Source organism: Variovorax sp. Varisp53, assembly GCF_059491555.1.
This window is the reverse complement of sequence record NZ_CP168512.1, coordinates 457,995-573,337: the sequence shown is the minus strand read 5'-3', so window position 1 is coordinate 573,337 and position 115,343 is coordinate 457,995. Positions and strand designations below refer to the sequence as shown.

Genomic DNA, 115,343 nt, shown 5'->3' with positions numbered 1-115,343 from the left:
TCTTGCGTCCCTGCAGGTCGTGCCAGGCCACCAGCAGGAAGCCGCCAACCAGTCCAAGGTGTTCGAAGAACGAGTTGGCGGCCATGAAGCGTTCCTGGCCCACCGGCATCTGCCAGAAGCGCAGCGCCACGAAGGTGGCGAACAGCGTGAACGCGGCCAGCGCCACGGCGCCCAGCCAACGGTAGAAGCCCGTGAGGATGAGCGCCGAGGCGCCCAGCTCCAGCACGATGACGGCGGCCGCCATCGGTGCCGCGGGTGACACGCCGAAGTGGTTCATCTCGGCGACGGCCGAGCCGAAGTCCATCGCCTTGTTGAAGCCGCCCTGCAGGTAGGCCGCGCACAGCAGCAGCAGCGCGATCCAGCGCAGCACAGGTGAAGGTTGCCAATGCATCGTCTTCATCACACCGCCCAGCAGGCGCAGCCCAGCGCGCCCCAGAAGCTCTTCAGGTCGGCAATGGGCAGCTTGCTGCTCCAGGCCGTGGCGTGCTGGTGGCCGTGCACGTTGCAGTCGTTGGCGCAGGCGCAATCCGCCGCCATGCGGCGGATCGTCTGCTGCAAGGGGCGCCCTTCCTTGTCGCCCCAGCCCGCGTAGCCACCGAAGGTGCGCGCGGGCGACCAGTCGGGCATGGCCGGCGGCGGCGTGCCTTCGTCCAGCGGCGCGAACGGACCGGCGCCGTAGACCACCTTGCCGCCCACCATCGTCAGCAGCGCGGTGGTGCCGGCGATGTCCGATTCGGCGCAGGCGAAGAAGTCGCGGTCGGGCACCACCAGGTCGGCCAGCTGGCCGGCCTCGATGCGACCCTTCTTGCCGACCTCGTTGGAGAACCAGGTGACCTTCTCGGTCCACATGCGCAGCGCCGTCTCGCGGTCGATGCAGTTGCGCTGCGGCGTGAGCTGCATGCCGCCCACGGTCTTGCCGGTGACGAGCCACGACAGCGACACCCATGGGTTGTACGACGCGACGCGCGTGGCGTCGGTGCCGGCGGACACGTTCACGCCTTTCTCGAGCATGCGCTTCACGGGCGGCGTGGCCTCGGCCGCGCCGGCACCGTAGCGCTCGACGAAGTACTCGCCCTGGTAGGCCATGCGGTGCTGCACGGCAATGCCGCCGCCGAGCGCCGCGATGCGGTCGATCGACTTCTCGGAGATGGTCTCGCAGTGGTCGAAGAACCAGTTCAGGCCAGCCAGCGGCGTGTCGCGGTTGACCTTCTCGAACACGTCGAGCGCGCGGTCGATGGTTTCGTCGTAGGTGGCATGCAGGCGCCAGGGCCAGCGGTTCTGCGCGAGCACGCGCACCACTTCTTCCAGCTCGCCTTCCATTTCGGGCGCCATGTCGGGGCGCGGCTGGCGGAAGTCCTCGAAATCGGCGGCCGAGAACACGAGCATTTCGCCCGCGCCGTTGTGGCGGAAGTAGTCGTCGCCCTGCTTGTATTTGGAGGTGGAGGTCCAGTTCAGGAAGTCCTGCTTTTCCTGCTTGGGCTTCTGCGTGAACAGGTTGTAGGCCAGGCGGATGGTGAGCTGGCCGGCATCGGCCAGCTGCTGGATCACCTGGTAGTCCTCGGGGTAGTTCTGGAAGCCGCCGCCCGCGTCGATGGCGCCGGTGACGCCCAGGCGGTTGAGCTCGCGCATGAAGTGGCGCGTGGAGTTCACCTGGTAGTCGAACGGCAGCTTCGGGCCCTTGGCCAGCGTGGCATACAGGATGGACGCGTTGGGCTTGGCCAGCAGCAGGCCCGTCGGGTTGCCGGCGCTGTCGCGCACGATCTCGCCGCCGGGCGGTGCGGGTGTGTCCTTGGTGTAGCCCACGGCGCGCATGGCGGCGCCGTTGAGCAGCGCGCGGTCGTACAGGTGCAGGATGAACACCGGCGTGTCAGGCGCCACGGCGTTGAGTTCGGCGATGGTCGGCAGGCGCTTTTCGGCGAACTGGTGCTCGGTGAAGCCGCCCACCACGCGCACCCACTGGGGCGCCGGCGTGATGGCGACCTGGCGCTTGAGCATGCCCATGGCATCGGCCAGGCTGCGCACGCCGTCCCAGCGCAGCTCGAGGTTGTAGTTGAGCCCGCCGCGAATGATGTGCAGGTGGTTGTCGATCAGCCCCGGCAGCACACGCTTGCCCTGCAGGTCGACCACGCGCGTGCCGGTGCCGGCCAGCGGCAGCACGTCTTCGCTGCGGCCCACGCGCAGGAAGCGGCCGTCCTTGATGGCCACGGCGCTGGCCTCGGGGTTGGCGCGGTCCAGCGTGGTGAAGCGGCCGTTGTGGAGGATCAGGTCGGGGGCGGAGGAACTGGCCATGTCAGACTTCCTTTGGGCATGAGAGGGGGTCATTGCCGTGCCGGCAATGGCGGCACCGAGTGTGCCCAGGCACAGGCGGCGGCGTTGTTCGTCGAACAGATCGCTCATGACTCTTTGTGTGTGGTCGGTACGGCGGCGGCTGTGGCAGCGGGCTCGGCCTTCGCGCGTTGCGGCAACTCGCCGAACACATGCGGCGCGACCTGGTGCTGCAGCCACGAGGTGGCCGCGGTATCGGGCTTGATCACGCTCTTGATGAGCGGCGGGATCTGCTCGCCGAGCAGGATCCCGAGAAGCCCCACCAGGGCGATGACCGGCGGGGCCGGCGAGCGCACCTGGAACAGTGCGTAGATCACGCCGACCAGCAGGCCGAGCGCGAGCGACAGGACGTAGGGCTTCATCTTCGTGCTCACCGCGGGATTCAGCCTTCGTGCGCGCCGAACATGGTCTTGGCGTAGGTCACGCCCAGGCCGTAGGCGCCGCCGAACTTCTTGGCGATGCCGGTGGTCAGCTCGTAGGTGTCGGTGCGGGCCCAGTCGCGTTGCAGCTCGAGCAGGTATTGCAGCGAGGTCATGGGCTGCGCGCCGGCCTGCACCATGCGGTCCATCGCGCGGTTGTGCGCCTCGGCAGACACGTCGCCGCAGGCGTCGGCGATCACGAACACCTCGAAGCCCTGGTCCAGCGCCGACAGTGCCGGGCCGACGATGCACACGCCGGTCCACAGGCCGGACAGCACGATGCGCTTCTTGCCGATCTCGTTGACGCGGTCGATCACGGCCGCGTCTTCCCAGGTGTTCATCGAGGTGCGGTCGAGCATCTTCTGGCCCGGGAAGGCGTCGGTGATCTCGCTGAACATCGGGCCCGAAAAACTCTTCTCGGCCACCGTCGTGAGGATGGTCGACACACCGAAGCCTGCGGCCGCGTTGGCCACCAGCGCAGCGTTGTTGCGCAAATTGACCGCGTCGATCGAGTGCGTGGCGAAGGCCATCTGCGACTGGAAGTCGATCATGACCAGCGTGTGGTCCTTGGGGGTGAGCAGCTTGGCGCCGGCGGTGGGGGTGGCTTTGATGGACATGAAATAACTCCGTGAATGGGATGGGACGAGAGATCGGTGAGAGAAAAAAGCTGGGGTTAACCCGTGAAGCAATCCTCGTTGGGAGCGAGGGTGCGTGTCTTGTCGATTAATGAGGCGGTTTGGACATTTGCCGTCGCCTGGCTCAGAACGCGGGCAGCTCGTTGGGGCGAAGGTCGAACACCAGCACCTCGGCGCCCTCGCCCTGGGTCAGGTCGAGCTGGCGCACGTCGCGCAGCCGCACACCGTCGCCCTCGTTCAAGCGCTGGCCGTTGAGCGCCACGCTGCCGCGGGCCACATGGACATAGGCATAGCGGTCGGCATCGAGCGTGAGCGAGGCCTGCTCGGCGCCGTCGAACAACCCGGCGTAGACGCGGGCGTCCTGGTGCACCGCGAGCGAGCCGTCGGTGCCTTCGGGCGAAATGATCAGGCGCAGGCGGCCGCGTTTTTCTTCCTGCGCGAAGTGCACCTGCTGGTAGCGCGGTGCCACGCCCTTCTTGGCCGGCACGATCCAGATCTGCAGGAAGTGCAGCGCCTCGGTGGCCGACGAGTTGAACTCGCTGTGGCGCACGCCGGTGCCGGCGCTCATCATCTGCACGTCGCCGGGGCGGATGACCGAGCCGGTGCCCATCGAGTCCTTGTGCTCGAGCGCGCCGTCGAGCACGTACGAGAAGATCTCCATGTCGCGGTGCGGATGGGTGCCGAAGCCGCGGCCGGGGGTCACGCGGTCGTCATTGATCACCAGCAGGTCAGAGAAGCCTTCCTGCTTCGGGTCGTGGTAGTGGCCGAACGAAAAGGTGTGGCGGGACTTCAGCCATCCGAAGTCTGCGATTCCGCGGTCGCCGGCACTGCGAATTTCCAACATGGTTCATTCCTTTGCGGTTCTTGAATTCGATTGAATTCATAATTGGCATCGGAGGAGTTTCCGAGGCATGGGATGAATCATCGATCTTCAAGAAGGTCTTGTTGACGAACATTTTTGCCATCTATCATCGAATTTTTCGATCATTGATCCGGGCGCCATTTTTTGAAGGAAACGCCGCATGCTCAAGCTCAGCCTGGAAGCCATCGAGGTGGTCGATGCGATCGACCGCCACGGCTCCTTCGCCGCCGCCGCCACGCGCCTGAACAAGGTGCCTTCCACCATCTCGTACGCCGTGGGCAAGCTGGAGGAGCAACTGGGCATGCAGCTGTTCGAGCGCAACGGGCCGCGCATCGCGCTCACGGACGCGGGCCGCGAGATGCTCAGGGAGGGGCGCTGGCTGCTCGGCGCGGCGAGCGACCTCGAATCGCGCATGCGCCAGATCGCCACCGGCTTCGAGTCGGAGCTGCGGCTCGTGCACGACTCGCTCATTCCCACGCAGTCGCTCATCGACGACGTCCGCGCCTTCGAAGAGCTGCGCTGCGGCACACGGCTGCGCATCGGCTGCGAGGCGCTCACCGGCAGCTGGGAGGCGCTGCGCGAGGGCCGCGCCGACGTGGTCATTGCCGCAGGCGAAGGTCCGGCGGGCGGTGGCTACCAGGCCGTGATGGTGGGCAGTCTCGATTTCGCCTTCTGCGTCGCCCCTACGCATGCGCTGGCGCGTGTGATGCGCCCGGTGCAGCGAGGCGACCTGCTGGAGCACAACGCCATCGTGGTGAGCGACAGCGCGCGTACCTTGTCGGACCGCACCGTGGGCCTGCTGGCGGGCCAGCCGCGCATCGCGGTGCCTTCGATGGCCGCGAAGGTCGCGTGCCAGGTGGCCGGGCTCGGCCACGGCTTCCTGCCGCGCGCCTGCGTCGAGGGCGAGCTGGCGCGCGGCACGCTGATCGAATTGCAGACCGAGGAGCCGCGCGCGCCGGAGGCGTTCTGGCTGGGGTGGAAGACGGGTGCCACGGGGCAGGCGCTGCAGTGGTGGGTGAAGCAGCTGAATCGGCCGTTGGTGCCGGCCCTGTTGCCACGCTCGGCGTGATGCCGTGAGCCGCCGCCGGAAGCGGCGTGCGGATCAGCCGGCGTTCAGGCGACGCCAGCGCGCCGGCGGAGTTCCGATGTGCGCGGAGAACACACGCGTCAGATGGCTCTGATCGGCAAAGCCGCAGGTCGCGGCGATCTCCGCGATTGGAAGATCGGGCTGGCGCAGCAGGCGGCGTGCGGCATCGACGCGCTGCGTCACCAGCCACGCGTGCGGGGCCTGGCCGAAGGTCTGCTTGAAGGCCTTGCTGAAATGGCTGCGCGACAGCCCGCACTCGCGCGCCACCTCGGCCAGCGACACGTCACTGGCCAGGTGCGCCATCAGGAAGGCCTTGGCACGGCGCTCCTGCCAGGGCGCCAGGCCTCGTGAGGCTGCATTGGCCACGCTCGCCGCGCCACCGTAGGCATGCAGCACATGGGCCTTCAATGCCAGCGCGAGGTGATCGACAAACAAGGTGCTCGCCTCTCCTGGCTGCATCAATGCCGGCAGCATCGCGCGGCCGAGGCTCGCCACCACCGTGTCGACCGTGCCCGCGTCGCAACGCAGTGCATGCACGCGGGGCACGTCCATTTCCTCGGCGAAGGAGTCGATGGTTTCGCGCGGCACGTGGAACAGCATCGAATGGAACGGGCTGCACACATAGGCAGAGTTGCATTCCGACAGGTCGGTGATGTGAAAGGCGCCTTCCCGCTGCGGGCCGAGCCGCAGCATGGTGCCGCCGCTGCGGATCCGCCGGGAGCCGCCCGACGAGATTTCCACGCTGAGCACGAAAGCGTCTTCGGCCGGCAAGGGCGGCAGAACGAAAAGATGCGGGAGATCGTAGTGAAGGCGCGCAATGCCGAGCTCCGACCCCCAGCGCGACGTAGCGACGAGCGACGGGACGGCATCGACGCCGTACTGCTTCGCCAGGTGTTGGCCGAATCGGTTGTTGGGGCAGTGTGCGGTCGGCATGTAAGCGAAGTGCTGTGGCGCTATCCGGGCACATCTTAGTTCGGCAGGCACACCCCGCTCCTGGGGCCAAATCGTATTCAGAGCCGAGCACCCATCGTCAGCACCATTCGGAACCTGACCCCGCCGGACTTCAGCTTCCGGTAGGCCTCGCCCGCCTGCTCCAGCGACATGACCTCGATGTGCGGCCGCACGTTCACCAGCACGCTGAAGTTCAGCGTCTTCTCGTTGTCGTAGGGCGTGCCGGTCAGCGACCCCACGATGCTGCGCTGCCCTCCGACCAGCAGGCCGGCGGGAATCTGCAGCGGGTTCTTGCCGGAGCTGAGCACGACCAGACGCCCTTCGGGCGCCAAACCGCCGAGCAGCGCCGACACCGTGTCGGCGTGATCGATCATGGTCACGATGGCTTGCGCGCCACCCATGGCCTTGAGCCTGGCAACGGCATCCTCCGCACGACTGTCGATGTAGACATGCGCACCCAGCGCCAGGGCGTCCGCGGCAACATCGCTGCCACGTCCGATGGCGACGACCTTGAAGCCCATGTTCCGCGCGTACTGCAGCGCCATGTGCCCCAGGCCGCCGATGCCCAGGATGACCACCGTGTCGCCAGCCTGGGCACCGCACTTCTTCAGCGCATTGAAGGTGGCAAGGCCGGCGCACAGGATCGGCGCGGCTTCCTCTGCGTTCAGTTCGTCCGGGATCGACACCAGGCCCGTGCCGCGCGCCAGCATCATCTCGGCATAACCGCCGTCGCAGGTGGCGCCGACCACCGGCTGGTTCTGGCAGAGCTGGAAATGTCCCTGGCGGCATTGGACACACTCGTTGCAATGGCCGCCGAGGCGGCCCACGCCCACACGCTGGCCCAATTTCCAGATGGAAGGTGTATGGGCGCCCAGCGCCACGATGCGTCCGACAACTTCATGCCCGGGCACGCGCGGTGGTTGCAGCGCCGGATAGGCCCTTTCGATGTCGGCGGCATCCGCACCGCAGACGCCGCAGGCCTCCACCTGGATCAGCACCTCGCCGATGCCCGGCTGCGGCGTCTGCCGCTCCACGAGTTCCAGCACGCCGGGGCTGCTGATCTGCATGGCCCGATAGGTTTGTTTCATCTCTATATCTCCAATGGTTCGTCCCATCCACGCTCGGCGAACGGGGCTGGGTTTCAATGAAAAAAAGAACCTGCCATGTCGGGAGCCGTCAACTCCTCGACGCCCCGCCGGGCGGCATCCACCGCGCCTGCGACATATCCGGAAAATTCCGGCGACCATTCGCTCGCGATGCCAATCAATCGGTCTCGCCACACCCCGGAAAGTGCCGTGCGAGACAAGCTCGCAGCGTGATGCACGTCGGGGGTCTGGTCGGCTGCGACAGCCGTATGGGGATCGCTGGCCCAGTCCTTCAGGAACTCCGCCAGGGGCGATTGCGCACGATCGCCGAACAGCCGCACCAGCTGGGCACGGCAGTGGCCCAGCAGGACGGCTTCGGGAACCTGGCTGCGCACGGCGGCGGGAACACCCAGGAACCCGAACAACGCGGCGCGGCCGCCCGGCGCCGAGGCGTCATGGATCTCGGCCATGGGCCCCACGGAACTTCTCGCCTCGCCGGAGAGCCCTTGTTCGCGCCAGAAAGGCTCGTCGAAAACCGCCACGTACTTGGCATGCGGCGCCATCCAGGTTGCGCAGCCTTTCCATTGCATCGCCAGGTCATCCGGAAGCGCCGGCGTGAAGTCGATCGTGTGGGCCGCAAGGCGAGGAGGCACGGCAAGCAGGACGTGCGCCACGCGACAGGTGACCGCACGCCCTCGCCTGTCATCGGCTTCCACTTCGATGCACTCGCCCAGATCCCTCACGCGTTTCACCTGGCAGCCGGAGACGAGCTTCTGCGCACTCAGGCGATGCCGAATGGCATCCGTCAGCGCGCCCATGCCGCCCACGATCCGCAGGGCCGTCGACGTGGACGCATAGCCATCGACCCGGCTGGGCGAATGCGCCCTGGAGCGTTCGATCAGCATGTCTCCTGTTTCGTGCTGCGCGAAAGTTGCGAGGCCGAACTCTTCCACCACCCGCAGCAGGCTGGGCTGAATATCAGGCCAGAACCACGTTGCGCCGAGGTCGAAGCGTCCGGCGGCCGATGCCGCCTCGGGCACGGAGACAATCCGCCCGCCGAACGCATCGCGCGCTTCCAGCAGCACATAGTCCTGAATGCCACGCGCTTCGAGAAGTGCGGCTGCCTGCGTACAGGCCGCTCAGGCCACCGCCGATGATGGCTATTCGCGCGCTCAGCATGGTGCACTTGCTTCCCTGGCATAGCTTGAGAGATGCCCGGTCTTGAGATACATGGTCGCTCCGGCGCTGCCTGCGATGAAAGCGAGGTACTCGCCGGCAGGCAGCCGGATCCAGCTGCCTGGGCCATGCTGCTGTGCGCTGTCGAGCAGACTGCCCTCCAGCACCAGTATTTCCGCACCCTCGACCGGGCCGGCGAATACACGAGCGCCTGCCCTCAGACGCTCGATGGAGACATGTTCGGTCCGGTCCGCGAACAGCAAACAGGATTCGCGCCCGTCCTTGACGGCCCACCGGGAGGCATCGCAGGTGTCGATGCGCACGGGCCGGCTCTCATCCGCGCGCATCTGCCAGAGCTTGACGAAGATGAGCGCGCCCTCGTCGCTGAAAGGCTGGTGGCTGGAGCCTGGCGGATTGCGCAGGTACCAACCGGCGGGATAGTGCCTGCCCCCTTCGGAGAAGGTGCCGGACAGGACGAGGATCTCCTCGCCGCCCGGATGCAGATGGGGCGAATAGCCCGATCCGGGCGCGTAGCGCACGATGCTGGTCGCGCGCGCCTTCTCATCGCCCAGCCGGTCCAGCATCACCCGTTCGACACCGCTCAGAGGGGAGGCCAGCCACTGGTACTCGGCGGGAGCGACGATGGCACGGCGCGAAAAATCTGCATTGACGAGCATGATCGCTCTTTCAAGAAGTTCACGAAGAGAGAGCGGCAGGCGTGCCGAGCTGTCGGAGCCCGGTACGCTCCGGCGCGCTTATTTGTTGGGCAGTTGCGCGTGGGCTTCGAGCACGCGTGCCGAGTAGGTCAATGCGGCGCCCGCATTCAGGGCGATGGCCACACCCAGCGCCTCGGAGATTTCCGCCAGCGTGGCGCCATGCTCGACGGCCTTCTTGGTGTGCACGGAAATGCAGCCGTCGCAGCGTGTGGTCACGGCCACGGCCAGCGCGATCAGCTCGTGCATCTTCGGCGCCAGGTGGCCGGTTTTGGCGGCGGCGCCGTCGATCGTCGCCAGGCCGCGCATCACGTCGGGGCTCTGCTTGGCATAGTCGCCCACGCGCTCCAGCAGGGAGTCGCGGTAGACGTTCCAGTCGTTCATCATGTTTTTGTTCCTGTTCGGGGTTGGGGTTCAGGCGACCTGGTAGACGCGCACGTCGGGTGCGGCATCCAGCAGCGGCTTGAGGCCGGCGACCACGTCGGCGGTGAAGAGGTCGCTTTGCAGATAAGCGGTCGCGTTCTCCTGGCTGTCGAAGCCGTGCAGCACCTGCACGTCTTCGTCGCGCACGAGCAGTTCCTTGGACTTCGCACCCTTGATGGTGTCGAGGAACGGCGCCTTGTACTTCTGGTAGACGCCGGCGGCGGCCGCGCGGTTGGCATCGGCGATCCTGAGGGTGATCTGCAGATAGACCATGTGCATTTCTCCTTGCGAGTTGGTTGAGATGAAATCAACGGGGGCAGGCGCGCAGCGCCTGTCCGCCGGGTATCAGTTGCGGCCGGCCATCACGCCGCCATCGACGTCCCAGATCGCGCCGGTGACCCAGCCCGCCTTGTCCGACAGCAGAAAGGCAACGACTTCAGCGACGTCCTGCGGGGTGCCGACCCGGCCGATGGGGTGGAAGCTGTTGAAGCCTTGCAGTGCGTTGTGCACTTCGGCCTTCGGGATGAAGCCCTCGTAGATCGGCGTCTGCACCACCGCCGGCGCCACCGCATTGACGCGGATGTGCTTGGGGGCCAGCTCCATCGCCAGGTGCTGGGTCAGCGAGTGCAGGCCCGCCTTGGCCATCGAGTAGGCCGACGACGGCGTGGCGGCAATGGCCTGCCTGGCCCACATCGAGCCGATGTTGACGATGGCGCCCGGACGGTTCCTGGCGACCAGGTTGGCGGCGACCTTCTGCGTGATGAAGAAGAACGCTTTGTTCAGCTTCATGTACTGGTCGTAGTCCGCGTCCTGATGCTCCAGGAAGGGCTTGGGGAAGAACACGCCGGCCGCATTGACCAGCAGGTCGATGTCCGAGTGCTGCTCGTCGATGGTCTTGAGCAGTGCGGCCAGACCCTCGGCGCTCGACAGGTCCGCCGTCAGCGCCCACACCTGGCCCAGTGCGGCCAGTTCCTTGCGCGCTTCCTCGGTCTTCTCCGCGCGGTTGCCGACGATCACCGCGCTGCCGCCTTCAGCCAGCACCATGCGCGCCGATTGCATGCCCATCCCGCTCGTGCCACCGACGACCAGCAGCTTCTTGCCCTTGAATTGGTTGCTCATCTTGAAAACCTTTCGTTTGCCTGCCGAGCGGCAGGACTTGGTTGAAAAAAGCCCGCAGCAGGCATCCGGCGAGCGCCGTGGATGCTTCATTCGTGAGGCAGCCTGCGACCTTCCTGGCTTCGACCCGGATCGCCATCGACGCTTGCGTTCATTGGGAGAAAGCCATGATTCCCTGCGCGCATCAGAACTTCATATGCACTGCGAATCGGGGATCCCTCATCTCGACTCAGGCCGGATTTTTTGCTTATTCCAGCTCGCCGACAAACGAGATAAAGTTTCCTTGACTGAAAGAAAATCTTTATCGAATATGAAATCGCCCGTTCATCTGAATGCGCTGCGTGCCTTCGAGGCCAGCACCCGCCACCAGAGCTTTTCTGCAGCGGCAGCCGAGCTGAACGTCACGCCCGCCGCTGTCGGCCAACTCGTGCGCACGCTGGAGGATTGGCTGGGCACGCCCCTGTTCCTGCGAGGCAGCAGCGGGCGGGCTCGGTTGATCCCGACGGAGACGGCCGAACGTGCGCTGCCGGACATCCGGGCGGGCTTCGACAGGATCGCGCTCGGCCTGGAACGCCTCAAGGAGGGGGCGACCAGCGGAATGCTCACCGTGGCCGTCAGCCCAGCCTTTGCCGCCAAGTGGTTGTTGCCGCGCATCGAACGTTTCCAGACCGCCTGGCCCGACACGGACGTGCGGCTGGACACCAATCTCAAGCCGGTGGATTTCGTTGCGCAACGGGTGGATATCGGTGTCCGCTACGGCATGGGGAGATGGCCGGGGCTCACGGCGGAAAAACTGATGGACGAGGAGGTCTACCCCGTGTGCTCACCCCAACTGCTGCGCGAGCATCGGCGCTTGAAAAAGCCGAATGACCTGGCACGGCAGACCCTGATCCACGACTTGTCGATGGACAGTCACACAAGCTTTCCCACCTGGGATGCGTGGTTGCAGCAAGCAGGCGTGAAAGATGTCGATACCGCGCGCGGCATGAAGATCAACAATTCCGCGGCCGTCCTTCAGGCAGCCGTCGAAGGACATGGCGTTGCCCTCGCCCGCAGCGTGATGGCACGCGACGATCTGGCGACCGGCCGCCTGGTGCGGCTGTTCCCGGAGATCACCGTCCCTTCGGCGCTGGCCTACTACATCGTCTATCGGCCCGAATGCGCCAGCCTGCCGAGGCTGGCAGCCTTTCGGGACTGGTTGCTCGAGGAGGCGACGGAGCAACAAGAATGAAGGGGGCGCGGTTGCCGAAGCGGTTACTGCGCAAATGCCCCGGAAGCCTTTGGACCGATGCGGAAGCAAGCGCAATGCAAAAAGCCCCAAGCTGTTGATGTGCTTGAGGCTTTTTGGGTTGCGCCTTTGAGAGACGCAGTAATTTGGTGGCCTGGGGCTCTACCGCAAGATGCCTTGAAAGCCGCGCCAGCTCTAGAATTTGGTTCGGGTGTGAACCTGAGTTCCTGCATCAGTTACTGCACCCCAAAATCAACATGCCACGCAATCTAATCGGTTCCGACACCGCCCTCCGCTCCATCAAACCCGGCGATCCGCGCCGGCGCATTTCCGACGGTGACGGCCTCTACATCCTGCTCTTCGTGAACAGCGGCGCCCACGGCTGGCGCTTTGACTACAGCTTCGCCGGCAAGCGCAAGACGCTCTCGCTCGGCACCTACCCCACCATCGGCATCGCCCTGGCCCGCGAGCGCGCCGAGGACGCCCGCAGGAAGGTGGCCCAGGGCATCGACCCCAGCGAGGCCAGGAAGGCCGTCCGTCCGGCGCATGTCCACGCCCGTGAAGCGTCGGCGCGCGCCGACGCCGGCCTGCCTGTCCTCGACAGCTTTGAGCACGTCGCACGCGAGTGGTACGACGTGCGCCGCGCCGACTGGGCCGAGAGCTACGGCGTCAAGATCATCGGCCGGCTGGAGAACGATGTGTTCCCCTACATCGGCACGCGCCCCATCGCGCAGATCGACCCGCCCGAGCTGCTGACGGTCATCCGCCGCATCGAGTCGCGCGGCGTGGTCGAGACCGCCCACCGCGCGCTGGAGAACTGCGGCCAGGTCTTCCGCTTTGCCGTCGCCACCGGCCGCGCGACGAGCAATCCGGCCCGCGACCTGAAGGACGCCTTGCGCAAACCGCTCGTGCAGCACTTCCCGGCCATCACCGACCCCAAGCGCCTGGGCGAGCTGCTGCGCGCCTGCGACGGCTACAAGGGCACACACGTGGTCCGCACCGCGCTGAAGCTGGCCCCCATGGTCCTGCTGCGTCCGGGCGAGCTGCGGCATGCGAAGTGGGAAGAGATCGACCTTGATGCTGCGTTGTGGACCGTGCCCGCTGCACGCATGAAGCGCAAGAAGGTTGGCAAGCTGCACGGCGCACCGCACCTGGTGCCCCTGGCGAGGCAGGCGGTCGAAGCCTTGCGCGACCTGCACCCGCTCACGGGGCGAAGCGCTTATGTCTTCACCGGCGAGCGCAGCCACGAACGCCCCATGAGCGATGCCGCCATCAACGCCGCGCTGCGCGCGATGGGCTTCGGCAAAGACGAAGTGACCGCCCATGGCTTCCGAGCGACCGCGCGCACCATCCTCGCGGAGCGCCTGGGCGTCGACGAGTCGGTGATCGAGGCGCAGCTCGCACATGCCGTCAAAGACAGCCTCGGCCGCGCCTACAACCGCACGGAGTTTCGCGTGGAACGTTTCTCGATGATGCAAAAGTGGGCCGACTACCTTGACGAATTGCGCCATGGCGCCGACGTGGTGAAGCTGCGCGCAGCTTGACGAGGGCGGCGGACACCGCTTACAGTTATGTCGCCTCGCGATGAGCGAGGTCGGGATTGGTCTCCCGAAGAAGTCCTGCGACGAAAGCCGCAGTTACCGCCTTGGTCTGCGGCTTTGTCGTTCGTGCCCCTTTTTTGGCGGCTCGATGGGCGGGCGCAAGCCCGGCCGGTTTCCGCAAGGACTTCCCGGTAGACCAACCCGTCGAGCTGCCGCCTTTGATTGGTCTCAGGGACGGCGGTTTTTGCAAACCGAAGTCCTTGGAGGCCCATGGCCGATTCTTCTGACGCTGGCGCCGACGCCGGCAGCTCCTTCGCGAGCTATCGCCCCACCGCTCAATTCAAGCCCTTCGAATGGGTTCGAGGGGAAGGGTTGAGCCCTCCGCAGCAGCGGCTCGCCGAATTCCTGAACGACGCGCGCGACGTGGTGCAAGGCACGCACATGCTCGCCCAATTGCTTTCCTGGGACGAAGACCGGCGCGAGGCGGCTTGCTCCGACGCAAGCCCTGCGCCCTTCTTCAACGCATGCCACCGCGGCGCGCTGGAACGGCTCATGTCGGTGTCGCTGGGACTGCTCAGCGCCCAGATCGAGCGCCAATGCGATGCGCTGGACGGGGCCCGCCGCCAGGGATGCCCGAGACCCGAAGAACAGGGAGCCTAGCCACCATGGCCGACATGCATTGGTTCCGATGGCACCACGGAACGGTCACTGATCCGAAGCTGGGTTTGATTGCAAAGAAGGCGGGCACCTCGATGGCCGAGGTCATCGCGGTATGGGCCTGCCTGCTCGAAGCGGCCAGCGCTTCCGAGGATCGCGGCCATCCGGGGGCGCTTGACTTCGAGGCCCTCGACTTCGCCCTCGGCGTTGATGAGGGCACCACCGCGCGGGTTTACGGGCTCATGCAGGACCGGGCCCTGATCGACAGCGACACCGGACGCCTTGCCGCATGGGAGAAGCGGCAGCCCAGACGTGAACGCGACGACGAGACCAGCGCGGACAGAAAGCGCCGCCAGCGGGAACGCGAAGCGGCAGGCGTGACGGCGGCTGTCCCGCCAGGTCACACCGAATCCATCAGTGTCACGCCATGTCACGCCATGTCCCGCCAAGTCACACCCAGAGGAGAGGAGAGGAGAAGAGATAAGAGAACACCCCCCTACCCCCCGCAAGCGGGGGAAGTGGGGGGCGACGAATCTCAAACCTCCACGAAAGCGGGAACCGTCTGCAAGGCGATCAGGGCCAAGGGGGTGACCGATGTGAGCCCGTCGCATCCGAAGCTGCGCGCGTTGATCGACAAAGGCATCGGCGTGGAGACCTTCGAGCAGGCCGCCGAGATCTGCACCAGAGCGCACCCCGCCAAGGGCATGGGATACCTGCTTGGCATTGTGGAGCGCCAGTTGCGGGAGGCGGTGGACATCGGCGAGCGACCGGGGATGCCGCAGGCTGCATGGGACGAAAGCCGGGCCAGCATCGAGGCGAAAGCCGAGGAGCTTGGCATCGGGCGATGGCGGGAGTTCGACCTCGGCGCCGATCGCGAGCACTGGCCGGCGTACTTCCGTCGCGTCAAGGAGGCGGTCGAACGCGAAGCGAGGGGGCACGAAAACCACCGCGCAGCCGATCTGGAAATGGTTTCCACGTGACATCGCGTGCCTTACGGATGTCAGCTTTGTCGCGCGATCCTCGCTCCATGTTCAATTCCGAATCTGTCCGTATGGAAGCCCCACCCGTCCTCAAAGCAGCGCCAGGAGATCGCTTCCTCCGCATCCAGGAGGTCGAGCGCCGCGTGTGTCTGAAGAAGAGCGCGATCTATGCGCGCATGTCCGCTGGGGCCTTTCCCCGCAGCATCTCCCTGGGCCGGCGCTGCACCGTCTGGCTGAAGTCGTCCATCGATGCCTGGATCGTCGAGCAGGTCGACTCGGCGAACGGCGCGAATGTGCGGTCCCCCAGGCTCCGCGAGACGCAAGCATCGGAGGTCTGACGCGTCATGGCGGATATGCATTGGTTCAGATGGCATCACGGAACCGTGACCGATCCGAAGCTCGGGTTGATCGCCAAGAAGGCCGGCGTGTCCATGGCGGAGGTGATCGCCATCTGGGCCCATCTGCTGGAGGCGGCGAGCGAGTCCGAGGACCGGGGCAATCCCGGGGTACCGGATTTTGAATCGATGGACTTTGCCCTTGGGGTGGAGGAAGGCATCACGCAGCGGGTCTACGGACTGATGCGGGACAAGGCGCTGATCGCCAAAGACACCGGCCGTCTGGTGGCCTGGGAGCGGCGCCAGCCCAAGAGGGAGCGTGAGGACGATGGGGGCGCCGAAAGAAAGCGTCGGCAGCGGGAGCGCGAGACGGGGAATGCGGCAGCTGGTGGCGCTGTCTCTTCCCATCTTCGGGATCTGCATATCGCTGCACCTTCAGCAGACGGTGAAAACGGAGCGGAGAAGATGACGCCGGACGCTCGGCAATCGGCAGATAGCTCGGCTGACGAAGCCCGGATCTCAACGAAAGCAGCCGCGATTTGCAAGGCCATCCATGCCATCGGTGTGACTGACGTGAACCCCTCGCACCCGACGCTACGCGCCCTCGTCGAAAAAGGTGTCGACGTGGAGGTCTTCAAGCGGGCTGCGGAGGTGTGCGTCAAGGCGAACCCGTCGAAGGGGATGGCATACCTGCTCAGCATCGTGAAGCGCCAGGTGCAGGAGGCGGAAGAGATCGGCGAGAGTCCGGATCTGCCTGCTGTCGCATGGGACCAGACGCGCAGCGGGATCGATGCGAAGGCGAGCGCCCTCGGCCTCGATGCATGGGACGAAGCGGCGTTCTCGGTGGGGCAAGGCGAGAACTATGTCGCGTTCACCGCACGGGTCAAGCGTGCCGCGGAGAAATCAGGGGCGGACGTGTGCGCTTGAGCATCGCCCCATCGGATTTCACGTCCAAGTGGCCATTTGTCCCTCAACTGCGCGCGCTCCAGCACGAGGACGCAACCTCTGAATGGTTGCAGCCGTGCCAGAACGCACGAGTTCCGGCAGAGCCGGTCGATACACGCTGGACCATCCTGGAGGGGATGGGGATGCGAACCCGGTGCGGATTGCCGAGTCGGTCCACAATCGTGCCGGGTTCATAGGACATGAAGTCGCTGGAATACTAGATGGGGCTATCGAACGATTCCAACCACCAGCGGACGCTACGCGTCAGGCTGTCGCATCCCGACGTGGGAGACATTGGCGAGGGCTCAATCACCTTCGGATACAGCTGCTTAGCGCGGTTCGTCCTCGACGGTCTGGGCCGCGAAATTTCGTTGAGCGATGCCCAGTTGGCCGAGGGGCTGCTGGCGCATGCGGACGATGGTACGCGATTGAGCCTGTTCAATTGCGAGTGCAGAGATCGCACGCTCTTTCCAGAATTCGTCATCGGCGGCGAGGTCAAGGCTTCGCAGTTCCTAAGCTTCGAAGTCCGGTATTCGAACGTATCGGAATGGTTCTTCCAGCAGATGTCCATCGACGGCGATCCCGGCGAAAGGCTTGAATGGGGCGGTGCGCCTGTGCCACTCGTTGCGGAAGTCTCCCTGCCAGGCCACCACTTCAAATCGTCGAGCTTCTACGTCGGCTCCCTCGAGCGTCAAGGAGAGGATCGAAACCTCCACCAGCATTTCGAGTTCTGCTTTACGGCTACCCAAGACCGCTTCTCACTCGCCGAGGTCAAGCAACGCGCGCAACGGTTCTCGAATCTCTTTTCCCTCCTGTTGGGGCATCCGTGCTCGATCGTCTCTGTCGACGTGTCCGCGGATGGCAAGCACGGCTGGCGGTTGTTCTATGGACTCTTCAAGTCACCGCCGAAGCGGGAACCGCTCCAGAACGACCAAGACCGAGTCTCGTGGCGAACATTCCTCACAGCGAAGAGTGATGTCGACGCCTACTGGGATGACATCGTCAACAGATTCTTCCGCTCGAACTATCGGGAGGTCATTTGGAGCCGTGTTGCGGGGATGCAGAGCTATGAGGGCTTCTGGGAGCATCGCGTCCTTGGCTACGTGACCCTCCTGGACAGTTATGTCTCACAAATCCCAAAGAAGGGACCTTCCGCGCCGCCGACGAAGAAGCTCCTGCGCTTGCAAGCGGCCCTCGGTGCCATCAAGCCGCCACTCGACCAAGCACAGCAGGGCGATGTGATGAAAGCTGCAACGCAAATCTTCTCAGCGAACGACACCTTCGCGAGCAAGTTCCAGCAGTTACTGAACACCCTCGACGCGGACGTCCTCAAGGTTATCAACCTGTCACATGCCGACTTCGAGACTATCAAGGATCTGCGGGACGAGGTTGCGCATGGCCAGCAGCCCTCGTTCGCCGGGCCAGACATAACGCCCATCTTCGTGATAACGAACCGGATCATCCTGCTACTGACGCACCTTTTCTTCATTGACGTCGGCTTGGGGCGCGACGTGTTCCTTCAGTGCCTCGCGAGGCCGCTCAACAGATTGCGCATGGACTCCGACGTGGACCAAGTGCATCTTGATCGAACGCTCAAGCCAACGTCGTTCTTCCGAGTATCTCCGCAGGCGCTGCAAGTGATTCAACAGCGTTCGCGGAGGCTGCTCTGCAACTGCTTTGTTCGAGACCGGAGTGGCGTCATTTCATACTCGGCGAGCCATTCGGAGGAGATTGAAAACGCACTGAGTGCGCGCCTTGGAGTGCGTCACCACGAACTCCTTCGCCTGCCCGAGGAGGCAGTGACTTACATTGGTGACGCATACTTCGAGGACGGCAAGCAGATAGAGGCTCTTCATTCCACGGTGCTCATCGACCTTTCTCGCCTTCCGGATTAAGCTGGATGCAAATACTAAGATGGACTTGGCCGCGCCAGATAGTTCTGGCAAATTGACATGATCTGAACTGCGTGCGGAAAACAGGGAGACGTCATTGCATTTCAAAGAAATTCTCGCAAGTGTGACTGGCGTCAGCATCCCAATTTTTGGCATCCAATGGAAGCCAGTGATGGCAGAGGTAACCGTTGCTCGCAGTGTTCTCAGAACGTTGGAGGACAAGCGTGTGCTCTACCGGCCTCAAGAAATGGAGGGCGCTGAATACTGCCTTCGCTCCGTTGAAGATATGCGTCACGCCCTCACGGGCGCTCTTCAGCAAGTCAATCCTAAAAATCCTCTTGGAAAACAGTTCGCGAAGATTCGTAGAGCCTGCCGCGAATTCTGCGACATAGTCGGTTCGCCTGCATTTATTCAGTCCGTGCTTCCTATCCAAAGGTCGCTGCTTTCTCGCGAACTTGTCAAGCTTCGGAAGACTGTTGGAGGTGCTGTGGCGGCTATCGCTATAGCGTACGGCCTCGATGTTGAAGACGACCTCGCATCCATCATGCCCTTCAACAACTTGCCCCAGACAGGCTGATTCGGCGGATCGCTTTCAGCGTTCGCTGGCTCATTTTGTTAAGACCATTCATCAACACCATGATTCCCAGCGTTTTTTTAAGCCATAACCATGCTGACAAGCCCTTTGTCCGACGCCTCGCCACTGACTTGGACAATCAAGGAATTCCTTACTGGCTCGACGAAGCTGAAATCAAAGTCGGTGAGTCGCTGATCGAAAAGATTCGTGCCGGGATCGACAAAGTTCACTTTGTCGCTGTCGTGCTTTCGCCCAACTCTGTGGCGTCTCCTTGGGTTCAACGAGAAGTCGACGTCGCCATGAATCAGGAAATCATGGGGCGTCAGGTAAAGGTCCTGCCATTGATGTACCGAGAGTGCGATCTGCCAGGATTCTTACTGGGTAAGCGCTACGCAGACTTCACCGGGGAAGATCGCTATCCAGTTGCCTTCGAGGACCTTGTTCGGAGCCTTGGTGTAGTTTTCAATAGAAACGCATTTACTCCGTCGACCGGTGTCACAACTCTTGGTCAAGCACTAGACAAGGCGTGGAGTACGGCGCTGCCGATGCTCTCACGGCCTTTTCATCGCCCGTTCCAGTACATGGGCATGACTATTCAAGATGCAGCGCATGCCACAGGTGGCACTCCAAACGATGTAGGGAACATCATCATTGATACAGATGAATGTCATATGTGCCTTGAAGCCGAAGGAAACTTCATCAGCTACGTTGACGTAGAACTCAAGAGAACCGCACCCCATCGGCAAGATCAGGAGTTCGATTCCGAGAGGGTTCTGGGAGCCTTGAGCATCAATCCTTCAGAGCTGGAATTGGTTCGCAAGAAGACTCACTTCCATACTTACTACGATCATAAGAAGCGATTGAAGGTCAGCGTCTCGTGCCTTTATGACGGGGCGCCGCTTTCGGTCAGCTTCAGCAGCAAGTACTACGGAATGTAGGCCAATGCACGCTCGCCCCGCCAGGCGCGTGGGCTAGCCCTCCTAGCACCGGGCAGCTTCTGGCATTCGCCAAATTCAGTTGTCGAACGCTAGGTCTTGAAAGTGAGTTGTAGCCGCTCCTGTCAGGACCTCAAACTCTGAGGGGCCGCCAGCGACAGCCCGCAATTTCTACGGAGTAGACGGCCTCCCCTTCGGGCACTGCGCGCGTGAGGTCAGGGGTCCTTCCGCAGAGGATTGCACTACGGGTAATTCGAACCGCGACCTCAGACTGTTCACTGGTCCTCCTAAGGGGGTTAAGTGAAGGTCGGCATCCAAAGTGTGAATGAGCACTACGTGACGATGGGTAACCTTGATGAAGGTACGTGTTGGAGGACACCACGTCCTTCGTCACATGACTGACACGCTCGCGCTTCTGAAGAGATCCGGCCAAATGGCTGCTTCAGAGTTCGGTGAGCGTCGCCTTAGGACTTCATTGCTTCTTCTGGGGCATTTAGAAAGCACGGCGGCTTTGCAGCGGATGCGGTCGTTCTCACCAGCTGATCCGAACGACCGGTCCACTGCCCTTGTCTGTCGGTGCTCCACGAAGGCCTCCCGAAGAATCACGCCTTACGCTTTTGCTCCGTAGACAAACGCGGGACTAGGTCAAGAACTCGAGCGAGCACCCTCGCCTCCCCGCCAAGTCGTCGCTGCTCGGCATCCGCACACGCCTGAAGCAAAGCCTGCAGTTCCACTCGGTCGATGCGAGCTCCCGTTTCCGGGTGCTGCCAGCGCCTCGCCGGATCTGCCACCGTGACGATCAAGCAACCCGTGCGTGCCTCGCGGTGGGCCATGTACTTCTTTACTAACTGCTCCGGGATCGTTTCACACAGCTCTCTGGCGGAACGACCCTTCTCCCCAACCTTCAATTCGATGGTGGCCTGGTAGCCTGATACCGCCCGCAGGCGGATGTCGGTCTCCTTGCCATCAGCGGTCACAGCCTCCTGATCAACGGTGTAGGCTTCCCGCGATGCAACTTCCAATTCGCGTGCAATCAAGGGCCGCAGCGTGTTCTCGTCGTCGATCGACGCCCAGCCGGCACGTGGTCCTGTGTCTTTGAGCAACAGTTCTTGAAGGTCGTCCAGCCGATCGACCAACAACTGGGCCATGTCCGTCGCAGTCTTGGGCGAAAGCTCCTTGCGGGACAGGAGAGTGGCCACCTCCGTTGGTGTCCAAGCGCTGGAGTCGATCTCAGCAGCAAGGCGCTCATGAGCCAATGCTGCAATGCGATCTCGCAAGCGCGCGAAGAGCGGGTCGGCAGCCAGAGCCACCTTTGCGCTGAAAGCCTCGGGTCCGCTCGCCTTTATCAATGCCTCGAAGATGAACCGACGCCCGTCCTCGGCAAAGTCGCGCGCCCCGGGCGAATAGACGGAGTCGTGAACGAGATCGTCTTCCGATCTCACGTGCCGATGAAACTCAATCGTCAGACGAAGCAAGGCGGCAGGCGCCAGCTTGGTGGCCCAATCAGTTGTGCCAAAGCCAGTCCGGTCATTGAATAGTGAACCGATGATGCGAACGGCTTCCCCCTTCGGCTCTACGGGGAGTGTCGCCAAGACCGCAAGCATGCTCTCCGCACCGCGCATCGGCGCGAGCGAGAAAAGGACAGGCAGCCAAAACAGCAAGTACAGGCCGGTTCCGGCGGCCTGCACCTGTTCGGCGGCCAGTTCCTCCATGGGCCCTTTGATTTCGGGGCCGGCGTGCGCCAACAGCACGCGTACAACCTGGGACAGCTTCTGTTCATTCGACGGCGAATGCGGAAACTGCATGAGGGCCGAGCCCGAGCATGCGAGCCAGCCAACGAGACGAGGCAGAAGTACCTGGGCTTCGTCCCGCGTGCCGGTCCCCAAGGACTGCAGCACCGTTGAGTGCCAAACCGTCTCGCCACCCGGGTCGAGCAATTCATCGAGGAACTCGGTGCCGATGACTGTCTCTACCTCCGCGGGGTGCGCCCCCGCAAGGCTGCCAATCCAACTCGGCAGGCCGTTCGGCTCCAGCAAGGCATAACGAGTTGCGAGTTCAGCTTCTCCACAACTCAGCTTTGTCGCCCAGATAGGATCCTCCGCTTCTGCGTAGATACCCATGAGGCCGATCGACCACACCACGAGATAGGTGTTCTCCTCTCCGAGTCGACGCTCACATCGAACCGTCGGGCGCATGCTGCGCCAATAGGCCATCAAGGCAAGCCTCAGTCTGTCCGTTACGTCGCGGCCGAAGTGGGAGACCAGGAAGGCGCGATCCCATCTACCCTCGTTTCCGTTGCGGTCCAACTTGCGCAAGACCAGCCACAGATTCCAGATCGTGGTGTTCATTCGACCGGGTCCCAGCGCCAACGCCGGCTGGTCAGCAAGTTCGCCCCGGATCTGAATCCAAGCCTCCCTTTCGTCAGCACGTTTCCTGGCCTGCCGCTCCTGGCGCTTGCGCTGCTCCTCCTGCATCTTCAGGAACTCGGCGTTGGGCTTGCTCGCTTCGATGCTCGAACCGAGCTCGTCCACCAGCGAGGCTGAGTCACCCACCGCCTGACGAAGGGCCTCCGCGCGGTCTTCGAAACCCCGTTCGTTCGCATTGAGGTGCACGGCCAAGTGAAGCAGCACCGACCGACGATCGGCAGGAGTCTTTTTGTCAGCCAGCGCCGCCTGTACCCAATGGCCGTCGCGATCCAATGCGTAATTCAGTGCTCCCTCGTACACGATCCGACCCAATCGGTATCTGGCACTGCGGTCGCTACCAAGGGCTTCGACGCAAGCCAGATCAGCCAAGAGGACACGCGGTCGCCACTCGACAGGCAGCCCGTCAAGAAGCGCTCGCAGCTCCGTTTTGCCTTTCCTGAGGCCATATGCAGCGTCAGTAGACCTCAAGGCCAGCACCGACGCCCCGATCAGGGTCTCGCTCACACTGCCGATTTCAAGCAACCGGAGACACAGCGCGCGCAAGATGCTCGTCATCTCCAGTCGCCCGTCGGCGTCGCGTAACTCCTCGTCCACAACGGCCAGACCGCCACGCGCTATTGCCAGTACATCGGGCAGAAGGGCCTCAAGGCGGCTTCGGCTTATGTCGGCCTTCTGAATCACCCGGGCGACGCTGTCTGCGTATTCGCCGCTTCGCTTGGAATCACTACGAACCCTGGCGAGGAGTTGAACCAACTGCGCTTCAGTGACGTGCTCCGGGTACAGCATGGTCCCGACCCAGCGGGCAAGGCGCTCCGTCCAGCCCGAAGAAAGAGTCACGATGCCATCAATCATCGGTCCGAGGCGCGCATCGCCCAATGCCGCGAGGGCCATGAGCGCTTCGAATCTCTCGCGATCGCTGCAGGTTAGGTCGGCCGCTACGCCTGCGACAAAGTCAGCACATCCCAGCATCCGACCGGCGCTCACCAGCCTGAGAAGCAGCTCTCGGACTTCGGGAGACTCGACGCCCTTGCCCCATGCGGCGAGCACAGTGCTGGTCAACCCCAGCTGCGCAAGTCGTGCAACCTGCAGATTCGGCACTTCGAGGCCACGCCACTGGCCCCGGCCGTATCGTTCGACAAACCCAAGCAACGCACGCTCGCGCTGGAGATCCGTCAGCGATTCAGGGTCGGCCTGAGTCAACAGCGCATCAGGCTCAAGCTTGACGATCCTCTCGAACATGTCCGATCGAAGCAATGCGAGCCAGCCGGCGATGGGTCTCATCGAGGGCTTGAGAATTGTCTGGTTCGTCGGCGTAAGCCCGAACAAGAGACGAGCGGCCGCTGACTGGGCGAGGAGCCCGGCCTGAATCAAGTCATGGATCTGGCATGCGGCCAAGAACTCCATAACCGACCGATGGTGGAAGCGGACGCGACCGTATCCGCCCTCCACAAAGATGGGGCGCTCCAGGAGAGCAGTCACTTCGTTGGCGCTCCAATCAGGAAGCAGCGAACGCGGGTCAATCGGCGCGCCACCCGTCGCGTCACCATCCGACCCCGCGCTGTAACGCACAGTCAGACGCCGGCTCAGAATCACCGCGAGCGCGAGCCGCTGCGCGCCCGTTCGTGCCATTTCAGGCGAGAGGTCTGCCCTCTCGCGCCGATCCGGGCGCGCGGTGAGCCTGGCACGCACATGGGTCTGAATCTGATCGAGGTGCGCGCGGATTCGCCCGTGTTCGCGCCAGTCATCGCACAGCTCGATCATGTCTTGCGGCTTGCACGCAAACTCTCGAGCATGCTTGGCGTCAATTGCCTGAAGCAGGACATCAGGGTTCGCGACGCCACGAGCACGAGCGAACTCGATGATTTGTGGCCCCGTGAGCGGCAGCAGCTCAACCTCGCGGTGAGAAGGCGGCGCGTCGTCTTTGCTCTTGCTAGGTCCATCCATCGCAATGCGGATGAACTCATCTTCTGAGTCGACTACCCCTACTGCGGCCTGTACAGGCAAGATCTCCTTGAACGCTCGGCGATCAATGGGTACTGGTCGAGCGGTGACCACCACGGTCGCCCGTCCCAACGCCCCACGGATGTCGTACGCAAATCGGCGTAGAGCATCCTTGAACGACCGATGAACGAGTTGGAGCTCATCGATCGAGTCGAGGAAGAAGTAGGCAACCTGTGACGAGGATGCCAACCAGTCGGTAAATCGCGTCAGGTCGTCGCCGAAGAGGGTAGCGACAACGCCTGTCGATGCAACGCTCTCGAGCGACAGGAAGAACGCAGGCTCGCCGTGAGCGAAGAGTTCTCTCGCCTTTGACTCGCACTCATAGGTCTTGCCGGCACCGGCCTCTGACACCATGAGAATGCGTTGAGACTTCAGCAGATCGTCCCAGCTGACGCCGGATTCGTCGAAGCGCTCACCCCAGGAAAGCTCGAACGCATCGTCTTTGTCGGAGGGCGTTCTCAAGTCTTTGAACGTGCGATTCATCTTGATTGACGGCTAGTCGTGCTCGGTGACTCTGCGAATGTCGCGCGTCCAGCTCTTCCAGGCGCAGTAGCGCGCCCACAAAGCAGCTGGCGACGGGAACTCGTCGAGGGTCAGGTTGCGCTCGAGCACGCCATCGGACAGTGTCGCGTCGCGGAATACGAAGCCGTCACCGTTGCTGGCGAAGCTAAACGGCACGTCGAGCAGTTGGGCGTAATTGATGGCTTGAGCCATCCCGGCGCCCATGGCGTGGTTGTTGTCCTTAGCTTGGACGACGGCCAATGGGATTTCGGTCTTGAAAAAGAGCGCGTAGTCCGCGCGAAGAACCGTCGAATCGTCCCGCCAAGCCTTGCGCCCGCGGACGACGACCTGGCCCGCCCGCAGGGCGTACTCGCGGTAGATCTGCGATGAGCCCTCCCATCCGGCCGCTTCAATGGCCGGGCGAATGAACTTGTCGCAGATGTCGATTTCAGACTGAGCCTTATTATTCACGGCCCCTCCACCGGGTCATAGGCATTCTGCCTGAACGGAACGAGAAAGCGGCTGTGTCAGCTTTCCGCTCCCATGCGTTCGAGCTCGCTTACACCTAAAAGGCCCCCTGCACTTTCCGAAGCGCGGGCGCTGGAACCTTGCTAGTGAGGACACAGCCTCACATCTCCTCAAGCAGGTCCAGCAAGCTAGCCAGCACGGCACAGAAAGGACGGCGAGTAGCACAGAAGCAGTCGCTCGACTCGCGGTTGACCAACGTCCGCAACCAGTCTGAAGCGTGCGTACGCGAAGGACAGCTGTGCTGCGACTACGGTCGTTGGCCGCCGATTTTTGAATGACTGCTTCGCGACTCATCGCAGTCGTCGGACGTGCCGTGATGCGATGAGCTATTCGAAGATCTCAAGCACAAGCACAAGCACAAGCGCGAGCGAGCGTCACCCCTGCTTGATGAGGTTCTGCAGAACCAGCGCGCCGCCCTTGTCCAGCAAGGTACCGGACTCCGCGAGTGTCCCGAGGACGATCGGTGCAAAGCCCAGGTCGCCGACCAGCTTCGAGATGACGGCGGTGGCCTGCGTCTCATCACCGGCCACGAACATTACCCGCCGTCCTCCTTGCTCGACCGGATTCATCGCAAGCAGCCTGGCCGGAAGTTGATTGAACGTCTTGACCACGCGTGCACCAGGAAAGGCAGAAGCCACCACGACCGTGGACGGCTGACCTTTCAGCGCTTCCGGCGGAACGCCGTAGGTGTTCATGGCGTCGACCACGATCTTGTCGGTCCACTGCCCTCCAGCGCGGGCGACATCGACGTGTGCGCTGAACGGCACCGCGAGAATGACCACGTCTGCCTTGACCGCGTCCTGCAATGTCAATGCAGTGACGTAGCCAGAGAGTTCCTTCTCGAGGGTTTCGATGGAGTCGGGGCCGCGGGTGTTGGCGACGCCGACAGCGATGCCGCTGCGTGCGAACTGTCGGGCAAGCGCCGAGCCGACGTTGCCTGAGCCGATGATGGCGTAAGTCATGAGAATTCCTTGAATGATTGAACGTTGAGGCCTTAGGCCGAGATGGCTGCGATGTCGGCAAGCGCCTCTGCGACGGCAGCCTTTTTGGCCTCGGGGCCCATGGCGATGCCTTCAGCTCGCACAACGGTCACGTCGGTGATTCCCAGGAACGCAAGCAAGCCGATGAGGTAGCTCTCCTGGTGTTCTAGACCCGCCGCCGGGCTTCCAGCCGAATACACACCCCCTCGCGCCGAGGCGATGAATGCCTTCTTGCCCTTCAGCAGGCCCTCGGGGCCGGTGGCGGTATAGCGGAAGGTCTTGCCTGCGACTGCGATACGGTCGATCCAAGCCTTGAGTGGCGTCGGAATCGACAAGTTGTACATGGGCGCGCCGATGACGAGGATGTCCGACGCGAAGAGTTCGTCCATGTACGCGTTGCCCTTGACCAGATCCGCCGTGATGGTCGCGTCTTCGGTGGCTGCACCGTTGAAGGCGGCCATGTGGGCGCCGGAGAGGTGCAGCGCCGGGTCGGCCGCCAGGTCGCGGGACACGACCTGGATGCCGGGGTGCAGGGCGCGGTGGCGCGCGACGAGTTCGGCGGAAAGTTGCCTGCTGACGGACGCGCCGCCGAGCACACTGGAGTCGAGATGAAGGAGTTGCATGAGAGCCTCGAAAGATTGATGAAGAAGTCCGACCTGCCCGCTTCGGCGTACAGGGCCTCGGGAAGTCTTTTCCCGTGGCTTGAATGGTGGAGACACAGCATCATTCTGAGAAGCCGGTATATTGAGATTTAATCCATCTGCCCTGGAGATGGAAGGAGTTCAAATGCTCGATGGCGTGTCCCTGGACCAGCTGCGAACCTTCATCGCGGCCGTGGATGAAGGCAGCTTCTCGGCGGCGGCCCGGCGGCTCAATCGCGTCCAGTCCGCGGTGAGCGGGTGGGTCAGCAGCCTGGAGGGCCAAATCGGAGTCGTGCTGTTCGACAGGTCAGGCCGGTACCCCAAGCTGACACCTGAGGGCGTTCTCTTGCTCGCGGACGCACGCAACATCGTGTCCGGCGTCGACACGATGAAGGCCCGCGCAAGGTTGATGTCTGCCGGGTTGGAAGCGGAACTCTCTGTCGTGGTGGACGTCTTTTTTCCGACGGCGCTCGTCAGTGCGGCTGCGAAGGCGTTTGTGAGCCGATTTCCGCTCACGCCGTTGAGGTTGTTCGTGGAAGGTCTGGGTGCGGGATACGAGCCGGTGCTGGACGGACGCTGCAGCCTGGGAATACTGGCGCCGCTGGCGGTCGAGTTTCCGTCGCTGAGCAGCGAGAGCATTGGCCAGGTGACTTTGGTCACCGTGGCCGCACCTGACCACCCGCTGGCGAGCTTCAAGCGAAGAATTCCAAAGGCTGCATTGTCCAAGCACGTCCAACTCGTTCTCACTGACCGGTCGGAGTTGAGCGCGGGCCGGGACTTCGGCGTCAAGTCGGCTTCAACCTGGAGATTGGCAGACCTTTCCACAAAGCACGCATTTCTCAGGGACGGCGTGGGCTGGGGCAACATGCCGATGCACATGGTGCAGGGCGACCTTGCGAGCGGCGCGCTTGTTTCACTCGATGTCGAGGACATGCTGCCTGCCGGCTTTTCACTGACGATGGCGGCGTTCCGTCGCGCCTCGGAGCCGCCCGGACCCGCGGCCAGGTGGTTCGTCGACGACCTGAAGGCGCGCTTTGCGCACGACGCAATGGAGTTAAAGACTTAGCCTGTTGAAACGCTCACGCCGTGACTCGGTGGTGGCCCAGACTTGCGTCTGATCTCTCTGTAGAACGGTCACGACGCAGACTGAGGCCAGAGACCGCTTCATGCCCTTCACCGTCATTGATCGTCCGGCGCCAAACGACCGCTCCCAGTCTGAAGCGGCCGTTTAGCGCGCGACATTCCGTAAGTCGGCTTGGGGAGCAATTCCCTGCCCTAGCGAAACGCTTCGGATACAAGCCGCTTTAGCGCCAACGATGAGGCGGACCGCCCAACCGTCGATAACCACGGGCACGTAAACACCCAATTACCGTTGGTTGGTTAAAAACCGTTGGCCCTGGCGCGTGAGCCGCCCAATGGGGAACACCGCCCGCCGCGCAGGCGGCAACACGCACTCTTGTCATAAAGACCCAGCGATGATTTCATCAATCGTGTCCTAGCCAACAGCATACGATGACCAGAGAACTCAACCTGTAATCGCGAACTCCCTATCCTGGTCTTCCGACGGATCCGGCCACGACCATCGGCTTGAGCGTCTCGGTACCGGGATACCTCGAAGAGCGAGTAGATCTCGCATTCGTGCAACGCGATGCCGGCGCAGCCTGCAGTGGCGCGAAGCAGGCTCGCCAGACGCAAGTCCCGGCTCGGCGCTCGAGCTTCGAGATGCCAAAGGCGCCCACATTTTGCGAAATCCTGCTTCTCTTGAGGCGGTCGCCGCGCGTTCTGCGAATGCTTATGCACCTACGGAGGGCACCCTACGAAGTCAAGACCAGCGCACCGAGATCGAAAGCCTGCCGCATAGCCATTAGCACTGTTCCGCCGGCTGAACGGTGAATTCGGCTTCAACTGGTTTATCCATTTAACCGTCTCTGTAAAATTTTTTGCATGCGATGCGAAGTCAGTCAATCTGCTAAATGTCCATTGGCAGGTATTTAAAAGTTTCGAATTGAGGAGATCTCAATTTCAGCCCTGCTGCGCTCGTGATTGGCCGATCCGGCAGTGCCGACAACGCAACTCGAGAGTGACTGCGACCCTTCTGAGTAACGCAACGATCAAGGTATGCAAAGTCACTAGATGCTCACCCATTGAATTCTCCGCCTCGGATCGCCTAGTTCCGAATTCCTGTCTCACACGGAGCAACCGATGACCGATTCCAAAGTTCAAAATCAACCTGCCGACTATGTTCCAGCCAAAGTCTGGGGCCCAAAGAACAACTATGGCGGTACGTTCGGTAGCATCAACCGCCCGGTTTCCGGCGCCAGGTTCGAGAAGGAGTTGCCAGTCGGCAAGCATCCTCTGCAGCTGTACTCGCAGGGCACCCCGAACGGACAGAAGATCACAATCATGCTGGAGGAGCTTCTGGCGGCCGGGCATCCGGGCGCCGAATACGACGCGTGGCTGATCGATATCTTCAAAGGCGCTCAATTCGGAAGCGGCTTCGTGGGCATCAATCCCAATGGCAAGATACCGGCGCTCGTTGATCACTCCACGGATCCAGTCACGCGCGTCTTCGAGAGCGGCTCCATCCTCGTTCATCTTGCAGAACGATTTGGCGCATTCCTACCGACCGAAGGTCGGGCGCGGACGGAGACGTTCAACTGGTTGATGTGGCAGATGGGCTCGGCTCCCTTCGTCGGCGGAGGACTGGGCCACTTCTACGCCTATGCACCGCTAAAGATCGAGTATGCAATCGACCGATACGCGATGGAGACCAAACGGCAGCTGCATGTGCTGGACACGCATCTGGCCACGCACGAGTTCCTCGCTGGGGATCAGTACACGATCGCGGACATGGCGGTCTGGCCGTGGTATCCGGGCAGCCTCTATGGCGTCTACAACACGCACGAGTTCCTGGCCGTCGAGGAATACACGCATCTGCTGCGCTGGTACAGGGCGATAGCAACTCGCCCCGCAGTTGCGCGCGGCAGGGTCGTCAACCGCGTAGCCGGAGAGCCGGGCACCTTCCTTCGCGAACGCCACGACGCCAAGGACTTCGAGTCAATACAGCAAGGCGAATAGTCAGCGCTCCCAGCCCCAGGCTGCACGACCACGCCACCCGCACGCGTCGCGCGCCCTGGTCCGGGCTCTCAAAGATTCAACCGTGTCTCCCAGGGCGATGCCTTCGCCCTTGGAGCTGCCGCATGGACATCCCCGCGGCGCCCCCAAGCATCTAGGCAATTTTCCAGTCCAGCAGACCGCCATACCCAGCGGCGCTTTCCAACCATCAAGGCTTTTTTTATGAAACTGTATTACTCCCCTGGCTCTTGCGGGCTTGCTTCGCAAATCGCACTGCGAGAGGCCGGACAGGCGTACGACCTGATCAAGGTCGACTTCAAAACCAAGACGACGGTCGAAGGCGACTACCTGAAGGTATCGCCCAAGGGCTTCATCCCTGTGCTGAAGATGGACGACGGCGACCTGCTCACCGAGGGGGCGGTCATTCTGCAGTGGATCGCAGACAAGAACCCGGCCGCCAAACTCCTGCCACCCTTCGGAACCCGCGAGCGCTACACGGCGCTGGAGTGGCTCAATTTCGTGGCAAGCGATCTGCACAAGGGCATGGCCGTGATGTTTTCGCCATTCCTCGATGAAGTAACGAAGAAAAGATTTTCGGATGGCAACCTGACCAGCAAGTTCGAATACATCGACGAACACCTGTCCCGGAACGACTACGTCCTGGGCGCGCAATTCTCGGTCGCCGATGCGTATCTCTACAACGTCCTGTCATGGCCGTCGCGGGTAAGGATCGACATCACCGGCTACGCCTCCATCCAGAAGTTCATGGCACGCATGGAGCAACGGGCCAGTGTGCGCGCGGCTTTGCAAGCTGAAGGCCTTCTGGCGAACGACTGAAATCCAAGCCCTCCCGAGGAACCTTCATGCCGACACTTTTCGATCCCATCGCACTGGGCGCGCTCAACGCGTCCAATCGCACCTTCATGGCGCCGCTGACCCGAGCGCGCGCCACCCGCGACCATGTGCCGACGCCGATCATGGCCGACTACTACGCGCAGCGCGCCACGGCCGGGTTGATCATCGGAGAAGCCACTGGCATTTCGCGCCAGGCCGTTGGCTGGCCCTATGCACCAGGACTGTGGTCCTCTGAGCAGGTCAAGGCCTGGATGCCCGTCACGCAGACGGTGCATGACAAAGGCGGGCTCATCTTCGCGCAGCTTTGGCACATGGGCCGCATGGCGCACTCGGCCGTGACGGGCCGTCAGCCTGTATCGGCCAGTGCCACGGCCATGCCGGGAGATGCGCACACCTATGAAGGCAAGATGCCGTTCGAAATCGCAAGACCGCTGGCGACTGAGGAAATCCCAAGCCTGATCTCCGACTATGTCAGCGCCGCAAGCAACGCCATGGCCGCGGGCTTCGACGGCGTTCAGATCCACGCCGCCAATGGCCAGTTGCTCGACCAATTCTTGCGGGACGGAACCAACGCCCGGACCGACGAATACGGCGGCAGCATCGACAACCGGGTGCGGTTGCTGCGCTTGGTCACGCAGGCCGTTGCAGACGAAGTGGGCGCCGATCGCACGGCCGTGCGCCTGTCCCCCAATGGCGAGAGCTACGGCGTGGACGACAGCAACCCGGCGCCGCTGTTCACGGCCGCGGCGGAGATGCTGAACGCTATCGGTATCGCCTTCCTGGAGTTGCGAGAGCCTGGCCCGGACGGGACATTTGGCGCAACCGACGTCCCCCGACTGTCGCCTCAGATTCGCAGGCATTTCAAGGGCGCCCTGGTGCTCAACAGCGACTACGACGTGGCGCGCGCCAAGGCCGACCTCGACAGCGGCTTGGCCGATGCGATCAGCTTCGGGCGTCCCTTCCTGGCCAACCCTGACCTGGTCTGGCGCCTGCGCCACGGCGCACCGTTGACCAAGGACGAGATGGCGACCTACTACAGCCAGGGAGCTGAGGGCTACACCGACTACGAGACGCTGATGTGCAGCAAAGCCTTTGATTGAGCGACTGGCCGCTACCCGCGCCATCCCGCCGTGAGTTGGGACAGCGAAATTTCTTCCATTCCCGCCGGACGCCAGGTTGGCGCCGGCACCCACAACCCTAGAAAAGGAACAAGGATCATGATGCAAGATTGGAACGGCTACCGGACGTCTCTGCTGGAGCGCGTGGGCGACTTCGCCAAGCAAAGTCCCGACGTGATGCGCGGGATGGCGGCCCTGGACAACGCCGCCGCAAAAACTGGCCATCTGGAGCCCAAGATCCACGAACTGATCTCCCTCGCCGTCGCCGTCACCACGCGTTGCGATGGCTGCATCGCCGTGCATACCAAGAAGGCCGCGGAGGCTGGCGCCTCGCTCGAGGAAGTTTCCGAGGCACTGGGCGTGGCCATTGCGATGAACGCCGGAGCGGCGCTCACGTATTCGGCCCGCGTGGTCGAAACGTACCAGCAACTGCCCGGCAAGTAAGCCGCTGCAGGAAGCGCCTTTGGCTTCGTCCCCGGTGGCCGCAAGTATCTTGCCTGTGCCGGCGGGTGGCAGCCCTTCGTCAGCGCATGGTGGCGTGGTTCAAGAACAGTTGCGCTACCCACTCGACGAACACACGCACCTTGGCCGAAAGGTGGCGGTTCTGCGGATACACCACGTGGATCGGCAGTGGTTCGTTGGTCCAGTCGTCCAGGACGGATACGAGCCGCCCGTCTTTGAGCATAGGCGCCATCAGGAAGTCTGCCATCTGGACGATACCCAACCCGGCCAGGCCTGCAGCCGTGTACGCATAGCTGTCGCTCAATGCGATGTGACTGGACAAGGCGACCTGGATCTTCTCGCCGTCCTTCTTAAAGTACCAATCGAACATCTTGCCCGAACGTGCGGAGAAATAGTTGACGCAGCTGTGGTGTACCAGATCGTTGGGATGCATGGGCCGGCCATGGCGTTTGAGGTAGGCCGGCGAGGCACAAGTGGTGTAGTGCATCGTGCCGACGCGGCGCGCGATCAGGCTGGAATCGGTCAGGCGACGGCCTCCGCGAATCGCGCAATCTACCCCTTCCTCGACCAGGTCCACCTGCCGGTCGCTGCAACCCAGTTCGAGCCGGATGTCCGGATACCGCTCGACGAAGTCGGGAAGCGCGGGAATGATCACCTCGCTGGCCAGGCCGGTGGGGGCGTCGATACGCAGCCTTCCCGCGGGGCTGCCCCTTGTTTGAGACACGCAGTCCTCGGCTTCGCGCACCTCCGAGAGAATGCGCATGCAGCGTTCGTAGAAGGCGGCGCCTTCAGCGGTGACGCTGACGTGCCGGGTGGTCCGGTTCAGAAGCTTGACCGACAGCGAACCTTCCAGCGACTGGATCAAGGTTGACACCGTCGCTTTGGGAAGTTTCATGTTCTCGGCCGTGCGGGTGAATCCGCCGGTGTCCACGACCTGGACAAACACTTCCATCGCCAAAAATTTGTTCATCCGTGGTCCTGAGCGAATCGGGTGACAGGAGTCCGCGCAGCAAGGCGCAATCGAGCCATCAAGGTTCAAACGCGCACGCCGCCCCTGATGCGATAGCTTGGCTGGTACATGGTCACGAGCTCTTCCGCCGCAGTGGGATGGACGGCCATGGTCCGGTCAAAATCATCCTTCGTGACCCCTGCCTTCAGGGAGACGCCAAGCAACTGCACCATCTCGCCGGCCTCGTGGCCGAGGATGTGGGCGCCGACCACCTTGCGGCTTGCGGCGTCGACGACGAGCTTCATGAGCATCTTTTCCGTGCGGCCCGAGAGCGTCGCCTTCATCGGGCGGAACTCGGCGCGATAGACCGCGATCTCGGGATACTTCTTGGCGGCCTCTTCTTCCGACAGGCCCACCGTGCCGATCTCCGGCTGCGAAAAAACGGCCGTGGGGATCAGGTCGTGATCGGGCGAGGTCGGATTGTTCTTGTACTCGGTCTCAATGAAGCACATGGCTTCATGGATGGCGACGGGTGTCAGCTGCACCCGGTGGGTGACGTCTCCCAGCGCAAATATGTTGGGCACATTTGTGCGGGAGTAATCGTCCACGACGATCGCGCCAAGCCCATCCACCTTCACACCGGCAGCTTCCAGGCCCAACCCCTGCGTGTTCGGCTCGCGGCCGAGCGCCAGCATGACGGTGTCGACCGAGATCGACTCGCCGCACATCGTTCTGACCAACAAACTGCCGTCAACCTTCTGTTCCACCTTCTCCATGAAGTCGGTGAGAACGATGCGGATGCCCTTGTCGACCATGGCTTTGTGCAAGCCCTGGCGCAGGTCGTGATCGAAACGCGACAAGATCTCCTTGCCGCGGTAGATGAGCGTTACAGCCACACCAAGGCCTTGGAACACATTGGCGAACTCGACCGCGATGTAGCCGCCGCCGGCAATCAGTATCGAGCGCGGCAGCTGCGGAAGATCGAAAGCTTCGTTGGACGAGATGCACAGCTCATGGCCAGGGAGCGCTGCATGGGGGTTCGGCGTGCCGCCTGTGGCAATGACAATCCTGTCGGCGGTGACGGTCTGGCCGGTCTGCACCAGGCGCACGGTGTGCGCGTCGACCAACTCGGCGCGGCTGTCGATGATCCGGGCGCCGTTGCTCTCGAGCCCACGCCGGTACAAGCCTTCGAGTCTTAGGATTTCCTTGTCCTTGGCGGCCAGCAAGGTATCCCAGTCGAACGTGGTCTCGCTGACTTTCCATCCGTACCCTGCAGCATCCTCGAAGTGCTCGCGATACTGGGAGGCGTACACGAAAAGCTTCTTGGGAACGCAGCCCCGAATGACGCAGGTGCCGCCGAACCGGTGCTCTTCCGCGATCGCGACACGTTTGCCCAGCGCGGCAGCAACACGCCCGGCCCTCACGCCGCCCGAGCCACCTCCGATCACGAACAGATCGTAGTCATACGCGGCCATGAAAGATTCCTTTTCTGACTGACGCGCGAAGGCGCGCAAAGCGCCCTCTCGTCGAATTTCGTGGCGGTCTGGTGATCGACCCATGGGCTTCGCCGCGTCCTTTCCCCGCCAAGTGGCTTGAGCGTCAAGCGACACAGCGTCGTCGCACCCACGACCTTGAGCGCGAATTCTGACCATGTTCCAGAACTCGATAAAGACACCGGCGACGAATTGAATGTTCAGGCGACTGAACAACGGCGTGCACAACCGGCCGCAAGACATATGAAACCGAGCGTCAGGGTATCCAGGGCCTAAGCTTGCCATCGTGCGGACTCGTAGGAGTCGACCCGCCATCCGGCTTCCTCCCTGCGCACGACTTCTGCAACCCAGTCTGCGAACGCTCGCACGGTCGGGGACAACTGACGATTCTGGGGGTATAGGACCGAAAGCGGCACAGTCGGCGACGCGTAGTCGGCGAGCACCTGCCGAAGGCGGCCGCTCAGAAGGTAGGGCCGCACCATGTAGCTCCCCGCACGGATGAGCCCAAGGCCTTCGAGGCCGCATGTCACGTAGGCATCCGTATCGTTGACGATGAGACGTTCTCGCATCCTGACGCTGCGGTGCTCGCCATTCAACTCGAAATTCCAATCCAAGGTGCGCGCGGTGCGGCTGGACAGGTAGCCAACCGCCTCGTGGTTCGCCAGATCCTCCAGCGATTTTGGCGTGCCGTGACGGGCCAGGTATTCCGGCGAGGCGCAGGTCACCCATTCGAACGAGCCGATGCGCTTTGCTACGAGTGTGGTGGAGTCCTCGGGCGTCCCCGCTCGAATGACGCAATCGATACCCTCCTGCACGAGCTCCACAGTGCGGTCAGACGCCGTCAGCGTGAGTTCGACCTCCGGAAAGCGAGACTGAAAGTCCTTGATGCAAGGCAGGACGACCAAGCGCGCGAGCGAGAGCGTCATGTCGACCCGCAGGCAGCCTCGAGGCTGCCCAGCTCGTCCTGGGAAGCTGGACTCGACGCCTTCTAAGTCCGCAAGCAAACGCCTGCATTGCTCGAAGTACAGCGTGCCTTCCGGTGTCAGGCTGATGTGGCGCGTGGTCCGCTGCAAAAGTCGCACGCCCAAGAACTTCTCCAAGTCCTTCACGGCTCGCGTGACCCGGGATTTGGGCAGGAACAGGCTGTCCGCAGCTCGAGTGAAGCTGTGCATTTCGACCACGCGGGCGAAGATCTGCATCGACTGGAGGCGGTCCACGGGCTTCTCTCCTTGTAGGGCCACTATTGCACGGTACGGAACTAGGTGTGGCTTGCACCGCGAGAAATTCCATTTTTATCGCATTGGCAGGGGGGCGACGACAAGTGATTGTTCCAACGGCGGCAACAAAGTAACCCAGGTTCCGGGCTCGATCTTCATGCGCCACACGCACAGACTGCAAACCGTTCAATTTTGTAGAGCACGTCGCATGAAAACCCTCAAGAAACAGCACCTGGCGGTCGTCACGACTGCCGTTGCGGTGGTCGTTGCTGGCAGCATGTTTTGGAAGCACGGTTCCGAAGCGCATGCTCAAGCCGCCGCCGCACTCCCCACCGTCAAGTACCGGCCAGCCTTGCAGCGCTCGGTGTCCGATGCGCAGGACTACACGGGGCGGCTCGAAGCCGTGGACCTCGTCGACGTTCGCGCCAAGGTACCGGGCTCGCTGCTCGCGGTGCACTTCAAGCCGGGCCAGCATGTTCGCCAGGGTGACGTTCTTTTCGTCATCGACCCAGCACCGTTCGAGACCCAGGTGCGCCAGGCGCAGGCCACCCTGGCAGGTGCCGAAGCACGGCAACGGCTGGCAGACACGGAGCGCGCCCGCGGACAGAGGCTGCTGGAGTCGAATTCGATCGCGCGCAGGGAGTTCGACACGCTCGACAATGCGGCGCGCGAGGCTGCCGCGTCACTGAAGGGAGCGCAGGCCGCTCTCGCGCAGGCTCAACTGCAGCTCAGCTACACCCAGGTTCGCGCGCCTATTGCGGGACGGATCTCCCGGGCGGAAGTCACCGCGGGCAATGTGGTGACGGCAGGCGGGGAAGCGACCCCGCTCACCAGGATCGTCTCTGACAGCAAGCTCTACGCATCCTTCAACGTGGACGAGCAGAGCTACCTCCAGATCATCGCCCCTTCGCTGAGGGCGGGCACGCAGCCTGTAGTGAAGGTCGGTTTGGCCACCGACACCGACTTTCCCTACGCGGCGTCCATCGAAGCGATCGACAACCAGATGGATCCTCGGTCGGGAACCGTGCGGGTTCGTGCGCGCATCGACAAGGTGAATCCCGAGATGCTCCCCGGTCTGCGGGCGCGCATCCGTCTGCAAGGCGGTGCCCCCTACGACGCCGTGTTGGTGGACGAGGCCGTCGTCAGCACCGACCAAGACCGGAAGTATGTTCTCGTCGTCAATGCGCAGAACAAGGTCGAGCGCCGGGTCGTCGACCTCGGCGTGCTGCAAGGAACGCAGCGGGTCGTGCGCAGCGGGCTCGCCCCGGGCGCCAAGGTCATCGTGGACGGCGCTTTCCGCGCGTCGCCCGGTGCGTCGGTGTCCGCAGTCGCTTCAGAGGCCCCCGAGGCTTCCGCCGGCGCCACCAACGGAGGCCGGTCGTGAACATCTCGAAATTCTTCATCGACAGGCCGATCTTCGCTGGCGTCCTGTCTGCGCTGATTCTCCTCGCAGGGCTCGTAGCGTCGTTCAACATGCCGGTCTCGGAATACCCGCAGGTCATCCCGCCGTCGGTCGTGGTGCACGCGCAATACCCGGGCGCTAACGCCAAGACGATCGCGGAAACCGTCGCGGCACCGTTGGAGCAGTCCGTCAACGGCGTTGAGGACATGCTCTACATGGACTCGAAGGCCAGCGGTGACGGTCACCTGTACCTGACCGTGACCTTCAAGCTGGGAACCGATCCGGACAGGGCCCAGCAGCTGGTGCAAACCCGCGTCTCCCAAGCCCAAGCGCGACTGCCCGAGGACGTGCAGCGCCTGGGCGTGACCGCGGTCAAGAACCTGCCGATGATCACCATCGCCGTGCACATGGTGTCGCCAAAGGGGACCTACGACAACAACTACATCAGCAACTACGCCATCCTTCACGTGAAGGATCGTCTGGCCCGGATCACGGGCGTCGGCGACGTGGCGATCTGGGGGCCCGGCGGCTATGCGATGCGTGTCTGGCTGGATCCGGCCGCTTTGGCCGAGCGGGGACTGAGTGCGAACGATGTCGCCAGCGCCATTCGACGCCAGAACATCCAGGCCGCTGTCGGAACGATCGGAAGTTCACCCACCTCCGCGGACACCGCCTTCCAACTCAACGTCAACGCCGATGGCCGACTCAAGTCGCCCGAGGAGTTCAAGGCCATCGTCATCAAGTCCGATGCCCGTGGAGCGATCACGCGCCTGGGCGACGTGGCGCGCGTGGAACTCGGCGCCGAAGACTACGGCATCCGCGCCACGCTGGACAACGCGCCCGCTGTCGCGGTGACCGTGCAGGAAGCTCCCGGTGCGAACTCGCTTCAGATCTCCCGCGACGTGCACAAGGCCATGAAGGAGCTCGAGAAGGATTTCCCCGAAGACGTGGTTTATCGCATCGTCTATGAACCGAGCCGTGCAGTCCAGTCCGGCATCGACGCGGTCATCGAAACGCTGCTGGAGTCGGTGGCGCTGGTGGTGCTGGTCGTGTTTCTCTTCCTGCAGACCTGGCGCGCTTCCATCATTCCGCTTATCGCGGTTCCCATTTCGATCGTCGGCACGTTCACCTTCCTGCTGCTGGCGGGCTACTCCATCAACACGCTGTCGCTGTTCGGCTTGGTGGTGGCCATCGGCATCGTGGTGGACGATGCCATTGTGGTCGTCGAGAACGTGGAGCGGAACATCGCACGCGGGCTCAGTCCCCGTGAGGCGACCTACCAGGCCATGCGCGAGGTCAGTGGGCCCATCATCGCCATCGCATTGACGCTGTCTGCGGTGTTTCTTCCGCTGGCCTTTCTCAGCGGCCTGACAGGCGAGTTCTACAAGCAGTTCGCGGTGACCATCGCCATTTCCACGCTGATCTCGGCGGTGAACTCGCTCACGCTGTCTCCGGCGCTGTCGGCCTTGCTGCTGAAGGGACATGGCGATGCGCCAGACGCGGTGACCCGGATAACGCAGAAGGTGTTCGGCCGCTTCTTCGGGCGCTTCAATCGCACCTTCGATCGCACCTCAGAGGCATATGGAGGAGGCGTCGGCCGTTTGCTGCGGCACAAGGGGGCGTTGCTCGTCGTGTACGCGCTCTTGCTGGGGGGAACCTGGTGGCTTACCGATCATGTCCCGGGTGGGTTCGTTCCTGCACAGGACAAGGAGTACCTCGTGAGCCTGGCGCAACTGCCCGAGGGCTCGACGCTGGACCGCACCGAGGCGACCATGAACAAGATGAATGCCATGGCGCTCAAGCACCCTGCCGTCCTCGGAACATCGAGCTACAGCGGTCTTTCGATAAATGGGGTGACCAAGAGCTCGAGCACGGCTCTGACATTTGTCTTGCTCAAGCCGTTCAAGGAGCGCAAGGGGATCAGCGCCGACCAGGTCGCGGCCGACCTGGGCCGTGAGTTCGGCAGCATCGGACACGCCTTCACCGGGATCTTTCCACCACCGCCGGTCTACGGCCTCGGAACCCTGGGCGGCTTCAAGCTGCAGATCGAGGACCGGGCGGACCTGGGTTACGACGAGCTCTACAAGGCGACACAAGCCTTCATCAAAAAGGCGTCCGAAGCGCCTGAGCTCGGCCCGCTCTTCTCGACTTACAACGTGAACGCGCCTCAGCTCAAGGTGGACATCGACCGCGCGAAGGCACAGCAGTTGGGTGTGGATACGCCAGCGGCCTTCAGTGCGATGCAGTCGTTCCTTGGTTCCTACTACGTGAACGACTTCAACTTCCTGGGCCGCGTGTACCAGGTGCGCATGCAGGCCGACGGCCAGTTCCGCTCCAAGCCGGAAGACATCGGGCAACTGCACGTTCGCAGCGAGTCCGGGCAGATGGTTCCGCTCGCGTCGTTCGCCAAGGTCAGCCAGACGTACGGCCCCGACCAGGTCAGCCGCTACAACGGCTTCACGTCGGCCGACGTGGGCGGCAGCCCGGCGCCGGGCTACTCGTCGGACCAAGCAATGGAGGCCATCCAGCGGATTGCGGCAGCAACCTTGCCACCGGGGATGACGTTCGAATGGACCGACCTGACCTACCAGCAGATCATTGCCGGCAACAGCGCGGTCTGGATTCTTCCACTCTGCGTTCTCTTGGTGTTCTTCGTATTGGCGGCCCAGTACGAGAGCCTGACGCTGCCGCTGGCCATCATCCTCATCATTCCGATGAGCATCTTCTCCGCGCTGCTCGGTGTGTGGCTCACGAAGGGCGACAACAACATCTTCACCCAGATCGGACTCATCGTGCTTGTCGGCCTGGCGTCGAAGAACGCCATCCTGATCGTCGAGTTCGCGCGCGAGCTCGAGATGGCGGGAATGTCCACGTTGAAGGCCGTGATCGAGTCCTGCCGCTTGCGGCTGCGGCCCATCCTGATGACGTCGCTGGCCTTCATCATGGGCGTGATCCCACTCGTTCTTTCGACAGGCGCAGGTGCAGAAATGCGCCAGGCGATGGGCATCTCGGTGTTCTTCGGAATGATCGGCGTCACGCTGTTCGGCCTGTTTCTCACACCGCTCTTCTACGTACTGGCCCGGGCGCTTAGCGGAGGAAGGCCGCTTCGATCTGCCGCGCATCACGAGGCGCCCGTGATCGCCCCGCATCACCTTGGAAATCAACAGCCGGAGGTTCAGGCATGACCCACCCAACCCGAGCGATCCAGCAACTGTCCAGAAGTGCGCTTGCCTTGGCAGCAAGTCTGTTCCTGCTGTCTGCGTGCTCCCTCACGCCCGTCGAGAATCGTCCCGCCATCGACATTCCCGCGACGTTCGCGGAGTACGAGGGGCGCACGCTCGCGCTCCAGCCCACGGAAGACCCAGGCCGGTGGCGGCCGGCCGAACCGGCAGACCAGCAGGCGCCATCTCCATGGTGGGGAGTCTTCGGCGACCCTGTCCTTGTGCAACTCGAAGAGGAGGCGCTCAAGGCGAATCCGGATGTGTCCATCGCGATGGCAAGGCTCAAGCAGGCACGCGCACTGATTTCGCAAAGCGAGTCGGCGCAGCTTCCGGAAGTGGGCGTCGGTTTCGGTCCCACTCGGCAGCGCATCAGCGGCACGGCTGCGGGGCGCGGAGACGGCGCGCCGGGGTCCACGCAAACGCTGTGGCGCGCACAGGCCTCCGTCGCCTACGAGGTCGACATCTTCGGCCGGGTTTCGTCGGGTGTTGCCGCCGCACGTGCCGATGCGGCCCGGCAGCAGGCGCTGGCGCACCAGATGCTGTTGCTCGTCCAGGCCGACGTCGCCAAGACGTACTTTAGCCTGCGACAGTTCGAGGGCGAGCTCCGCCTGCTTCGGGACACCGTGAAGCTGAGACAAGACGCCATGTCGCTGTTGGAGCGAAAGTTCGATGTGGGCGCTGTGGCCCCTTATGTCGTCGACCAGGTGAAGACTGAATTGTTCTCGGCCCGCTCGGAGCAGCTGTCTGTCGAACGGCAGCATGCCCTGGCCTTGCATGCCTTGGCGATCCTGTTGGGCAAGCTGCCTGCGGCGTTCTCCGTCGAGGCAAAGCCTCTCGACAACGTCACGGTCCAGCTCCCGCCAGGCATGCCCTCGACGTTACTTGAGCGCAGGCCGGACATCGCTGCAGCCGAACGCGCCATGACCGCGGAGAACGCGCGCATCGGCGTTGCGAGGGCAGCATTCTTTCCGGCGCTCTCGCTGACGGGCTCCCTGGGCTACGAGTCGGCCGACTTGGCCAATCTGGCCAACTGGTCCCAACGAACGTTTCTGCTCGGTCCTCTGGTGGGAACGGCCTTGAGCATGCCAATCTTCGATGGAGGAAGGCGAAGTGCCGAAGTGGCCCGCGTACGCGGCGTCTACGAGGAGAGAGTCGCCGAATACCGCAAGACGGTGCTCCAGGCCTTCCGCGAGGTTGAAGACTCCCTGGTCTCTATCAGAACCCTTGACGAGCGGATCGTTCACCAGCGGGGAGCGGAAGACGCATCGTCTGGCGTTGCGCAATCAGCTAAAGCGAGATTCGACGAAGGCGACGTCGACTACCTGGTCGTTGTCGATGCCGAGCGCACCCGTTTGCGCAGTCGCCAGTCGCGCATCCAGTTCGAGGGTGAGCGCGCGCGCGCGACCGTTGATCTGGTCAAAGCGCTCGGCGGTGGCTGGGATCTCTCAAAGGCCGAGAGGTCCGACATCAAAGGCTGACCCGACGGTGTCGCAGGAGCGGCCAAGGCTGCCTCCTTCCACGCGGCCGCATGCCGCACTCGAATTCAAGGCATTTGTAGCTGCGCGTTCGAGCGATTGCATCCGCCGCGGACGCAGTCCTAGTTCGGGTGCGGCTGGTCAACGGTCGCCGCCCGATCCCGATCTGTATTTCTAACCAATTTTTGGAGCTTTCCTGTGTCTGTTTCCGATCTCTTCAAACCGCTCACTCTCCTGCACGGCCCGGCGATGAGGAATCGCTTCATGCTGGCGCCGCTGACCAACCAGCAAAGCGAGCTCGACGGCACTGCCTCCGTGTACGACCATTTCTGGATGGAGCAGCTGTCTCAAGGTGGCTACGCGTTGATCCAGACTTGTGCCACGACCGTGGAAGCGGGCGGCATTGCGTTTGCGCGGCAGTTGGGAATCCACAGCGATGAACACCTGCCAGGCCTTACCCGGATGGCCACAACCATTCGGAGCGGCGGTGGCCTCTCGGCGGTTCAGCTGCACCACGCGGGCCACCGTGCCAACCCGCTGCTGGGGGGCATTCCAGCTCCTGCTTCCAGTGACACTTTGCCGGGCATTCAGGCGATCTCGACCGAAGTGGTGGAGCGGATCCGCGACAGCTTTATCGCCGCCGCGAAAAGGGCGCAACTGGCAGGGTTCGACGGCGTCGCGGTGCATGGCGCATTCGGTTGGATCCTTTCGGAGTTCATGTCGCCCTTCCTGAACGATCGCAAGGACAAATACGGCGGGAGCCTCGAGAACCGGGCGCGCCTGACCCTGGAGGTGATCGAAGGCATCCGCCGGGAATGCGGCCCTGATTTTCAGATTGGTTGGCGACTGTCGATCGAGCGGTACGGGTTGCGCCTGGAGGAACTGCGCGAGGTCACCGCATATATCTTTGATCGCGAGTTGATCGACTACCTCGACCTGGCCTTGTGGGACTCTGCGCAGGTCGTCAGAGAAGGGCCATTCCGTGGCAAGACGATGCTTAGCCTCTTCACCGAATTGCCTCGTAAGGGAGTTCGCCTGGGGACAGCCGGCAAGATCATGAGTGCCAAGCGTGCCGGCGAGTTGCTGGACGAGGGCTGCGACTTCGTGCTGATTGCCCGCGCTGGCATTCTTCAGCGGGACTTTCCTCTGCAGGTCAAGGCCAACCCGACGTACGACAGTCCAAGGCTTCCAGTGCCTGCCGAGTACTTGCGCGAGCGTGGGTTGAGCGAACGCTTCATCGACCATATGCGGGGATGGCAGACCTTCGTCTTGCACGGTTCGCGATAGGGGGCGGACGAATACCCGGTCCCCGACTCGCTCCCAGCACAAGGAGGCGGGTTGTCCGCGCGATCGCCGTACTATTACGACCATCGAAGAACGCAGGCCGGAGCAACGCCGAAACTCGGGGCCGAGGAAACAACTGACGATAACCAAAGGCACGTCAATACCCCCTTATTGGCGGCTGAGAACGCACCGCAAACGGTAGGAACATGCTGCGCCAGGTCGGCAGCTCGTCCCTGCAACCGGCAGGTACGCAGCGATTGCGGTCTATTGCGTCTTCGTGCCCAGTGCCAGCTACGCGGCGCACAGCAGACATTCCCGGCAAGAATGATCCATCGCGACGACAACCGCGCAGTAGACCAACTACCAGCGGATTGATGGCTTCGACCTCGATCACTCGAAGCGCATTACCCGGTTGATAGCGCCGCCTGATTCGAACAGTCAATTCCGGAGCCGGTCCTTCGCCGCACGGATGTCTTCACCCTCAGCGCTCTTCTCCCAGCTCTTCGCCAGATTGAACAGCATTGCCGAAGTCCGCGGATAGCCGGCAGCGATCTCTGCCCACTTCTTCGCTTGCTCTGCGAACGTCCTTTCCTGCCCGCCTCCTTCGCCAATCGCCTTGCTGAAAGCGCCACGCATGTTGTGCCGTTCCACAAGGATGCCGCTCTCAACATCGTCGCTGACTAGCCGCTCAATGGCCGTTCGCACCGCGCGGTGCGGCCACCCCTTGTCCGATGCGTCGTTCGGCGCATGGGCAAGAACGTGGCCGATGTACTGCTCCGTGATCCGCACTCGATCTGCTTCAGCGGCGAGTTTCTGGACAGCAAGACACCACTCTACAACGGCTTTCTCGTCGACTTCGCTGCCTGACTGGCCCGGCACAATAGAAATGCCGCTCAGCAGTCGGTACGCTGCCGTCGCGTGAAGACGCTTGGCGTCGTCCATTTGCGGCGCCTCACCCGTCGCGGGCTTGAACACCACCTTGATGAAATCCAAGAACAATTCCGGACGTTGAACAATGAGCTGGTGCAGTTTCAGCGGCTCCTTCCGGCGATCGAACATCGGCAGGTACGCATACTCCCGCTTGGCAATCTCCTCGTCAGAGGCATCTAAGCGTCCTTCCAGGGCCTTGAACACTGCCTCTATGTAGTAGGTGGTCATTGTGCCGTTCGCGGAAAGTGCTGCGTTGATCTGGGCAACGGCCTCGTCAAGCATGCGGAACAATGTGGGCGAGTCCACTTCGGCCAATCGACCGTGCCCTGCCGCCATCGCTCCGATTGCCCTGCCCTCGGCTATGTAGCGCTTCAACGCAACTGCGAGCTCCTCTGTGCTGCCCTTGATCGCAAACGGGTGTTTCGTCTCCCAGTAGAACTTACTGACCTCCTCGCCGAAATCGTCTACGAGAGCCCACGATGCCGCGCCATCTGGAAGTTGTAAAAACATGCCCGCCAACGTCTCCGCAGACCATCCGTTGGCACCGGCCAGTTCAGCCAGGGCTTCACTCCAAGCCTTTTTGTTTTTGGCAAACATCCACGCCGAAACCGACGACGCCAACCCGATGAGATCGGGCGTGCCGACACGAACGGCGGCGAGCACGAACGTCCTGCTGTCCGCTTCACCCAGATTGGCACTTTCCAATGCTGGGACGATGAGATGAGGAACCTTCACGCGTCGGGCCAGTTCAACGATGGCGTCAACGCCACCGGATCCAAGGATCGCTTTGATAGCCTGTGCGCGCGCCCTGTCAACACTCTCAGTGTCGTCATCTGCCACGCCGGGGAGGTGTGGCATCCAGTCGTCGAAGAGATTCGAATGGAGCAGCAGAGGGTCTTTCGGCTCAAACCGCTGTACGACTGCGTCTACCTTGGCGATCGCTTCGCCTTTGAGCGCCCAATCCATGCTCTGGTAAGTGCGGTTGCGATTCGCCTCATGTCGAAGCGCCTTCCACACTTCGTATTGCGCAGCAGCAGGTGCCGCCGCTAGGAAATCGGCAGTTGCGTTCAAAATCGAATTAAACGAGCCCTCCTGCACCTGGCCCATTTTGTCAATCAGCGTAATCATGCGAGCGGGTTCGCCCATCACCTGATCGAGCGCTAACCGCACGACTTGATCCTGACTGCCCCAGACGATGCCGTAAGTCAGTTCCTCCACATTCGACCCGCCGGCCTCACGAAAGAGCGGCCGCTGGTTCGGAACGGAGTGGTCATGGTGCCTCGGAAGCAACTTGACCAGCAACTCCCACGCAAGCTCAGGAAACTCTCCGATGATCGTGGTCAGCACACCGTCACGCTGTTTCGATGGAGCGTTGGTGTTCGGCGCCCAACACAGGAAGATCGACCGCAGCGTGTTGACCGGCCGGTTCTCCATTTTCAAACCCGGGTCGAAGGCGGAAAGACGGGCGAGCACCTTGCAGACGCGAAGCAGGTACGCCGGATCCCAAGCCAGCACTTCGAGCGCAAACAGCACGAATACATGCGGGCTGGTCGGCGCGAAGACGTCGTCCGATTCAGCAAACAGCGGGTCGACTTCATTGGGGCCGCCCTCGAGCAGGTGCTCAAGGGCGCTCAAAAAAGCATCAGGTGAGCCCTCTGCGAGAAAGGTTAAGTTGTCCCGCAAGCTCGCGACCACGCGCCAGTCCGTGCCGAGCCCGGGCAAGCTGCTGACGATGCCATCCACGAAGCGCTTAGGCGTGGAATGCGGGATCACCAGGCCGACCTCCTCGCCCAGCGCCGCGATCAGCAGAAGGGTCGTGGCCAGGCCTTCACGCAACCACGAGCTGTGGATCTCTTCCGGCTTCTTGTCCAGCCGAAACAGGTCCGAGGCCTTGGGCGGCTCGACGACGCGTCCGAACACCTCCCTGGCGGCAGCAGCAAAAGCATTCAGATCGGCTTGGCCAAGGCGCTTCCCAAGGTAAGTGAAGGCGTCGACGGGTGCGCGCATGCGCCACACGGTGTCTACCCGGTCGATCGGCGGGTCCACGGACACCCTCAGGTCGCGGAATGGCTCTTCCACCGCGTCGTAGTCCTTCTGACGCCCGAGCGCCTGGAGCACAGCCTTGTCCGGCTCACTGGCTGCGTCCCAGCCGCCGGCGAGCAACGCCGGGACTAGGTCGCGGGCCTTAAGAAGCCAGGCCGGGTTCTCGGCCGCGCTGCTCGGAATCTGGCGCGCCAGGACCGCGAGACTTCGGCCGCACCTCCTGGCGCGGTCCATCGCATCTTCCTGCGCAGGGAACATCGAGACCAGCGCCTGCCCGAGCGCATGCGTCGAGGGGCGTTCCAGCACATCGAAGCTCTTGCGATCTTCGTCTGCGCCAGCGCTGATCACAGTCGGCCCCGTCGTCGCCAACTGGCCAGCCCGATTACGCGCCGCACCCCGCGGCAGAAACATGAGATCCTTCATGCTGACCAACTGATCGATGGCTTCTGAAGTATCGACCACGAGGGTTCGCGACTCCAGGTACAGCCGCTTCTGTGCCTCGGCGTTGCGGATCGCGGCCACCGCGAACGCGATGACCTCGTCCGGCGAGTCAGCGGTCAGGCGCAGCTTCGCTTCCCCCGCAATCAGCGCATTCACCAACTTCTCCGCCTGAGCCTGGCGCGCGCACAGGAGGACCTGTTCCGTCAGGGCGGGCATGTAGCGGTTGGAGAACTCGCCCCAGTACTCGTCGATGCTGCGGGCGCCGTGCCTGGGCATCAGCGACAGGACTTCGCGAGCCCACCAGGCGCCGACGCCCGGGTGGTCTGCAAGCCAGTGCTCCAACTGAACTCCATCGATGAGTTCAACAGCGGCCCACTCGTTGAGGTCGTGCTTCTTCTTGAGCCACGTCGGCAGCTTCAGCTTCGGCTTGTCCCAGCTATGCGCAGTCACGAGCACCAGCGTCGTGTCCTTGCGCTCTTCGGCCGACACCTCGTTGGTGCGCTTCTTGTAGTCGCCGTCGGCTTTGCCCGAGACGTCCGCATCGAGCCCGAACTCCCAGATGGATCGGCCCTTCGGCACGAATGGTTTGGCGCCAGCGTCTGTCTGGAGGACGCCGTCGAATCCACGGATGTAGCCTTTCTCGCCATTCGGGAAACGGAAGGCCCCGATGTCATCGACCGACGCGCGGATCAGGTCCGCGATCAGTTCAGGGAACAGGGCCTTGGAGGTCGTGCGTGCTGCCCACGTGCCCAAGTCGAACGCGGTGATCCACTTCATGCATCTTGTCCTTTGAGAGCTTCCATTTTGCCCGGCCGACCCAGCAGCGCCCGCCTACCCCCTCTGAAGGTGAACTCGGCCACCGAAAGCATTCAGCTCTGTCGAGGGGACTGGCGAAGGGAGCCGGAAACATGTCCCCAGTGATCGCTTGCACGGAAAGCTGTCACTGACGCCCTTCGGGGAGAGCGACCGCATTCAGTCTCAAGCTGACTGTGGAGCTACATCCGGTAGGTGTACGGAAAGACTTGGCTGGCAGCCAATATGTTCGGGTCAACAACGGTCAGGCTTCCGTGTGAACCAACGGCCCTAGGTTCACTTGAGTGCTCTGGGTAAACGGGTGCGTGAATAATTGGCTGGCATGCTGCAGTAACTTTCACACGTCTCTTGGCCTGCAGGCGCGGTTACTGGCACTGTTACTGCACAATGCCTCGGAAGCACCCGGACAGATGCGGAAGCAAGCGCAATGAAAAAAGCCCTAAGTAGTTGATTTACTTAGGGCTTTTGGACTTACGCGGACAACCGCGAAAGTAATGTTGGTGGCCTGGGGCGGAATCGAACCACCGACACGCGGATTTTCAATCCGCTGCTCTACCAACTGAGCTACCGGGCCATTGCATTTGAGTGCAGCCCTAAATTATACAGCGCTTCTGCGCCCTCTTGAAAGATCCACACCAAGTTGTTTGAGCTTTCGATAGAGATGGGTGCGTTCGAGGCCGGTTTTCTCGGCGACGCGGGTCATCGAACCGTTCTCCATCGCGAGGTGGAACTCGAAGTACGCCTTCTCGAAACCGTCGCGCGCGTCGCGCAGCGGGCGGTCGAGGTCGAAGCTCTGCGTCGACTGGGGGCCCGCATCGGCCACGGGCACGGAAGCCAGCGAGGCCATCAGCAGGCTGTCGCCCGTCGTCGTGATGGCGGCCGCCTGGCTGCCGGCGACGGGCGCGGGCACCACGCCCGCAGCGGCACGGCGCGCGCTCTCGCGCGCCAGGCCCTGCTCCACCGCCTTGAGCAGCTTCTGCATGGTGATGGGCTTCTCGAGGAAGGCGAACGCGCCGATGCGCGTGGCGTCGACCGCGGTGTCGATGGTGGCGTGGCCGCTCATCATGATGACGGGCATGCTCAGCAGGCCGGCGGTGGACCACTCCTTGAGCAAGGTGACGCCGTCGGTGTCGGGCATCCAGATGTCGAGCAGCACGAGGTCGGGCCGCGCGCGCTGGCGCGCAGCGCGCGCCTCGGCGGCGTTTTCCGCGAGCTCCACGTTGTGGCCTTCGTCATTGAGAATTTCGAAGAGCAGGTCCCGGATGCCCAGCTCGTCATCGACCACGAGAATGTTTGCCATGAGTGCTGCTTGTTGTTTGCGCTGGTGTCTGCAATGTGTGTAGGGTCCGCGGGCCCATCCGTCGCCTGTGCGACGGATATTCGTGCGGCTCAGGCGGCGGAAGACTTTGAATCTTCGGTGTGAGCGGCCGCTGCCCGCGGCCCGCTTGCCAGCGCGAATGATAGCGAGACTTGCGCCCCTGCTACAGCCCCGTCGACGACACGGTTGGAAAGCTCGATGCGCGCACCATGCTCGTCGGCGATTTTCTTGACGACCGCAAGGCCCAAACCGGTACCTTTTGTTTTCGTGGTGACGTAGGGTTCGAACGCGCGCTTCAGGATGTTCTCGGCAAAACCAGGACCGCTGTCCTGCACGGTCAGGCGCACGCGCTGCCCCGAATCTCCGAGCCGCGTCCGCACGACGACCTCGCCCGCCCTGCCGGTCCCGCTGGCGGCAGCCTCGGCGGCGTCCTGCGCGTTCTGCAACAGGTTGTGTATCACTTGGCGGATCTGCTGCGCATCGCCGCGAATGGGCGGGCAGCGCTCGTCGAGTTCGGAGCGCAGCGTGATCGGCAGGTTCTCCGCGCTGTAGAGCTGGAGCACGTCGGCCAGCAGGGCATTGAGATCCACCGGCTTGAGGTCGGCCGCGGGCAGGCGCGCGTAGTCGCGGAATTCGTTCACCAGCCGCTTCATCGCATCGACCTGGTCGACGATGGTCTTCACCGACTTCACGAGCACGGCCTGTTCGGGCGGCTGGACCTTGCCCGACAGTTTCATCTCCAGCCGCTCGGCCGAGAGCTGGATCGGCGTGAGCGGGTTCTTGATCTCGTGCGCCAGCCGGCGCGCGACCTCGCCCCAGGCCTGCGCACGCTGGGCCGAGACGATCTCGGAGATGTCGTCGAACACCAGCAGCCGCGCGGCGCCGGGCAGTTCCGCGCCGCGCGCGACGATGTTGATGGCGCCGTCCTGCTGCGGCAGGTCGGTGCCGGAAGCGTGCAGTTCGAAGGCGTGCTGCCAGTGGTCGAGGCCGTGCTGCACGCGCTCGACGAGAAAGTCCTCGAATTGCTGCTGCACCTTGGCGCCGAATTCGGCCAGCCCTGGCACCTCGACGAGCGCCCGGCCTTCGTAGGCCGCGAGCGGCGCGCGCAGCACCCGGGTCGCGCCCGGGTTGGTCGACAGCACGGTGCCCTTGGCATCGAGCACGATCACGCCGGAGGTCAGGTTGTCGAGAATGGTCTGCAGGTTGGCGCGCGCGGCATCGAGTTCGCCCACGGTCTTCTCGACGGCGCCGCGGGCATCGGCCAGCTGCTGGGTCATGACGGCGAACGAGCGCGTGAGGCCGCCCAGTTCGTCCTTGCCCTGCAGCACGGCGGTCGGCCGCAGGTCGCCGGCCGCCACCTGGCGCACGCCGTCGGCCAGCACGAGCAGCGGCAGACCGAGCTGGTTGCCGAACAGCACGGCCAGCAGCACCGCGCCGAACACGGCGAGGAACAGGCTCAGCGTGAGCGTGCCGATGTACATGCGGCGCAGGCCCTCACGCGCGAGCGCCCGCTCCTGGTATTCGCGGTTGGCCTCCTGCACGGCCAGCGCGTTGGCGACCACGGCCGGCGGCAGCGGCCGCGTGACTTGCAGATAGCGCGGTGCAGTGTCGAAGTCGAAGCCCGGCCTCTGCACCATGGCGAGCGCGCGCACGCTTGCCACGGGCGGGGTCGCGCCCGGAGGGGCGGTTTCGTCCAGACCCTCGACGTGCGCGACGGCGCGCTCAGGGCGGACCTGGCGGAATTGCTGCGGGGTCGGACGCTCGGGGCTGAGCTGGAAACGGGAGCTGCCGGCGCTGGCCACCAGTTGCCCGGAGCCGGTCCAGAGGATCACGTCGGTGGCCTCGAGCTGGTCGCGGATGCGCTCGAGCACCAGGCCCGCGCTCGTGTCGGGCACCTGCGCCAGCTGCGCGCTGGCGCTGCGCGTCTTGGCGGCGAGGTCGTCGGACAGCGAATCGAGCGTGGCGCGCCCGAGGTTCAGGCCGGCATCGAGCGCACCTTCGACCTTGACGTCGAACCAGCTCTCGATCGAGCGCGCGACGAACTGATAGGACACCACGTAGACCAGCGCCCCGGGCACCACGGCCACCAGCGCGAAGATGGCCGCCAGCTTGATGAGCAGCCGGCTGCCGAACTTGCCTTGCCGCAGCCGCCGCAGCAACCGGAAGGCGACCCAGCCGATCACCAGCACCAGCAGCACCGCCACCACGACGTTGATGCCGAACAGGCGCACGTAGTAGCGCTCGTACAGCGCGCGGTTGTTGGTGGCCTGCGCCAGCAGGAACATCAGCACCAGGCCGATGGCCGTGACCAGCGCGGCACCGACGCCGATGGCCCAGCGCGTGGCCCGCGCGCGGCGCGCGGCCGGCGTGGCCGCTGCGCCGCTGCGCCCGGATGTGCTCACTTCTGCTTCTCCATTGCGAGCCGGGCCGTGCGCTCGGTGGCGATGTTCCAGTCGGCCTGCCCGACCACGCCGATCTGGAACGGGCGCGGCAGCTGCGAGGTGTCGAGCCGGAAGCGGAAGGTGACCTGGTGCAGCGGATCGTCGCCGACCTCCGACACGTCGGCCAGCCGCAAGCGGCCGACGCGCTTGATGGCGTCGAGCGCGTCGGTCAGGGTGTCGAAGTTCTGGTTCAGCGAGATGCCCAGGCCGGCCGCCCCCGTCATCGGGGCGGCCGACACGTTGAGCCGCCAGCGCCGCGTGAGGGGCTGGTAGGCCAGCCGCATGTGCCGCGTGACCTGGGCGACCTTGCGGTCGGTCCAGTACCAGCGCTCCTGGTAGAGCTCGGCCTCGGCCACGAAATAGATGGCGATGCCCTTGTCGAGCACCTCCTCCACCAGCGAGGGCAGTTCGAACTGCACCGCAGCACTGAAATAAATGCCGTCGTCGGCCTGTTCGAGGCGCATCTGCGTGATCGACGCGCCAGGGCGGGCCTGGGCGGCCGCCGGAGCCGGCAGCCAGGCCATGCACATCGTCCAGACCCAGAACAGGACGGGCAGCAAGACCGACCAGCGGCGCTCAGTGCGGGCGCTTTTCAAGCAGGGCGTAGAAGAAACCGTCGTGGTCACCAGAGGGATTGTCCGGGACGCCGCGGGCATTCGATCCGCTTTGGGGGAGCAAATGGCCTGGCGATGGCAGCAATCGGGCGTCGGTGTTGTGTACAAGAAACGCATCAATTTGTTGCGAACCCTCTTCGCGGAACACGGAGCAGGTGCAGTAAAGGAGCCGGCCGCCGCGCCGCACCAGCGGCCAGAGCGCGGCCAGCAGCGCGGCCTGCTGGGCGGCGAGTTGGGCGGTGTCGCTCTCGCGGCGCAGCCAGCGGACGTCGGGATGGCGCCGCACGATGCCCGAGGCGGTGCACGGCGCATCGAGCAGGATGGCGTCGAAAGGCGTGCCGTCCCACCACTGGGCGGGGCGCCCCGCATCGGCCACGAGCACCTTGGCGCTCAGTCCGAGGCGGGCGAGGGTTTCGTCGATGCGGCGGCTGCGGGCGGCATCGACTTCGAGCGCGGTCACGTCGATGGCGCCGGGAGCCGCCATTTCGAGCAGGTGCGCGGTCTTGCCGCCGGGAGCCGCGCAGGCATCGAGGACCCGCAGCGGCGCTGCGGCACCGGGCTTCGCCGGCAACAGGCCTTCGAGCAGCAGCGGCGCGGCCATCTGCGCAGCGGCATCCTGCACCGAGCAGGCACCGTCGGCAAAGCCGGGCAGTTGCTGCACGGGGCGTGCACGCGTCAGTTGCAGGCCGCTGGGACCCACGCGCGTCGCGCCGAGACCGGCGGCCTCCAGCTCCACAAGATAGGAAGCCGCGGTCGACTTCTGAACATTGACCCGCAGCGTCATCGGCGCCTGCGCGTTGTCTGCACCCAGCACCCGTTGCCACTCGCGCGGATGGTCGCGCTTGAGGCGCTCGATCCACCAGCGCGGGTGGTTCCATTGCGCGACCGGCTCGGAGTCGGTGGCGGCCACCAGTTCGTCGCGCTCGCGCAGGAAGCGCCGCAGGCAGGCGTTGATGAAGCTGGCCTGCGCCCGCGTCGCAGGGTTGCGCTTGGCGGCCTCGACGGCCTGGTCGACCAGCGTGAACGGTTCGTAGGGCGCGCGCTCGGCGTCCCAAGCCAGCGCCAGCGCGGTGCACAGCAATGCATCCGGCAAGGGCGGCGGCGTGCGCTTGGCCAGGTGGCGGCGCAGCGCTTCGGCGCGACCGAGCCAGCGCAGCACCTGGAAGCCGAGCGCCTGCACGCCGGGCCGCAGCGCGGGCTCGACGGCTTCGAACGCGACGGAGCCCGAGGTACCGGCGCGGATCGACGCCAGCGCCGCTGCGGTCAGTTGCAGTTGGCGCCAGAGCGGGGGCTGCAACGACGGCGTGCCGCTGTTGCTGCTCGAGGAAGGATCGGAAGGTAGTTCTGACAAGTTGGGGCGATGGTAACGGGCGCCCGAAAAGCCGGGCGCCGCGCAATGGAAAGATGAAAAGAATCGCGCCGGGTTCGTTCAGAGCAGCGGCGCAGCCGGACGCAGACGCACGGCCCATGCCACCAGCAGTGCCGGAAATTGCGCGATCGCGGCGTTGTAGTGCCCCACCGCCTGATTGAACTGGCCCCGTGCGATCTCCGCCGCGGCCGAAGGCTCTGGCCACGTGATCGGCTCGCTGGCGCTGGGCGCCATGGCCTCGGTGCCGGGCTGCAGTTGCGCCGGCCGCGACAGCGTGCCGTCGGCATCGAACACCGTCACCTCGTCCGGGTGCTGACGGCGCCATGCATTGGCCCACACCTGGAGCGCGGTGGCCAGCGCGGCCATGCCGCCGCTGTCCAACGGGTGCAGCCGGGTCGCACCGAGCAAGGTCGCGAGCTGGGTGGTCGCGGCCTGCAATGGCGCGATGGACGACAGCGACTCCCCCGTTGGCGCCGCCTCTGGCGGTGGCGCGGCGGTGATGCTGGCCTGCACGAAATCCAGCTGCTTGCCCAGGGCCGCGTCGAGCAGGCCGTAGGCCTGCAGCACAGCCGCGCGCAAACGCACCAGCCGGTTGTAGGCACCGACAAACCAGAACAACAGGATCGCAATGACGATCCAGCTGGCCAGCGATTCGGGCAACACACTCATCGACGACAACGCCTCATGGAAAACACAAAGAAAAACGCCCCCCAACCGGGGGCGGTCGGGGGGCGTGTGTACCGGTCATGCCGGTGATGCTACCCAGTTATTCGGTCGCAGCGCCTTCGCTGGCGTCCGCCGTGCTGGTCGTCGCATCGCTCTCGGCGGAGCCTGCCAGTTCGGCAGCTTCCGATTCGGCGATGGCGCGGCGCTCGGCTTCGTCCATGGCGTCCTTGACCTTGCGGGCCTGGTGGTACGCCATACCGGTGCCTGCGGGAATCAGGCGGCCGACGATGACGTTTTCCTTCAGGCCGCGCAGCTCGTCGCGCTTGCCCATGATCGCGGCTTCGGTCAGCACGCGCGTCGTTTCCTGGAACGACGCGGCCGAGATGAACGAGTCGGTCGACAGCGAGGCCTTCGTGATACCCAGCAGCAGGTTGGTGAACGTTGCGGGGATCTTGCCTTCGGCGCGCAGGGCGTCGTTGGTGTTGAGCATTTCGCTGCGTTCGACCTGTTCGCCGGAGATGTAGCCGGTCTCGCCGATGTTGTCGACCACGACGCGGCGCAGCATCTGGCGAACGATCACCTCGATGTGCTTGTCGTTGATCTTCACACCCTGCAAGCGGTACACGTCCTGCACTTCGTCCACGATGTAGCGTGCGAGTTCTTCCGAACCCAGCAGGCGCAGGATGTCCTGCGGGTCCGCCGGGCCGTCGACCACGCTTTCGCCCTTGTTCACCACCTGGCCTTCGTGCACCAGGATGTTCTTTTCCTTCGGCACGAGGTCTTCCCAGACCGTGCCTTCCGGATCGGTGATCTGCAGGCGGATCTTGCCCTTTGTTTCCTTGCCGAACGACACGGTACCGGTCATTTCGGCCAGCATGCCCTTGTCCTTCGGCGAACGGGCTTCGAACAGCTCGGCCACGCGCGGCAGACCGCCGGTGATGTCGCGGGTCTTCTGGCCTTCGACCGGAATACGCGCCAGCACTTCGCCGGGGCCCACGTCCTGTCCGTCGCGGATCTGCACCAGCGCGCCGATCGGGAAGCCGATCGTCACCGAGTGATCGGTGCCGGGGATCTTCACTTCCTGGCCTTGCGCGTCGATCAGCTTCACCTGCGGGCGAACGACCTTGGCAGCGCCGCGGCGCTTCGGATCGATCACGACCAGGGTCGACAGACCGGTCACTTCGTCCACCTGCTTCGCAACCGTGAGGCCTTCCTCGACGTTTTCGAACTGCGTCTTGCCGGCGAATTCCGTGATGATCGGGCGGGTCAGCGGGTCCCAGTTGGCGAGCACGTGGCCGGCCTTGATCTGCTGGTCTGCCTTGACCGTCAGCGTGGCGCCGTACGGCACCTTGTGACGTTCGCGTTCGCGGCCGTGCTCGTCATGGATGACGATCTCGCCCGAACGCGAAATCACGACCAGCTCGCCCTTGCTGTTGGTCACGTAGCGCATCGTGGCGTTGAAGCCGATCGAGCCGTTCGACTTGGCTTCCACACTCGAAGCGATGGCGGCACGCGAAGCGGCACCACCGATGTGGAAGGTACGCATCGTCAGCTGCGTGCCGGGTTCGCCGATGGACTGGGCAGCGATCACACCGACGGCTTCGCCGATGTTGATCAGGCCGCCACGGCCCAGGTCGCGGCCGTAGCAGGTCGCGCAGATGCCGAAGCGGGTTTCGCAGGTCAGCGCGGTGCGGACCTTGACTTCGTCGACGCCCTGGGCTTCCAGGACTTCGATGTTGTCTTCGTCGAACATCTCGCCGGCCTTCAGCAGCACCGAACGGTTTTCCGGGTGCAGCACGTCGTCCGCAGCCGAGCGGCCGAGGATACGGTCGCGCAGCGACTCGATCACTTCACCGCCTTCGACGATGGCGCGCATCAGGTAGCCGCCGTGCGTGCCGCAGTCCTGCTCGGTCACGACCAGGTCTTGCGTCACGTCGACCAGACGACGGGTCAGGTAACCCGAGTTCGCCGTCTTCAGCGCCGTGTCGGCCAGACCCTTACGGGCACCGTGGGTGGAGATGAAGTACTCCAGCACGTTCAGGCCTTCGCGGAAGTTCGCGGTAATGGGCGTCTCGATGATCGAGCCGTCCGGCTTGGCCATCAGGCCACGCATACCGGCCACCTGGCGAATCTGCGCTGCGGAACCGCGGGCGCCGGAGTCGGCCATCATGTAGATGGAGTTGAACGACTCCTGCTCGACTTCCTTGCCGTGGCGGTCGATGACCTTCTGCTTCGAGAGCTTGGCCATCATGACCTTCGACACTTCGTCGCCGGCCTTGCCCCAGATGTCCACGACCTTGTTGTAGCGCTCGCCGGAGGTCACGAGACCGGAGACGTACTGCTGTTCGATCTCCTTCACTTCCTTGGCCGAGCGCTCGATGATGCCGTGCTTCTCGGCGGGCACCAGCATGTCGTCGATCGCGATCGAGATACCGGCCTTGGTCGCCAGGCGGAAGCCGTTTTGCAGCAGCTTGTCGGCGAACACGACGGTCTCTTTCAGGCCGCACTTGCGGAACGAGACGTTGATGAGCTTGGAGATTTCCTTCTTCTTCAGCGCCTTGTTGATGTTCGAGAACGGCAGGCCCTTCGGCAGGATCTCGGACAGCAGGGCACGGCCCGCGGTGGTGTCCACGAGCGAAGTCGACGGCGTGAACACGCCGGTTTCCTTGTCCTTGGTGTACTCCGTGATGCGCACTGCCACCTTGGCCGTGAGCTCGACTTCGTTGGCGTCGAGCGCGCGCTGCACTTCACCGATGTCGGAGAAGATCAGGCCCTCGCCCTTGCCGTTGATGCGGTCGCGGGTCGTGTAGTACAGACCCAGCACCACGTCCTGCGAAGGAACGATCGACGGTTCGCCCGAAGCCGGGAACAGCACGTTGTTGGAGGCCAGCATCAGCGTGCGGGCTTCCATCTGCGCTTCCACCGACAGCGGCACGTGGACAGCCATCTGGTCGCCGTCGAAGTCGGCGTTGAAGGCCGCGCAAACGAGCGGGTGCAGCTGGATGGCCTTGCCTTCGATCAGGATGGGTTCGAAGGCCTGGATGCCCAGACGGTGCAGCGTCGGAGCGCGGTTCAGCATGACCGGGTGCTCCTTGATGACCTCTTCCAGGATGTCCCAGACCACCGGCGTGCCCGATTCGACTTCCTTCTTGGCAGCCTTGATCGTGGTCGCGATGCCCATGGCTTCGAGGCGCGAGAAGATGAAGGGCTTGAACAGCTCGAGCGCCATCAGCTTCGGCAGGCCGCACTGGTGCAGCTTGAGCGTCGGGCCCACCACGATGACCGAACGGCCCGAGTAGTCGACGCGCTTGCCCAGCAGATTCTGGCGGAAGCGGCCGCTCTTGCCCTTGATCATGTCGGCCAGCGACTTCAGCGCGCGCTTGTTGGCGCCCGTCATGGCCTTGCCACGGCGGCCGTTGTCCAGCAGCGAGTCGACCGCCTCTTGCAGCATCCGCTTTTCGTTGCGCGCGATGATTTCCGGAGCCTTCAGCTCCAGCAGGCGGCGCAGGCGCGAATTGCGGTTGATGACGCGGCGATACAGGTCGTTCAGGTCGGAGGTCGCGAAGCGGCCGCCGTCCAGCGGCACCAGCGGACGCAGGTCCGGCGGCAGCACGGGCAGCACGTCGAGCACCATCCACTCGGGCTTGATGCCCGACTTGCGGAAGGCCTCGAGCACCTTCAGGCGCTTGGAGTTCTTCTTGACCTTGACTTCGGAGCCGGTCAGGTCGCCGCGCAGGCGTTCGATCTCGCTGTCGAGTTCGATGCCTTCGAGCAGGTCCTTGATGCCTTCGGCGCCCATCTTGGCGACGAACTCGTCACCGTATTCCTTGCGCTTTGCGTCGTAGTCGTCCTCGGACATGATGCCGAACTTCTTCAGCGGGGTCATGCCGGGGTCGGTGATCACGTAGGCTTCGAAGTACAGCACGCGTTCGATGTCGCGCAGCGTCATGTCGAGCACGAGGCCCAGGCGCGACGGCAGCGACTTCAGGAACCAGATGTGGGCGCAGGGCGCGGCCAGGTCGATGTGACCCATGCGCTCGCGACGCACCTTGGTCTGCGTGACTTCAACGCCGCACTTCTCGCAGATCACGCCGCGGTGCTTCAGGCGCTTGTACTTGCCGCACAGGCACTCGTAGTCCTTGATGGGGCCGAAGATCTTGGCGCAGAACAGGCCGTCGCGCTCGGGCTTGAACGTGCGGTAGTTGATCGTCTCTGGCTTCTTCACTTCGCCGAAAGACCACGAGCGGATCTTCTCGGGCGAAGCCATGCCGATCTTGATGGCATCGAAATGCTCATCGGGCGTGAATTGCTTGAACAGGTCGAGTAGCGATTTCATAAGACTCTTTCCCTTTTCAACTTAAGAACGCTCGAGCTCGATGTCGAGCCCCAGCGAACGAATTTCCTTGACCAGCACGTTGAACGATTCCGGCATGCCGGCTTCGATCGAGTGCTCGCCCTTGACGATGCTTTCGTACACCTTGGTACGGCCTTGCACGTCGTCGGACTTCACGGTCAGCATTTCCTGCAGGACGTAAGCGGCGCCGTAAGCTTCCAGCGCCCACACTTCCATTTCCCCGAAACGCTGGCCGCCGAACTGCGCCTTGCCGCCCAGCGGTTGCTGCGTGACGAGCGAGTACGGGCCGGTCGAACGGGCGTGCATCTTGTCGTCCACCAGGTGGTGCAGCTTCAAGAAGTGCATGTAGCCGACGGTGACGGGACGCTCGAACTGGTCGCCGGTGCGGCCGTCGAACAGGTAGGCCTGCGTGCGCGTATCGGTCAGGCCCTTGAGCTTGGCGATGTCGTCCGGGTAGGCGAGCTTCAGCATGCCGCGGATTTCTTCTTCCGAAGCACCGTCGAACACAGGCGTCGCGAAGGTCGCGCCGTTCTGCAGGTTCGCTGCCATTTCGAGCAGTTCGGTGTCGTTCAGCGAGGCGATGTCTTCCTTGCGGCCCGAGCCGTTGTACAGCTGCTCCATGAACTTGCGCAGCTCGGCCACCTTGGCCTCCTGCTGCAGCATGTCGCCGATGCGCTGGCCGATGCCCTTGCCCGCCCAGCCCAGGTGCACTTCCAACACCTGGCCCACGTTCATCCGCGAAGGCACGCCCAGCGGGTTCAGGCAGATGTCGCACGGCGTGCCGTCGGCCATGTGGGGCATGTCTTCGACCGGAACGATCTTCGACACCACACCCTTGTTGCCGTGGCGGCCGGCCATCTTGTCGCCGGGTTGCAGGCGGCGCTTGACGGCCAGGTAGACCTTGACCATCTTGAGCACGCCCGCGGGCAGCTCGTCGCCCTGCGTGAGCTTCTTGCGCTTTTCTTCGAACGCGAGGTCGAAGCTGTGGCGCGTCTGCTCCAGCGAGTTCTTGATCGACTCGAGCTGCGTCGCCACTTCGTCTTCCGCCGGACGGATGTCGAACCAGTGGAACTTCTCGACCGACGACAGGTAGGCCTTGTCGAGCTTGGTGCCCTTGGCCAGCTTGTTCGGGCCGCCATTGGCGACCTTGCCGGTCAGCAGCTTCTCGATACGGTCGAACGCGTCGGCTTCGACGATGCGAAGCTGGTCGTTCAGGTCGAGGCGGAAGCGCTTGAGTTCATCGTCGATGATCTGCTGGGCGCGCTTGTCGCGCGTGATGCCTTCGCGGGTGAACACCTGCACGTCGATCACGGTGCCTTGCGAGCCCTGGTCCACACGCAGCGAGGTGTCCTTCACGTCGGAAGCCTTCTCGCCGAAGATGGCGCGAAGCAGCTTCTCTTCAGGCGTCAGCGTGGTCTCGCCCTTCGGCGTGACCTTGCCCACCAGCGTGTCGCCCGGCTGCACTTCGGCACCGACATAAATGATGCCGGATTCGTCGAGGCGGTTGAGCTGCTGCTCGGCCAGGTTCGGGATGTCGCGCGTGATTTCTTCGGCGCCCAGCTTCGTGTCGCGGGCCATCACCACCAGTTCCTCGATGTGGATCGAGGTGTAGCGGTCTTCGGCAACGACGCGTTCCGAGATCAGGATCGAGTCTTCGAAGTTGTAGCCGTTCCACGGCATGAACGCGATCAGCATGTTCTGGCCGAGGGCCAGTTCGCCGAGGTCGGTCGATGCGCCGTCGGCCACCACGTCGCCCTTGGCGATCTTGTCGCCGCGCTTGACGATGGGGCGCTGGTGGATGTTGGTGTTCTGGTTCGAACGCTGATACTTGATCAGGTTGTAGATGTCCACACCGACTTCACCGGCAGCCGCTTCGGCGTCGTTCACGCGCACCACGACGCGGGTCGCATCGACGTAGTCGACGATACCGCCGCGGGTGGCCGTGACCACGGTGCCCGAGTCGACTGCGGAGACGCGCTCGATACCGGTACCGACCATCGGCTTTTCGGGGCGCAGCACAGGCACGGCCTGACGCTGCATGTTGGCGCCCATCAACGCGCGGTTCGCGTCGTCGTGCTCCAGGAACGGCACGAGCGATGCGGCCACCGACACGATCTGTGCGGGCGACACGTCCATGTACTGGATGCGCTCGGCACCGACCAGGATCGATTCGCCGGCTTCACGCGCGGAGACCAGGTCGCCGGTCAGCACGCCGTCCTTGTCCAGGGCCGCGTTGGCCTGGGCGATGACGTACTTGCCTTCCTCGATGGCCGACAGGTAGTCAATCTCGTGGGTGACCTTGCTGTCCACCACGCGACGGTACGGCGTCTCGATGAAGCCGTATTCGTTCAGGCGGGCGTACAGGGCCAGCGAGTTGATCAGACCGATGTTCGGGCCTTCAGGCGTTTCGATCGGGCACACGCGGCCGTAGTGGGTCACGTGCACGTCGCGCACTTCGAAGCCTGCACGTTCGCGCGTCAGACCGCCCGGGCCAAGGGCCGACACGCGGCGCTTGTGGGTGATTTCGGACAGCGGGTTCGTCTGGTCCATGAACTGCGACAGCTGCGATGCGCCGAAGAATTCCTTCAGCGCCGCCGAGATCGGCTTGCTGTTGATCAGGTCGTGCGGCATCAGCGGCTCTTGCTCCGCTTGACCCAGACGTTCCTTCACGGCCTTCTCGATACGTGCCAGGCCGGTGCGGTACTGGTTTTCGGCCAGTTCGCCGACGCAACGCACGCGACGGTTGCCCAGATGGTCGATGTCGTCGACTTCGCCGTTGCCGTTGCGCAGATCGACGAGGATCTTGACCACGGCCAGGATGTCTTCGTTGGTCAGCACCATCGGGCCGGTCGATTCGTCGCGGCCGACCTTGGCGTTGAACTTCATGCGGCCCACGCGCGACAGGTCGTACGTGTCCGGGTTGTAGAACAGGCGCTGGAACAGGGCCTGCACCGCGTCTTCCGTCGGCGGCTCGCCGGGGCGCATCATGCGGTAGATGGCCACGCGCGCGGCGAATTCGTCCACCGTTTCGTCGATGCGCAGGGTTTGCGAGATGTACGCGCCCTGGTCGAGTTCGTTGGTGTAGATCACCTGAACGTCTTGCACGCCGGCCGTGCGCAGCTTCTTCAGCAGCGCTTCGGTCAGCTCGTCGTTGGCCTTGGCCAGGATTTCGCCGGAGTCGGCGTCGACGATGTTGCGGGCGATCACGCGGCCGACCAGGAAGTCTTCCGGCACGCTGATGTGCGTGGTGCCGCCCTGCTCGAGTTCACGCGTGTGGCGCGCGGTGACGCGCTTGTCCTTGGCGACCACGACCTTGCCCGACTTGTCGGTGATGTCGAAGCGCGCAACTTCGCCGCGCAGGCGCTCGGAGACGAACTCCATCTGCGCGCCGCTGTCCATCAGGCGGAAGTTGTCGTTCACGAAGAAGTTCGCGAGGATCGATTCCGGGTTCAGGCCGATGGCCTTCAGCAGGATCGTGACCGGCATCTTGCGGCGACGGTCCACGCGGAAGTACAGCATGTCCTTCGGGTCGAACTCGAAGTCGAGCCACGAACCGCGATAGGGAATCACGCGGGCCGAGAACAGCAGCTTGCCCGAGCTGTGCGTCTTGCCCTTGTCGTGTTCGAAGAACACGCCCGGCGAACGGTGCAGCTGCGAGACGATCACGCGCTCGGTGCCGTTGATGATGAACGAACCCTTGTCGGTCATGAGCGGAACTTCGCCCATGTAGACCTCTTGTTCCTTCACTTCCTTGACCACCTTCGACTGCGACGTCGACGACTCGCGGTCATAGATGATGAGCTGGACCTTGGCGCGCACGGCCGAGGCGAAGGTCAGACCACGGGTCTGGCATTCACGCACGTCGAAAGCCGGCTTCGCCAGGTTGTACTCGAGGAACTTCATCTCGACAAAACCGTTGTGCGAGACGATCGGGAACGCGGCGTCGAATGCGGCCTGCAGGCCTTCGACGGTGCGTTGCTTCGGGGGGATGCCGGCTTGCAGGAACGCGGTGTATGCGTCTTTCTGCATCTGCAGCAGGTAGGGGATTTCGACGACGCTGTCGCGGTTACCGAAACTTTTTCGGATGCGCTTGCGTTCGGTGTAACTGTACGCGGACGATTGGGCCATGAGAGCTCCGGTGCTTGAGATCTTCAGCGACTTGTCAGCAGTGCCGAGGCACCACTGCTTGGCGGCTGGCCACTACCAGCCGTTGGCGGACGGCGATGCATTGCACATCGCCCGAACCAAGGGATCTTCTGCAGTCGGGGTCAGAAGACACTCGGAAATCCGCTTGATTTTGACTTTCCCGTCGACCTGAAGGTCTCCGGAGAAGCCGGCAATCAAGCCGACTTTCGGGTGCGCTCTGAAAGCGGCAAAGGCTGGAGGGCCTTTTCAGGCACCTCCAGCCCTCTAGGGGGTCTGAATTACTTCAGTTCCACCTTGGCGCCGGCTTCTTCCAGCTTCTTCTTGGCGGCGTCGGCGTCAGCCTTCGACAGGCCTTCCTTGACAGCCTTGGGAGCGGCTTCCACCAGGTCCTTGGCTTCCTTGAGGCCCAGGCCGGTGATTTCGCGCACGGCCTTGATGACCGACACCTTGTTCGCGCCGACATCGGCCAGCACGACGTTGAATTCGGTCTTTTCTTCGACCACAGCGGCGGCAGCGCCACCACCGGCGGCCGGAGCCGACATTGCAGCGGCGCTCACGCCGAACTTCTCTTCGATGGCTTTCACCAGGTCGTTGAGTTCCAGGACCGTCATCGCGTCGAGTGCGGTCAGAAATGCGTCTTTATCGAATGCCATTTTTGTTTCCTAACAATTGGGTTGAATATTCAAAAAACGAGGGCGCGCTCAGGCGGCCTGCGCTTCTTCTGCCGGTGCATCGGCGACGGGTGCAGCTTCGCCACCACCGCGCTTCTCGGCCAGCGCCGCGAGCACGCGGGCGGTACGAGAGATCGGGGATTGCATCAAGCCCAGCAATTGCGCCAGCAGCACTTCCTTCGAAGGGATGTTGGCCAGTTGCTTCACGCCGTTCACGTCCAGGGCCTTGCCGCCAAACGCGCCACCGCGAATCACCAACTTGTCGTTGGTCTTCGCGAAGTCGGCCACCACCTTGGCGGCAGCCACTGCGTCTTCGGAAAAGCCGTAGATCAGCGGACCGGTCATCTGGTCGCCAACAATCTCAAACGCGCTACCGGCGACAGCACGGCGTGCCAGGGTGTTCTTCAGAACACTCAGGGTCACACCCTTGCTGCGTGCTTCGGTACGCAGTTTGGTCATATCGGCCACCGTGATGCCACGGTATTCCGCCATCACGAGCGTTTGAGCTTTTGCGGCGAGGCTGGTCACATCACTGATGACCGCTTCTTTCTCACTGCGATTCAGACTCAAGGTCTACTCCTTTTAATGCGATCTTCGGCCGGGGCCTGGGATCGCGCTTCATGCAGCGACCAACAACTGTTTCGGAACAAAAATCAAATTCCTTGCAGCGGGATCGCCATCTGCGCTGGATACCGGAAGGATCGATCCGGCGATTAAGTGCAGCGCCCTGCACACCAGCGGTCTTGGATGGCCCGCAGCAACCGGAGCTGCCGCGACCCACCACATCCGCCCTACCCTTTCGGGCAGGGCAAATCTCTTTAGCTCGCCGAGATGGTTTGCGTGTCCACGCGGACACCCAGACCCATGGTCGACGACACAGCCACCTTGCGCAGGTACACGCCCTTGCTGGTCGCCGGCTTGGCCTTGACCAGAGCGTCGATCAGCGCGGCGAGGTTGCCCTGCAGCTTGTCGTTGTCGAACGAGCGACGGCCGATCGTGCCGTGCACGATGCCGGCCTTGTCGACGCGGAACTGGACCTGGCCAGCCTTGGCGTTCTTCACGGCCGTGGCGACGTCCGGGGTCACGGTGCCAACCTTGGGGTTGGGCATCAGGCCGCGCGGGCCGAGGATCTGGCCGAGCGTACCGACGACACGCATGGCGTCCGGTGCGGCGATCACGACGTCGAAAGGCATGTCGCCAGCCTTGACCATGGCAGCCAGGTCGTCCATGCCGACGATGTCGGCGCCGGCGGCCTTGGCTTCTTCAGCCTTGGCGCCTTGGGCGAACACGGCGACGCGCTTGGTCTTGCCGGTGCCGTTGGGCAGCACGACGGCGCCACGCACGACTTGGTCCGACTTCTTCGCGTCGATGCCGAGCTGCACAGCCACGTCGATCGATTCGTCGAACTTGGCGGTAGCGGCGTCCTTGACGATGACGATCGCGTCAGCCAGCGGGTACAGCTTGTTGCTGTCGACCTTGCCTGCGAGCGACTTTTGCTTCTTGGTGATCTTGGACATTTACACGCCCTCCACATTCACGCCCATCGAGCGGGCCGAGCCGGCGATGGTGCGAACTGCTGCGTCGAGGTCGGCGGCAGTCAGGTCCTTCATCTTGGCCTTGGCGATTTCTTCGAGCTGTGCGCGCGTGATCTTGCCGACCTTGTCGGTGTGCGGACGGGCCGAGCCCTTTTCCAGCTTGATGGCCTTCTTGATCAAGGTGATCGCCGGGGGCGTCTTGATGATGAAGGTGAAGCTCTTGTCAGCGAACGCGGTGATGACCACCGGCAGCGGCAGACCCGGCTCGACGCCTTGGGTTTGCGCGTTGAACGCCTTGCAGAACTCCATGATGTTCAGACCGCGCTGACCGAGTGCGGGACCGATCGGCGGGGACGGGTTGGCCTTACCAGCTGGCACTTGCAGCTTGATGAAGCCGACGATTTTTTTCGCCATGCTTTTTGCTCCTTGCGGGTGATATCGCCTTGGCTTGCGGCCAAGGCTCCCCGGGGTTGAACGACTCTTCGATCAAGGCCGCGCGCCGAGTCGGACAACGCGCAGCCGGGAATGCTTCAGGCCTTGCGGCCTGTGGCTCAGGTCTTTTCGACCTGGCTGAATTCGAGCTCCACAGGCGTCGCGCGGCCGAAAATCATGACCGACACGCTGACCTTGCTCTTCTCGTAGTTGACTTCTTCGACCGTGCCGTTGAAGTCGGTGAACGGGCCTTCCTTGACGCGCACGAATTCGCCGACGGTGAACTCGACCTTGTGGCGCGGCTTCTCGGTGCCCTGCTGCATCTGGCTGACGATGTCCTCGACCTCTTTCTGCGAGATCGGGGCCGGACGGTTTTTGGCGCCGCCCACGAAACCCGTCACCTTGTTGGTGTGCTTCACCAGGTGCCAGCTCTCGTCGTCCATGATCATTTCGACCAGCACGTAGCCAGGGAAGAAGCGGCGCTCGGTGGTGCGCTTCTGGCCGTTCTTGATCTCGACCACTTCTTCGGTCGGAACCAGGATGCGGCCGAACTTGTCCTGCATGCCGGCGCGGTTGATGCGCTCGGTGATGTTGCGCTCGACGGCCTTTTCCATGCCCGAATAGGCATGCACCACGTACCAACGCAGATCGGGGTTGGCGGCGGGAGCCAGAATCGGAGTGTTTTCCTCTTCAGGCGTGGTTTCAACTACGTCGTCGGTCATTGCTTACTTTCTCCAGCCCAGAATGAGGTCGAAAAACACCCATTCGAGCGTCTTGTCGGTGAGCCAGAGGAAGACGGACATGATCGCCACGAAGGCGAACACATAAGCCGTCATCTGCATTGCTTCCTTGCGGGTCGGCCACACGACCTTCTTGACCTCGCGCCACGAGTCGCGGCCAAAAGCCCACAACTGACGGCCATTCTCCGAACTGCCAAAGGCGCCCACCGCAGCGGCCAGGCCGACCAGCAGCGCAGCCCACTGGACCAGCGAGCCTTGGCGCGACAGCAGATAGAACGCCACGATGGCGCCCACTGCCAGCACAACAGCCGCGGCCAACTTGGCCTTGTCTGCGCCGGTGCTCACGGTTTCGATTTGAGAAGTGGCCATGGTTGGCTGATTTCCTGCGCCTTTCGGCCTTCTATTCAATGCGTCTCTTGAGACGCCGAAGCCCATCGGGTCACGATGGGCTTTTTCGGGGTGCCACCTAGGTGGCAGGGGCAGTAGGAATCGAACCTACAACCTTCGGTTTTGGAGACCGACGCTCTGCCAATTGAGCTATACCCCTCCGGTACTCTTTTCGCTCGGCTTAGATGTCGAGGATCTTCGCCACGACGCCCGAACCTACGGTGCGGCCGCCCTCACGGATGGCGAAGCGCAGGCCTTCTTCCATCGCGATCGGGTTGATCAGCTTCACGGTGATGCTGACGTTGTCGCCGGGCATGACCATTTCCTTGTCCTTGGGCAGCTCGATCGCGCCGGTCACGTCCGTCGTGCGGAAGTAGAACTGCGGGCGGTAGTTGTTGAAGAACGGCGTGTGACGGCCGCCTTCGTCCTTCGACAGGACATACACCTCGGCGGTGAAGTGCACGTGCGGCTTGATCGAGCCGGGCTTGCACAGCACTTGGCCGCGTTCGACTTCTTCGCGCTTGGTGCCGCGCAGCAGCACGCCGACGTTGTCGCCAGCCTGGCCCTGGTCCAGCAGCTTGCGGAACATTTCCACGCCGGTGCAGGTGGTCTTGACGGTCGGGCGGATGCCGACGATCTCGATTTCCTCGCCGACCTTGATCACGCCGCGCTCGACAGCGCCGGTCACGACGGTGCCGCGACCCGAAATCGAGAACACGTCTTCGACGGGCATCAGGAAGGTGCCGTCCACGGCGCGCTCGGGCGTCGGGATGTAGGTGTCCAGCGCTTCGGCCAGCTTCATGATGGCGCCTTCGCCCAGTTCGCCCTTGTCGCCTTCGAGGGCGAGCTTGGCCGAGCCGTGGATGATGGGGGTGTCGTCGCCGGGGAATTCGTACTTGTCGAGGAGTTCGCGGACTTCCATTTCGACCAGCTCGAGCAGTTCCTTGTCGTCGACCATGTCGCACTTGTTCAGGAACACGATGATGTAGCCCACGCCCACCTGGCGAGCCAGCAGGATGTGTTCACGGGTCTGGGGCATCGGGCCGTCGGCGGCCGAGCACACCAGGATGGCGCCGTCCATCTGGGCGGCGCCGGTGATCATGTTCTTCACGTAGTCGGCGTGGCCGGGGCAGTCGACGTGTGCGTAGTGGCGGTTGGCCGTTTCGTACTCGACGTGCGCGGTGTTGATCGTGATGCCGCGGGCCTTTTCTTCAGGAGCCGCGTCGATCTGGTCGTAGGCCTTGGCTTCGCCGCCGAACTTGGCCGACAGCACCGTGGCGATCGCCGCCGTCAGCGTGGTCTTGCCGTGGTCGACGTGACCGATCGTGCCCACGTTCACGTGCGGCTTGGTGCGGGTGAATTTACCTTTTGCCATTTTTCGACTCCGAAAAAAAACGTTTTCAACGTATGCAGATGGGTTGCAAAGCTGCCGTTGCAACCCCCAAAAACTGGTGCCCTTTGCGGGAATCGGACCCGCGACCTCTCCCTTACCAAGGGAGTGCTCTACCACTGAGCCAAAAGGGCTTTGTCTAACCAAATCGCATGCCTGCGCCGAACCGGATCTCTGGAGCGGGAGACGGGAATCGAACCCGCGTCATCAGCTTGGAAGGCTGGGGTTCTACCATTGAACTACTCCCGCATCAGGGGCATTTCAAGGCACCCAAAGCGCTAGATCCAATCGCTCCTAGAAACCAAATTCATCGCTGGTGGAGAGGGCTGGATTCGAACCAGCGTACTCGTAAGAGGGCAGATTTACAGTCTGCTGCCATTAACCACTCGGCCACCTCTCCGGCGAACCTCGAAATATAGCACGGTTTTGTGACTACCCAGAAATCCCAGCATCAAGAAGATGCGGAAGAACTGCCCGAGGCGTGAGCCCACGATTATCTCCGAAGTTCAACCCTCCGGCCGCTGCGCCTCCCGCCATGCGCGCGCTTCGCCGAAATGACCGCAGCCGATGAACGGCACGGGCGGGCGCAACGCCGAAAGAGGCGACGGATGATTCGACATCAGCACCTTATGGCGCCCAACGTCGATCAACGCGCGCTTACTCTGCGCGTGCGAGCCCCACAGCATAAAAACAACAGGTTTGGCGCCAGCCGAAACATGGCGGATGACGGCGTCCGTCAGCACTTCCCAGCCGCGCCCGGAATGGCTGGCGGGCTGCGCTTCTTCGACCGTCAGGCAGGTGTTGAGCAACAGCACGCCGTGCGTCGCCCATTTCACCAGGCTGCCGCCCGGATTGGGAAACGGCGGCTGCGGCGCGCCGAGGTCGCGCTGAAGCTCCTTGAAGATGTTGCGCAGCGACGGCGGCAACGCCACGCCGGGCGCCACGGAAAACGCCAGCCCCTCGGCCTGGCCGCGTCCGTGGTACGGGTCCTGGCCCAGGATCACCACGCGCACCTCTTCGGGCGGCGTGAGTTCCAGCGCCCGCAGCGGCTGCGGCGGAAAGATCACGGCGCCCGCATCGAGGCGTTCGCGCAGGAAACCCAGCAACTTCTGCCCGACAGCGCCGCCGAAAAAGTCGTCGACCAGCGGCTGCCAGCCGGGCGCTACCGGCCAGTCGGCGGGATCGCTGCTCGACAGCTGATCAGGCCGATTCATTTGAACAACGCAGCGAGGGCCTCGCCGGGCTCCTTGGCGCGCATGAACGCCTCGCCGACCAGGAAGGCATTGACGCCGGCAGCGCGCAGCGTCGCCACGTCCGAGCGCGTGGCAATCCCCGATTCGGTGACGGGCAGGCGGTCCGCCGGCAGCCTGGGCAGCAGATCGATGGTCGCCTGGATCGACACCTCGAAGTTGCGCAGGTTGCGGTTGTTGACGCCGATCAGCGCGGTCTTCAGCTTGAGTGCGCGGTCGAGTTCGGCAGCGTCGTGCACCTCCACCAGCACCGCCATGCCCAGCCCGCGCGCGATCGCTTCGTAGTCCTTCATCTGCGCGTCGTCGAGGCACGCGACGATCAACAGGATCGCATCGGCGCCCATCGCGCGCGATTCGTACACCTGGTACGCGTCGATGATGAAATCCTTGCGCAGCACCGGCAGGTCGCACGAGGCGCGGGCCTGCTTGAGGTAGTCCACGCCGCCCTGGAAGAACTGCTTGTCGGTCAGCACCGAAAGGCAGGCTGCACTGATCTCTCCGTCGCCTTCGGCGTAGCTCTGTGCAATGTCTGCGGGAATGAAGTCTTCACGCAGCACGCCCTTGCTCGGGCTGGCCTTCTTGACTTCGGCGATCACGGCGGCATGGCCGGCGGCGATCTTGGCGCGCAGCGCGGCTTCGAAATCGCGCGTCAGCACGCGGCTCTCGGCGTCGAAGCGAACGGCTTCGAGCGGCGCGCGCTTCAGGGCCGCGGCCACTTCCTGGTGCTTGACGGCAATGATCTTGTCGAGGATGTCGGACATAGCTTTGGGGTTCCGGTTTCTTGAGGCTCAGACGGCCGCGGAGGCCTTGACCAGTTCGGCCAGCTTGGCCTTCGCCGCGCCCGACGCGATGGCCGCGCGCGAGCGCTCCACACCCGCCGCCACCGAATCGACCACGTTCGCCGCGTACAGCGCGGCGCCGGCATTCAGCAACACGATGTCGAGCGCGGGGCCGGCGTGATTGTCGAGCACGCCGAGCAGCATCGCCTTCGACTGTTCGGGCGTCTCCACGCGCAGTGCGCGGTTGCTCGACATCTGGAAGCCGAAGTCTTCCGGATGCAGTTCGTATTCGCGGATTTCGCCGTCCTTCAGTTCGCCCACCATGGTGGCCGCGCCGAGCGAAATTTCGTCCATGCCGTCGCGGCCGTAGACCACCACCGCATGCTCGGCGCCGAGCCGCTGCAGAGCGCGCACCTGGATGCCCACGAGGTCGGGGTGGAACACGCCCATCAGGATGTTCGGCGCACCGGCCGGATTCGTCAGCGGCCCGAGGATGTTGAAGATCGTCTTGATGCCGAGCTCCTTGCGCACCGGCGCGACGTTCTTCATCGCGGGGTGGTGGTTCGGCGCAAACATGAAGCCGATGCCGCACTCCTCGATGGAGCGCGCGATCTGCTCGGGCTTCAGGTTGATGTTCACGCCCAGCGACTCCAGCACGTCGGCACTGCCCGACTTGCTCGACACGCTGCGCCCGCCATGCTTGCTCACCTTGGCACCCGCGGCGGCCGCGACGAACATCGAGCAGGTCGAGATGTTGAAGGTGTGCGAGCCGTCGCCGCCGGTGCCGACGATGTCCACGAGGTGCGTCGTGTCCGTCACGGGCACCTTGGTCGACACCTCGCGCATCACCTGCGCGGCGGCGGTGATCTCGCCGATGGTTTCCTTCTTCACGCGCAGGCCGGTGATCAGCGCAGCCATCATCACGGGCGAGCACTCGCCGCTCATGATGAGGCGCACGATGTGCAGCATCTCGTCGTGGAAGACTTCGCGGTGTTCGATGGTGCGCTGCAGCGCTTCCTGGGGGGTGATCATGGAAAGTCTCCTGGAAAGTGAGTCAGGAACCGACGCGAACGGCAGGCGCGTCGGTGAACGCGAGCTTGAGGCCGAAGCCGATGAAAAGCACGCCGGCGGCGCGGTCGAGCCAGTGCATGCCTTTCTGCACGGCACTGCGATGTGCCATCCAGCTCGCCGCCATGGCCCATCCGACGTTGACGGGGATGGCGTTGAGATTGAACAGCACGCCCAGCAACACGAAGGCCAATGCCTTGCTGTCGGTGCCCGGCGCGATGAACTGCGGCACGAAGGCCAGGAAGAACAGCGCAACCTTCGGATTCAGCACGTTGGTCCAGAAGCCGCCAAGGAAGATCGCCTTGAGGCTGCGCGCCTCGCTCACAGCGGCCACTGCCTCCAGGTCGGCCGGCGGCTTCGCGCGCGACAGCAGCGTGCGCACACCGAGGTACAGCAGGTACGCCGCGCCGATGTACTTGAGCACGGTGAAGGCCGTGGCGGATGTCGCCATCAGCGTGCCGATGCCGACCGCGGCGGCGAAGATGTGAACGAAGCAGCCTGCCGTGATGCCAAGCCCCGCCATGACGCCGGCGCGCACGCCCGAGCGCAGCGAGTTGGCCACGACATACAGCACGTCGGGGCCCGGCGTCAGGTTCAGTAGCCAGCCGGCAGCGATGAAGGCGAGCAGATGGGGAAGATCAGGCATCGCGTTCTCGCAGCACTCAGGACTTGTTGAAGAAGGCGCGGATCGCGCCGATGGCCCGGTCGACGCCTGCGGCATCGACATCGAGGTGCGTCACGAAGCGCAGGCGGTAGAGCCCGGTCGCGAGAATGCCCTGCTGATTGAGGCTCGCGAGCAGTTCCGAAGAACGCGCCTGCGCGGCGCCAGCAAGATCGACGAACACGATGTTCGTGTGCGGCGCCTCGACCTTCAGCCCTTCGATGCCTTCGAGCCCCTGCGCCAGGCGCTGCGCCAGTGCGTGGTCGTCGGCGAGACGATCGACATGGCGGTCGAGCGCATGCGAAGCCGCTGCCGCCAGAAGCCCCGCCTGCCGCATGCCGCCGCCCGCCATCTTGCGGATGCGGTGTGCCCGCGCGATGAACTCCCGCGAACCCACCAGCGCAGAGCCGATGGGCGCGCCGAGCCCCTTGCTGAAGCACACCGACACGCTGTCGAAACATTGCGCGATGCGGCGGGCTTCCGCGCGGATGTCGCTGCGATTGTTCAATGCCGCCTGCGCGGTCGCCGCATTGAAGAGCCGTGCGCCGTCGAGATGCCGCTGCAGCCCCTTGCTTCCCGCCAGATCGGTCGCCGCCTGAACGTACTCGAAAGGCAGCAGCTTGCCGCCCAGCGTGTTCTCCAGCGCCAGCAGCCGCGTGCGGGCGAAGTGCGCGTCGTCGGGCTTGATCGCCGCCTCGATCTGCGCGAGCGGCAGCGTGCCGTCGGGCGCGTGATCGAGCGGCTGCGGCTGCACACTGCCGAACACCGCGGCGCCGCCGCCTTCCCAGCGGTAGCAGTGCGCCTGCTGGCCGACGATGTACTCGTCACCCCGGCCGCAGTGCGACAGGATCGCGCAGAGGTTGCTCTGCGTGCCCGTGGGCACGAACAGCGCGGCCTCGAAGCCCAGCATGCCTGCAATCTTTTCCTGCAGCGCGTTCACGCTCGGGTCGGTGCCGAAGACGTCGTCGCCGAGCGGCGCCGCCATCATGGCTTCGCGCATCGCGGGCGTGGGCTGCGTGACGGTGTCGCTGCGCAGATCGACGATGGAGGAGCGTTCTGTCATGGCGGGTCAGTCCAAAAAGTTCTTGAGCATGGCGTGGCCGTGCTCGGTGAGGATCGATTCGGGATGGAACTGCACGCCCTCGATGCGCACATCGTGCGCGAAGCCGGTGTGCCGCACGCCCATGATCTCGCCGTCGTCGGTCCACGCGGTGATCGCCAGCGCCTTCGGGCAGCTTTCGCGCTCGATGGACAGCGAGTGGTATCGGTTGACGATGAACTTCTCGGGCAGCCCGGCGAACACGCCTTCGCGCGTGGTCGTGATTTCGCTGGTCTTGCCGTGCATGAGCTGCTGCGCGCGAACGATCTTGCCGCCGAAGGCCGCGCCGATGGCCTGATGGCCGAGGCACACGCCAAGAATGGGCAGCTTGCCCGCGAAGGCCTTGATGGCCGCCACCGAAACGCCCGCTTCCGCAGGCGAACAAGGCCCTGGCGACACCACGAGGCGCGTGACGCCGGAAGCGATCAGCTCGCCGATCTGCGCCACCGTGATCTCGTCGTTGCGGTGCACCTGCACGTCCGCACCCAGCTCGCCGAGGTACTGGACGATGTTGTAGGTGAAGGAATCGTAGTTGTCGATCATCAGCAGTTTCATGGCTTGCTCACAATCCGGTGCACGCCCTTGACGACGGGGAACACGTTGAAGTTGATCAGAAGGCCCAGCTTGAGGCCCGAAAGACGCAGCGCGGCCAGCACCTGGGCGCGATGCAGGTCGGTCAGCACGTCGACCGCCCTGAGTTCGACGATGACCGACTGCTCGATCACGAAGCCCGCGCGGTACACCTCGCCGAGCGAGCGGCCCTTGTAGCTGGCGGACAGCGCCACGTCGCGCGTGAAGCCGATCTCGCGCTCGGCCAGCTCGATGGCCAGCGCCGCGGCGTAGGCCCCTTCATCGAGCCCCGTGCCGAGCACGCGCTGCACCTCGACGGCGGCGCCGATGATCTCGTGAGAGAAATCGTTCTGAATGTCGGATGCGGTGCTCATTCCAGCCCCTCCTCGACCAGTTCGGCCGCACGCAGGAGCGCGCGCGCCTTGGCCTCTGTTTCCTTCCACTCCAGCTCGGGCACCGAGTCGGCCACCACGCCGGCCGCGGCCTGCACATGGAGCATCTGGTCCTTCACGATGCCGGTGCGGATCGCAATGGCCACGTCCATGTCACCCGCATAGCTGATGTAGCCGCAGGCGCCGCCGTACAGGCCGCGCTTGGTGGGCTCCAGCTGGTCGATGAGCTCCATCGCATGCACCTTGGGCGCGCCGGTCAGCGTGCCGGCCGGGAAGGTGGCCTTGAGCACGTCGATGGCGGTCATGCCGTCCTTCAGCGTGCCTTCGACATTGCTCACGATGTGCATCACGTGGCTGTAGCGCTCGACCGCGAAGGCTTCCGTCACTTTCACAGTGCCGGTCTTGGCGATGCGGCCGATGTCGTTGCGCGCGAGGTCGATCAGCATCACGTGCTCGGCGCGCTCCTTCGGGTCGTTGATGAGTTCCACCTCGGCCGCCTTGTCGAGCTCGATCGATGCGCCGCGCGGGCGCGTACCGGCCAGCGGACGGATGGTGATCTTCTGCTCGCCGTCGCCCGTGTTCTCCTGGCGCACCAGGATCTCGGGCGAGGCGCCCACCACGTGGAAATCGCCCAGGTTGTAGTAGTACATGTAGGGCGACGGGTTCAGCGAACGCAGCGCGCGGTACAGCGACAGCGGCGACTCGGTGTAGCGCTTGCTGATGCGCTGGCCCACCTGCACCTGCATGAAGTCGCCGGCGGCGATCATTTCCTTGGCGCGCTCCACGGCCGCAAGGTAGTCGGCCTTGGCAAAGCTGCGCTCCGGCGGATGCGGCTGCGTGGGCCTCACGACGGGCGCGCTCACCGAGTACTTGAGCTTTTCCTTCAGCTCGCGCAGGCGTCGCTTGCCCACGGCATAGGCCTCGGGCTGCTTCGGATCGGCATAGACGATGAGGTAGAGCTTGCCCGACAGGTTGTCGATGACCGCCAGTTCCTCGCACTGCAGCAGCAGGATGTCGGGGCAGCCCAGCGTGTCGGGCGGGCAGCTGTTCTCGAGCTTGCGCTCGATGTGGCGCACGGTGTCGTAGCCGAAGTAGCCGGCAAGGCCGCCGCAGAAGCGTGGCAGCCCGGGGCGCAGCGCGACCTTGAAGCGCTTCTGGTAATCGGCCACGAAATCCAGCGGATTGCCCTTGGCGGTCTCGACGACCTGGCCGTCGGTCACCACCTCGGTGACGGCTTCGGCACCGAAGCCCGAGGCGCGCAGCAGCGTGCGCGCCGGCAGGCCGATGAAGCTGTAGCGCCCGAAGCGCTCGCCGCCCACCACGGATTCGAGCAAGAAGCTGTGCTTGCCACCGCCCTGCGAATGGGCCAGCTTGAGATAAAGGGACAGAGGCGTTTCGAGGTCGGCAAAGGCCTCGGCCATCAGCGGAATGCGGTTGTAGCCCTGGGCGCTGAGGCTCTTGAATTCAAGTTCGGTGATCACGGATTCGTTCTCCAGTTGCCGGCCGGCACTCCTTTGGCCGTGGCAAGGTCATTCACGGATGGTCCGGCGTCGTCGTGTGTGTCGATCCGGAACCGCGGGCGCACGGCGTGCGCCGTGCAATCAAACAGTCAGCGAAGTATGGCGACGCCAGGGCCAGGCTCCCCGGCTGCCTTCACCTGTTTGAATGATGTGATGAACGAACATATGAGCCGCGGAGTTTAGCCCACGAAAACGCGCAAGCGTGCACCGCGAGCCGCGAACCTCGGTTTTGAGGGTTCCCCCCGAGGGCGAAACGTAAAACGAAAAGATACATTCGCACGACCGTTCGCAAAAACCCAAGGAGTCCCCCGTTGACCGCTCTTTCGCTTCCGGGCGCGTTCTTCTCGCGCCTCGTCCTGGGCGTTTGCCTGGCCACCGCAGCCCTCGGCGCCTCGGCCGCGCAGGTCGACGTGGCCGGCGTCAAGCTCGAAGACCAGATGGATCTGCGCGGCACCCCCGTGGTGCTCAATGGCGCGGGCATTCGCTACAAGGCCATCTTCAAGGTCTACACGGCCGGCCTGTACATGAGCAAGAAGGCATCGACCACCGAAGAGGCACTGGCCTCGCCGGGCCCCAAGCGCGTGGCCATCACCATGCTGCGCGACATCGACGCGAACGAGCTCGGCAAGCTCTTCACCAAGGGCGTGGAAGACAACTCGCCCAAGAGCGAGATGGTCAACCTCATTCCCGGCCTGCTGCGCATGGGCCAGATGTTCGCCGACCAGAAACAGCTGAAGGCCGGCGACACCTTCACCATCGACTGGCTGCCCGGCACCGGCACGGTGATCACCGTGCGCGGCGTGGCGCAGCCCGATCCGATAAGGGAACAGGCCTTCTTCAACGCGCTGTTGCGCATCTGGCTGGGGCCGAATCCGGCCGACTGGAAACTGAAGGACGCGCTGCTCGGCAAGCAATAGCCGGGCAACAAGCAGGCAGCGCCGCTATCGCATCGCGGCCGCCCCGAACTCGGCCAGCGAATCGACAAAGCCATCGGCATCGACGCCGCGCACCGGCTCGCCGTGGTTGTAGCCGTAGGTCACGAGCACCACGGGGCAACCCGCGCCACGTGCGGCGCGCGCGTCGTTGCTCGAGTCGCCGATCATCAGCGTGCGCGCGGGCTGGGTGCCCTGAGCTTCGCAGGTCTTCAGCAGCGGCAGCGGATCGGGCTTCTTGCGCTCGAAGGCATCGCCGCCGAACACCAGATCGAAGAAGCCGTCGAGGCCCTTGCCGGCAAGCAGCGGCTTGGCGAACGAAGTCGGCTTGTTGGTGAGGCAGGCCAGCCTGAGGCCTCGCGCACGCAGCGCCTTCAACCCCTCGATCACGCCGGCATACACCGCCGAATGCTGTCCGTTGATGGCAAGGTAGTGATGCTGGTAGCGCTCCCACGCGCGATCGAACAGCGCCCGGGCCTTCGCTTCGGCAGCGCCGGCACCCGACGGCGCCATCACGTGCACGAGCGCGGAATGGATCAGGTGCTCCGAGCCCTTGCCCACCATCGCCTCGATGGCGGCAGGTGCCACATGCGGCAGCGAGAGGTCGTCGAGCATGCGGTTCAGCGACGCGGCGAAGTCGCCGAGCGTGTCGACCATGGTGCCGTCGAGGTCGACGATGGCTGCGTCGAAGTGGGTGTGGTCCATGTGGAAAGAGTTCAAGGCAGAGAGCAACAGGAAAATCGAAAGCGGCCGCCCCCCTCAACGGCGGGAGCCCACGGCGTTCTGCATATTGTTTCAAAAATGCCGCCACCACGCGTCGGAAACTTTTCCCGGTCTTTTGCACACCTACCGTCCATCGTTTGCAAAACTCACCACCGAGGAACACTCCATGCGTCTCACGACGAAGGGCGGCTTCGCCTTGACGGCCATGATCGATGTCGCGATGCGCGAGCGGGACGGCCCCGTGCCATTGGCGTCGATCAGCCAACGGCAACACATTGCCCGCTCTTCGCTGGAGTTGCTCTTCAGCAAGCTGCGCCAGCATGCGCTGATCAAGGCAACGCGTGGCCCCGGAGGCGGCTACACATTGACGCGCAGGGCTTCCGAAATCACCGTGGCTGACATCCTCGCCTCGGTCGATGGCCAGCCCGTGGCGGACACCGATGCTTCGCCAAAGAAGGACACCGGCGGCAAGGGCTGCTATTCGACCGACGCGCTGTGGGCCTCCGCGAAGCACCATGTCATGGAGTTCCTGGGCTCCGTCACGCTGCAGAGCCTGGTCGAAGAGCAACTCGCCAAGGGCGTGCGCGTCGAGCCCGAAGCGCCGACGAAGAGACAGACCCCGCAAATCTCCGCCGTCACGCCGATGCGCGTGAATGCGCCGAACTCCGTGTTCGCCTGGAACGGCGTGTTCGCCAAGCGCTGAACGCCAGGCGCGTGCGGGCTCAGGCCTGCTGCGCTTCGGTCAGCGCCTGCGCCGCCACCACCGCCTCGGTGCGGTTGCGCACATTCAGCGCGCGGAAGATCGCCGCAAGGTGGATCTTCACCGTGCCCTCGCTGATGCCGAGGCTACGCCCGATCAGCTTGTTGGGCTTGCCTTGCGACAGCAACTGCAGCACCTCGACCTGCCGCTCCGTCAGCACGTTGCGCAGGTGCTCCAGAGTCTGGCTGCCAGCGCCGCCATTGCCGCTGCGCACCAGCGCCTCGGCGCCGGCCTGCGGCGCCACGCCGGCCACGATGCCGGGCGGCAGCGCAGCCAGCATCATCGGCGGCACGTACACGCCGCCGGCCAGCACCAGCCGCACGGCCGAGAGCATGACCTCGGGCGAGTAGGCCTTCGGAATGAAGCCGAGCACGCCGCGTTCGAGCGCGCTGCGCATGATGGCCGGGTCTTCGTAGCCCGACAGAACGATCAGCGGCACGGCCGGATGGCGGCGGCGGATTTCGTCGATGTGGGCCTGGCCGTCGGCGCCGGGCATGTTGAGGTCGATCAGGGCCAGGTCGAGATCGTCGGTGGCTCCGGCAAGCAATTCGTCGACGCTCATCGCCAGAACGAATTCGATGCCAGGCTCCAGCTCCGACAACTTGGCTTTGACCGCCTCGATGACGAGCCGGTGGTCGTCGGCGATCAGGATTTTCATGATGCTTTTTCCCCGTGTCCCAGCGTGCAGTGAATTGCAGGCGCTGAAGATACCGGCGAATGCCCCGTGCAGCAAGGGCGGCGGCCCCACCAACGGCATAGACCCCAAGCGGTATGGCGCGGGGCGAGAGCCATTTGAAAGAATGAACGCCTACTCGAAGAACCGGGGACATGGGCATGTGCCATCGCAGCAGACTCCGGCGCAAGGCATCCTTCGCAACGCATGGCTGAACGAGCCCACGCATGGCTCGCCTTCTCGACTGCTTCTCCAGCTTCATCTCGTTCGGACTCGCGCTGGACGCGTCGATTGCGGCCGGCGCGCCGCCGCTGCTGCCGCACGAGACCGCACAGCAGCAGGCCCGCCAGCTGCTCGATGCGGCGCGCGCCGCCGCCGAGGCCTCGGGCACGCCCGCAGCGCAGATCGAATCGGCAACCTTCGCAATGGTGGCCTGGATCGACGAAATCCTCGCGCGCCATCCCGGCGCTACCGCTGCCGTCAACACGGCTGGCGCAGCCCCGCTGCAGGTGCAGCTCTTCAACTCCAACAACGCGCACAGCGAGTTCTTCCATCACCTGTCGGCCCTGACCCCACAGGACGACCCCGTGCGCGAGGTGTACTGGCATGCGCTGGTGCTCGGCTTCAAGGGCCAGTACTACTTCGAGGATGGCGACCACGGCGAGCTCGGCAAGCTCAAGGAACTGCACGGCCGCCAGCTTCAGCTGCGCCCGCTGTCCACCGGCAGCCCAGTGCAGGACCGCGTCGCGCCCCAGCCCCACGACGTGCCCGGCCCGCGCGGCCCCAGCGACACGCGCCGGCGCGACCGCACGCTGTTGCGCAGCAGTGCCGCGCTGGCGCTGATGCTACCGCTGCTCTACCTGCTGTGGCTGTGGTCCACCGGACCGCCGGCCACCGCCGCGGGCCCGGGCCAGCGCGTGGAGCAGCACCTGCAGACTTTCGCTTGCGCCGACCTCACGGCCGGCATCGACCCCGAGGGCCGCACGCACGTTACGGGCTTCGTCTCGGTGCCCGGCGACCTGCCGCGGGTCGAGAGCGAAGTGAGCGCGATTCCCGGCGTGCAAGCGCCGCAATTCGACATCGGCCTGCGCGTGTGGCCCCACTGCGAGGTGTTCGCCATCCTCAAGCCCTACCAGGCGCGCAACCGCGAGAAGGTCTACGGGCTGGAGGTAGACGCACCTTCGGCCCGCGAAGGCGACCTGCGCGAGGGCGATGGCGTGCGCGTGCGGGTGGTGGCGCCGCGCCACGACAGCTACATCTGGGTCGACTACTACACCGCCGACGGCTCGGTCATGCACCTCAACGCCGGACAGGCGCCCACGCGGCTGCGGGCCGGCGAGACGCTGGAGCTGGGCCGCGACGTCCCATCGAGCTGGCTGGTGAGCCCGCCCTTCGGCAGCGTGCTGATCACGGTGCTGTCGTCGCCGACGCCTTTTGCAGAAACATCCGGCCGGCCGCCTTTCGAGCTGGCCTCGGCCTACCTGCTGCGACTGCGCGAGGCGCTGGCGGCGAGCAAGAACAGCGAGCGGTTGATCGCGGACTTCGTGTTCCTCGAAACCGTTCCGCGCTGAGCGCGTTGCCGTTCCCCGCCCACCGCTTCTGGCGGCTCGGCGGCTTGCGGCGCTGCGCTCACTTCGCGTCGACGCGGATCGCGCGAGCGCTGAAGTTCACGTCGAGCGCCTGCGCCTTGCCGGTAGTGACGGGCCGCACTTCGCGCCAGCGCGCGCGGTCGAGATCGCGGAACGCCGCCATCACGCCGATGGACTTCGCATCGGGCGGCAGGTTGAAGTCGAGCTTCTTCGTCTCGCCGGGCCGCAGCAGCACTTCTTCGCGCTGCACCAGTTCCGCGCCGAGCGTGGCCTGGTCCTTCTCGAACAGCGAGAAGAAATCGGCGCCCTCGAAGGGACCTGGCGACTTCAATGCATACACGCGCACGGTGAGCGGCGAGGCGCGGCCGCGCGCATCGGGGTTGGCGTCGGCGCCCGCCGTGAGCGTGACGGCCACCGTGGTGACGACCGGCTTGCTTGCGCAGCCCGTCATCAAAAGACCCGCTGCAGCAAGGCCAAGGACCGCAATGCGGCGCCGCGTTGCAGCGGCAAGGAAGCCTTCATAGGACGAATGGTGTGTACCCAGCGTGCGCATGCTATTCCCTTCGTTGCATTGACCGGTCAAGACGCATCTTTGATTATCACCAGCGAACTCCAACAGGCAACATGCTGACCAACGAACTTGCAGCCACACTGCTCGCGCCCATCGGCGAGGCCTCGCCATGCGGCGACGATCTCGAGTACGACGCGGACTTCATGGCGCTGGTGGCGGCCGCGCAAGGCAAGCCCGAGCAGCAGTTCGGCGACACCGTGATCCCCGCGGTCGAACCCGAGTGGCGCGAAGTGGGCGAGCAGGCCGGGAGCATCCTGCGTCGCAGCAAGGACGTGCGGGCCGCGGTGCTGCTGCTGCGCGCATCGACGCACCTGCAAGGCGTGCCCGGCTTCGTTGCCGGACTGCAACTGCTGACGGGTCTGCTCGACACCTTCTGGGAAGGCATACATCCAAAGCTGGATGCCGACGACGACAACGACCCGACGATGCGCCTGAACGCGCTCGCGCCCTTCTGCGACGAGAGCCAGACGATGCTGCGAGAGCTGTACGACGCACAGGTGGGCGTGGCGCCCGGCGTGGGGCCGATACGCGTGCGCGACATCGCCGTCGCCCACAACGCACTGGGCGCCGTGAGCGGCGAAGCCACCTACTCGGCCTCGCAGGTCAAAGGTGGCCTGGAGGCCATCCACGCGTCCCAGCCCGAGCCGCTGCGAACCGCGATGGACGTGCCCGCCCACCTCGAGAAACTGCGGGCCTTGCTGGTCGATCGCACCGGCCGCGCCGACGCCATCGACCTGACCCCGCTTCGCACCGTTGCCCAGGTGCTGAAGAAAGCGTGCGGCGCCGCCGCTGGCACGCCTGACGAAGCGCCAGCGAGTGCGGATGCCGAAGCCGACGAATCGCAGGCGGCCGGCACCACCGCCCGTTCCACCGTGATGCGCGGCGAGATCCAGAACCGGCAGGACGCGCTGCAGATGCTCGACCGCGTGATCCGCTACCTCGAGCAGGCCGAGCCCGGCAACCCCGCGCCGCTGCTGATCGAGCGTGCCAAGAAGCTCATCGGGGTGAGCTTTCTCGAGATCATGGCCAACCTCGCGCCGAACGCGATGGACACCATCGAAACGGTCACCGGCCGCCGCCCGTCCGAATAAGCCCGCCCTTCCCGACACCCGCACCCATTCACACCCGCAAGGAGCATCTCCATGGCCAAGAGCAGTCAGAAATTCATCGCCCGCAACCGGGCGCCCCGGGTCCAGATCGAGTACGACGTGGAGCTCTACGGGGCCGAGAAGAAGGTGCAGCTGCCCTTCGTGATGGGCGTGCTGGCCGACCTGTCGGGCAAGCCGGCCGACCCGCTCGCGCCGGTGGTCGACCGCAAGTTCCTGGAGATCGACGTCGACAATTTCGACTCGCGCATGAAGGCCATGAAACCGCGCGCGGCGTTCGCGGTCGAGAACTCTCTCACCGGCGAAGGCGACCTCAAGGTGGAACTCACCTTCGAGAACATGGAAGATTTTTCGCCCGCCGCCGTGGCGCGCAAGGTCGGTGCGCTCAACAAGCTGCTCGAGGCGCGCACGCAGCTGTCGAACCTCGTCACCTACATGGACGGCAAGGGCGGCGCCGAGGACCTGCTGGCCAAGGTGCTCGAAGACCCGGCCCTGCTGCAGACGCTGGCCGCGAGCAAGAAACCCGAAGACGGCAGCACGTCCGCCGCCTGACACCCATCCGAGCACACGAGGAGTAAACCACCATGGCCGAAGCACTCGAACAGAGCGCGCTGAAAGATGTCGCGTATGCAGGCAGCGACTTTTCTTCGCTGCTGCAGAAGGAATTCAAGCCGCGCAGCGACGAAGCCAAGAGCGCCGTCGAAGCAGCGGTGCTCACGCTGGCGCAGCAGGCGCTGGCCAACAGCACCGTCATCGGCAAGGACGTGACCCGGTCGATCCAGGCCATGATCGCCGCGATCGACGCCAAGCTCACCGACCAGGTCAACAGGATCATCCATCACCCCGACTACCAGAAGCTCGAGAGTGCATGGCGCGGCCTGCACTACATGGTGAACAACACCGAGACCGACGAGAACCTCAAGATCCGCGTGATGGACATCTCCAAGCAGGAGCTGGCCAAGAACCTCAAGAAGTTCAAGGGCGCGGCCTGGGACCAGAGCCCAATGTTCAAGAAGATCTACGAGCAGGAGTACGGCCAGTTCGGCGGCGAGCCCTTCGGCGCGCTGGTGGGCGACTATCACTTCGACCAGAGCCCGCCGGACGTGGAACTGCTCGGCGAGATGGCCAAGATCGCAGCCTCGGCGCATGCGCCCTTCATCACCGGCGCCAGTCCCAACCTGATGCAGATGGAGTCGTGGCAGGAACTCGCGAATCCGCGCGACCTGACCAAGATCTTCTCCACCCCTGAGTACGCCGGCTGGCGCAGCCTGCGTGAATCGGACGACTCCAAGTACCTCGGCATGTGCATGCCGCGCTTCCTGGCGCGCACGCCCTACGGCGCCAACACCAACCCGGTGGAAGAGTTCGATTTCGAGGAAGACACCGCCGGCGCCGACCACAGCAAGTACGCCTGGGCCAATGCCGCGTATGCCATGGCGACCAACATCAACCGCTCGTACAAGCTCTACGGCTGGGGCTCGCGCATTCGCGGCATCGAGTCGGGCGGCGCGGTGGAGAACCTGCCGCTGCACACATTTCCGAGCGACGACGGCGGCGTGGACCAGAAGTGCCCGACCGAGATCGCCATCAGCGACCGGCGCGAGGCCGAGCTGTCGAAGGCCGGGCTGCTGTCGATGATCCACCGCAAGAACTCCGACTTCGCGGCCTTCATCGGCGCCCAGTCGCTGAACAAGCCGGCCGAATACGACGATCCCGACGCCACGGCCAACGCCAACCTCGCGGCGCGCCTGCCCTACCTCTTTGCCTGCAACCGCTTCGCGCACTACCTCAAGTGCATCGTGCGCGACAAGGTGGGCAGCTTCAAGGAGCGCGAGGACATGCAGCGCTGGCTCAACAAATGGATCATGAACTACGTGGACGGCGACCCCGCCAACTCGTCCGAAACCACCAAGGCCCAGAAGCCGCTGGCCGCCGCCGAGGTGATCGTCGAGGAAGTGGAAGGCAACCCGGGCTACTACACGTCCAAGTTCTTCCTGCGCCCGCACTACCAGCTCGAGGGCCTCACGGTCTCGCTGCGCCTGGTGTCGAAGCTGCCTTCGACCAAGGGCGGCACCTGAAAAGTCCCGCGGGTTTTCTTGAAATTCCCGGTTCCGTTTCGTTCTCTCTGTAGCTGCCGCGTATCGGTCGTGTCTTCAAACCGCCGGCAGCCTTCGTCTTCAACCCAGTCATCAACCGCCCGAACGCAAATCGGGTTCCAAGGAGTAGGAACATGTCTTCTGACTTTCACATCAAGCTCGACGGCGTCAAGGGCGAGTCTTCCCACAAGGACCACAAGGACGAGATCGAGATCTCGTCGTGGACCTGGAACGTGAGCAACTCGTCGGGCTCCGGCTCCGGCGGCGGCTCGGGCAAGGGCAAAGCCACGCCCGGTGAGTTCCACTTCACGCACACCTACGACAAGGCATCTCCGGTGCTCGCCAAGAACTGTGTAAGCGGCAAGCACTTCAAGGACATGATCATGACCTGCCGCAAGTCGGGCGAAGGCCAGCAGGAGTACCTCAAGGTCACGATGAAGGAAGTCTTCATCTCCAGCGTCGCCCCCGGCGGCGCGCAGGGCGGCGATGTGCATGAACAGGTGCTGTGCTCGTTCAAGGACATCGAGTTCGCCTACAAGGCCCAGGACGACAAGGGCGCTGCGGGTGGCGAAGTCAAGTTCGGCTGGAACGTGGCGACCACCGAAACCCGCTGACCGAAAGCGGATTCGTCGAGTACGGATTCAGGCACGGCACCGTGCCTGGCCCGCCCCCTTACGCGTCCCTCACCGGAGCAATGCGATGGCATTCAGCACCCCAACCATTGGCGACAGCGGCGCGCTGCTCACCACCTACAACATCGACTGGTCGGTCGGCCGGATCGGCTCCAACACGCGTGAAGACGTGATGCTGGTGCAGGCACTGTTCAAGATCTTCTACTACGAGCTGATGGGCTTCAACCACGACTTCGACCCACCGCCCGGACAGACCGAAGTGATCGGCGTGGACGGCTACTACGGACCGGTCACGCAGAAGCACATCACGCACTTCCAGCAGCAGATGGTTGCGACCGGGCGCAAGGTCCTGCCGGACGGCATCTTCGACCCGTTCCGGGACCCCGGTACGTCCAGCACGATCAGCCATTCGCGCTACGCGCTCGACCTGCTCAACAACGGCTGCGCCAACTTCTGCAAGGAGCAGGGGATCGACAACTACACCAACCTGCCCAACCGGGAAGACATGCCGCTGTTGCTGCGCAGCGCATTGAAGCGGGTCAAGAAGACGGCCAGCAAGTATGCCTACGGCGCACCCGCGAGGGTTCCGGTCACGGGCGGCATCTGAGTTTCCGCCCCGCCCCTCGGCAACGAGCAAGGGCCTGGAGCGATCGTCCGATGGACGGTGCTCCAGGCCCTTGTCTTTTGTTCGAAGCAATTCAAGAGTCAGTCGGCCGACGCAACGCTCTCTGGCAGCAGCCGCGTCGCATCGTCGCTCTCATCCTCGATCACCCACAGCGTGAGCGCCGTGTAGTTGTCGTACCCCGGCTTGGCGTTGGCCTTCACCTGCGCGTCGATCAGCTCGGTCCACTGGCTGGGCGTGCGCGAGGCATGCAGCGTGTCGATCAGGCGCTCGTCGCCCAGCGGCTCCCACACGCCGTCGCTGCACAGCAGCAGCACGTCGCCTGGCAGCAGGCGCATGCGGTCGGACACGGCGATGTCGGGCGCCTCCTCGATCGAGCCCAGCGCCGACAGCAGCATGTTGCGCTGCGGATGCAGCCGCGCACCCTCCTCGTCGAGCATGCCGCCGGCCACCATCTGCTGCACCAGGCTGTGGTCCGTGGTGCGCGCCACGATGGCACCGCCGCGGAACAGGTAGGCCCGGCTGTCGCCGCTGTGCACCCAGGCCAGTGCATGGTCCTCGAGGTCGATGGCTGCGAACACGATGGTCGAGCGCATGCCCGCGAGCTTGCCGCCTTCGGCCTGCCGCGCCACCACGTCGACGTTGGCCTGCTCCACCAGCCGGCGCAGCGTGGGCTCGTCGAGCCCCGGCGCGGCCGAGAAGCCGCCCAGCACGCTGCTGCGCGCGGTGGCCGCGGCCACGTCGCCCCCGCCATGGCCGCCCGCACCGTCGGCCACCAGGCAGGCGACATAGCGCTCGTCGTGCCAGTGGCCGTGGACGTCTTCGTTGTAGGTGCGGCCGCCCTGGCGGGAGAGCGTGACGATTTCGATTTCCAAGCGGGTGCCTCGCGGGTGATGCGGTTGTAGTTGTCGTCAGGCTTCGGACTTGAGGCGCGCCATCTGCTCTTCGTAGGCTTCGAGGAAGGCCTTGCCGAAGAGGCTGTGGAAGTCGTCCTCCGCCTCGCTCGCGATACCGCCGTAAAGCGACACGAACTGGTCCCAGAGCTTGGCCTTGCGGTTGGCGCTGAAGAGCGCGTCGAGCGCCGACTTCGCGCTGATCTTCTTCTCCAGTTCGGCCGGCTCGAAGCGAGCGATGACATGGGCCAGCGCCGCACGCATGCCCACCATCACGCCGAACTGGTGCGCGCGCAAGTCGTTGTAGGCATCGCGCATCGCGGCCTCGGGCGGCATGAAGCCACGCACGCCAGGGCCCAGCAGATGGGCCAGCGCCACCTCGACCGTGGGCGAGAACTTCAGCGGATTGTTGGCCTGCGACGCGATCATCGTGACCTCGGCGCGCACCTCGCGCTTGAACTCCTGGCGCGTGAGCAGCAGCTGCAGCGTGCCCTCGGTGGCACTGCGCAGCATCGCGCCGATGCGCTCCATCAGGCCCGGCGTGAGCATCTCGGGCGGCTGGTGCGTGCTGGCGAGGCCGCGCAGGAAGGCGGCGAGCAGCTCGTCGTCGGTGGCCATGCGCGCGGGCGTGGGCGCTGCCGGGCGCGGGACCGGAGGCGGCGGTGCGACGTGAACTGCGGGCGCGGCCGCCTCGAGCGGCTTGGCGGCCCCCTCGGGCCCGCTGATGCGGATCGGCTGGCCGGTCTCGTCGTCGAACTTCGCCACAGGTTGTACGGGCGGCAGTGGCGGCGTGATGGCCTTCGGCGGCGTGAAGCCGAACTGGTCGATCGGGAGATGGTCGGAGCGCGGCGTGGGCGTGGGAGGCGCCGCCTGCTGCAGGGCCGCCAGCGGATCGGCATTGGATGCGGTGTTGGGCTGCAGCAGCGGATCGGCCAGCGGCGACAGCGCGAGCGGATCGCCTCCGATGCCGCCACCGCCGCCCATGCCGCCGAACAGCTCGTCGATGCCCGCGGCCTTGCCGTGCAGGGGCGGCGCGCCGAGGTCGGAGAAATCGTCGAGCGCGCCGAGGCCGACCGCCGGCGCGGAAGACGGCGTGGGTCCGAGCAGGTTCGCGAAGGGATCGATCTGCGCGGCCTGCGCGTTGCGCGAGCCGCTTTCCATCGGGTCGGGGAACAGCAGCGAATCGGGCAGTGCCGCAGCGGGGGCGGAGGCGGGTGCAGATGCAGCCGGTGCAGCCGGCGGCGCGAGGCCCGCCAGCAGGTCGGCGAAAGGATCGTCGCTCGACGGCGGGGCAGCGGCCGAGGCCGCGGAAGGCCCGCCCAACACCGTGTTCGGGATGACCAGCGACGGCGGAGCGGCGTCGGCCGTCACGCGCACCGCGAGCTCGAAGCTGCCGACCACGAGCCGCGCGCCATCGGCCAGCGCGACTTCCTTGCCCGAGCCCAGCGACACGCCGTTGCATTGCATCGGGTTGCTGCCGCGGTCGATGAGAAAGTACTGCCCGTCGCGGCACAGCACCTGGGCGTGCACGCGCGAGACCGTGCGGTCGGGGTCGACGAGCACGAGCGTGTTGGTGTCGGCGCGGCCGATGGTGCCGCCATTGGGTCCGAAGTCCGCGGCGATGGACTGCCCCGCCGGGGCGCCTTGCCGGGTGATGACAGCGATATGGATCATGAAACGGCCCCTGTCGCCCGTCGCGAGCGAAACAACTCGAGGGAAGTATTCATTCCGGCCGGCACCTTGGCAATCTCGCCTAAAGAGGTATGCCGTCGCCGAGCCAGCGCTGCTGCCGCGACGCCGGCGCGCTGGTCGGGAACAGTGGCGCGCGCGCGTCGAGCAACGCGAGGTGCAGCGCGGCCGCCACGCGTTGGCGCTGGAAACCCTGGCGCAGCACGCCCGTGCAGCTGTCGGGCGAGACGGGCTGTCCCATGAAGAGCCGTGTCCCGGGGGTGAAGCGCGCACCGTTCTTCTGCCACCACGCGCGAATCTTTTCGATGTCGGGCCACGGCAACGCGATGTCCTCGGGCAGCTCCACGTTGTCGTCGTCAGGGTCGTCGGTCGGTCCGTCCTCGAAGCCGTCGGGCGGCGGAACCTCCATCTGCGCGAGATTGAAGTCCACACCCGTGATGGTGACGAAGGCCTCGGCCGCGATGCGCGCTGTGGCCGGCTGCGCCATCTGCTCGATGAGCCAGGGCACGTAGCGCGCATCGCCGATGAAGCCCGAGCCGATGATGCGCAGGCGCTGCGCCTCGGGCAGCGTGGCGCTGTCGAGCAGAAGCGCATGGCCGGGGGCGATCTCCATCGCCTGCAGCGCGATCTGGAATGCGCGCGGCTGGCGCGGCCCGCTCTTCAACGCGAAGGCGGCGAGCGCATCGAGCGCCTGCGCCCGGTCGCCGAGCAGCACCGCCGCCCACGCGGCCCAGAAGCGCAGTTCGGGCTTGGCCTCGCCCAGCAGCGACTGCGCCTGCGGCAACAGGTCGGCACGGCCCAGTTCGCCGGCCGCGCGCAGCGCGCGGATGCGCACGCTGTCGGGCGCGCTCGCGAGCAGTTCGCCGAGCAACGGGCCCGGATCGCGCCGATGCAGCGCGCAGGCCGCCACGCCGAGCTTCTGCCGCAACGGCGAGGCATCGTCGAGCAAGGCCTTGACGCGGCCGCCCAGATGCTTCGGCTCCACCCAGCCGAGCGCGGAGATCAGGCCGGGTACGACCTCGGGCAGGTCTTCTCTTGCACGCTCGACCAGATCGTCAAAACGGCTGTCGACCGCTTCCATGGCGAGCACGGCTGCGACGAAGAAATCTTCGGGGCCTTCGTTGTCGGTGAGGGCCAATGCATGTTGCCAGCCTTCATTGCCGGCGACGCGCAGGCCGTCGATGTGGGCGGCGAGGCGTTCGTCGAGGTCGGCGAATTGCTGGGGCGAGTAGTTGGGAGCGTGGACTGCGCTGGTGCGTTGGAGCCAGAGGAAGGAGGCTTCGTCGGCGTGCTCGGCGACAACGGAAGACAGTGTGTCGGAGTCCACGAGGCGAGCTCCTACTCGAAGTGCAGCCGCACGATGGGCAGTGTCTCGTGCCAGGCGCAGCAGAGATTGACGATCAGATCCCATGCGTCGGCGTCCGCCCTGTCCCAGATCCATTCGTGATAGTGGATGGTGCGCGGATCGTTGAACATGGCCTGCGCGCCGCTGACTTCCACCGCCTCGTCGGGATCGTTGGGATACGCGAGCGTCAACGCGTCCCACAGCGCAAGGGTTTCGAGCAAGCCCTGCTGGACTTCGGGCTGCACCGGCTGCGCGAATTCGATCTCGATCAGCAATGCGTAGTTGCCACCCATGTCCTCCGGGAACTCGACTTCGAAAGGCGGCTCCTCCGGAGCGGCCGGACGCACGCCCCTCTCGCGGAGCAAGTCAAGCTCGCGCTGGCCCAGCACCCCACGCGCTGCGCGAAGAAAGACTTCGTGTTGGCGGCAATCCGCCAGCATTCCGCCCAGCACATCCAGGGCCGTGACAGGGAGATCCTCGACTTGCAGTCGCGCCTGCACCGACGTGCCGGCGACGCGAAGCTCGGCCGGCACAGAAGGAAGCCGCCTCCCCGGAAAGAAGAACCCCGCGTCGACCGCATCAAGAAAAACACGAATGCGCCGCTCCACAAGCCCGACCGAGCCTTCGGGGCCGTGCTCCAGCGTGGCCTGAAGCAGAAGCTGCCCGCTGTAGCTCTCAGACGAAGAAACGTCGAAGCCAGTCATGCGCGCGCTCCTCGGACATGCCTTTGATGAATATCTGGTCCAGCGCCTCGTCGGGCGCCACCACGTGCGCGATAAGTTTGCCCACGGCGCCATAGATCGGCACGGTCTCTTGCCGATTCGCGTCACCGACTTGCGGCCCATCGCCGGCGCGCAAGATCACGCCGGCTTTGCCGAGCGCAAGCGCGGACACCCCCGCGGGCGCACTTCGCTCAAGGGCTGCCAGACCGCCAAGCGCCGCCGCCGCTTCGGCTCCGAGGAAGGTCAACCAGTTGACGGCCGCGACACCATGCAGCGCCCCATTCGACATGCGCAAGGCATCACCGTAGCCGAGGCCCGGATACCGCAGCATCAGCGGGACCGACCATCGGAGAACTTCCCGATCCACCAATGAATCCGCGTCTTCCCAGAGCAGAGAGTAGCCGGCATATCCACTGCTGAGCGGGAATTCGGCGAGCGCATCCTGGGCCAGCGCGATCACCTGATCGGGATGGTCGCCCCACTCGACGGGTAGCGCCATTCGCAGCACAAAGCGCGGCGGATCCAAAGGCCCCGCCAACGACATCCTTATCGCGGGTGACTGAATCTGGCCGGCTTTCTTGCCCGAATGCGCCCGGTGGCTCAGTATTTTGGTTGCGAGTGCGTCTGGATCCGAAAACCAGTGATTCGGTCCCTCAGTCGCCTTGGCATCCTGAACGCGGAAGCGCTTCATGTCGCCAGTGCGATAGAAACGCTGCTGATTGCCAAAAGCGTCCATGTACGCGCGCAGAAATCGCGCAAGGCCCGCTCCAATGTTCTCAGGCAGGCCATAGGCAAACGCGACGATCTCGACGCAGGGCGTCGCCACGCTCTCGCCATCGTCCGTCAGGGTGAACAGGGACTCATCCATGAGCTTTTTTCCTTTCAGGTACACAGGCAGTCGGCACCTTTGGCGTCCTTTGCCCCTTTTTTTCTGACCTTCATCTCTGTCAGCTTCTTGTCCGTGTCCGGGTGTGTTTTTCGCAGAATGTCCTGGTTGTCCGTAGGCGAGTCATTGGGAAACTTCACCTCGACGATATGGTCCACATCGGCAAGCGTCAGCGCTTTTTTTCCAACGGCTTTCGCTGCATCGAACAGCAGGATGTCCCACCTGGCATATCCCGAACCACTGCCGATATCCATGCCATGTTTGCCGATGAGTTTCCCACTCTTTAGATCCTGCGAGACCTCCGTGAGCAGGCCCGGTTTTCCGCCACGCGGCTTGGGATCGACTATGTTGCGCATGCGGCGCTGGTACTGGTCGGTGGAAGCCTGCCCTGGCGGTAGTTTGGCGTCAGCGGCCTCCTTGTCTTTCAGGGCCTGGCACGCGGCTTCGCAAAGCTCTTGCGCCAGGGCAGCGTCCCCCAGGGCGTCGATCAACGGCTGCTGCGCCACCCCACCCAGATTCGCCGCGTTCTCCGAGTTGTGGAACATCTTGTCCGTGAGCCGGGCCGTGTTCTTGCCGTCCATCTTCACGTCGAAGGAGTAGAGGATCCAGGTTGCCTCCTTCATGAACGTGCTGGACTTCACGCCACCGGCCACACCGGCGTTGTCTCCGTTGGACAGCGCGAACTTCGAGCCCTTGTTGGCCGCCATCGCCTTGTCGCCTTTGACGGTGGAAGTGCCGTTGGACAAGGTGATGGAGTTGGCGATGTTCGGGTAGGGCACCGGCACCGGACCGCCGGGGCTCGGCGTCTTGCACACGTCGGGGATGGTCGCGGTGCTGATGCCGATGCTGAACTTGTGAACCAGCGTGAGACTGGTGCCGTTGACACGGATGGTGAGCGGCACGGCTTAGTCCCCCATGCCTCCGGTGCCGCACAGCAACACCGCCCCGCGCTCGCCCGATTCCGAACTGGCCCACACCATCGACAGCGGCCCCTTGTCGTAGCGCTTGTAGCTCGCGATGACCGCCAGCGCGATGTGCAGCGACGAGCCCGCTGCGCCCACATCGCCCCAGCAGTCGGCCGGTGCAATGAAGTCCGACGCCGCGCGAAAGCGCTCCCCGGTGCGCAGCGCGGCAAAGCCGAACTCGTCGGCACGATAGGCCTCCCCATTGAGGTCGCAGAACACGTTGTGCACCTGCTCACCGGGAGGCAGCGCCTGCAGCGCTGCGCGGAAAGCCTGGGTCAGGCCCTCGCCGACGCACACCTCGCCCGTCTTGATCAGCCTGGGCTCAATGCCGATGCCGACCGACACAAGTTCACCGAGCGGCGCAATACCGCACAGCTGCGCCAAATGAGGCGTTCCGAACAACACCGCGCCAGCGGCCTCGCCGGGGATGAAGCCCCAGGGATTGTTGAGCGGGCCGCCGCCGTGGAGTTGATCGCAGGCTTCGACCCATTCGAGCGTCTCGGGTGCGAGGTACGAGTCGGCGCCCGCCACCACGCACGCATCGAAGGCACCACGCGCGCAACCAGCCTCGGCGGCAGCTATGGCCATGTGGCCCGCTGCGTGGCCGACCTCGAAGCGCGCGATGCGGGTGAATCGATCACCCATGCGCTCCCGGATGGCCTCCAGCACCCCATCGGCCAAGCCGTCAGGCTGTCCGGGCCGAGGCGGCGGCAGCGCCAGTGCAAGGCCGATATGCGGCGACACGTTCTCGCCAAGCTCCGTTAACGGCGTCAACGCTTCCTCGATGGCCGGCAGCAGCAGCGCACTCAGGCGCGCGGCACCATCGAGGCCCACGTCGAGCCAGGGTGCCCGTGCGATACGCATCGGCTCGCCGGCCGTGTCGACCATGTACGGATGCTCCGAGAAGCCACACACGCCGGCGCGCGCCGCCGCAGCGCTGGCCCACACATTGCGCCCGATCGGCGTGCTGGCGCCAAGCCCGAGGATCTGCAATGCGTTGCCAGCCATGCTCAGGCCTCCACCGCTTGCTCGGGCACGGTCTCGCCCAGGCGCAGCAACCGTTTCTCGACGATGCGCGTCTTCAGCAGCTTGTGAACCTTGGGATGGCAAGGCAGCGCGCTGTGCCAGACCAACGAAACGCGCATCACTGCCGGCTCGAGGATCACGGTGTGCAATTGCGGTCTCACATGCAGCACCTGCGTACCGTCGGAGAAGAAGGTTTCGAGACCCAGCAGCACGCGCGGCAGCGTGAAGCGAATCTCGGGCTGCTGCGCCAGATGCACCATCAGCACCGGCTCATCGCCCACGAGAAACTGCGGCGCCTGCTGATCTGCAGGTGCGCTTTGATAGTGCCGGTCATCGAAGTCCACCGGCAGCAACGGCAACCGATCTCGCTGCCACGCTTCGTCATACGTCCCCGCGAAACCCGCCCGCGGCTGCCAGTGGTTGCACAGCGGCCCAAACCCCGCGGGCTCCGGCCGGTCGCTCCACGTCCGCACGCATTGCTCCGGATACTCGATGTTCGGCAGCCGCAGGCCCTCCGCATGCGCGGCCTCGAGCGCGAAGCCGGTGCCCACGGGGTTGCGCACGTCGAACTGCGGATTCGGCGCATCGCGCGTCCATGGATCGACACCGCCGTAGGCGCGCTCCCACACCAGCGGCATCGTGCTGAAGAGTTCGGGCTCCGACGGCGAACCGCCCAGCCACACGCGATCGCCCGTCACGCGCAGCCGCTTGGCGACCGGACCGACGCGTAGGCCCACGTCGAGCTGCGTCACCGGCACGCCGCCGGGCGCATGCGCATGGCCGATGAGCAGCACGTCGGTCGTCAGCTTGGTGCGCACCAGGTCCATCTCGTAGAGCAGGCTCGGCTGGGGCGCGGACTCGTCGATGAAGACGGGTGCCTGCGCGACGGGCGGCTGTTCGGGCGCGATGCTCGTCTCGCCATCGGGCGAAATGTCGAAGCTGCACTTCACCGCCACGAGCCAGATCTCCGCCCCGTCGCGGTCGCGCACCCAGGTGCGTTCGGCGGCGTAGGGCGTGCGGTTGTCGAGCTGCCACATGGCACGCCTCTTCAATTGATGCCGACGTACGCGCCCTTGACGCGGTTGGCGCCGCGCGAGCGAGAGAGCACGTAGTTGCCGTTGATCAGCACCTTGCCCGCGCGCGTGAGCACGATGCTGGCCTCCCCGCAGCGCAGTTCGATGCGCTCGCGCGCCTGCAGCACGACGCGTTCGCCGTCCACACGTGCATCGAGCGCCGGTGTTCCGGTGCGTGACGGCTGCAAGCGCCCGACGATGACGGGACGCCGCACCTCGCCCTGCTCGAAGGCCACGACGATGGCTGCGCCCGCATCGCCGGGCGTCAGCCCCACGGTCGACAGCGCCTGCACCGGCGCCATGCCGTCGCCCAGCGTGACCAGGAACCGCCCTTCGGCATCGAAGCCCGCGAAGGCGGCCACCGCCACGCCCTGGCCCGACAGTTTCGACCAGGCCGCCACGCTGTGCAGCACGCTGCGCGCACTCTGGAGATCGGTGTGGTCTTCCACGGCTCAGTCCTCCCCCAGGTTGGAGCCCTTGATCTTGATCGAGCCCCCGGCCTTGAACGATGCAGTGCCATCGGCCTTGATGGTGATCTTGGCGCCCTTGATGGTGATGCCGCTGGCATTCATGACGATCTTGCTGCCGCCTGCCTTGAGCATGATGGTGGGCGCCTCGACCATGCAGATCGCGCCCGCCTTGATCTTGATCGGCCCCTTCGATGTCTCGGCGATCACCGCCGCCGACAGCTTGTGCGGGCCGCCCACGCTGATCGACTGCAGCGCGCCCACGCTCACTTTCTGCAGGCCGCCCACGCTCACCATCTGTGCACCGCCAACGCTGACTGTCTGCACGCCCCCAACGTTGATGGCTTCGCCCGCGCCCACGCTGTGCATGCGGCCCGCCCCCACCGTGTGCGCCTCGGCCACCGAGATGGTCGTGGTCTGCATGCCGTTGACTGTGTGGCTGCGCCCGCCGTTGACCGTCACGGTCTCGCCGCCGTTCACGGTCTCGGTGCGATGGCCCGTGATGACGATGGTCTCGGTGCCGCCCACGGTCTCGCTGCGGTTGGCGCCGATCGACACGGTCTGATTCACGCCCACGTGCTGCTTCTGGTTGTTGCCCACGCTCTCCGAGTCGTCCACGTCGATGGTGTCGGTGCGGCTGTTGTGCACGGTGGTCGTCTGGTTGTTCTCGACCGTGGTGTTCATGTCGTACTGGCCGTGGATGGTCACCTTCTCCTTGCCGGCGGTGTCGTCCATCGACAGCTCGTTGTAGCCCTTGCCCTTGTGCGTGTTCGACTTGATGCCGCTCACCACGGCACCTGCCGGCAGGCCGAAGGGCGCCATCGATTCGCCGTTGTAGAAGCGCCCGATGACGATGGGCTGGTCGGGGTCGCCGTCGAGAAAGTCGACGATCACTTCCTGGCCGATGCGCGGAATGCTGATCGCGCCCCAGCTCTTGCCGGCCCAGGGATGCGACACGCGCACCCAGCACGAGCTGTTCTCGTCGTTCTTGCCGTAGCGGTCCCAGTGGAACTGCACCTTCACGCGGCCGTGCTCCTCGGTCCAGATCTGCTCGCCGCTGCGGCCCGTGACGATGGCGCTCTGGGGCCCGGGCATGGTCACGCGCGGCGTCAGGCGCGGCGGGCGCCACGGCGTGTTCAGCGGAATGACCGTGAGCAGAAAGCTGCTGCTCGCGCGCTGGCCGGTACGCAGCGCCGGCGTCTCGGCGATCAGGTCGCTCACCAGCTCGCCCAGCCCGGCGTTGACGGGGTCATCGGCCAACGCCTCGTGCAGCACGCTGCCGATCGGCCGCTGGCCCTCGGGAAAGTTCGCGCCCTCGTAGCCGGGGTGGCTCGCGACGAAGGTACAGGCCGCGATCAGGTAGTCGCCGTCGCGATTGCCGTCGGGGTCGCCCTTGAACGAGAAGCTGCGCCCGGCGGTCACGTCAGGCCAGCCGGTCAGCGCCCAGTGGCGCTGCCGCCGGCCGACCAGCTCGTCGAGCCGCAGCTGCGCGAGGTTGTCGGTGTCGTCGCCCGACTGATAGCCGCCCGGGAACTCGAACACTTCCAGGTCGGACAGCTCATGCGTGTCGGGGTCGCCCTTGTCCGCGTCCAGCTGCTTGCTGATGACCTTGAAGTCGCGATCGCGCGACGCGAATTTTCCCGAATCGAACTGCCGCGAGCTGACCCAGCGCGTGATCTCGTTGAAGCGCCCTTCCGACGCGCCGCGCTCGACATGGTTCAGCGTGTCGGCAACCGGCAGTTTCTCGTGCGCCAGTGTGCTGGCATCCGACAGGTGCAGGGTGCCGGGCGCGTCGTGCGCATCGAACCAGTAGTAGATGCCCTCTTCTTCCAGAAGGCGCGAAAGAAACTGGTAGTCGCTCTCCCGGTATTGCACGCAGTAGACGTGGGGTTCATGGGGCCCGACCACGCCGCCGGCCTTGATCTTCTTGAGGCTGCCGATGGGGCCGTCGTCCAGCACGGCGTCGATCACATCCAGCACCGGCTTGTTCTGCAGGATGCGTGCGTTGACGCGCTTGCTCAGCAGCCAGAACCACGAGCGCAGGCTGATGCGGTACTCGAGAAAGCGCCCGCTTTGCGACACGCGCGTGAAGCGCACGGCATGCCCCTGGCAGTGCCGCTTGTGGGTGTCGCCGTCGGCATCGGCGAACTCGATCGCGACATCGAAGGAGCGGCCCAGTATGTCCGCGGCATCGATGCTTTCGTTGTCCGTCAGCACGGTGAGTTCGTAGGCCGAGGGGCGCGCGAGCACCTCATGGCCCGCGATGCGCCAGAACATGAGCTTGTCGACGACGGGCGAATCGCCCTGGATGCTGAACTTGTGATCGGCCATGCCATGCGCTCCCTCTTCGTGCTCCTTTGCGAACCATGCCGCCTCGCGGCCTCGCCGTGAAGCAGCCGTGTGGCCTATGGCGCCAGCAACAGCACCAGCGTCTGGCTCGGCACCGTGCGCACACCCGGGCAATTCGTGCTGTTCTGCAGCGACACGCTGGTGAGCCGCGATGCGGGCATGCCCATCAACAGCACCGTGAAAGCCCCGGTGAGATGGCGGCTCGGCCCCATCACCGTGCCCGAGGCCACGCCCAGCAGCACGCCGGAGTTGTCGCCGTTGGTCATCGGAATGGTGGTGCCGAGGTTGTGGGCCGGCCCGCCCATGATGAGGATCGTGGGGCAGTTCGGAATCGCCATGGGGCCCATGGCGATGTTCGGGTACGGCACCGGAATCGGCGACGGCGCGGCGGGCGTGATGCAGACATCGGGAAAGCCCATGTCCGTGCCCATCAGCTGGCAGTTGGCGAACATTTCCTGTTTCTCCCTGTTCGTTCCTTCGACGCCTCAGCCGAAGTGGATCTGAGCGCCGCGCGCCTTGACCAACTCGCGACCGTTGATCAGCGTGTGCTCGCCTTCGAGACGCATGAGTTGCTTCGCCTCGCACTCCACATGCGTGGCCGCTACCCGGTCGATGCCGTCGGTGGTGCGCAGGTAGTGCCTGCTGAAGTGCTGCACGCGGTCCATCACCGACGAAAGCACCGAGCCGACGAGCTTGAGGCTGGTGCCGACCACGCTGAGCTGGCGGCCGACGACGTCGGCGCTGTCGGTGGCCAGGCGCGTGCGCTGGGTGGCGATGTCGAGCTCTTCGGCTGCCAGTTCGATGCGTCCGCCCTCGGCAGCGATGCGCATGCCGGTGCCGCCCTCACAGCTCAGGACATTGGCCGTGCCCTCTTCCCGCAGCAGCACGGCCATGATCCACACCTCATCGGGCGCGATGCGCAGGCAGGCCACGCTGTCGCCCGCCGCCGGCTCCAGCAGGCAGCTCGCTGCGCGGCGTGCGCGCAGTTTCAGATCGCCGCTGGCAACGACCTGTCGGCCTTTCGCATCGGTTCCGAGAATGCCCACGCACCATTCGCCGGGAATGGCCTTCGCGGCCTGGCTCTTCCTGCCGGTGCGCGCTTTCGTCGGCATTGAGGTTTCGTTGTTCATGATGGTGGTTCCCTCTGTGTTCGTCATGTCAGGCGACCAGCGGCTGCCAGCGCTCCGATTCCGACAGCTCCGGGTCGGTCTCTAGCGCGCGGGCGCGGTCGGTCATCTGTGCGTCTTCGGTGATGGCGGCATGCAGCACGGTGCGCAGCATGGTGGCGCGGCGCAGGTCGGCCGTGGCGAGATCGGCGTGGCGGAAGTCGGCGTACGTGAGCTCGGCGCCGCTGAAGTTGGCGCCCTGCACTTTCGCGCCCGCGAAATGGGTCTGGTACAGATCGCAGCCTGTGAAGTTGGCCTGCGGCAAAACGGCACCGGTGAAGAGCGCCTGCCGCAGCCTTGCGCCGGAGAAGTCGGCAGCCTTCCCGGTGGCCGCGCAGAAGATCGCCGACGGCGCGACGGCCTTCGCGAACTTCGCGCCATCGAGCGTCGCGCCCTGGAAGTTGCACTGCTGCAGCGTGACGCCGCTGAAGTCGGCCCCGCTCAGGTCGGCGGACGAGAACTGGCAGCCGTTCAGGTCCAGCCCGGCAAACGACATGCCCTTCAGCGAGGTCTTGAAGAACACATTGCGCAGCATGCGTGCGCCGGTCCACGTCAGGTGCGAGAGATCGCATTCGTTGACGGTGGTGTATTGCCAGCTGGTGTCGTCGGCGCATACGTCGAGCAGCACCGACTGGCTGATCACCGCGGAGTCGAGCGGCACGCCGCGCAGCACGGCATGGTCCAGCCTGCAGCGGGTCACCGTGGCCATCGTCATCGACGACTGCGCCATCTGCGCATGCGTCAGGTCGCACTCCGCGAACACGGCACCGTGCAGGTTGGCCTCGCGCAGGTCCACGTGATCGAGCTTGCAGCGGTTGAAGACGGCCTTGCGCAGGTTGGCGCCGGATGCGATGGCGCCACGCAGGTCGCACACATTGAATACCGTCTCGCGCAGGTCCGCGCCGCGCAGATCCGCTTCGGCGAAATTGACCTGCGAGAAGATCCCGCCACCCAGCGGCAACCCGGCATAGCGCCCTTTGCTCAGGTCGAGCCCTTCCAGCGTTTCCCCGACGCTGACGGCAATGGCAAGAAGACCCGGACTCATGCCGCCGCCTGCTGTTGCGCCGTGAGTCGAGGCCATGTGCGCGCCCGTTTGAGCAATGCGCCATCGAAGCTCGTCGACCCGTCCAGCCGCACCCGGCCGAGGTCGGCCCCGAAGAGATTGCTGCGCCGCAAGTCGGCCCCCCGCAGATCCGCCGACTGAAAGATCGCGTCGCTGAAGTTCACGCCCGACAGCAGCGCATTGGCGCAGATGGTCTTGCGCATCAGCGCACCCTTGGCGCTGGCAAGCCTCAGGTCGGCTCCCTCGAGCTGTGCCTCGCAGAGGTTGGCGCCATCGAGCACCGCGCGGATCAGCTTGGCGCCGCGCGCATCGGAAGCGCCAAAATTGAAGTTGCGCAGATCGGCCTGGCTCATATCCGCGCCGGCCAGGCTGCTTCCCTTGACCGCCACGGTCCCGGAGCATTGCGCCGCCATCAGCTTCGCGCCGTCGAGCCTGCTGGTGACGAAGGTCGCGTTCTCGATCTTCGCGGCATGCATGTCGACACCCGAGAGGTCCGACTCGATGAAGCTGCAGCCGCACAGGTTGGCCTCCGGCCAGCGCATGCCCTTCAGGTCCAGCTTGTAGAAGACCTGCCTGCCCAGGTCTGCGCCTGTCCAGTCGGCATCGCCCCACGTGGTCTCCAGCAGATTGGCCTTGGCGAATATCGCGCGCCGCATCTGCGTTCCGGCGAATGCGCAGTGCATGAGCGTTGCATCAGTGAAGTCGGCGTCGTCGAAGACACCACCCGCGAGCCGGGCCTTGCCGAGGTTGGCCTTGCCGAACTTCGTGCCGATGGCGATCACGCCCTCCAGGTTCGCATGCGCCAGCACCGCGCCCGCAAGGTTGGCGCCCGAGAGATTGGCATTGGCGAGGTTCGCGCTTTCCAGCCACGCGCCCTCCAGGTTCACGTCCCTCAGGTCCAGGCCCGAAAGATCGGCCCCCGTGAAGTCGATGCCCGCGAAGAACTTGATGCTGGCCGCGCCGGCGCGCGCCATCTCTGCGCGCAGTTTCGCCGCCTCGTCCTTCGGCATCGCGAAGGCCGGCAGTTGCATGTGCGCGGCCTGGAGGTAGCCGGCGCGATGCGCGTCCTCGATCTGGCACAACCTGGGAAAGACCGGCGACAGATCGAGCGGCCGGGTACCTGCGGCCGCCTGCGCGCGCATCTCGGCCATGTGCTTGTCGGGGTCATACTTCGGCGGGCCCCGGTGCTGCAGGTTCTCGAGGTCGATCTTCTGCTCCTGCGTCATCGCCAGGGCCCGTTCGATCGTCGTGACCACAGTCTCGATCGCCGCCCACCGCTGGGCCTCGGCCTCCTTCATCTTCTTTTCCAGATAGGCCGGCAGCTCGTCGCCTACCGGAACCTTCTCGCGCTCGGGCATCCGGATACCCAGCGCATCCGGGTCCTTGCCCATGGCAACGGCTTTCTCGCGGGCGAGCGCCACTTCCATCTCGGCGCGGTGGTATTGCGCTTCGGCCTGCAGGCCTTGCAATTCGAAGGGTGCCTTCGCGGCCTCCACATCAGGGTCGAGCGTGCTCACTCCTTCCGGCAGCAGGTCGCTGTCGACGATCGAGTAGATGGGCCCCATCTTCGGATCGGCACGTTTCGCGGCGGCGGCGAGATAGTACGCATCGGAGCGACGCTGGCCGATGCGTTCGACCGCACCCATGAGGCTCACCACGTCGGAGCCGTCGTCGGTTCCGACCTCGGCCAGCCCCTGGAAGATCGCGATGCAGCGCTCGGCATGCGGAAAGAACCACACCGTCGTCAGCCGCAGCGGCACCTCGCGCACCTTGGGCTCGCCGACCGCCATCCTGTAGCCGACGAAAACGCGTGCGCGCATGCCCGGCAAGCGGCCTTCGATCAGGCGCTTTTGCGGGTGCATGTTCTCGAACGAGAACGACTCGTCGCCAGCGAGTGCGGAGTCCATCCACTGGTCGGACGGTGCCAGGTTGAAATAGCGCCAGTCGGTGTCGGGTGCGAACCCCGGCGCATGCAGCTTCAGATAGTCGGCATCGTAGGTGCCGCGGTATTGCACGCGCTGGGGGTGCATCACGTCCAGCGCACCCATGCCGGCCGGTGCGACGGCCTGGTCGGGGCGCAGCAGGCGGTCGTGCGGCAATTCGATGTTGGGCAACCAGGCCGTGCCGTCCGACCTCTCTCTGCCGCGGCCGCCGGTGTTGAGGGGAAAGTCCGGCCCGCCATAGGCCCTTGACCAATCCAGCGGCATCTCCTCGAAGGGTCTGGCCTCGCTCGGAGCGGAGCCATCCCAGTAGCGGTCTCCCAGCACCAGCAAGGTCTTCTCTCGCGTGCCGAAGCGGGCGCGCACCGCGCAGCCGGCCGATCGATCCGGAGGAGGAAACGCCTTGCCGTGCACCAGGAACTCCGGTGTGAGCTTGGCCACACCCTCGTCAATCAACGGCTGAGCCATTTCTTTCGCCAGGAAAGACCACATCGACTGCTCCGCCCACAGCGTGCCGTGCTCGCCTTGCGCGAACGGCAAGTGCAGGCAGGCGCTGATGCTGAGGCCGAAGCGCTTGCGAAACTCGATGGGGCGCGTCGACAGGCCGAGCGCCTGGGGTTTGAGGACCTGCATGATCGTCTGCCGCTGCGCCTAGGAACCGCCGCCGGAGCCGGAGCCGCCAGAGCCCGACCCCGAGCCAGTGGGCGGCGTCCAGGGGGTTGCACGCTCCCCGTAGGCGCTCGAACTGGCGGACGAACCGTCGGCGTTGGTGGACCTGTCGTCACCGAGCGCTGCGGCCCCAGCGTCATCCGTCGCCATGGATGCAGCCGCTCCCGCGCCCATGGCCAGAAAAAGAGGAATCGCCGGAGGCATGAAGATGCCGATGGCAGCGGTGCCCGCCGCCGCGACGCCCTGCGAGCGGCGATCACGTGTGATTCTCGCGAGCGTGGAGAGCCGGCCCGCAAGCCCCGGCAGACCCGCCTGCGCGGCTTCTTCGGAAGCAGTCGTCAACGCATCGGCCGCATCAGCGTACTGCTTCAGTGTGTCGCCGATGCCCTTGATCGCTGTGCCCACGCCCGCCGCCAGGCCGATGACGCCGGCAACCGCGGCGGCGCCGGCGCCGCCGCCACCGCCCCCAGGGGTGATGACCTTCAGCGGCGTCAAGTCCACGTCAGCGGTGGACACCGCCTTGATCTCCGGCGCCGCACAGTTGATGAGCTTGACGGCAAGCGTGTTCTCGATGGCCACACCGACAAAGTTGCTCATCGCCAGCGACACCGAATTCTCGATGCTCATCCCCATGAAGGTGGAACTGGTGATGCCCAGGTTCGCCTCGGAGTTGTTGCCGATGTAGCCGCTGGTGTTGGGCCCGAGGATGGTGGTGTTGGACCCCACCGCCGTCTGGTCGATGTTGCCCGCCGCCATCATTTCGATGCCGGTATTGCCCATCAGCTTGATCTTGTTGGCCATCAAGGCGAGAGGACCGCTGGGCACAGTGATGTACTTGGAACTCGCCCCCGTCACCATCCAGTCGATGTGCGCGGCCTCGAAGCTCATCTTCGCCGCCTTGTAGGTGAGGTTGCCGCTCACCGTGATGGTCTGGTTGCCGATCACGTTGCGGGTCTCCCCCGCGCGCGAGGTGTCGGTGCGGGCACCGGTCACGTCGGTGGTGCGGGTGCCGGTGACGGTCAGCGTGTCGTTGCTGTCGACGAAGGAGGTGCGGTCGCCCACCACCTGGTTGTTCTGCTTTCCCTTGACCGTGTTCTTCTGATCGACCGCTACCATGTTGGTGTCGTTGCGCGTCACCGTGCTCTTGCGGTCGCGGTCCACGTGGTTGGTCTGGTCGCGCTTGACGGTGACGCTCTGGTCGCGGTCGATGGTGGTGGAATCGTCGCGCTCCACGCTGCGGCTCATGTCCAGCTCGGCGTGGATGTTGATGTTCTCCTCGCCCTTCTTGTCCTCGAACATGATCTCGTTGTAGTTCGACGAACCGCCGCCGGGCGTGGAACGGGTCTTGAAGCCGCTCTGCGTGGGCGACTTGTAGGGAATGGGCTGGTCGTCGTTGTAGACGCGGCCGACGATGATGGGCCTGTCGGGATCGCCATTGAGAAAGTCGACGATCACCTCCTGGCCGATGCGCGGAATGAAGTAGCCGCCCCAGCCCTTGCCGCCCCAGGGCTGCGACACGCGCACCCAGCAGGTCGACTTCTCGTTGCTCTCGTCGTAGCGGTCCCAATGAAAGTGCACCTTCACGCGGCCGTGGTCGTCCACATGCAGCTCGTCGCCCTTGGGCCCGACGACGATGGCGGTCTGCGGGCCCGGCATGGTCACGCGCGGCGTGAGGCGCGGCGTGCGAAACAGGCGCTCGACCGGCATCACGGTGAGCAGGAAGATGCTGCTGCCGGTCTGCGCGGCCGAGAGCGCGGGCGTGGCCGCGATGATCTCTTCCAGCACGGGCAGCGTGTCGGCGTTCACCGCGTCGTCGCGCAGCACGTCGGCCAGCGCGGCGTGCACGGGCTGCGCCAGGGTGTTGCCGCTCACGCCCTCGTAGCCGCGATGGCTGGCGACGAAGGTGCAGGCCGCGATGATGTAGTCGCCGTTGCGGGTGCCGTCGGGGTCGCCCTCGTACTTGAAGCCGCGCCCGGCCGTGACGTCGGGCCATGGCGTCACGGCCCAGTGGCGATCGCGGCGCGCACTGAGTTCGTCGCCGCGCAGCTTGGCCCGGGTCTCGGCATCGTCGCCGCTGAAGTAGCCGCCCGGGAACTCGAAGAGCTCCAGGCTCGCGAGTTCGTGGTCGTCCGATGCATCGATGTCCGCGCCCAGCTTCTTCTTGATGGCCTTGAAGTCGCTGTCGCGCGAGGCGTGCTTGCCGGTGTCGAACTGGCGCCCGCTCACCCAGCGCGAGATCTCGTTGAAGCGCGGCTCGGCGGCGTTGGTCGCCATGTGGCGCAAGGTGTCGGCGGCGGGCAGCTTGTCGTGCGCCATGTCGCTGGCGTCCGACATGTGCATGGTGCCGGGCGCGTCGTGCGCGTCGAACCAGTAGTAGATGCCTTCGTCTTCTAACAGGCGCGACAGGAATTGGTAATCGCTTTCCTGGTGCTGCACGCAGTAGCGGCGCGGATTGTGGTTGCCGATCACATTGTCGGCCTTGGTCTTCTTGAAGCGCTTGATGGGGCTGTCCTCGAACACCGCGTCGAGCACTTCGAGCACCTTCTTCTCCTGCAGGATGCGGGAGTTGGCGCGCTTGGTGAGCAGCCAGAACCACGAGCGCAGCGCGATGCGGTATTCGTAGTGCCGCCCCATGTGGCCCGCGCGCACGAAGCGCACCGCATGGCCCTGGCAGTGGCGCTCGTGCGTGCCACCGTCGGCATCCTTGAACTCGATCACCACGTCGAAGGCATGCCCGAGGATGTCCTTGGCATCGATGGCCTTGTTCGTCGAGATCACCGTGAGCTCGTAGGCCGACGGGCGCGCCAGCGCCTCGTGCCCCACGATGCGCCAGAACATCAGGTCGTCCTTGGCGGGTGAATCGCTCTCGATGCGGAACTCGTGGTCGGCCATCTTTTTCTCTTGAGGTGGAGGCTTGTCGGTCAGTCGGTGAGCCGATTGATCAGTCGAACGCGTAGGTGAAGTCGGCGTCCTTCACGTCCAGCGCCACCCGGCGGATCTCCCCACCCGACGCCAGCCGTTGCAGGTACTCGACCGAAATCGTCGGCAGCACGGTGTTCGTCAGGATCGCGTCGATCACGCGCCCGCCCGACTCCGGGTCCTGGCAGCGCGCGACCACCTGCTCGACCACCGCGTCGCTGTACTCGAAGGGCACGCCGTGGTTTGTCTCCACGCGCTTCTTGATGCGGCCCAGCTGCAGCCGCACGATCTTCTTCATCATCTCGGGCGACAGCGGGTAGTAGGGAATGGTGACGATGCGGCCCAGCAGCGCGGGTGGGAACACCTTCATCAGCGGCGCCTTGAGTGCATCGGCCAGCGCATTGGAATCGGGCAGCAGCTCGGGATCGCGGCACATGCTCATGACCAGCTCGCTGCCGGCGTTGGTAGTGAGCAGGATGATCGTGTTCTTGAAATCGATCATTCGGCCCTCGCCGTCTTCCATCCATCCCTTGTCGAACACCTGGAAGAAGATCTCGTGCACGTCGGGATGCGCCTTCTCCACTTCGTCGAGCAGCACCACGCTGTAGGGCCGGCGGCGCACGGCCTCGGTCAGGATGCCGCCCTCGCCGTAACCCACGTAGCCCGGCGGCGCGCCCTTGAGGGTGGAGACGGTGTGCGCCTCCTGGAACTCGCTCATGTTGATGGTGATGATGTTCTGCTCGCCACCGTAGAGCGCCTCGGCCAGCGCGAGCGCGGTCTCGGTCTTGCCCACGCCCGATGTGCCGCAAAGCATGAACACGCCGATGGGCTTCTGCGGGTTGTCGAGCCGCGCGCGCGAGGTCTGGATGCGGCGCGCGATCATCTCCAGACCGTGCTTCTGGCCGATGACGCGCTGGTTGAGCGTGTCGGCGAGCTTGAGCACCGCCTCCACTTCGTTCTTGACCATGCGGCCGACGGGAATGCCGGTCCAGTCGGCGACGACCGAGGCCACCGCCTGCTCATCGACCGAGGGCAGGATGAGCGGCGACTCGCCCTGCACCGCGTGGATCTTGGCCTGCAGCGTGTGCAGTTCTTCCAACAGCACCGCCCTGTCTTCACTCCCTCCCCCGCTGGGGGAGGGTTGGGGTGGGGGCACGTCGGCCTTGGCATCGCCGCCGGCTGGCGCATCGACCGGCTTGTTCCCCGCCCGCAGCTTGGCGCGCAGTTCGAGCAGCCGGTCGACCAGCCCCTTCTCTTCCTTCCACCGCGCATTGAGCCCTTCGAGCTGGGTCTTCGATTCGTCGAGCAGTGCCGCCACCTGCGCCGCGCGCTTGGTCACATCGATGCCGATGGCCTCCTCGCGCCCGATGATCTCCTGCTCGACCGTGAGCCCCTCGATGCGGCGCATGCAGTCTTCCACTTCGGGCGGCGTCGCGTGCTGCGACACGGCCACGCGCGCGCAGGCGGTGTCGAGCAGGCTCACGGCCTTGTCGGGCAGCTGGCGCGCGGGAATGTAGCGGTGGCTCAGCTTCACCGCCGCCTCGATGGCCTCGTCGAGCAGCTGCACGCGGTGGTGCTTTTCGAGCACGCTGGCCACGCCACGCAGCATCAGGATCGCCTTGGTCTCGTCGGGCTCGGGCACCTGCACGACCTGGAAGCGTCGGGTAAGCGCCGGGTCTTTCTCGATGTACTTCTTGTACTCGGCCCACGTCGTGGCGCCGATGGTGCGCAGGTTGCCGCGCGCCAGTGCTGGCTTCAGCAGGTTGGCTGCATCGCCAGTGCCGGCCGCGCCGCCCGCGCCTACCAGCGTGTGGATCTCGTCGATGAACAGGATGATGGGCGTGGGCGAGCTCTGCACCTCGTCGATCACCTGCCGCAGCCGCTGCTCGAACTCGCCCTTCATGCTGGCGCCGGCCTGCAGCAGGCCGATGTCGAGCGTGAGCAGCTTCACGTCCTTCAGCTGCGGCGGCACGTCGCCGCGCGCGAGGCGCTGCGCGAAGCCTTCGACCACGGCCGTCTTGCCGACGCCGGCCTCGCCCGTGAGCAGCGGGTTGTTCTGGCGGCGGCGCATGAGGATGTCGACGATCTGGCGGATCTCCTCGTCGCGCCCGGTCACCGGGTCCATCTCGCCTTTCTTGGCCTTCTCGGTGAGGTCGACCGCGAACTTCTTCAGCGCATCGCCCTTGCCCATGGCTGCCGGCGCCATCGCGCCGGAGTCTTCGCCCGGTGCGCCGCTGCCCATGCCGGTGCCGTCCTGCGCGCGCATCTGGGCCTCGGGCGAGGCGTCGCAGATCTTGGCGAAGTTGTCGGCCAGGTCCTCGACCTTCACTTTCTCGAACTGCTTCGACAGGCCGAACAGTGGGTTGCGCAGGCTCTGCGTCTTGAGCATGCCGACCAGGATGTAGCCGGTGCGCACCTGCGCCTCGCCGAACTGCAGCGTGGCGTAGGTCCACGCGCGCTCGATGGCGTTCTCGATGTGCGGCGAAAAGTCGCTGATGGCGGTGGCACCGCGCGGCAGGCGGTCGAGCGCGGTGGTCATGTCTTTCGCGATGACCGACACGTCGAGGCCGTAGTGCTGGATCACGCGGTGCAGGTCGGAGTCCTGCACTTGCAGCAGCTGGGCGAACCAGTGCTCCAGTTCCACGTACGGATTGCCCCGCATCTTGCAGAACACGGTGGCGCCCTCGATGGCCTTGTAGGCCAGCGAGTTGAGCTTGCCGAAAAGGGCGGTGCGGCTGATTTCACTCATGAGGGACTCCGTATCTCTTCTGAACGAATGAAGATGGGTTGATTGAAAGGCTGGCTGCCGATGCGCACGTCCGCCGCGTCGCGCGAACGTGTGCGCTGCCCGAGCCACGAGACCCAGCCCAGGCGCGGTCCGTTGCCCTTCGCATCGCCGAGGCGCGTGAGCGGCACCTGTGCCTTTTCGAGCACGAGTTCGGCGTCCCACTCCAGCTCGTCGCCCAGCAGTTGCTGCATCCAGCGCTGCAGCACGGGCCGTGCGTTGCCGATCGGCAGGAACATGCGGTACTGGTCGAGCGTGAGCGGCCCCAGGTGCAGGCGCACGCGGTGCTGGCGGTCCCAGGCACGGGTGCCGAGCATGGCGCCCATGCCCATCGAGCGCGAGCTCTCGCCCTGCCCCAGCCGCGTGAGCTCTCCGGCCGGCAGGCTCATCCAGTGGCCAACCCAGCGCTCCAGCTTCACGGGCACGCCGAAGTAGCTGCACAGCACCGACTCCACGCCCTCCACGTTGTGCACGCGGCGCGCGAGCCAGCCCGAGAAATGCAGGCGCGCGTCGTCATGGATCTCGTCGCGGTCCACGCGGCCCGGCGTGCCGATGCCGATCAGCGCGCCGATCTGCAGGCGGAAGCGGTCCTCGCCCGGCCGGTCGAGCGCCACGGCAGGCCGCGACTGCGCCCAGGCGCGATAGAAGTGCAGCGAGAAGCGGTGCGAGAAGCTGTCGAGAAAAGCCAGCCACGTCGGGTCGCCATGGTTCAGGCTGCGCTCGCGGATGAAGTCGCTCAGGTGCACCGGCAGCGGGCCGTTGGGGCCGATGTAGCCGAAGAACTGCTGGCGCAGGCGCGGCGGCGAATGCGCGGTGGCGGGCTCGAAGCGGCTGAAGCTCGCGGGCGCGAACGACAGCGAGGGCTCCTGCCCCACGCGCACAGGCTCGGCGCTCGGTAGCAAGGCACGGCCCCAGCGCGGCGTGGTCTTCGCGACCGACTCCAGCCGGCGCATCACCGCGAAGTAGTCGAAGGCCCACGGCTGCGCCGACCACTCGCGCAGCGCGGCATCGACCCGCGCGTTCACAGAATCTGGCGCGTCCCGCACAGCGGCCTCCAGCGCATGGTCTCGCCCTTGCCCGCGATGCGCAGCACGGTTTCGACGAAATGATTCACCTCCACGTGGCGCGACAGGAAGCGCGCGAGCACGGCACCGAACAGGAACGCGCTGTGGCCGTGGAAGGCGTCCTTGTCGACTTCGAGCGTCACTTCGAGTCCGCGCCCGAAGGCGATCGGCCCCTTGAGCGGCAGCCTGCGCGCGACGGGCTTGCACTTCACCGACAGCAGCCCGCGCACCTGGCCCTGGCGCATCTCGTCGGCATGCACGGCATAGAGCATCAGCGTCTCGCGCAATGCGGCGGCGCCCTGCTCGGGCGTGCTGTCGGACAGCGACAGGTAGTTGAGCGCGAGGTGATCGACCACGCGCCAACCCAGCCCCTGGCTCACCACCGGCGACACCGGCCGCGACGGCCCGCGCACCATGCGCACGCGCTGCACGGGGAAGGAATCGACGCAGTCGAAGTCGTTCTCGCGGCCCAGCGGCATGAGCAGCGGCAGGTCGCGGTTGGTGCACAGCGCGGTCACCGCCAGCTGCCGCAGCGTGGCCGCATACGGCGCCTGCTGCGGATCGACGATCTGCATGTAGACCTCGGAGCCGATGTGGCTGCTGCGGTTGCCCTCGGTACGCTGGCGCACCGACAGCATGCGCGGCTCGCGCGTGGTCGTGAAGTAGGCCGGGTGGCTCGTGCGGCTGCCGTGGAAGGCCGAGTAGAAAGGCCGGAATGGCTGCTCGACCGCCGCCGCATCGGCGCCTGGCGCGCCGTGGCCGATGACCTCTGTGACGGTGTGCACCTCGAAGTCCTGCGGCCGCGTGCGGTCGGGCACCAGGTGGAACTGGCTCACGCCCTCGGTCATGGCCACGCGGTCGAGCCGCTTGGTGAACAGGTTGACGGCGGGCACGCAATGCAGCTGCACGTTGTCGGCACTCACGAGCTTTTCGAGCGCCGCGTCGCCGCGCGAGAACAGCAGCACGATCTCGACATCGGTCACCGGCATCGTGGCCAGCAGCGCCTCGAGCCCGCCGATGCGCACGAACTGGAAGCGCTGCGCAAACGCGAAGTACTCCTGCAGCAGGCGAAAGCCCGAGAAACCGGTGGCGGTGGCGGGCAGCAGCGCCTCGTCGTCCTCGAAGCCGACCGCGCCGATGGCGCTGGCGGGCAGGCTCTGCGCCGCGCCCTGCAAGGCACCGCTCGGTGCCAGCGGCCGCACCAGCACGCCGACGGGCTGGCCCAGCGCGCATTCGTGCAGCTGCCAGGCCACGTCTTCGGCGCCTCCGAAGTGCAGCACGAGGTCGTCGAGCGCGATCTGGCTGAAGTTCAGGCCGGCCGTGGCGCGCAGCGCGATGCGCAGGCCGCCGCGGATGGCACGCGACTGCGGGTGCGTGTTGAGCGGCAGGTCGGGGGCGTAGGTGAAGTACTGCGCACGCTGCACCTCGATGGGCCACACGCGCAGCGCGCTCGCCGTGCGGAATTCGCAATGCGTGTTCTGCCCCACGGCCTGCCGCGCACGCAGGCCGCTGCCGCGCGGCAGGCTCGGGCCGGTCGCGAGGTTCGCGTCGTCGGGGTCGGGCACGAAGGACACGATCACCATCGCCGGCGTCGGCGCGAGGAAGTGCGGGTAGACGATGTCGAGCAGGTGGCCCGTGAAGCGCGGGTACTCGGCGTCGAGCTTCAGGCCCACGCGCGCCGACAGGAACGCGGTGGCCTCGATGAGCCGCTCCACGTAAGGGTCGGCCACCTCCTGGCCCTCGATGCCAAGTCGATGCGCGATCTTCGGGAACGCGCGCGCAAACTCGGCAGAGCTTTCGCGGAAGTAGCGCAGTTCCTGTTCGTACAGGCTCAGCAGCCGAGGGTCCATGTCGGACTTACCTTGGGTTTTGCGCCATGTCCACGATCTCGATGCGTCCTTCTTCCAGGTCTACGCGGCTTCGCATCAGGAACTCGAGCGGTACCGGCTGCGCCCACAGCATGCCGCGGATCTGCAGGCCGATGCTGTTGTGGGAGTCCAGTGCCGGGCCTTCCATGACGAGTTCCACTTCGAGTGTGCGGGACAAAATGCGCGGCTCGAACTGCAGGATTGCGTTCTTCAAAGCCTGTTCCATGCTGACACGCTGCACCGACGAGGTGAACTGGCCAGACAGCATAGGCAATCCGTAGTTGATGACCGAGCGTGCGGCATTCGGGTACTGCCTGTCGTCCATCGCAAGGCCGTAGCCGGTGGCGTTGAACAGCCAGCCGAGGTCGCGCAGCACGGCCTGGCGCAGCGCCTGCCTGGTCAGCGTGCGCTTCTCGTCGCTCTCGCGCTTCTCGTCGGGCGCGTTGTCGACGAGGCGGTCGAGCAGCGAAGGCTGCAGCCGCTCCTGCGCGGTGAGTTCAGCCACCGGCGCTGCTTTCGCCGCCCTCGGGCGTGAACAGGATCTCGCGCACGTCCATCAGCGCGTACTCGCCCGCGTCGCTGCCGAGCACGCGCTGGCCATGGCCGGCCCAGACCTCGGGGCGCAGTTCGCGCCACTCGGTCTTGCGCGCAAGAAGCAGCTCGCCGTCCTCGGTCTTCTCGGTGCCTTCGTAGCGCGTGGGAATCAGCGCGAGCGTTTCGCCGCCGTTCTCGAACTGCAGGTGCGCGGGCATCCACACGCAGTCGCGCAGGTCCTCGGGCGGCTCGATCTTGATGTGCGCGAGGCGCGCGTACGGAATCCAGTAGTACTTGCCGTTGACGAAGGCTTCGAGCACCGGCCCCAGGCGCATGTCGGCATCGGCGAGCCACTCGAAGGGCGTGCCGTCGATGGTGCCGCTGATGGCGGGCGCACCGTCGAAGGCGCGCTGGCGCAGGTCCTCGGCCAGCTCGCTTTCTCCGCGGCCCTGGCGCAGCAGCGACTCGATGAGCAGCGCCAGCCATTCGTCGGGCTGGCCGAAGATCATCGGCGTGCGCGTGCCGGCGAACACTTCGGCGCGCAGGCCCTCGCAGCGCACGGCCTCGCCGTAGACCTGCTTCATGGGCACGGCGAGCGCGTCGAGTTCGGCCGCCACGCTGAGCTGGTTCAGCGCGCGCTCCCATTGGCCGAGCACGCACAGCAGCTGCGCCATGAAGACGCGGTGCTTGCTGTCTGCGGGCCTGGCGCGCACGTCGTCGCTCAGGGCCTTGAGGGCGGCGGCCGGGTCGGCGGCCTTGAGGAGTTCGGCGGCGGTCGTCATGGTGTGCGGCTCCTGGATGTGGCGGCGTTCAGGCGCGGGTGAACTGGCATTCGCGCACCGCGCCGCGCAGGCCGGTGGTCTTCTGCGGCGCCGACTTGACCTTCACCGTGCGGTAGCTGATGGAGACCAGCTCCGAGGGCACGCCCCAGTGGCCGCCGGAGTTGAGCACCAGCCGGCAGATGCGGGCGTTCTCCAGCACCAGCTCGAAGGTCGACTGCGCATCGGGGGCGCGCTCGTCGCCGCCGGCCTTGAAGGCGCTGATGACGACCTTCAGGTCTTTCTCCTGCGTGCGCAGCAGGCTGGCGAGCGTGGCGGTGGCCGCGTCGCTGCGGCGCGCGACGATCAGGTTGTTGGGCACGACCTGGTTCTGGCTGGACGACTCGGGCACCTGCACCGACCAGTAGTAGCCGCCGATGTTCAGCCGCGCCTTGCCGTCTTCGAAGGAGCGGTCGAGTTCGGCTTCGACGGGCGCGCCCTTGTTCTCGATCAGCATGACAAGGTCGGTTTCCGCGGAGCCGGTGCCGATCAGGTCGTAGAACTGCCGGGCGTCTTCAGGGCTCCAGGAGCCGTCGTCGAGAAATGCCATATCACCTCCGGGGTGCAAAAGAAAAAAGATGAATCGAAATCGCACGCGCCGGCTTCATGGCCGGACTCCGCCGTCCGCAGCGGCGCTTCTGCGCAGCAAGGCCGCGAACACCTGCCGCTCGCCACTCTCGGCCGGCGGCTGGCCACCGCGCACGCGCACTTCCGACACATCGGCCTGCGCGTAGCCCACGCCGAACAGGCGCGGCGCGCTGTAGGGCGTGGCGGGGACCGCCATGACCAGCAGGCGCGCGTCGCCGGCCGCATCGAGCCACGGCAGGTCGAAGCGCTTGACCGAGGGCTGCTCGGCCGTGCCGCGCTTGAAGCGGTTGGTTTCGCCGAGCTCGTCGGGGTAGACCGACTGCAGGTTGCCGCGCGCATCGATGCCGGTGATGACGAGGTCGAGCGAGCGGCCGCTGGTGTTGCGCACAGTCAGGCGCACGCGCTCCCCGGTGCGCGCGGCGGGCAATGCGTTGGCCGCCTGCGAGACGGGAACGCTGCGCAGCATGCGGTCGCCGCTCCACACCTCCAGCGCGGCATCGAAGCCGTCGAGCTGGCCGTCCTTGCCGTAGCCCTGCAGCTGCGAGAGCCACTTGAGCTGCGCCAAGGCCTGCAGGCGGCGGCGCAGCGCGGCGGTGTCGGGCAGCACCACGGTCGAGACGTTCGCGCCGAAGAGCGGCGCGAGCAGCTCGAGGCGCTGTCCCGAGGCGCCGAGATCGGTCCAGCGCACGTCGGCGGTGGCTGCGTCGTCGGCCAGGCGGATCGCCGCCGGATAGTCGAGGCTGAGGCCGGTGGGCAAGGGCTTGTCGGCGCGCACGCGCAAGGCGATGGCGGCCGGCTCGGTCATCGGCGTGACGCTCCAAAACGCGCTGCCCGACACCTCCTTCAACGCCGCGGGCACAGCGAGCCACGCGCCGCCGAGCTTGATCTGCGCCACCGTGGCCGGCGCGCTGCGCACGGCGCCGTCGTCGAGCGTCGCGATCACACGCAGCTCCTGCTGCTGCGCAAGGCCGTCGAGCAGGCCGGCCTTGATGGCCAGGCTGTCGCCGCTGCGCTGCGCGCGCCACACGGGGCGCGTGGACGCGGGCGCGCCGCTGTTGGCGAACAGCGGCGCATCGAGGTTGCCTTCGGCCACGGGCGACGGCAGCTCGCGCGTGGGAAAGCGCTGTGCGAGTTCGTCGATGACCGACGGGTACAGCGCGAGCACGCCGTCGAACAGGTCGCGCCAGGTGGCGGGCTTGCGCGACAGCGCCTCGACCATGGCCCAGGTCAGCAGACCCTGCGGCCGGGCGTTGCGCGCCTTGCGGGGCAGGCGCAGTTCGGGCGTGATCTGGTGGCTCTCGGAGGCGAAGAAGGCGACGTAGCGGGCGCGCGGCACGGCTTCGGCCGGTGTGGGCGGCGTCAGGGGCCGCACCGGCGCTGCACCGCCAGTCAGTTGGGTCGCTCGCAGGCCGCGCCAGCGCACCTCGTCGTCGCTCGGGCCTTCGGCGGTGGCGGGTGCATCGGCGGTGCCGCGCGTCATGGAGTTGGCGGAGCAGGTATCGAACACCGAGGCGACGAACACGTTCTTTGCAAGGAAGGACTGGATCCACGCATCGAAGTCGGCGTCGCGCAGGTCGCCCGTGAGCACGTTGTCGCTGCCCAGCGTGCCGCGCACGTCGCGCGCGAGGAAGTTCTCGGAGAGGCCATCGGGCTCCTGGTAGCGCTTGGCGATGTCGCGCAGCCGGGTGCCGTGGCCGGAGAAATACAGCAGCACGAAGTCGCCGCTTCTCGACTGCGCGAGCAGCTTGGCGAGTGCCTCGTGGATGGCCTGCGATTCGGGCAATGCGGCGCCATTCACGCCATCGGCGAGCATGGCGATGTCGGACGCCGCGAAGCCCTGCTTGAGCAGCGCATCGCGCATCAGCATCACGTCGTTGCGCGGCGCCTGCAGCCACAGCGCCTGCGGCTGGTTGGCGAGTTCGGAGACGCCGACGAGCAGCGCGCGCGGGGTGGCGAAAGCAAGGGTGCAGCAGGCGATCAGCCACAGCACGAGCAGCACCTGCAGAACGCGAAGTTGTGTTGCTCCTTCCCTCTTTGGGAGAAGGCTGGGATGAGGGCGGGCAGAGCGCCCATCGGATGCGCTGAGTGCCCCCACCCCGGCCCTCCCCCGGAAGGGGAGGGAGAAAAATGCCGACAGCATTCGCACACCGCGCGTTTGCATTGCTCCTTCCCCCTCTGGGGGAAGGCTGGGATGGGGCGGGCAGAGCGCCCCATGGATGCGCCGCGTGCCCCCACCCCTGCCCTCCCCCAGAGGGGGAGGGAGGAAGACAACAAACGCGCGCGGTGTGTCACGGCCGCTGCTCCCGGGCCGGCCCGGCCGACTCGACCAGCGGCGAAGCCGCGAGCACCGCCAGCGCATCGACGGGCTCCGGCACTCGCAGGCGCCACGCGCCCTCGCCGCCCGGCCCGCCCACCACATCGGCCGAGATCGACTGCAGCAGCCGGTCGGCCTCGTCCATGCGCACGCCCGACTTCCAACGCACCACGAGGTCGGCCCGGGTCGGCGCAGGTGCAGCAGGCACGGCGCGGAATCGCACCTCGTCTTCCTCGGACGCACCGCGGCCGCCCAGCACCCCGATGTTCTGGATCACCACGAACAGCGCCAGCACCGCGAAGGCCGGGCGCGCCCAGCCTTCCGCGCCGAACCAGCGGCGGATGCTGCCCCACCAGCCGTCTTCCGGCCGGGACTGCGGCTGCGCACGCGAAGATGAAGAAGAAGAAGGCGAAGAAGCCGATGCATCGCCCTGCGGCCGAGCCAGCGCCGCCCCCAGCCGCAGGCCCGCGTCGCGGTACAGCGCCTGGTAGTCGGCTCGGGGGTCCTGCGGACCGAGCGGCGTGCCCGACAGCACCGAGAACACACCGCCCACGCTGCGCAGCGCGATGCGCCCCGGTTCAGGCGCAATCGCCAGCGAGGCGTGCGCGGCCCACTCGTCGTGCACCGCGCGGATCGCGGCGAGACGCGTGGCCGACACCTCGCCCTGCACGCGCGCGCACAGCTGCGGGCTCGGCTCGAGCGTGAGCACGTTCCAGGTCTGGATCACGCCGAACATCGGCTCGAAGGGCTCGTCCTCGGGCTCCAGCAGCACGTCGAAGGCAGATGCCCAGTCGGCCTCGCCGGCGGCCATCCAGCCTTGCCAGAGTTCGCCGTGGATGCAGCGGTCGAGCAACACGCCGAGCAGCCGCCCTTCGTGCACCACGCTGACGAGGCGGCCCGGCGCCCAGCGCGCCGGGAAGGCACGCTGGGCGACAGCCTCGCGGCGCCGGGCCAGATCGGTGAGGGGCAGCAGCAGGTCGGATGCAGCGGCTGCGGCAACGGGTTCGGCTCCCGTCCCGGGGCACGAGCCCGGCATGGCCACGGTGGCCATGCCCGGCGGCGACGCGTCGTCAGGCACGGCCGTGCCCGTTTCGAACGCTTGGCGGATCACGCTGAGCGGGGGCCAGAGGTCGTGGGTCATGGCGTCTGTTCCTGAATGGCTATGTCTTCAGGCATAAGACGCTTCAGCACCGAGGATTTTGAAAACCTGCAGGATCGCGGCCATGTTGCCGGGCTCGATGGCGATGCCCAGCGTCTGCTCGATCCAGCCGCCGAGCCGGGTCTTGGCGTAGTCCGCGGTCAGCCCCTCGCGCTTGTGCACGAGGCCCAGCCGCCCCGCGCGGTAGTGGTACGACGCAAT

94 protein-coding genes, 5 tRNA genes and 2 pseudogenes (2 of these 101 cut by a window edge) are annotated in these 115,343 nt (G+C 64.9%); 27 read left to right on the top strand and 74 right to left on the bottom strand.

The features are described 5' to 3' along the window. From ACEOAB_RS02525 to ACEOAB_RS02505, 5 genes are all read right to left on the bottom strand, one after another. Positions 1-400, bottom strand: partial view of a DoxX family protein gene (locus ACEOAB_RS02525; protein WP_413747838.1) — the 5' portion only. Its footprint begins 8 nt before the window's first position; the window shows 400 of its 408 coding nt (coding positions 1-400); the start codon lies at positions 398-400; its stop codon lies off the left edge, out of view. After that, positions 400-2,289 (bottom strand): amidohydrolase, encoded by a 1,890-nt coding sequence (locus tag ACEOAB_RS02520; protein WP_413747839.1) that lies wholly within the window; start codon positions 2,287-2,289, stop codon positions 400-402. Before ACEOAB_RS02520 ends, ACEOAB_RS02525 begins: the two co-directional genes overlap by 1 nt. 104 nt (positions 2,290-2,393) lie before the next feature. Then, positions 2,394-2,687, bottom strand: coding sequence for a DUF1427 family protein (locus ACEOAB_RS02515; protein ID WP_413747857.1), 294 nt, complete (start codon positions 2,685-2,687; stop codon positions 2,394-2,396). A 20-nt stretch (positions 2,688-2,707) separates the two neighbouring features. Further along, complete coding sequence (locus ACEOAB_RS02510; RefSeq protein WP_413747840.1) at positions 2,708-3,361, bottom strand: hydrolase; 654 nt, start codon at positions 3,359-3,361, stop codon at positions 2,708-2,710. Between the two features lie 142 nt (positions 3,362-3,503). Beyond that, a complete protein-coding gene (locus ACEOAB_RS02505; protein WP_413747841.1) occupies positions 3,504-4,223 on the bottom strand; it encodes a pirin family protein in 720 nt (239 codons plus the stop codon). A gap of 178 nt (positions 4,224-4,401) precedes the next feature. On the opposite strand from ACEOAB_RS02505, the gene ACEOAB_RS02500 reads away from it, so the two are divergent. Then, positions 4,402-5,310: a LysR family transcriptional regulator gene (locus ACEOAB_RS02500; RefSeq protein ID WP_413747842.1), complete on the top strand. Its 909-nt coding sequence runs from the start codon at positions 4,402-4,404 to the stop codon at positions 5,308-5,310. A gap of 33 nt (positions 5,311-5,343) precedes the next feature. On the opposite strand, the gene ACEOAB_RS02495 is transcribed toward ACEOAB_RS02500, so the two are convergent. The 7 genes and pseudogenes from ACEOAB_RS02495 to ACEOAB_RS02465 form a co-directional block, all read right to left on the bottom strand. Continuing rightward, the gene (locus tag ACEOAB_RS02495; protein WP_413747843.1) at positions 5,344-6,261 is read right to left on the bottom strand and encodes an AraC family transcriptional regulator; all 918 of its coding nucleotides are present in this window, start codon (positions 6,259-6,261) and stop codon (positions 5,344-5,346) included. 77 nt (positions 6,262-6,338) lie between these two features. Beyond that, the gene (locus ACEOAB_RS02490) at positions 6,339-7,367 is read right to left on the bottom strand and encodes an alcohol dehydrogenase (RefSeq protein ID WP_413747844.1); all 1,029 of its coding nucleotides are present in this window, start codon (positions 7,365-7,367) and stop codon (positions 6,339-6,341) included. A gap of 53 nt (positions 7,368-7,420) precedes the next feature. Continuing rightward, positions 7,421-8,543 (bottom strand): annotated as a pseudogene (locus tag ACEOAB_RS02485) (flavin monoamine oxidase family protein). Then, complete coding sequence (locus ACEOAB_RS02480) at positions 8,537-9,217, bottom strand: cupin domain-containing protein (protein WP_413747845.1); 681 nt, start codon at positions 9,215-9,217, stop codon at positions 8,537-8,539. Before ACEOAB_RS02480 ends, ACEOAB_RS02485 begins: the two are co-directional and overlap by 7 nt. 78 nt (positions 9,218-9,295) lie before the next feature. Then, positions 9,296-9,640 (bottom strand): carboxymuconolactone decarboxylase family protein, encoded by a 345-nt coding sequence (locus ACEOAB_RS02475; RefSeq protein ID WP_413747846.1) that lies wholly within the window; start codon positions 9,638-9,640, stop codon positions 9,296-9,298. 27 nt (positions 9,641-9,667) lie between these two features. After that, complete coding sequence (locus ACEOAB_RS02470; protein WP_056597980.1) at positions 9,668-9,949, bottom strand: hypothetical protein; 282 nt, start codon at positions 9,947-9,949, stop codon at positions 9,668-9,670. Positions 9,950-10,021: 72 nt separating this feature from the next. Then, positions 10,022-10,795 carry an SDR family NAD(P)-dependent oxidoreductase gene (locus ACEOAB_RS02465; protein WP_413747847.1) on the bottom strand — a complete coding sequence of 258 codons (774 nt, stop codon included), beginning with the start codon at positions 10,793-10,795 and terminating at the stop codon, positions 10,022-10,024. 307 nt (positions 10,796-11,102) lie between these two features. Here ACEOAB_RS02465 and gcvA point away from each other — a divergent pair, with 307 nt between their 5' ends. From gcvA to ACEOAB_RS02420, 9 genes are all read left to right on the top strand, one after another. Beyond that, on the top strand, positions 11,103-12,023 hold the full coding sequence (gene gcvA / locus ACEOAB_RS02460) for a transcriptional regulator GcvA (protein WP_413747858.1): 921 nt from the start codon (positions 11,103-11,105) through the stop codon (positions 12,021-12,023). A 254-nt stretch (positions 12,024-12,277) separates the two neighbouring features. Then, positions 12,278-13,564, top strand: coding sequence for a tyrosine-type recombinase/integrase (locus tag ACEOAB_RS02455; protein ID WP_495653435.1), 1,287 nt, complete (start codon positions 12,278-12,280; stop codon positions 13,562-13,564). Between the two features lie 267 nt (positions 13,565-13,831). After that, positions 13,832-14,221: a hypothetical protein gene (locus tag ACEOAB_RS02450; protein WP_028253975.1), complete on the top strand. Its 390-nt coding sequence runs from the start codon at positions 13,832-13,834 to the stop codon at positions 14,219-14,221. Positions 14,222-14,226: 5 nt separating this feature from the next. Beyond that, entirely contained in the window at positions 14,227-15,198 is a 972-nt protein-coding gene (locus tag ACEOAB_RS02445; protein WP_028253976.1) for a hypothetical protein, read from the top strand. Positions 15,199-15,245: 47 nt separating this feature from the next. Then, positions 15,246-15,536, top strand: a complete 291-nt coding sequence (locus tag ACEOAB_RS02440; protein WP_028253977.1) for a helix-turn-helix transcriptional regulator — start codon at positions 15,246-15,248, stop codon at positions 15,534-15,536. A 45-nt stretch (positions 15,537-15,581) separates the two neighbouring features. Continuing rightward, positions 15,582-16,460, top strand: a complete 879-nt coding sequence (locus ACEOAB_RS02435; protein ID WP_413747849.1) for a hypothetical protein — start codon at positions 15,582-15,584, stop codon at positions 16,458-16,460. A 239-nt stretch (positions 16,461-16,699) separates the two neighbouring features. Continuing rightward, a complete protein-coding gene (locus ACEOAB_RS02430; protein ID WP_028253979.1) occupies positions 16,700-18,373 on the top strand; it encodes an ApeA N-terminal domain 1-containing protein in 1,674 nt (557 codons plus the stop codon). 94 nt (positions 18,374-18,467) lie between these two features. After that, positions 18,468-18,947 (top strand): DUF6650 family protein, encoded by a 480-nt coding sequence (locus tag ACEOAB_RS02425; RefSeq protein ID WP_413747850.1) that lies wholly within the window; start codon positions 18,468-18,470, stop codon positions 18,945-18,947. Positions 18,948-19,006: 59 nt separating this feature from the next. Then, positions 19,007-19,882: a toll/interleukin-1 receptor domain-containing protein gene (locus tag ACEOAB_RS02420; protein WP_028253980.1), complete on the top strand. Its 876-nt coding sequence runs from the start codon at positions 19,007-19,009 to the stop codon at positions 19,880-19,882. Between the two features lie 599 nt (positions 19,883-20,481). On the opposite strand, the gene hyoA is transcribed toward ACEOAB_RS02420, so the two are convergent. From hyoA to ACEOAB_RS02400, 4 genes and pseudogenes are all read right to left on the bottom strand, one after another. Beyond that, on the bottom strand, positions 20,482-24,789 hold the full coding sequence (gene hyoA, locus ACEOAB_RS02415; protein ID WP_049809676.1) for an NACHT domain-containing antiphage protein HyoA: 4,308 nt from the start codon (positions 24,787-24,789) through the stop codon (positions 20,482-20,484). A 15-nt stretch (positions 24,790-24,804) separates the two neighbouring features. Next, positions 24,805-25,278, bottom strand: a pseudogene (locus ACEOAB_RS02410) (type I restriction endonuclease subunit R); the annotation flags it as partial. Positions 25,279-25,709: 431 nt separating this feature from the next. Further along, complete coding sequence (locus ACEOAB_RS02405) at positions 25,710-26,297, bottom strand: NADPH-dependent F420 reductase (protein ID WP_028253981.1); 588 nt, start codon at positions 26,295-26,297, stop codon at positions 25,710-25,712. A 32-nt stretch (positions 26,298-26,329) separates the two neighbouring features. Further along, positions 26,330-26,938 (bottom strand): FMN-dependent NADH-azoreductase, encoded by a 609-nt coding sequence (locus ACEOAB_RS02400; protein ID WP_028253982.1) that lies wholly within the window; start codon positions 26,936-26,938, stop codon positions 26,330-26,332. A gap of 163 nt (positions 26,939-27,101) precedes the next feature. Here ACEOAB_RS02400 and ACEOAB_RS02395 point away from each other — a divergent pair, with 163 nt between their 5' ends. The 5 genes from ACEOAB_RS02395 to ACEOAB_RS02375 all read left to right on the top strand — a co-directional run bounded on the left by ACEOAB_RS02395 (position 27,102) and on the right by ACEOAB_RS02375 (position 32,448). Then, positions 27,102-28,022, top strand: a complete 921-nt coding sequence (locus tag ACEOAB_RS02395) for a LysR family transcriptional regulator (protein WP_028253983.1) — start codon at positions 27,102-27,104, stop codon at positions 28,020-28,022. A 1,136-nt stretch (positions 28,023-29,158) separates the two neighbouring features. Further along, positions 29,159-30,034 carry a glutathione-dependent disulfide-bond oxidoreductase gene (gene yghU, locus ACEOAB_RS02390; RefSeq protein WP_413747851.1) on the top strand — a complete coding sequence of 292 codons (876 nt, stop codon included), beginning with the start codon at positions 29,159-29,161 and terminating at the stop codon, positions 30,032-30,034. Between the two features lie 219 nt (positions 30,035-30,253). After that, positions 30,254-30,868 (top strand): glutathione transferase GstA, encoded by a 615-nt coding sequence (gstA, locus tag ACEOAB_RS02385; RefSeq protein WP_028253984.1) that lies wholly within the window; start codon positions 30,254-30,256, stop codon positions 30,866-30,868. Positions 30,869-30,894: 26 nt separating this feature from the next. After that, positions 30,895-31,986, top strand: coding sequence for an alkene reductase (locus tag ACEOAB_RS02380; RefSeq protein ID WP_027730218.1), 1,092 nt, complete (start codon positions 30,895-30,897; stop codon positions 31,984-31,986). A 117-nt stretch (positions 31,987-32,103) separates the two neighbouring features. Next, positions 32,104-32,448 carry a carboxymuconolactone decarboxylase family protein gene (locus ACEOAB_RS02375; protein ID WP_021004317.1) on the top strand — a complete coding sequence of 115 codons (345 nt, stop codon included), beginning with the start codon at positions 32,104-32,106 and terminating at the stop codon, positions 32,446-32,448. Positions 32,449-32,527: 79 nt separating this feature from the next. Here ACEOAB_RS02375 and ACEOAB_RS02370 read toward each other — a convergent pair whose 3' ends face one another. The 3 genes from ACEOAB_RS02370 to ACEOAB_RS02360 form a co-directional block, all read right to left on the bottom strand. After that, on the bottom strand, positions 32,528-33,436 hold the full coding sequence (locus ACEOAB_RS02370) for a LysR family transcriptional regulator (protein ID WP_027730219.1): 909 nt from the start codon (positions 33,434-33,436) through the stop codon (positions 32,528-32,530). A gap of 65 nt (positions 33,437-33,501) precedes the next feature. Then, positions 33,502-34,890, bottom strand: a complete 1,389-nt coding sequence (gor, locus tag ACEOAB_RS02365) for a glutathione-disulfide reductase (protein ID WP_413747852.1) — start codon at positions 34,888-34,890, stop codon at positions 33,502-33,504. Positions 34,891-35,180: 290 nt separating this feature from the next. Further along, complete coding sequence (locus ACEOAB_RS02360; RefSeq protein ID WP_018907321.1) at positions 35,181-36,125, bottom strand: LysR family transcriptional regulator; 945 nt, start codon at positions 36,123-36,125, stop codon at positions 35,181-35,183. A gap of 208 nt (positions 36,126-36,333) precedes the next feature. Between ACEOAB_RS02360 and ACEOAB_RS02355 the strand changes: the two genes are divergently transcribed. The 4 genes from ACEOAB_RS02355 (at position 36,334) to ACEOAB_RS02340 (ending at position 43,510) form a co-directional block, all read left to right on the top strand. Continuing rightward, a complete protein-coding gene (locus tag ACEOAB_RS02355; RefSeq protein ID WP_018907322.1) occupies positions 36,334-37,509 on the top strand; it encodes an efflux RND transporter periplasmic adaptor subunit in 1,176 nt (391 codons plus the stop codon). Further along, positions 37,506-40,712 (top strand): efflux RND transporter permease subunit, encoded by a 3,207-nt coding sequence (locus ACEOAB_RS02350; RefSeq protein WP_027730221.1) that lies wholly within the window; start codon positions 37,506-37,508, stop codon positions 40,710-40,712. The genes ACEOAB_RS02355 and ACEOAB_RS02350 overlap by 4 nt, the downstream gene beginning before the upstream one ends. Further along, positions 40,709-42,226: an efflux transporter outer membrane subunit gene (locus tag ACEOAB_RS02345; RefSeq protein WP_018907324.1), complete on the top strand. Its 1,518-nt coding sequence runs from the start codon at positions 40,709-40,711 to the stop codon at positions 42,224-42,226. The genes ACEOAB_RS02350 and ACEOAB_RS02345 overlap by 4 nt, the downstream gene beginning before the upstream one ends. A gap of 195 nt (positions 42,227-42,421) precedes the next feature. Next, positions 42,422-43,510, top strand: coding sequence for an NADH:flavin oxidoreductase (locus ACEOAB_RS02340; RefSeq protein ID WP_026284327.1), 1,089 nt, complete (start codon positions 42,422-42,424; stop codon positions 43,508-43,510). A 435-nt stretch (positions 43,511-43,945) separates the two neighbouring features. Here ACEOAB_RS02340 and ACEOAB_RS02335 read toward each other — a convergent pair whose 3' ends face one another. From ACEOAB_RS02335 to trpE, 28 genes are all read right to left on the bottom strand, one after another. Continuing rightward, positions 43,946-47,698: a hypothetical protein gene (locus tag ACEOAB_RS02335; protein ID WP_413747853.1), complete on the bottom strand. Its 3,753-nt coding sequence runs from the start codon at positions 47,696-47,698 to the stop codon at positions 43,946-43,948. Between the two features lie 534 nt (positions 47,699-48,232). Next, positions 48,233-48,308, bottom strand: a tRNA-Phe gene (locus tag ACEOAB_RS02330). Positions 48,309-48,332: 24 nt separating this feature from the next. After that, positions 48,333-49,034 (bottom strand): response regulator, encoded by a 702-nt coding sequence (locus ACEOAB_RS02325; RefSeq protein WP_007831069.1) that lies wholly within the window; start codon positions 49,032-49,034, stop codon positions 48,333-48,335. Positions 49,035-49,123: 89 nt separating this feature from the next. Beyond that, complete coding sequence (locus ACEOAB_RS02320) at positions 49,124-51,454, bottom strand: sensor histidine kinase (protein ID WP_495653434.1); 2,331 nt, start codon at positions 51,452-51,454, stop codon at positions 49,124-49,126. After that, complete coding sequence (locus tag ACEOAB_RS02315) at positions 51,451-52,017, bottom strand: DUF4390 domain-containing protein (RefSeq protein WP_413748819.1); 567 nt, start codon at positions 52,015-52,017, stop codon at positions 51,451-51,453. The genes ACEOAB_RS02320 and ACEOAB_RS02315 overlap by 4 nt, the downstream gene beginning before the upstream one ends. A gap of 52 nt (positions 52,018-52,069) precedes the next feature. Beyond that, positions 52,070-53,458, bottom strand: coding sequence for a 16S rRNA (cytosine(967)-C(5))-methyltransferase RsmB (gene rsmB, locus ACEOAB_RS02310; protein WP_495653433.1), 1,389 nt, complete (start codon positions 53,456-53,458; stop codon positions 52,070-52,072). A 78-nt stretch (positions 53,459-53,536) separates the two neighbouring features. After that, positions 53,537-54,145 (bottom strand): LemA family protein, encoded by a 609-nt coding sequence (locus ACEOAB_RS02305; protein WP_413748818.1) that lies wholly within the window; start codon positions 54,143-54,145, stop codon positions 53,537-53,539. Between the two features lie 97 nt (positions 54,146-54,242). Continuing rightward, positions 54,243-58,478, bottom strand: a complete 4,236-nt coding sequence (gene rpoC / locus ACEOAB_RS02300; protein WP_413748817.1) for a DNA-directed RNA polymerase subunit beta' — start codon at positions 58,476-58,478, stop codon at positions 54,243-54,245. A gap of 21 nt (positions 58,479-58,499) precedes the next feature. After that, positions 58,500-62,624: a DNA-directed RNA polymerase subunit beta gene (gene rpoB, locus ACEOAB_RS02295; protein WP_413748816.1), complete on the bottom strand. Its 4,125-nt coding sequence runs from the start codon at positions 62,622-62,624 to the stop codon at positions 58,500-58,502. Between the two features lie 296 nt (positions 62,625-62,920). Continuing rightward, positions 62,921-63,295, bottom strand: a complete 375-nt coding sequence (gene rplL, locus ACEOAB_RS02290; protein ID WP_007831060.1) for a 50S ribosomal protein L7/L12 — start codon at positions 63,293-63,295, stop codon at positions 62,921-62,923. Positions 63,296-63,343: 48 nt separating this feature from the next. After that, a complete protein-coding gene (gene rplJ / locus ACEOAB_RS02285; protein WP_413748815.1) occupies positions 63,344-63,883 on the bottom strand; it encodes a 50S ribosomal protein L10 in 540 nt (179 codons plus the stop codon). Positions 63,884-64,131: 248 nt separating this feature from the next. Continuing rightward, positions 64,132-64,830, bottom strand: coding sequence for a 50S ribosomal protein L1 (gene rplA, locus ACEOAB_RS02280; RefSeq protein WP_007831052.1), 699 nt, complete (start codon positions 64,828-64,830; stop codon positions 64,132-64,134). After that, positions 64,831-65,262 (bottom strand): 50S ribosomal protein L11, encoded by a 432-nt coding sequence (gene rplK / locus ACEOAB_RS02275; RefSeq protein WP_007831051.1) that lies wholly within the window; start codon positions 65,260-65,262, stop codon positions 64,831-64,833. A 137-nt stretch (positions 65,263-65,399) separates the two neighbouring features. Then, on the bottom strand, positions 65,400-66,002 hold the full coding sequence (nusG, locus tag ACEOAB_RS02270) for a transcription termination/antitermination protein NusG (protein ID WP_007831050.1): 603 nt from the start codon (positions 66,000-66,002) through the stop codon (positions 65,400-65,402). A gap of 3 nt (positions 66,003-66,005) precedes the next feature. Then, entirely contained in the window at positions 66,006-66,389 is a 384-nt protein-coding gene (gene secE, locus ACEOAB_RS02265; RefSeq protein ID WP_007831049.1) for a preprotein translocase subunit SecE, read from the bottom strand. A 102-nt stretch (positions 66,390-66,491) separates the two neighbouring features. After that, positions 66,492-66,567, bottom strand: a tRNA-Trp gene (locus tag ACEOAB_RS02260). 21 nt (positions 66,568-66,588) lie between these two features. Beyond that, on the bottom strand, positions 66,589-67,782 hold the full coding sequence (gene tuf / locus ACEOAB_RS02255) for an elongation factor Tu (protein WP_108143266.1): 1,194 nt from the start codon (positions 67,780-67,782) through the stop codon (positions 66,589-66,591). A gap of 74 nt (positions 67,783-67,856) precedes the next feature. Continuing rightward, positions 67,857-67,931 (bottom strand) — tRNA-Thr (locus tag ACEOAB_RS02250). Positions 67,932-67,972: 41 nt separating this feature from the next. Beyond that, positions 67,973-68,046: transfer RNA gene (locus ACEOAB_RS02245), tRNA-Gly, on the bottom strand. A 65-nt stretch (positions 68,047-68,111) separates the two neighbouring features. Beyond that, positions 68,112-68,197: transfer RNA gene (locus ACEOAB_RS02240), tRNA-Tyr, on the bottom strand. 106 nt (positions 68,198-68,303) lie between these two features. Beyond that, a complete protein-coding gene (locus ACEOAB_RS02235; RefSeq protein WP_413748814.1) occupies positions 68,304-69,011 on the bottom strand; it encodes a uracil-DNA glycosylase in 708 nt (235 codons plus the stop codon). Continuing rightward, positions 69,008-69,808: an indole-3-glycerol phosphate synthase TrpC gene (gene trpC, locus ACEOAB_RS02230; protein ID WP_413748813.1), complete on the bottom strand. Its 801-nt coding sequence runs from the start codon at positions 69,806-69,808 to the stop codon at positions 69,008-69,010. The genes ACEOAB_RS02235 and trpC overlap by 4 nt, the downstream gene beginning before the upstream one ends. A gap of 27 nt (positions 69,809-69,835) precedes the next feature. Beyond that, on the bottom strand, positions 69,836-70,858 hold the full coding sequence (gene trpD, locus ACEOAB_RS02225; protein ID WP_056594544.1) for an anthranilate phosphoribosyltransferase: 1,023 nt from the start codon (positions 70,856-70,858) through the stop codon (positions 69,836-69,838). 22 nt (positions 70,859-70,880) lie between these two features. Beyond that, positions 70,881-71,540 (bottom strand): LysE family translocator, encoded by a 660-nt coding sequence (locus ACEOAB_RS02220; protein WP_413748812.1) that lies wholly within the window; start codon positions 71,538-71,540, stop codon positions 70,881-70,883. A 16-nt stretch (positions 71,541-71,556) separates the two neighbouring features. Beyond that, positions 71,557-72,618, bottom strand: coding sequence for a low-specificity L-threonine aldolase (gene ltaE, locus ACEOAB_RS02215; RefSeq protein ID WP_413748811.1), 1,062 nt, complete (start codon positions 72,616-72,618; stop codon positions 71,557-71,559). Between the two features lie 6 nt (positions 72,619-72,624). Next, positions 72,625-73,209 (bottom strand): aminodeoxychorismate/anthranilate synthase component II, encoded by a 585-nt coding sequence (locus ACEOAB_RS02210; protein ID WP_413748810.1) that lies wholly within the window; start codon positions 73,207-73,209, stop codon positions 72,625-72,627. After that, positions 73,206-73,598, bottom strand: coding sequence for a GxxExxY protein (locus tag ACEOAB_RS02205; RefSeq protein ID WP_413748809.1), 393 nt, complete (start codon positions 73,596-73,598; stop codon positions 73,206-73,208). The genes ACEOAB_RS02210 and ACEOAB_RS02205 overlap by 4 nt, the downstream gene beginning before the upstream one ends. After that, positions 73,595-75,097, bottom strand: a complete 1,503-nt coding sequence (gene trpE / locus ACEOAB_RS02200; RefSeq protein ID WP_413748808.1) for an anthranilate synthase component I — start codon at positions 75,095-75,097, stop codon at positions 73,595-73,597. Before trpE ends, ACEOAB_RS02205 begins: the two co-directional genes overlap by 4 nt. 350 nt (positions 75,098-75,447) lie before the next feature. On the opposite strand from trpE, the gene ACEOAB_RS02195 reads away from it, so the two are divergent. Next, a complete protein-coding gene (locus ACEOAB_RS02195; RefSeq protein ID WP_413748807.1) occupies positions 75,448-76,053 on the top strand; it encodes a chalcone isomerase family protein in 606 nt (201 codons plus the stop codon). A gap of 24 nt (positions 76,054-76,077) precedes the next feature. On the opposite strand, the gene gph is transcribed toward ACEOAB_RS02195, so the two are convergent. Continuing rightward, entirely contained in the window at positions 76,078-76,773 is a 696-nt protein-coding gene (gene gph, locus ACEOAB_RS02190) for a phosphoglycolate phosphatase (RefSeq protein ID WP_495653432.1), read from the bottom strand. Between the two features lie 184 nt (positions 76,774-76,957). Here gph and ACEOAB_RS02185 point away from each other — a divergent pair, with 184 nt between their 5' ends. After that, positions 76,958-77,494, top strand: a complete 537-nt coding sequence (locus ACEOAB_RS02185; RefSeq protein WP_413748805.1) for an Rrf2 family transcriptional regulator — start codon at positions 76,958-76,960, stop codon at positions 77,492-77,494. Positions 77,495-77,513: 19 nt separating this feature from the next. Here ACEOAB_RS02185 and ACEOAB_RS02180 read toward each other — a convergent pair whose 3' ends face one another. After that, positions 77,514-78,209 (bottom strand): response regulator transcription factor, encoded by a 696-nt coding sequence (locus ACEOAB_RS02180; RefSeq protein WP_007830939.1) that lies wholly within the window; start codon positions 78,207-78,209, stop codon positions 77,514-77,516. A gap of 242 nt (positions 78,210-78,451) precedes the next feature. Between ACEOAB_RS02180 and ACEOAB_RS02175 the strand changes: the two genes are divergently transcribed. Beyond that, positions 78,452-79,795 carry a DotU family type IV/VI secretion system protein gene (locus ACEOAB_RS02175; RefSeq protein ID WP_495653431.1) on the top strand — a complete coding sequence of 448 codons (1,344 nt, stop codon included), beginning with the start codon at positions 78,452-78,454 and terminating at the stop codon, positions 79,793-79,795. Positions 79,796-79,853: 58 nt separating this feature from the next. On the opposite strand, the gene tssJ is transcribed toward ACEOAB_RS02175, so the two are convergent. Beyond that, complete coding sequence (tssJ, locus tag ACEOAB_RS02170; RefSeq protein ID WP_413750465.1) at positions 79,854-80,366, bottom strand: type VI secretion system lipoprotein TssJ; 513 nt, start codon at positions 80,364-80,366, stop codon at positions 79,854-79,856. Positions 80,367-80,437: 71 nt separating this feature from the next. Between tssJ and tssA the strand changes: the two genes are divergently transcribed. The 5 genes from tssA (at position 80,438) to ACEOAB_RS02145 (ending at position 84,825) form a co-directional block, all read left to right on the top strand. Then, entirely contained in the window at positions 80,438-81,475 is a 1,038-nt protein-coding gene (gene tssA / locus ACEOAB_RS02165; protein ID WP_413750466.1) for a type VI secretion system protein TssA, read from the top strand. Between the two features lie 51 nt (positions 81,476-81,526). Beyond that, positions 81,527-82,042 (top strand): type VI secretion system contractile sheath small subunit, encoded by a 516-nt coding sequence (gene tssB, locus ACEOAB_RS02160; RefSeq protein ID WP_413750467.1) that lies wholly within the window; start codon positions 81,527-81,529, stop codon positions 82,040-82,042. Between the two features lie 32 nt (positions 82,043-82,074). Further along, positions 82,075-83,568, top strand: coding sequence for a type VI secretion system contractile sheath large subunit (tssC, locus tag ACEOAB_RS02155; RefSeq protein WP_413750468.1), 1,494 nt, complete (start codon positions 82,075-82,077; stop codon positions 83,566-83,568). 152 nt (positions 83,569-83,720) lie between these two features. Next, entirely contained in the window at positions 83,721-84,200 is a 480-nt protein-coding gene (locus ACEOAB_RS02150) for an Hcp family type VI secretion system effector (RefSeq protein WP_056594579.1), read from the top strand. A gap of 85 nt (positions 84,201-84,285) precedes the next feature. Next, the gene (locus tag ACEOAB_RS02145) at positions 84,286-84,825 is read left to right on the top strand and encodes a peptidoglycan-binding domain-containing protein (protein ID WP_056594582.1); all 540 of its coding nucleotides are present in this window, start codon (positions 84,286-84,288) and stop codon (positions 84,823-84,825) included. 98 nt (positions 84,826-84,923) lie between these two features. On the opposite strand, the gene ACEOAB_RS02140 is transcribed toward ACEOAB_RS02145, so the two are convergent. The 24 genes from ACEOAB_RS02140 to ACEOAB_RS02025 form a co-directional block, all read right to left on the bottom strand. After that, positions 84,924-85,715: a PP2C family protein-serine/threonine phosphatase gene (locus ACEOAB_RS02140; RefSeq protein ID WP_413750469.1), complete on the bottom strand. Its 792-nt coding sequence runs from the start codon at positions 85,713-85,715 to the stop codon at positions 84,924-84,926. Between the two features lie 36 nt (positions 85,716-85,751). After that, on the bottom strand, positions 85,752-87,407 hold the full coding sequence (gene tagH / locus ACEOAB_RS02135; RefSeq protein ID WP_495653430.1) for a type VI secretion system-associated FHA domain protein TagH: 1,656 nt from the start codon (positions 87,405-87,407) through the stop codon (positions 85,752-85,754). A gap of 79 nt (positions 87,408-87,486) precedes the next feature. Continuing rightward, positions 87,487-88,749, bottom strand: a complete 1,263-nt coding sequence (locus tag ACEOAB_RS02130; protein WP_495653429.1) for a TIGR02270 family protein — start codon at positions 88,747-88,749, stop codon at positions 87,487-87,489. Between the two features lie 11 nt (positions 88,750-88,760). Beyond that, entirely contained in the window at positions 88,761-89,471 is a 711-nt protein-coding gene (locus tag ACEOAB_RS02125) for a hypothetical protein (protein ID WP_413748934.1), read from the bottom strand. Next, positions 89,443-90,357 (bottom strand): type VI immunity family protein, encoded by a 915-nt coding sequence (locus ACEOAB_RS02120; RefSeq protein WP_413748933.1) that lies wholly within the window; start codon positions 90,355-90,357, stop codon positions 89,443-89,445. Before ACEOAB_RS02120 ends, ACEOAB_RS02125 begins: the two co-directional genes overlap by 29 nt. Before the next feature lie 14 nt (positions 90,358-90,371). Continuing rightward, positions 90,372-91,277, bottom strand: a complete 906-nt coding sequence (locus tag ACEOAB_RS02115; protein WP_413748932.1) for a DUF4150 domain-containing protein — start codon at positions 91,275-91,277, stop codon at positions 90,372-90,374. 3 nt (positions 91,278-91,280) lie between these two features. Beyond that, positions 91,281-92,348, bottom strand: a complete 1,068-nt coding sequence (locus ACEOAB_RS02110) for a hypothetical protein (RefSeq protein WP_413748931.1) — start codon at positions 92,346-92,348, stop codon at positions 91,281-91,283. A 2-nt stretch (positions 92,349-92,350) separates the two neighbouring features. Next, on the bottom strand, positions 92,351-93,403 hold the full coding sequence (locus ACEOAB_RS02105) for a DUF2169 family type VI secretion system accessory protein (RefSeq protein ID WP_413748930.1): 1,053 nt from the start codon (positions 93,401-93,403) through the stop codon (positions 92,351-92,353). 11 nt (positions 93,404-93,414) lie between these two features. Further along, the gene (locus ACEOAB_RS02100) at positions 93,415-93,888 is read right to left on the bottom strand and encodes a DUF6484 domain-containing protein (RefSeq protein WP_413748929.1); all 474 of its coding nucleotides are present in this window, start codon (positions 93,886-93,888) and stop codon (positions 93,415-93,417) included. 3 nt (positions 93,889-93,891) lie between these two features. After that, entirely contained in the window at positions 93,892-96,237 is a 2,346-nt protein-coding gene (locus ACEOAB_RS02095; protein ID WP_413748928.1) for a type VI secretion system Vgr family protein, read from the bottom strand. A gap of 74 nt (positions 96,238-96,311) precedes the next feature. Then, positions 96,312-96,707 carry a DUF4150 domain-containing protein gene (locus ACEOAB_RS02090; RefSeq protein WP_413748927.1) on the bottom strand — a complete coding sequence of 132 codons (396 nt, stop codon included), beginning with the start codon at positions 96,705-96,707 and terminating at the stop codon, positions 96,312-96,314. Between the two features lie 33 nt (positions 96,708-96,740). Next, positions 96,741-97,412, bottom strand: coding sequence for a DUF3540 domain-containing protein (locus ACEOAB_RS02085; RefSeq protein ID WP_495653428.1), 672 nt, complete (start codon positions 97,410-97,412; stop codon positions 96,741-96,743). 1 nt (position 97,413) lies between these two features. Then, on the bottom strand, positions 97,414-98,466 hold the full coding sequence (locus ACEOAB_RS02080; RefSeq protein ID WP_056594657.1) for a pentapeptide repeat-containing protein: 1,053 nt from the start codon (positions 98,464-98,466) through the stop codon (positions 97,414-97,416). After that, complete coding sequence (locus tag ACEOAB_RS02075) at positions 98,463-101,057, bottom strand: DUF2169 family type VI secretion system accessory protein (protein ID WP_413748926.1); 2,595 nt, start codon at positions 101,055-101,057, stop codon at positions 98,463-98,465. The genes ACEOAB_RS02080 and ACEOAB_RS02075 overlap by 4 nt, the downstream gene beginning before the upstream one ends. Positions 101,058-101,075: 18 nt before the next feature. Next, a complete protein-coding gene (locus tag ACEOAB_RS02070; RefSeq protein ID WP_495653427.1) occupies positions 101,076-103,985 on the bottom strand; it encodes a type VI secretion system Vgr family protein in 2,910 nt (969 codons plus the stop codon). A gap of 49 nt (positions 103,986-104,034) precedes the next feature. Continuing rightward, positions 104,035-106,761 (bottom strand): type VI secretion system ATPase TssH, encoded by a 2,727-nt coding sequence (tssH, locus tag ACEOAB_RS02065; protein ID WP_413748924.1) that lies wholly within the window; start codon positions 106,759-106,761, stop codon positions 104,035-104,037. Then, positions 106,758-107,822 carry a type VI secretion system baseplate subunit TssG gene (tssG, locus tag ACEOAB_RS02060; RefSeq protein WP_413748923.1) on the bottom strand — a complete coding sequence of 355 codons (1,065 nt, stop codon included), beginning with the start codon at positions 107,820-107,822 and terminating at the stop codon, positions 106,758-106,760. The genes tssH and tssG overlap by 4 nt, the downstream gene beginning before the upstream one ends. Beyond that, entirely contained in the window at positions 107,819-109,711 is a 1,893-nt protein-coding gene (gene tssF, locus ACEOAB_RS02055) for a type VI secretion system baseplate subunit TssF (RefSeq protein ID WP_056594619.1), read from the bottom strand. The genes tssG and tssF overlap by 4 nt, the downstream gene beginning before the upstream one ends. 7 nt (positions 109,712-109,718) lie before the next feature. Continuing rightward, on the bottom strand, positions 109,719-110,234 hold the full coding sequence (tssE, locus tag ACEOAB_RS02050; protein WP_413748922.1) for a type VI secretion system baseplate subunit TssE: 516 nt from the start codon (positions 110,232-110,234) through the stop codon (positions 109,719-109,721). Then, a complete protein-coding gene (locus ACEOAB_RS02045) occupies positions 110,227-111,045 on the bottom strand; it encodes a type VI secretion system accessory protein TagJ (protein WP_413748921.1) in 819 nt (272 codons plus the stop codon). Before ACEOAB_RS02045 ends, tssE begins: the two co-directional genes overlap by 8 nt. Positions 111,046-111,073: 28 nt before the next feature. Beyond that, complete coding sequence (locus tag ACEOAB_RS02040) at positions 111,074-111,631, bottom strand: type VI secretion system tube protein Hcp (protein WP_413748920.1); 558 nt, start codon at positions 111,629-111,631, stop codon at positions 111,074-111,076. A gap of 54 nt (positions 111,632-111,685) precedes the next feature. Then, positions 111,686-113,668, bottom strand: a complete 1,983-nt coding sequence (locus ACEOAB_RS02035) for a caspase family protein (protein WP_495653426.1) — start codon at positions 113,666-113,668, stop codon at positions 111,686-111,688. A gap of 289 nt (positions 113,669-113,957) precedes the next feature. Next, entirely contained in the window at positions 113,958-115,124 is a 1,167-nt protein-coding gene (locus tag ACEOAB_RS02030) for a hypothetical protein (RefSeq protein WP_495653425.1), read from the bottom strand. A 27-nt stretch (positions 115,125-115,151) separates the two neighbouring features. Beyond that, positions 115,152-115,343 carry the end of a hypothetical protein gene (locus tag ACEOAB_RS02025; RefSeq protein ID WP_413751155.1) on the bottom strand. 558 nt of this gene lie beyond the right edge of the window, so the window shows 192 of its 750 coding nt (coding positions 559-750); its start codon lies beyond the right edge, outside the window; it ends in the stop codon at positions 115,152-115,154.

Bases quoted from the DNA above. Each gene is read 5' to 3' on its own strand.
- ACEOAB_RS02520 (WP_413747839.1), bottom strand. From the start codon at position 2,289: ATGGCCAGTTCCTCCGCCCCCGACCTGATCCTCCACAACGGCCGCTTC.
- ACEOAB_RS02515 (WP_413747857.1), bottom strand. From the start codon at position 2,687: ATGAAGCCCTACGTCCTGTCGCTCGCGCTCGGCCTGCTGGTCGGCGTG.
- ACEOAB_RS02510 (WP_413747840.1), bottom strand. From the start codon at position 3,361: ATGTCCATCAAAGCCACCCCCACCGCCGGCGCCAAGCTGCTCACCCCC.
- ACEOAB_RS02505 (WP_413747841.1), bottom strand. From the start codon at position 4,223: ATGTTGGAAATTCGCAGTGCCGGCGACCGCGGAATCGCAGACTTCGGA.
- ACEOAB_RS02500 (WP_413747842.1), top strand. From the start codon at position 4,402: ATGCTCAAGCTCAGCCTGGAAGCCATCGAGGTGGTCGATGCGATCGAC.
- ACEOAB_RS02495 (WP_413747843.1), bottom strand. From the start codon at position 6,261: ATGCCGACCGCACACTGCCCCAACAACCGATTCGGCCAACACCTGGCG.
- ACEOAB_RS02490 (WP_413747844.1), bottom strand. From the start codon at position 7,367: ATGAAACAAACCTATCGGGCCATGCAGATCAGCAGCCCCGGCGTGCTG.
- ACEOAB_RS02480 (WP_413747845.1), bottom strand. From the start codon at position 9,217: ATGCTCGTCAATGCAGATTTTTCGCGCCGTGCCATCGTCGCTCCCGCC.
- ACEOAB_RS02475 (WP_413747846.1), bottom strand. From the start codon at position 9,640: ATGATGAACGACTGGAACGTCTACCGCGACTCCCTGCTGGAGCGCGTG.
- ACEOAB_RS02470 (WP_056597980.1), bottom strand. From the start codon at position 9,949: ATGGTCTATCTGCAGATCACCCTCAGGATCGCCGATGCCAACCGCGCG.
- ACEOAB_RS02465 (WP_413747847.1), bottom strand. From the start codon at position 10,795: ATGAGCAACCAATTCAAGGGCAAGAAGCTGCTGGTCGTCGGTGGCACG.
- gcvA (WP_413747858.1), top strand. From the start codon at position 11,103: ATGAAATCGCCCGTTCATCTGAATGCGCTGCGTGCCTTCGAGGCCAGC.
- ACEOAB_RS02455 (WP_495653435.1), top strand. From the start codon at position 12,278: ATGCCACGCAATCTAATCGGTTCCGACACCGCCCTCCGCTCCATCAAA.
- ACEOAB_RS02450 (WP_028253975.1), top strand. From the start codon at position 13,832: ATGGCCGATTCTTCTGACGCTGGCGCCGACGCCGGCAGCTCCTTCGCG.
- ACEOAB_RS02445 (WP_028253976.1), top strand. From the start codon at position 14,227: ATGGCCGACATGCATTGGTTCCGATGGCACCACGGAACGGTCACTGAT.
- ACEOAB_RS02440 (WP_028253977.1), top strand. From the start codon at position 15,246: ATGTTCAATTCCGAATCTGTCCGTATGGAAGCCCCACCCGTCCTCAAA.
- ACEOAB_RS02430 (WP_028253979.1), top strand. From the start codon at position 16,700: ATGGGGCTATCGAACGATTCCAACCACCAGCGGACGCTACGCGTCAGG.
- ACEOAB_RS02420 (WP_028253980.1), top strand. From the start codon at position 19,007: ATGATTCCCAGCGTTTTTTTAAGCCATAACCATGCTGACAAGCCCTTT.
- hyoA (WP_049809676.1), bottom strand. From the start codon at position 24,789: ATGAATCGCACGTTCAAAGACTTGAGAACGCCCTCCGACAAAGACGAT.
- ACEOAB_RS02405 (WP_028253981.1), bottom strand. From the start codon at position 26,297: ATGACTTACGCCATCATCGGCTCAGGCAACGTCGGCTCGGCGCTTGCC.
- ACEOAB_RS02400 (WP_028253982.1), bottom strand. From the start codon at position 26,938: ATGCAACTCCTTCATCTCGACTCCAGTGTGCTCGGCGGCGCGTCCGTC.
- ACEOAB_RS02395 (WP_028253983.1), top strand. From the start codon at position 27,102: ATGCTCGATGGCGTGTCCCTGGACCAGCTGCGAACCTTCATCGCGGCC.
- yghU (WP_413747851.1), top strand. From the start codon at position 29,159: ATGACCGATTCCAAAGTTCAAAATCAACCTGCCGACTATGTTCCAGCC.
- gstA (WP_028253984.1), top strand. From the start codon at position 30,254: ATGAAACTGTATTACTCCCCTGGCTCTTGCGGGCTTGCTTCGCAAATC.
- ACEOAB_RS02380 (WP_027730218.1), top strand. From the start codon at position 30,895: ATGCCGACACTTTTCGATCCCATCGCACTGGGCGCGCTCAACGCGTCC.
- ACEOAB_RS02375 (WP_021004317.1), top strand. From the start codon at position 32,104: ATGATGCAAGATTGGAACGGCTACCGGACGTCTCTGCTGGAGCGCGTG.
- ACEOAB_RS02370 (WP_027730219.1), bottom strand. From the start codon at position 33,436: ATGAACAAATTTTTGGCGATGGAAGTGTTTGTCCAGGTCGTGGACACC.
- gor (WP_413747852.1), bottom strand. From the start codon at position 34,890: ATGGCCGCGTATGACTACGATCTGTTCGTGATCGGAGGTGGCTCGGGC.
- ACEOAB_RS02355 (WP_018907322.1), top strand. From the start codon at position 36,334: ATGAAAACCCTCAAGAAACAGCACCTGGCGGTCGTCACGACTGCCGTT.
- ACEOAB_RS02345 (WP_018907324.1), top strand. From the start codon at position 40,709: ATGACCCACCCAACCCGAGCGATCCAGCAACTGTCCAGAAGTGCGCTT.
- ACEOAB_RS02335 (WP_413747853.1), bottom strand. From the start codon at position 47,698: ATGAAGTGGATCACCGCGTTCGACTTGGGCACGTGGGCAGCACGCACG.
- ACEOAB_RS02325 (WP_007831069.1), bottom strand. From the start codon at position 49,034: ATGGCAAACATTCTCGTGGTCGATGACGAGCTGGGCATCCGGGACCTG.
- ACEOAB_RS02315 (WP_413748819.1), bottom strand. From the start codon at position 52,017: ATGGCCTGGCTGCCGGCTCCGGCGGCCGCCCAGGCCCGCCCTGGCGCG.
- ACEOAB_RS02305 (WP_413748818.1), bottom strand. From the start codon at position 54,145: ATGAGTGTGTTGCCCGAATCGCTGGCCAGCTGGATCGTCATTGCGATC.
- rpoC (WP_413748817.1), bottom strand. From the start codon at position 58,478: ATGAAATCGCTACTCGACCTGTTCAAGCAATTCACGCCCGATGAGCAT.
- rpoB (WP_413748816.1), bottom strand. From the start codon at position 62,624: ATGGCCCAATCGTCCGCGTACAGTTACACCGAACGCAAGCGCATCCGA.
- rplL (WP_007831060.1), bottom strand. From the start codon at position 63,295: ATGGCATTCGATAAAGACGCATTTCTGACCGCACTCGACGCGATGACG.
- rplA (WP_007831052.1), bottom strand. From the start codon at position 64,830: ATGTCCAAGATCACCAAGAAGCAAAAGTCGCTCGCAGGCAAGGTCGAC.
- rplK (WP_007831051.1), bottom strand. From the start codon at position 65,262: ATGGCGAAAAAAATCGTCGGCTTCATCAAGCTGCAAGTGCCAGCTGGT.
- nusG (WP_007831050.1), bottom strand. From the start codon at position 66,002: ATGACCGACGACGTAGTTGAAACCACGCCTGAAGAGGAAAACACTCCG.
- secE (WP_007831049.1), bottom strand. From the start codon at position 66,389: ATGGCCACTTCTCAAATCGAAACCGTGAGCACCGGCGCAGACAAGGCC.
- tuf (WP_108143266.1), bottom strand. From the start codon at position 67,782: ATGGCAAAAGGTAAATTCACCCGCACCAAGCCGCACGTGAACGTGGGC.
- ACEOAB_RS02235 (WP_413748814.1), bottom strand. From the start codon at position 69,011: ATGAATCGGCCTGATCAGCTGTCGAGCAGCGATCCCGCCGACTGGCCG.
- trpC (WP_413748813.1), bottom strand. From the start codon at position 69,808: ATGTCCGACATCCTCGACAAGATCATTGCCGTCAAGCACCAGGAAGTG.
- trpD (WP_056594544.1), bottom strand. From the start codon at position 70,858: ATGATCACCCCCCAGGAAGCGCTGCAGCGCACCATCGAACACCGCGAA.
- ACEOAB_RS02220 (WP_413748812.1), bottom strand. From the start codon at position 71,540: ATGCCTGATCTTCCCCATCTGCTCGCCTTCATCGCTGCCGGCTGGCTA.
- ltaE (WP_413748811.1), bottom strand. From the start codon at position 72,618: ATGACAGAACGCTCCTCCATCGTCGATCTGCGCAGCGACACCGTCACG.
- ACEOAB_RS02210 (WP_413748810.1), bottom strand. From the start codon at position 73,209: ATGAAACTGCTGATGATCGACAACTACGATTCCTTCACCTACAACATC.
- ACEOAB_RS02205 (WP_413748809.1), bottom strand. From the start codon at position 73,598: ATGAGCACCGCATCCGACATTCAGAACGATTTCTCTCACGAGATCATC.
- gph (WP_495653432.1), bottom strand. From the start codon at position 76,773: ATGGACCACACCCACTTCGACGCAGCCATCGTCGACCTCGACGGCACC.
- ACEOAB_RS02185 (WP_413748805.1), top strand. From the start codon at position 76,958: ATGCGTCTCACGACGAAGGGCGGCTTCGCCTTGACGGCCATGATCGAT.
- ACEOAB_RS02180 (WP_007830939.1), bottom strand. From the start codon at position 78,209: ATGAAAATCCTGATCGCCGACGACCACCGGCTCGTCATCGAGGCGGTC.
- ACEOAB_RS02175 (WP_495653431.1), top strand. From the start codon at position 78,452: ATGGCTCGCCTTCTCGACTGCTTCTCCAGCTTCATCTCGTTCGGACTC.
- tssJ (WP_413750465.1), bottom strand. From the start codon at position 80,366: ATGCGCACGCTGGGTACACACCATTCGTCCTATGAAGGCTTCCTTGCC.
- tssA (WP_413750466.1), top strand. From the start codon at position 80,438: ATGCTGACCAACGAACTTGCAGCCACACTGCTCGCGCCCATCGGCGAG.
- tssB (WP_413750467.1), top strand. From the start codon at position 81,527: ATGGCCAAGAGCAGTCAGAAATTCATCGCCCGCAACCGGGCGCCCCGG.
- tssC (WP_413750468.1), top strand. From the start codon at position 82,075: ATGGCCGAAGCACTCGAACAGAGCGCGCTGAAAGATGTCGCGTATGCA.
- ACEOAB_RS02150 (WP_056594579.1), top strand. From the start codon at position 83,721: ATGTCTTCTGACTTTCACATCAAGCTCGACGGCGTCAAGGGCGAGTCT.
- ACEOAB_RS02145 (WP_056594582.1), top strand. From the start codon at position 84,286: ATGGCATTCAGCACCCCAACCATTGGCGACAGCGGCGCGCTGCTCACC.
- tagH (WP_495653430.1), bottom strand. From the start codon at position 87,407: ATGATCCATATCGCTGTCATCACCCGGCAAGGCGCCCCGGCGGGGCAG.
- ACEOAB_RS02125 (WP_413748934.1), bottom strand. From the start codon at position 89,471: ATGACTGGCTTCGACGTTTCTTCGTCTGAGAGCTACAGCGGGCAGCTT.
- ACEOAB_RS02120 (WP_413748933.1), bottom strand. From the start codon at position 90,357: ATGGATGAGTCCCTGTTCACCCTGACGGACGATGGCGAGAGCGTGGCG.
- ACEOAB_RS02110 (WP_413748931.1), bottom strand. From the start codon at position 92,348: ATGGCTGGCAACGCATTGCAGATCCTCGGGCTTGGCGCCAGCACGCCG.
- ACEOAB_RS02105 (WP_413748930.1), bottom strand. From the start codon at position 93,403: ATGTGGCAGCTCGACAACCGCACGCCCTACGCCGCCGAACGCACCTGG.
- ACEOAB_RS02095 (WP_413748928.1), bottom strand. From the start codon at position 96,237: ATGGCCGATCACAAGTTCAGCATCCAGGGCGATTCGCCCGTCGTCGAC.
- ACEOAB_RS02090 (WP_413748927.1), bottom strand. From the start codon at position 96,707: ATGTTCGCCAACTGCCAGCTGATGGGCACGGACATGGGCTTTCCCGAT.
- ACEOAB_RS02085 (WP_495653428.1), bottom strand. From the start codon at position 97,412: ATGACGAACACAGAGGGAACCACCATCATGAACAACGAAACCTCAATG.
- ACEOAB_RS02080 (WP_056594657.1), bottom strand. From the start codon at position 98,466: ATGAGTCCGGGTCTTCTTGCCATTGCCGTCAGCGTCGGGGAAACGCTG.
- ACEOAB_RS02075 (WP_413748926.1), bottom strand. From the start codon at position 101,057: ATGCAGGTCCTCAAACCCCAGGCGCTCGGCCTGTCGACGCGCCCCATC.
- ACEOAB_RS02070 (WP_495653427.1), bottom strand. From the start codon at position 103,985: ATGGCCGACCACGAGTTCCGCATCGAGAGCGATTCACCCGCCAAGGAC.
- tssH (WP_413748924.1), bottom strand. From the start codon at position 106,761: ATGAGTGAAATCAGCCGCACCGCCCTTTTCGGCAAGCTCAACTCGCTG.
- tssF (WP_056594619.1), bottom strand. From the start codon at position 109,711: ATGGACCCTCGGCTGCTGAGCCTGTACGAACAGGAACTGCGCTACTTC.
- ACEOAB_RS02045 (WP_413748921.1), bottom strand. From the start codon at position 111,045: ATGACGACCGCCGCCGAACTCCTCAAGGCCGCCGACCCGGCCGCCGCC.
- ACEOAB_RS02040 (WP_413748920.1), bottom strand. From the start codon at position 111,631: ATGGCATTTCTCGACGACGGCTCCTGGAGCCCTGAAGACGCCCGGCAG.
- ACEOAB_RS02030 (WP_495653425.1), bottom strand. From the start codon at position 115,124: ATGACCCACGACCTCTGGCCCCCGCTCAGCGTGATCCGCCAAGCGTTC.